The organism is Luteimonas sp. A611, assembly GCF_054072715.1.
The window spans coordinates 55,122-169,474 of record NZ_JBSVRP010000001.1; the positions used below are offsets into that span (position 1 = coordinate 55,122).

The following is a 114,353-nucleotide window of genomic DNA, read 5'->3' on the forward strand; positions in this document are numbered from 1 at the left end:
TGGTCGATGCGGTCAAGCAGGTCCTGGCTCATGGAACAGGGTGTCGGCCGCGCGGGCCGGATCTTGAGGTGGCCGAGGCGCTGGATCCCGGTGATCTGGGCGCTGTGACGGAAAGCCACGTCATCCCTGCGGGACCGAGATCGCCTCAAGCAGACTCCCCGCCTGCGGACCGACGCCACGTCCTGTCGGCCGGGGGTCGCTTTTCCCTCGGTCAGGGCTTCCTGCCCTGACTCGGGCGCGCGCCATCCATGGCGCGCTTGTCGCGACCCCCGACCGCCAGTACGCGGCTCCCGGCTCATTGCGTTCGAACGCTTCGGCAAGCAACTGCCCGCTTTGCGGTGCCGGCTGGTCGGCCAGCTCTCCCGATACCCGTGTAAGACCCCCGCGCCCGCAGAGATTCAGACCTCACCGCGGCTCTGAGCCGAAGGCTTGGACCGGGGGCAGCGACGCCGCAGCGACGCGGGGGGAGGTGGTGCAAGCGGCACATGGATGTGCCGCGGCCGCGAGTGCGGACATGGACGTCTGCCCGAGCGGTGCACCACCTCCCCCCGTGGCGCTGTGGCCCATCCGAAGCCCCGTTTTCCCACCAGACAAGGGCGCTCAGGCCGGAAACCCAGGCACAGCACTTGCAGCAAGCGATCCAGAAGGTCCCGTCACACAGGAGCAATCCGTGCCCGTTGTCGAATCCAAGGCGCTGCGTCACGCCCGGCGATCGTGCCATCGCGCCGTGCTCGGGCTGTTGCTGGCCGTCGTCGGAGTGGCCGGCCCTGCGATGGCGATATCGATGCAGCCACTGGAATCGATCGCCGAGGCCGCCGTCGCCGCCGTCGGCGCCGGCGATGCCCAGTCTGCCGAAGCGGTGCTGGCGCACTCGCTGCGGCTGCGGCGCTGCACGCAGCCGCTGCAGGCGGTGGCCACCGGTCCGACCACCGCCCAGGTGCGCTGCGACGACAGTCCGGGCTGGAAACTGTATGTACCGGTGCGCGTGCGCCGCGAGGCCGAGGTGGTGGTGCTGCGCACGCCCGCCGCCAGCGGGGTGCCGATCACCGCCGAGCAGTTGGTGGTGCAGCGCCGGGATGTCGGCGCCGCGGGCGGGGAGACTTTCCAGGACCCTGTGGCGCTGGTGGGCCGCGTGCCCAGCCGCGCCCTCGCGCCCGGCGTGGTGCCGACCGAAAACGACCTGTCGCTGGGCGCCCCGCTGCGCCGCGGCGACCCGGTGGTGCTGGTCTCGCGCACCGGCGGGGTCGAGGTGCGGATGCCTGGGCGCGCGCTGGGGCCGGCCCAGACCGGTGGCCGCATCGGGGTGGAGAACGTCTCCTCGCGCCGCGTCCTGCGCGGGCGCCTGGTCGCCGAGGGGTTGGTCGAACTGCTGCCATGACCTGCCTGGAGGCCGATTCAAGCTCGGGTTCAAGTTCCCGCGACGGGCGCCGTTACAGTGCCCGACAGGGAACCCCCAGGAGCGAGCCATGACCCACAAGATCGAAGGCACCGGGCCAATCGCACGGCCCGCCGAAACGGCCAGTCGGCCAGTGCCGACGGTGCGTGCCGGCGCCGAGCGCGGCCCCGTTGCCGCCACCGAAAGCGTCCGCCTCACCGGCGAGGCCGAAGGCCTGCAGGCGCTGGAGCGCGAGCTCGGCACCGGCCCGGCCGGCATCGACGTGGCGCGCGTCAACGCGCTGCGTGCCGCGATTGCCGACGGCAGTTACCAGGTCGACGCGCAGGCGGTGGCCTCGCGCATGCTCGACCTCGATCGGCAACTGGGCGGCTGACGATGCACGCCGTCGCCGTTGCCGACCATCCGCTCGAAGCGCTCGAACGCGCCCTCGACGCCGAGCGCCGGGCGCTGCTGGAGAACGACGTCGACGCATTGCTCAGCTCCACTGCCGCCAAGCTCGACGCGCTGCGGCGCGCCGAGTCGGCGCAACCGGGCGTGATCGCCGCCGAACGCCTCGAAGCGCTGCGCCAGCAGAACCAGGCCAACGGCGTGCTGCTGTCGCGGCGCCGGCGCGAGGTGGGCTGGGCGCTGCGCCATATCGGCCGCGTCGAATCCACCGGCGTGTACGATTCGCGTGGACAGCCGGGCGCCCGTCCCCAGGCGCGCTGTCTCGGAGTGGGATGAGCGGACACGGCAGCGACAGGCAGGACGACCCCGGCATCGCGCAGGCCTGCGGCGACCTCGACTGGGCGTTCCGCACCTCCGAGAACGCGGTGATCCTGCTCGACGGTGATCGCCGCCCGCTGCTTGCCAATGCCTCGGCCCATGCGCTGGCCGAGCGCGCCCTGCCGGGCCAGGGCCCCGACGATCTTTTGGCGCTGCTGCCGGCGAGCGCCTGGGAGCATGCGCGCAGCAGCGGCCGCTGGGCGGGCGAAGTCACCGCGCCCTCGGGCATGGTGCTCGAGATCGTGGTGCGCGGCGGCCAGCGTGACGGCGTCGATCGCCACCTGGTCACCCTCGAGGACGTGTCCCAGCGCAATGCCGGACAGGCCGAGCTGCAGCGTCGCCACGACGAGCTGCAGGCCGCGCATCGCCGCCTCGCCGGCACCCAGGAACAGCTGCTGCAGTCGGAGAAGATGGCCTCGATCGGCCTGCTCGCCGCCGGCGTCGCGCACGAGATCAACAACCCGATCGGCTACGTGCACTCCAACCTGGGCACGCTGCAGGAATACATCGGCGCGCTGTTCGCGCTGATCGAATGCCACGACGAGGCGCTGCAGGCGCCCGACCCGGCCGCAGCGCAGCAGGACGTGCGCGCCCAGCGCGAGCGCCTGGACATCGACTTCATCCTCGGCGACCTGCCCAAGCTGCTGGCGGAGTCGCGCGAGGGCATCGAGCGCGTGACCAAGATCGTGCAGGACCTGAAGGAGTTCTCCTACGTCGGCCGCGGCGATCCGATGCGGCCCTCGGACCTGCACAAGGGCCTGGAATCCACCCTCAACATCGTCTGGAACGACCTCAAGTACAAGGTGCGGGTGGAGAAGCACTACGGCGATCTGCCGCTGGTGGAATGCCACCTGTCGGAGATCAACCAGGTACTGATGAGCCTGCTGATCAACGCCGGCCAGTCGATCGACAACCGCGGCACCATCGTACTCACCACCGGCGCAGAGGACGGCGAGGCCTGGGTCAGCATTGCCGACAGCGGCTGCGGGATCCCGGCCGAGGCGCTGCCGCGCATCTTCGATCCGTTCTTCACCAGCAAGCCGATCGGCCGCGGCACCGGCCTGGGGCTGGCGATCGCCTACAGCATCGTGTCCAAGCACCACGGCCGCATCGAGGTGGCCAGCGAAATCGGCGTGGGCAGCACCTTCCGCGTGGTGCTGCCGGTCACGCAGCCGGCCGCCAGCGACGCGCAGGATCAGTAGCCGGGGTAGCTGCCGTCTGCGTTGCGCTCGTGCGAGCGGAACGCGGCCTCGATGTGGCCGCGCAGCTCGTCGTCGTTCCAGGGCTTGGTCAGGAAGCGGTAGATCGCGCCGCGGTTGATCGCCTCGGTGATGGTGGCCAGGTCGGTGTAGCCCGACAGCACCATCCGCACCGTGTCCGGATACAGGTCGCGCACCTTGGCCAGGAACTCGGTGCCGCTCATGTCGGGCATGCGCTGGTCGGACACGATCACCTGCACGGTGTTGCTGGCCAGCAGGTCGAACGCCTCGCGCACGGTGTTGGCGGTGAGCACCTTGTAGCCGTCGCGGCGGAACAGGCGCACCAGCGAGCGCAGCATGTTCTCCTCGTCGTCGAGCAGCAGCAGGGTGCGCTCGGGATGGGTGGCGGCGAACGCGGAGGGCAGCAGGAAGCGGCGCTGCACCAGCGGGTCGAGCAGCTCCGCCGGCAGCGGCGGGCTGAACAGGTGGCCGATGAAGAAGTCGCAGTGGTTGCGGCGCAGGAAGCCCAGTTCGGCCTCGGTCTCCACGCCCTTGGCGGTGAGCTTCATGCCCAGCCGGTGGGCCATGGCGATGATGCCGCGCACGATCGCGGCGCTGCGCGGATCGCTGTCGACGTTGCGGATGAAGCTGCGGCCGATCTTGAGCCGGTCCAGCGGGTACTGCGCCAGCGCCGCGAAGCTCAGCCCGCCCATGCCGAAATCCTGCACCGCCAGCGTCGCGCCCAGCGCGCGCAGCCCGCCGAGGGTGTCGTGGATGCGGTGCGCATCCAGCGCGAGCGCGCTTTCGGGCACTTCGAACTCGAACGAGGCCGCGCGCAGCTGGTGCCGGTGCAGGCGTTCGCCGATGACGTCCAGGCAGTCGGGCTGCGACAGCAGCATGCTGTCCAGGTGCACCGACAGCATCAGGTAGTCCAGGCCGCGTTCGCGCCACGCCACCAGCTGCCGCATCGCCGCATCGATCACCCACAGCCCGAGCCGGTTGGACAGGCCGGCGCGTTCCACCCGGGCCAGGAAGCGGTTCGGGCGCAGCAGGCCATGGTGGGCCGAATCCCAGCGCAGCAGCGCGCTGAAGCCAACCAGCCCGCCGTCCTGCGCCGCGACCTGCGGCTGGTAGTACAGCCGCATCTCGTCGTTGCCGAGCGCCTCGACGAAGCGCCCGGCAAACGCGCCCTCCGAGGCGACCTTGCCCGACGCACCGGAGTACAGCCCGACGTTGTTGTGGCCGCCGCGCTTGATCTCCAGCAGCGCGCGCTCGGCGCTGGCCAGCAGCGCGGCGGCGTCGGCGCCGTGCTCGGGGAACACCGCGATGCCGATCGACACGGTCACCGGCAGCGTATACGGCGGGATCGACAGCGGCGCCTCCAGCGCGTCGCGGAACAGCTCGGCCAGTGCCTCGCCGCTGGGCTCGCCGTCGCGGTAGGCGATGCAGGCGATGAACTCGTCGCTCGACAGCCGCCACAGCGACGCCCCATGCGGCATCGCCTTGCGCAGCCGCTGAGCGACCGCGGCCAGCACCTGGTCGCCGACCGCCTCGCCCATGTTGGCGTTGACCAGCTGCAGCATGTCGATGTCGACGTGCAGCATGGCCAGGCTGCGCTTGCTGGCGCGCGCCCCGGCCAGCGACGCGGTCAGGCTGGGCCCGCCTGCGCCAAGCCGGTACAGCGAGGTCACCGGATCGACCGGGACGCCGCTGGGTTCGTGGTAGCCGAGATTCATGCCCGAAGGGTATCCCGTCGACGCGACCGCTTCATCGCGGGCATGCCGCGCCGGCGCGGTGGTGCGCGGCAGGGCCATGGGTCATGCGGCCTGCGGTGGCTGCGATGTGCCCCTGGCGTACGGACGCGTCGCCCGCGCGGACGCCGCGACGGCCGATCCGCGGCTGCGGTCGTCAGGGAGCGCCGGCGCTGGTGATCGGCCCGGGCGCTTCACCCGGCATCGCGGCTGGCAAGCCGGTGGCCCGCGCCACGCTGATCCGGATACGGGTCAGGTCCGCGCTGCCCAGGGCCTGCTCCAGCTGCAGCACCACGCGCCCGCGCCCGTCGCCCCAGACCTGCTGCATCGCCTGCCCCTGGCCACGGCGCGCCAGCGCCCGGTATCCGCGCTGCGGCAGTTCCACCTCGAAAAAGGCCGCCGCGGCTGCGGGCGTGCCCGGCCAGACATAGCTGCGCACATGGCCGTTGCTGTCGAACACCCGCGCCTGCGGCGGCACGGGGATTGCATCGAGCAGGGCCGATGCGGGCCGGCGGTCGACCACCTGTACGCCGACGGCGAACGAGCCGTCGCGGGCGAGGGCGATGCCGGCGATTCCGCCAACGAGGAGGAGGAACGCCAGGGTCTGACAGGTGCGCATGCCTGGACTAACGGCACGCTGCCCCCGCGGCTGTTGCCCGGCCGTGAACGAAAACCCGGATCTGCCAAGGGCATCACGCCCGGAGTGGCGCCTGGGTCGCGTTCCTGCGTCAGAACCGGCCCCGGCGTGACGCCTGGGGTCAGGAGTTGACCTGCCCGACGCTCCAGGAATGATTACGGTTAAAAGTGAACGTACGTCATGCTTTGCAATGACTTTGCGATGCGTTACAACACTTTGCGAAGGTGGTCACGGATCGATGCCTCAGGTTCTGCTGGGGATAGCCGTTAACGTCAGGTTTGGCATCCCGTTTGCTTCGCTGCTACGGCGTTGCAGGTCAAGTGATGGGCAACGCCCGACTGCACGGCACTCCGCATCCTTTCCCTTGCCCGAGACCACACGACCATGTCCAAGAACACCCGCCTCTTCCTCGCCCTGTGCGGCACCGCCTTCGCCGGCAGCGCTTTCGCCGGCCCGTCGCCGCAGACCGCAAACTTCCAGGTCACCGCCACCGTTGCGTCCAGCTGCACGGTCACCGCCACCAACATCGCGTTCGGCGCCTATGACCCGGCCGACGTCAACGCCACCGTGGCGCGCGATGCCAACGGCGCGGTCAACGTGCGCTGCACGCGCGGCACCTCCACCGCGGTGGCTGCCCTCAACCAGGGCCTGAACGCGGCTACCGGCTCGACCTGCGCCAGCCCGCTGCGTCAGATGGCCGGCGCCGCCACCGAACGCCTCCGCTACGACATCTATCAGGACGGCGCCCGGAACACGCCCTGGGGCTGCGCCGCTGCCAACACGCAGGCGATCCCGACCTTCACCTCTTCGCTGACCCCGGCCTCGCTGGTGACCTACGGCCGCATCCCGGCCGGCCAGGACGCGGCGATCGGCAGCTACACCGACACGGTGCAGGTCTCGGTCACGTTCTGAGTGCCCGCGGGGCTGCCGCCGGCAGTCCCGCACCGCTTCGGAGTCGACAGTGAGCTTCTTTCTCCATCGCGCCCCGCGCGCGGTCGTCTGTGCCTGCGCGGTGTTCGCCGCGCTCGCCGGCAGCGCGGCCGCCGCCGAGTTCAGCCTCAACCCCACCCGGGTCCACCTCGATCGCGCGCGCGCGGTCGAGACCCTGGTGCTGGGCAACGCCGACCCGCTGCCGCTGAGTTTCGAGGCTTCGGTCAAGCGCTGGACCATGGCCGCCGACGGCAGCTGGGAGCTGCAGCCCAGCGACGACCTGGTGGTGCATCCGCTGGTGTTCACCGTGCAGCCGGGCCAACAGGCGCGCCTGCGCGTGGGCACGCTAAAGCCCGAGACCGGCGCCGAGCGCGCCTATCGGGTCGAACTGCAGCAGCTGCCGCGCGGCAGCGTCGATGGCGTGGCGATCGAGGTGTTGACCCGGGTCAGCGTGCCGGTGTTCATCCAGGCCGCGTCGCCGGCGCCGGAAGCGGGGCTCTCGGCCGCGTCGTTCGGCAGCGAGGGCCTGCAGCTGACCCTGGCCAACACCGGCAGCCAGTACCTGCCGCCACAGGACGCACGCCTGCGCCTGCTCGATGCCAGCGGCCGCATCCTGGCCGAGTCGCCGCTCACGATCGGCTACGTGCTGGCCGGGGCGCAGCTGCCGCTGCCCGTGCAGTCCGTGTCGGTGGCCACCTGCACGCAGGCGGCACGGGTGGAACTCGAACTTCCCGAATCCGCTGCAACCCTCGTTGCGCCGCTGCCGGCCAGTCCCCGGCGATGCGGCGGTTGAAGCGCGGCCTCTCGTTGCGGCCGATCTCCGCCGCGCTGGCGCTGCTGCTGGCGTCCGCGGCCGCGGCGCAGGCGCCTGACGAGGTGATGCTGCTGGACCTGTGCCTCAACGCGCGCTGCAGCGGCATCGCGGCGGTGGTGGTGCGCGGCGAGGCCGTGCTGGTCGACCGCGAGGCGCTGCTGGCCGCCGGCCTGGACCCGACCCCGCTGACCGCGCAGCAGATCGACGGCCGCGCCTACGTCGATCCCGCGCAGCTGGGGCAGGGGATCGAGGTGGTGCTCGACCGCGCCAACCTGCGCGTGGACCTGGTGCAGCGCGCCTCGGACATGCCGGCGCAGACCATCGACCTGCGTACGCGTGGGCGCGCCGATCCGGCGACCCGGCCGTGGACCGCCTTCGTCAATTACGCCGCCGCCGTTGGCGACGGCCGCAGCGACGGCGAGGTGGGCCTGGAAACCCTGTTCCTGGACGCGGCCGCGGGCCGCGGTCCCGCCGCCCTGCGCAGCACCGGCTACTGGGACCCGGACAACGGCTGGCGCCGCGGCCTGACCCGCCTCGAGATCGACCAGCCCGACCATCTGCGCCGCTGGACCGTGGGCGACCAGGTGGCGGTGGCGCGCGACCCACTTGGCGGCGGCGCCCTGCTCGGCGGCGTCGGCATGGAGCGTGCCTTCGACCAGGATCCCTACCTGGTGACCTTCCCGCAGCCGTTCTACCAGGGCGTGATCGAAACTCCGGGCGTGGTCGAGGTGTACGCCAACGGCGCGCTCATCGGCCGCCGCGAGGTTGGCGCCGGCCCGTTCAACCTGCAGAACCTGGGCGTGCCGCCCGGACGCAGCGACGTGCGGGTGGTGCTGCGCGACCCGTTCGGCAACCGCCGCGACCTCGCCGTCGCGAGCTACTACGGCGGCAGCGCGCTGCTCGCGCCGGGCCTGTCCGACTACGCCCTGCGCCTGGGCCGGGTGCGCGGCGGCAGCCTGGACGGCGACTACGGCGACGACACCGCCTGGCAGGCCTGGTACCGGCGCGGCGTCAGCGACCGCATCACCCTGGGCGTGCGCAGCGAGGGCGACGACGACTTCGCCAACGCCGGCGCCGATGCGGCGCTGCGCACCAACCTGGGCGAGTTCGGTTTCGCCCTGGCGCGCAGCCGCGACGACGACGCCGGCAGCGGCCACGCGGCTTCGATCAGCTACAGCTACGGCGGTCCGCGCGCGGGCCTGTCGCTGGGCAGCCGCCGTTTCAGCAGCGGCTACCGCATGCTCGGCACGACCTTCGAGCTGTTCGGCGCGCGCCTGCGCGAGGACGCCTACGCCAACCTGTCGTGGTCGCCGACCAGGCGCCTGTCGATGCAGCTGGGCTATGGCCGCCAGCGGCGCGAAGGCCTGCCCGCCGAACGCACCGCCAGCCTCTCGTCCACCTGGCGGCTGTCGCCGGCCGCGCAGCTGCTGCTGAGCGTGCAGCGCAGCGACGGCCTGTTCGAGGACACCTCGGCACTGCTGAGCCTCAATGTCGCGCTCGACCGCGACAGCCTCGCCTTCAGCGTGCGCGACCGGCGCAGTCCGGGCGACGACGGCACCGACGGCGACAGCCGCGGCTACGGCTTCGACGCACGCCGCTCGCGCCCGGTGGGCATCGGCTGGGGCTACGACGCCAGCGTGCAGCACGACGACTTCGGCACCAGCGGCTTTGGCCAGCTGGAATACGAGGGTCGGCACGGCCGCTACGCCGTGCAGGCCGACCGCTTCGGCGGCCGCAGCGGCGCGCGTGTGCTGCTCAACGGCGCCTTGGTGGGCATCGGCGGGCGTGCCTATGCCACCCCGCCGCTGGACAGCGGCTTCGCCCTGGTGCGCGTGCCCGGCGTGGCCGGCGTGCCGATCCTGCGCGAAAACCTCGAGGTCGGCCGCACCGATGCGCGCGGCGACCTGCTGGTGCGCGACCTGGTGCCCTACTACGCCAACCAGATCGCGCTCGACCCCTCGCAGGTGCCGCTCGACCACGAGATCGTGCGCGGCGCGGCGCAGCTGGCGGTATTCCGCAACACCGGCAGCGTGGCGACCCTGGACGCGCACCCGCTGCGCGCCTTCTCCGGTCGCCTGCGGCTGCGCGACGGCGACGGCGCGCGACCGGCTGTGTTCGGCAATCTGCGCCTGCAGCACGGCGACGCCAGCCAGACCAGCCCGCTCGGTGCGGACGGGCGCTTCTACTTCGAACAGCTGCCTGCCGGCCGCCACCAGGCCATCGTCGACAGCGACGGCCGCCGCGCCCACTGCGCCATCGACATCCCCGAACCGCTGCAGTCCGGCATCCACGAACTGGGCGAGATCGAATGCGCGGTGACGACACAGGGGGAACCATGAGCCGGATCCGACGCGCGTTTGCCGTCATCGCACCACCGCCGCCTTGCGCGCCAATCGCTCGCTGCAGCCGTGCACGCCACGTGGCCGCGCTGGCCGGCCTGCTCGCCTGCACCAGCCTCTCGGTCCAGGCCGGCGACTGCACGATCACCACCACCCCGATCAACTTCGGCGTCTACGACCCGATCACCAACAGCGCCCCGGTCGACAGCACCGGCACCGTGCGCCTGCAGTGCAGCGCGACCGACTTCGGCGAACTGCTGGGCGGCGTGAACGTCTCCATCGCCCTCAGCCAGGGCAGCTCCGGCACCTACGCCGCCCGCACCCTGCGCCAGCCGCCCAGCTCGGTGCTGCAGTACAACCTCTACACCACCGCTGCCCGCAACACCGTCTGGGGCAACGGCAGCGGCGGCACCAGCACCGCCGGCGGCGCCGTCGGCGGCCTGTTCAGCGGCCAGCCCAACCCCCGCAGCTTCACCATCTTCGGCCGCATACCCGCCGGCCAGGATCCCAACCTCGGTTTGCACAGCGACACGATCACGGTGACCGTGGTGTTTTGAGCGCAGGCGCACGAACTCGCCAGCTCTGTTCCGCGCCTGCGGGAGCAGGCAGAACCCGCAGGCATTCCCGCAGGCCGGTGGTCCACAACTGCCCTATATTGGTGCAATGCGCCCGCCCCCCACCTTCGATCCCGCGCTCGACGCCCTGGTCACGCCGGTGCTGCGGGCCGATCGGCACGGGCGGGTCAGCGCCTGCAACCAGGCCTTCGCGCGCTGGCTGGGGGTGAGCCAGAAGCGCCTGCCCGACCAGCCGCTGGTCGCGCTGGAAGCCGAGGGCGATAGCCTGCGCAATGCGCTGCAGGCGCTGGACGAGGCCGAGGGGCCGCGCCGGCTGCGGCGGGTTGCGCTGGCTTTCCTGGGCGGGGAGCCGCGCTTTGCCGACGTGTGGCTGACCCGCGAGGCCGATGGCGCGATCCTGCTCGAGGCGCATCCGGTGGACGAGTTCCCGGGCGAGGATCCGGCGCAGGCACTGCCGCTGGCGCTGTCGGCCGCGCTCAAGGGCCTGGCGCACGAGCTGCGCAATCCGCTCGCCGGCCTGCGTGGCGCTGCACAGTTGCTCGGGCGCCGCGCCGGCGATGCCGAGTCGCGCGAGCTGGTCGACCTGATCGCCTCGGAAGTGCAGCGCCTGACCCACCTGGTCGACCAGCTGCTGTCGCCGGCGCCGCCGCGCCCGCACCAGCCGCTCAACATCCATGGCGTGCTCGAACAGGTGGTGCGCCTGGCCGAGCAGGAGGCCGGCTGGGCGGTGCGTCTGGTGCGCGACTACGACCCCAGCCTGCCGCCGCTGCGCGGCGATCCCGATCGCCTCACCCAGGCGGTGTGGAACCTGGTGCGCAATGCGATCCAGGCCGGCGCGGCCAATGTCAGCCTGCGCACGCGGGTCGAGTTCGGGGCGCGCATCGGCGAGCAGGTGCATGCGCTGGCGCTGCGCATGGAAATCGGCGACGACGGCCGCGGCGTGCCCGAGACGCTGGCCGAGCAGATCTTCCTGCCGCTGGTGTCGGGCCGCGCCGACGGCAGCGGCCTGGGGCTGGCGATGGCGCAGCAGGTGGCGCGCGAGCACGGCGGCTCGCTGGGCTACCGGTCGCGCCCGGGCCATACCGTGTTCACCCTGCTGCTGCCGCTGTCGGAAGACACCCGCGGCGAACCGCAACCCGCCACCGACGATGTGGCCGTGCAATGAGGTCTGGCGATGTCGGCTGACGGCGATACGGTGTGGGTGGTCGACGACGACCGCTCGGTGCGGTTCGTGCTGGCCACTGCGCTCAGCGATGCCGGCTACCAGGTGGCGGGCTTCGATTCGGCCGATGCGGCGCTGTCGGCGCTGGGCACGCGGCCGCCGCCGCAGCTGCTGTTCACCGACGTGCGCATGCCCGGCGACGATGGCCTGGTGCTGCTGGAGAAGATCAAGCAGGCGCATCCGGCGCTGCCGGTGGTGGTGATGTCGGCTTATACCGACGTCACCAGCACCGCCGGTGCATTCCGCGGCGGCGCCTACGAGTTCCTGTCCAAGCCCTTCGACTTGGACGAGGCGGTGGACCTGGCGGCGCGCGTGCTGGGCCAGCGCGCCGAGCAGGACGCGGGGGCCGCGCCCGAGGTCGAGCCGGCCGGCGACGTACTGGTCGGCGATTCGCCGGCGATGCGCCAGCTGTTCCGCGCCATCGGCCGCCTGGCGCAGGCGCCGCTGACGGTGCTGGTCACCGGCGAGACCGGCACGGGCAAGGAGCTGGTGGCGCGCGCGCTGCACCGCGAGTCGCCGCGCGCGCGGCAGTCGTTCGTGGCGCTCAACACCGCCGCGATCCCGGCCGAACTGCTGGAAAGCGAACTGTTCGGCCACGAGGCCGGCGCCTTCACCGGCGCCGCGCGCCGCCACATCGGCCGCTTCGAACAGGCCCACGGCGGCACCCTGTTCCTCGACGAGATCGGCGACATGCCGGCCTCGCTGCAGACGCGGCTGCTGCGCGTGCTGGCCGAAGGCGAGTTCTTCCGCGTTGGCGGGCGCGAGCTGATCCGGGTGGACGTGCGCGTGGTCGCGGCCACCCACCAGGACCTGGAGACGCTGGTGCTCGAAGGCCGCTTCCGCGCCGACCTGCTGCACCGCCTGGACGTGGTGCGCCTGCGCCTGCCGCCGCTGCGCGAGCGTCGCGGCGACGTGCCGGCGCTGGCCGAGCGCTTCCTGCACGGCGCCGCGGAGAAGTTCGACGCCACGCCCAAGCGCCTGTCGAAGGCGGCCGTCGAGCGTCTGCTCGCGCACGACTGGCCGGGCAACGTGCGTGAACTGGAGAACCTGTGCTGGCGGCTGGCGGCACTGGCGCCGGCCGACACCATCACCACGGCCGACCTGGACGACATGCTGCAGGCCGGCCAGCGCGGCGCCGGAACCGACTGGGACGGCGCGCTGCGCAGCTGGACGCGCGAGCAATTGGCCGCCGGCACCAGCGACCTGCATGCGCTGGCCCGCGAACGCTTCGACCGGGCCCTGCTCGAGGCCGCGCTGGAGCACACCGGCGGCCGCCGCACCGAGGCCGCGACCCGGCTTGGACTCGGCCGCAACACCGTCACCCGCAAACTCGGCACCAGCCGCCGCCCGCGCCGCAGTTGAACCAGCCGCAGCGCCGGCAGTCCCAATCCGTCCCTCGAGCTCCCCGAACATGTCCCCCGCCATGTCCCGATCCCCGAATTCCCGGCGCGCCCTGCTTCCGCTGGCCGCCGCCGTGCTGTTGGCCGCCTGCGCCTCCGCGCCCCCATCCCCGCGCGGGACACCGCCGCCGCCGCGCCAGATCGCCGAGGCCGGCACCATGGCCAGCGCCATCGCCAACCTCGCCTCCGCCTCGGGCACCCTGGTCAGCGGCCGCATGGTGATGGTGCAGGCCGCCGATGGCGTGCGCGTGCGCGGACAGGTCGGCGGACTGGTGCGCAACGGCGCGCACGGCCTGCAGGTGCACGAGCGCGGCGACTGCAGCGCGGTCGACGCGCGCAGCGCCGGGCGCTACTACGATCCGCTGGCCGGCGCACGCCAGGATGGCGCGGTCGGCGAGGCCCCGGGCCGCATCGTGGCCGGGCCTGATGGCGTGGCGACGGTCGACCTGCTGCTGCGCGGCGCGGTGCTCGGCGGCGGCGCCGACAACGACATCGTCGGCCGCTCGCTGCTGGTGCTGGGCGCGACCCCCGGCGCGATCAGCGCGCGCGTCGCCTGCGGGGTCATCACTGCCAGCAAATGACGACCGGGCTAGGCTCGATCCCCCGCTTTCTAGGAGATCCCGCCATGCGCAACGTCCGGCTCCTGCTGTTGCCCGCCGCCCTGATGCTCGCCGCCTGCCAGCCGAAGGCGCCTGTGGAAGACCCCGCAGCCACGCCCGCGCCGGATGCGACGACGGCATCGCCCGACGCCACCGCGATGCCCACGGCGCCGGGAGCCGGCCTTGATCCGGGCACGATGCCGGAGGGAATGGCAGCCGCGCCGGGGACCGTATCGGCGACTGCGCAACTGCAGGCGACCGAAGGCAACGCAACCGCAGGCACGCTGACCTTCGCCGCGGTCGACGGCGGCATTCGGGTGACCGGCCAGGTCACCGGCCTGCGGGGCGGCAGCGAACACGGCTTCCACGTGCACGAGAACGGCGACTGCAGCGCCCCCGACGGCAGCAGCGCCGGCGGCCACTTCAACCCGGCTTCGACCGCGCATGGCCGCGTCGGGCAGGGCGAACACCATGGCGGCGACAGCGACAACATCAGCGCCAACGACCAGGGCGTTGCCACCGTGGATACCCTGCTCCGCGGCGTGAGCCTCGGCGATGCGACCGGCACCGACATCCTCGGCAAGGGCGTGATCGTGCACGCTGATCCCGACGACTACACCACCCAGCCCACCGGCAATGCCGGCAGCCGCCTTGCCTGCGGTGTGATCGCGGCGCAGTAGTCGCCGCGCCTTCGGCGGCCCCCACCCCAACCCTCCCCCGCGAGCGGGGGAGGGCTGGGGTGGGGGCCTGTCCGCGAGGCGCCGCTTCCCCGCTACAGCGCGCGCGCGTCCACCGCCGCGTCCGCTTCCACGAACACCACGTCGATCCCGTGCGCGCCCAGCACCGCGGCCATCTGGCGCTGGCGTGTCTCGAAGTGACCGAACATCCGCCGCAGCGGCTCCACGTCGTCGCTGTCGGGGCGATAGCGCTCGCGCCACGCCGCCGGCGCGAACAGCGCCATCCGCACCTCGCCGTCCACGTAGCGCAGCAGCGGCTCGGGCGCTGAATCCAGCAGCGCCTCGTGCTGCGGCGACAGCAGCGCGGTCTCGATCAGCGGCCACAGCGGCGCCAGGCCGAGGTGCTCGTACTGCAGCGCGACCATGGCTGCCAGATCGTGCAGGGTCAGGCAGCGCGCGTGCTCGACGCGCGCGCCGAACGCGTCCTGCAGCAGCAGGGCGGTATCGGCCTGGGCCATGCCCGTCTCCAGCAGCTGCGCCTCGAACGCCTCGCCGACTTCCCGCGCGATGGCGGCATCCCCGTGCAGCAGGAACGGCAGCACCCGCAGGCTGCCGCCGCGCAGCGCCGGGTCCGCCACCAGCGGCTGCGGCACCGCGCCGTCCGCATCCGTGCCGAAGGCGATGATGCGCGGGCCACCACCGCGTCCCGGCGCGCGTGCATGCAGTTCCGCCAGCCGCCGGTGCAGTGGCCAGCCGGGGCGCAGCGCTTCGGCAGGGTCGAAGTGCGCCGCCGCCAGGCACAGGTCGAGACCGCGTGCGTCGGGGAACAGCGCGGCGAGGTCGCGCCCCAGCAGTGAGGCCAGTCGCGCCGCCTCCTCCTGCGCCAATGCGCCGCGTTCGACGACGCTGCCCGGCGCCAGCTCCAGCGCCATCAGGCCGGCGACGGTGTTCTCGGGCAAGTGCGCGGCAATGTGATGCTCGTTCATCGGGCCATTCGCAACGGTACGTTAGACTCGCCGATTATGCCTGTCGCCGCCGACGGGCCCGCACCGAAGAGGTCCCTCCCGATGCTGCAAGGTCGTCCCGTCGCCGTGCTGGGCGGCGTCCGCATCCCGTTCTGCCGCCAGAACACCGCCTACTCGGACGTGGGCAACCTGGGCATGTCGGTGCGCACCCTTGGCGCGCTGGTGGAGAAGTTCGGCCTGCACGGCCAGCAGCTGGGCGAAGTGGCGATGGGCGCGGTGATCAAGCACGCCTCGGACTGGAACCTCGGCCGCGAGGCCGCTCTGTCCTCCGGCCTGTCCGCGCTCACGCCCGGCATCACCCTGCAGCGCGCCTGCGGCACCTCGCTGGACACGCTCAACCTGATCGCCATGAAGATCGCGACCGGGCAGATCGAGTCGGGCATCGGCGGCGGCTCGGACACCACCTCGGACGTGCCGATCGTCTACGGCAAGTCACTGCGCCGGCGCCTGCTGGCGGCGAATGCGGCGAAGACGACGAAGGACAAGCTGGCCGCGTTCTCCGGCTTTCGCCTGCGCGAACTCAAGCCCGATTTCCCCGGCGTGGCCGAGCCGCGCACCGGCAAGTCGATGGGCGAGCACTGCGAGGACATGGCCAAGGAGTGGAATATCTCGCGCGATTCGCAGGACGAGCTGGCGGTGTCCTCGCACCACAAGCTGGCCGCCGCCTACGACCGCGGCTTCTTCGACGACCTGGTGGTCAGTTTCCGCGGCGTCTCGCGCGACAACATCCTGCGTCCCGACACCTCGCTCGAGAAGCTCGCCACGCTCAAGCCCGCCTTCGACCGCAGCAGCGGCCGCGGCACGCTCACCGCCGCCAACTCCACCCCGCTCACCGACGGCGCGTCCGCCTGCCTGCTGGCCAGCGACCAGTGGGCCGCCGCGCACGGGCACGAGGTGCTGTGCCACATCCGCGACGTGCACGTGTCGGCGGTGGACTTCGTGCACGGCGAAGGCCTGCTGATGGCGCCGACCATCGCCGTGGCCGAAATGCTGGCGCGCAACGGCCTGGCCCTGCAGGACTTCGATTTCTACGAGATCCACGAAGCCTTCGCCGCGCAGGTGCTGTGCACCCTGCGCGCCTGGGAGAGCGAGGACTACTGCCGCAGCCGCCTCGGCCTGGATGCGCCGCTGGGTCGCATCGACCCGGCCAGGATCAATCCGGTGGGTTCCTCGCTCGCCGCCGGCCATCCCTTCGCCGCCACCGGCGCGCGCATCGTCGCCACCGCCGCCAAGCAGCTCAAGGAGCGCGGCGGCGGCCGCGCCCTGGTCTCGATCTGCACCGCCGGCGGCATGGGCGTGGTGGCGATCCTCGAGCGCTGATCCGGCCGCAACCTTGGCCTGCGCCGGGAGAAGCTCCCCGCAACGGCGAAGCCGGTAAAATCCCGGGCCGCAGGTGCGCGCGGCGACCGAAACCTTGACCCTTGGCGCCGGTCGCATCCCCGCCCTGCAGACCCGCCCGGTAGAATTACCCCATGTCCCTCCTCCAATTCCAGGGCGTCGACTTCAGCGTCGGCGGCCCGCTGCTGCTTCAAGATGTCGACCTGTCCATCGAAACCGGCGAGCGCGTATGCATCGTCGGCCGCAATGGCGCCGGCAAGTCCACCCTGATGCGGCTGATGGCCGGCGAGCTGCGGGCCGACGACGGCGAGATCCGCGTCCAGCGCGGCGTGGTCGTCGCGCGCATGGCGCAGGAAGTGCCGCTGGACACGCAGGGCACGGTGTTCGACGTGGTCGCGGAGGGCCTGGGCGACCTCGGCCGCGTGCTCGCGCGCTACCACCATGCGCTGCACGAGGGCGACATGGAGGCCATGGGCGAGGCCCAGGCGGAAATCGAGGCGCAGCACGGCTGGGATCTCGACCGCCGCGTGCAGCAGGTGCTCGACCGGCTGGAGCTGCCCGAGGATGCCGACTTCGCCGCGCTCTCGGGCGGCATGAAGCGGCGCGTGCTGCTGGGGCAGGCGCTGGTGCGCAACCCCGACATCCTGCTGCTGGACGAACCCACCAACCACCTCGACATCGAGGCCATCGCCTGGCTCGAAGGCTTCCTCAAGCAGTTCGCCGGCAGCATCGTGTTCGTCACCCACGACCGCAGCTTCCTGCGCGCGCTGGCGACGCGCATCGTCGAGATCGACCGCGGCCGCCTCAGCAGCTGGCCGGGCGACTATGAAAACTACCTGCGCCGGCGCGAAGAGCGCCTGCACGCCGAGGCGCAGGAAAATGCACGCTTCGACAAGCTGCTGGCGCAGGAGGAGATCTGGATCCGGCAGGGGATCAAGGCGCGCCGCACCCGCAACGAGGGCCGCGTGACCGCGCTCAAGGCGATGCGCAGCGAGCGCGCGCAGCGGCGCGAGCTGGCGGGCAACGTGAAGATGGAAGTGGCCGGCACACGCAACTCGGGCAAGCGGGTCATCGAGGCCAGGCACGTGACCCAGGGCTACGACGGGCGCGTGCTGCTGGACGATGTGTCCGCCACCGTCCTGCGCGGCGACCGCATCGGCGTCATCGGCCCCAACGGTTCGGGCAAGTCCACGCTGCTGAAGATCCTGCTGGGCGAACTGGTGCCCGAGCGCGGTGAGGTCAAGCTGGGTACCGGCCTGCAAATCGCGTACTTCGACCAGCACCGCAGCAAGCTGGACGACACGCGCAATGCGTTGGAGAACGTCGCCGAAGGCCAGGACTTCATCGAGGTCAACGGCAGTCGCAAGCACGTGGTCGGCTACCTGCAGGACTTCCTGTTCTCGCCCGAACGCGCGCGCGCGCCGATCACCCGGCTCTCGGGCGGCGAGCGCAACCGCCTGCTGCTGGCCAAGCTGTTCGCGCAGCCGTCCAACCTGCTGGTGATGGACGAACCGACCAACGACCTGGACGTGGAGACGCTGGAGCTGCTCGAGGAACTGCTGGCCGACTACCCCGGCACCCTGCTGCTGGTCAGCCACGACCGCGACTTCCTCGACAACGTGGTGACCAGCACGCTCGTGCTCGAAGGCGATGGCCGCCTGGGTGAATACGTAGGCGGGTATTCGGACTGGCTGCGGCAGCGCCCGTCGCCTGCAGCCGCCGCGGCCGCCGCAGCAAGGGCCGAAGCTGCCAGGGAAGCGGCGCAGGCCGCGACGGCTGCTGCAGGGCCGGCGGAGCCGCCGAAGGCAAAGCGCAGCTTCCGCGACACGCGCGAACTGGAGCAACTGCCTGCGCGCATCGAACAGCTGGAAACCGAGATTGCCCGCCGCGGCGCAGCGATGAACGATCCCGCCTTCTTCCGCCAGGACGCCGACGCGATCACTGCCGCCAACCAGTCGCTGGCCGAACTCCAGCAAGAACTGGATGTCGCCTATGCACGCTGGGAGAAGCTGGAGGCGGGCTGAGCTGCCGGCCACCGTGGCATCAAGCCCGACCAGTCCCTGTAGGAGCGGCTTCAGCCGCGAACACGGGCAACTGCGATGTCCCTTGGGGCGACGATCGCGGCTGAAGCCGCTCCTACACGGGTGGCCGACGGATCAGCTGTGCATGCCAGCTATCTACTCGCGCAATCGCGGCACACCATGCTCGTCGCGGTCCTCGAACACCGCCTGGTCGGCGACCTGCTGGTGCTGCTCGCGCGGGGACACGGGGATGACCACCTGGCCCCGGTTTGCCGCCAGCGCGTTGGCGTAGCACTGCCAGGCGCGGCCGTCGTCGCCGCTGCGGGCGTAGCCCTCGCCCAGGGCTTCCCAGGCGTCACTGCCGCCGCCCTGTGCCAGCGCGCTGTGCAGCGAGGCTTCGGCCCGCGGCCAGTCACCGCTGGCCTGTGCAAAGCGTGACTGGGTCAGCAGCAGTGACGGGCTGCCCGGGTGCGCCTTGAGCCAGCGCTCGACCTGCGCCTGGCGATGGTCCATGCGCCCGACCGGCAGCAGCCCGTAGCGGGTGGCCAGGCCCTCGTCCCAGCGGGTGTCCAGCGCGTGCTCGATGCTCTTGTTCGCCGCGTCCTCCCAGCCGAAGGCGGCGGCGCGGCTGGCATAGGCGTCGACGACCGCGGGGTCCGTCTTCAGCGTCTTGGGCAGCGCATCCCAGCGTTCGGCCAGCGCATTGGTGTCGGCAGCCTCGAGCAGCGAAGCCTCGGCCCAGCGCGATTCGCGCTCGTCCAGCAGCGCCTGCGGCCAGGCTTGCTGCTGTCGCAGCGCCCCGAGCAGGCCCCAGGCTTCCGCGGCCTGGCCGTTGGCGGCCAGGGCTTCGGCACGCAGGGCCAGGCCGCGCGGCGGGAGCGGCTGCGCGGCCGGTGCGTCGAGCGCGACCAGGGCGTCGGTCGGCCGCTGTTCGCGCAGGGCCAGCTCGGCCGTGGTGATCGCGCGCAGCGCCGGATGACGGTCACCGAAGCCGGCCAGGTGCTCGCGTGCGGCTGCGTGGTCGCCGCGGCCCACGGCGGCCTCGGCCGCGCCAATGCGTGCGGCCGATTCCACGTGCTCGTCGTTGGCGGCCTGGGCCAGCAGCTTTTCCGCGCGCGACCAGTGTCCGTGCTGCAGCGCCTCCAGGCCTTCGCCGATGCGCGCGCGGGCGCGGGTGTCGCGATGCCGGCCCCAGGCGCGGAACGGCAGCGCCAGCAGCGTCCACAGCAGCCATAGCGCGAAGGCGGCGGCAAACAGCAGCGCTGCCCCCACCAGGACGGTGGTGGTGTAGTCATAGCCGCGCCAGCGCACGAGGACCTGGCCCGGGTCCTGGGCCAGCAGCAGTTGCGCAAGCAGGGCGCCGGCCAGGGCCAGCACGAGCCACAGCAGCAGGGTACGGAACAGGTTCATGGCAGATTTCCTTTCCAGTCGTTCCGGGTCAGGCGCCAGACTCGCGCCTGGGGTGTTGCCGTGGCGTCGACGCGCTGAACGTGCCGCTCAGCCGGCGCCGCGCTGCCGGCGCAGCTGCGCCAGCGTGCTGCCCAGCGCGGGCAACTCCAGCGCCAGCGTGGCTTCGCCCAGCGCCTGCAGCATCGCGCGCTGGCGGCGACGCTCGGCCGAATCCGGCCACAGCCGCAGGAGCCAGCCGTCGGCGCGGGCCAGGGCCAGGCGATAGCCATCGCGGTCGCGGCGCTCGATGGCGGCCCGGGCGAGCCCGAACTCCAGCTGCAGCGCGGCCAGGCCGGCGGCGCGGTCGGCGGGCTCCGCCGCCACCGTGTCCGCGCTCGGACGCACCTCCACCAGCTTCGAAAACGCGCGTGTCCACCACGCCTGCGTGGCCTCGGGCGACGTCGGCTGGATCGGCAGCGCCGGCAGGGCGGCGGCGAAGGCGTCCAGGCGGCTGGCGGCGAGTGTTTTGGGATCCTGTCCCAGCGCGTCGAGCGCGTCGCGCTCCTGCGCCAGCGCCTGGCGCAGGTCGAGCCAGTCGTGGCCGTCGACGTCTTCCAGCAGCTGCGCGGCCAGCGCGTAGGCGCGGCGCGCGCTGTCGAGGTCGCCCGACAGCAGCAGCCGCTGCTGGCCCTGGGCGAGCAGCAGCTCCACTTCGTCCAGGCGCAGGGCTTGGCCGGGGTGCAGTGCGGAATCGGCCTGCCTGCGCACGCTGTCCTCGAGCAGGGCGGCGCGCTGGCCCAGGCCGATCAGTTCCTCGCGCAGCAGGCGGTTGGTCGCTTCGGCCTGCTGCAGGCGCGCGGTCTGCGCGCGCTGGTCGAGCCGCAGGGCGTCCATGCGCTGGCCCAGTGCGTCGATGTGCTGTCGGTCGGACTCTGCAGCCTGGGCGCGCGCGACCTGGGCGATGTTCCACCGGTATGCCGCCCATGCGCCCAGGACGAGCAGGACGGCCAGGCCGGGCAGCAGCCATGCGACGACGGCGCCACGGCGCGGCCGGGGCGTGGAGGGGGAGGTGGCGGTGTTGCTCATCGACGGTGCGGACGTAGGGGGCTGCGCATGCTATCGGAGCTTGAACGTCAGGCGCGGTCGGCGGCGGACGCGGCCAGCAGCGACGCCGGGCGCGCATCGGCGGCCACGCGTACATCGCCGAAACCGGCCGCGCGCGCCATCTGCGCAAGCCGTTCGCTGGCGGCCAGCACGCGCGCGCCGCGCAGCCGCGGCAGCAGGTCGTCAGGCAGGGCTTCGAGGATCCGCTGCAGGGCCTCGCCGCTGCTCAACGCCAGGCACAGCGGCCCGGGCAGCGCCCGCAGCCTCGCCAGCGCCTGCGGCGCAAGCGTGACCGGGACGCGTGCATACACCTCGGCACGCAGGACCCGCGCACCGCGTGCAGCGAGCGTCGGCGCGATCAGTCCGCGCCCGCCGGGCGCGGTGACCATGCCGACGCTGCGGCCTTGCACTTGCGCGAGCGCCGGCAGCGACAGCAGTCCTTCACTGTCCATCCGCGTCGGCGCGGTTACCCGCTCGACGCCGGCGCGACCCAAGGCCGCCGCTGTGCCCGCGCCCACCGCCAGCCAGGCCTGCGCCGGGCTGGCGCGCAGGGGCTGCAGCGCCGCCGCGGCGCGCGCGGCAGCCGGACTGGTGAACAGCACCACGTCCGCGCGCAGCGCCGTGGCCAGCGCCTCGCGGGTGGCGGCGTCATCGCGCATCTCGATTCGCCAGGGCGACAGCGCCAGCACGCGCGCGCCATGCGCGGCGGCGGCGCGGCGTATTGGCGCATGGCCACCGACCGGCCGCAGCGAGATCACGTAGCATGCGCGCTGCTTCGGTGCGGTGGTGTCCTGCGACATGCCAGCAAGCTTGGTCCCTGGCCACGCACGCCGCAAGCACCCCTCACGTTTCCGGAAGCTTCCACGCATGACCGATTTTCCCGACGCGGCCCTGCGTGGGCTGGAGTCGCAGCTGCTGGCGATGCCGCCGGCGCGCGCGCTGCAGCCGCGCGTGGCTGGATATTCCGACGGGCGACTGCGGCTGCACGCACCGCTCGCGGCCAACGTCAACGACAAGGGTTCGGCGTTCGGCGGCAGCCTGGCCTCGCTGATGACGCTGGCGGCGTGGGGCCTGACCGCGCTTACGGTCGAACAGGCCGGACTGGACGCCGAGGTCTACGTCGCCGACACGCAGTTGCGCTACCTGGCGCCGCTGCGCGCGGACCTGCAGGCCGAAGCCTGGCTGGACGGCGACGCGGGCTGGGACATTTTCCTGTCCACCTTGCGCAGTCGCGGCCGCGCCCGTGCAAACCTGCAAGCGCAGGTGCTGCTGCCCGACGGCGGCATCGCCACGCAGGCATCTTCACGCTACGCCGCGATCCTCAGGCGTAGCTGAGAGCGCGGCCCGGCGTACGCCGCGGCTGCTAGCATGGGCGCAAAAAACCGGGAGCAGGGCGATGCGTGGATGGCGGCAGCTGTGGATGGTTTGCGTGGTGCTGCTGCTGGCCGGCTGCGCCAGCTCCGGCAAGGAGATGTCGGCCCTGCAGGGCGCGCAGTACGCGTGGTCGGCGGCGATCCGCTGGGGTGATTTCGAGGGCGCCTGGAGCATGGTCGATCCGGCCTGGCGCGAGGCCAATCCGATCGGCGACCTGGAGTTCGAACGCTACCGGCAGGTGCAGGTCTCGCACTACCGCGACCTGGCCTCGCGGCCCGGCGAGTCCGAGGCGATGCGCGAGATCGAGATCGGCGTGATCAACCGCCACACCATGGCCGAGCGCACCCTGCGCTACACCGAGCAGTGGCGCTACGACCCGGCGCAGAAGACCTGGTGGATCACCGGCGGGCTGCCGGACTTCTGGGCGGGCGAATAGCCGGGCGCCGTGCCGGCGCCCCTATGCGACAATCCCGTCCCCTCCCGTACAGCCGATCCGACGTGGACTTCCAGGAACTGATGGCCTTCGCTGGCCGCAACCAGATGCTCGCACTGGCCTTCGCCGGCCTGACCGGCGCGATCATCGTGACCGAGATCGCGCGGCTGCTGCGCAACTTCAAGGTGGTGCGTCCGGCCGAGGTGACCGCCCTGGTCAACCGCGACAACGCCCTGGTCGTCGACCTGCGCCCGATCGCCGATTTCGACAAGGGCCACATCCCCGGCTCCAAGAACGTGCAAATGAGCCAGTTCGATCCGGAAAACAAGCGCCTGGCCGCGGCCAAGGCGCTGCCGGTGGTGCTGGTGTGCAAGACCGGGCAGAGCGCAGGCGAGGCCGCGAAGCGGCTCAAGAAGGCCGGATTCGAGCGCGTGTTCGTGCTCGATGGCGGCATCGGCGGCTGGCAACATGCCGACCTGCCGCTGGCCAAGGGCCGCGGCTGAGCGCCCGAAGTGCGATAATCGCCCTCTTTTCCGACCCAGATAACCGGAGCAGCATCAGGATGTCCGAGCAAGCCCTCAACGGCGGCACCGAACCCGCGCAGGCCACGGGCCCGCAGTTCAGCGTCGAGAAGATCTACGTCAAGGACGTCTCGTTCGAGTCGCCGAAGGCGCCACTCGTGTTCAACGAGCAGAACCAGCCGCAGATCAACATGAATCTCAACCAGCGCGTGCAGCGCCTGGGCGAGAACGCGTACGAAGTGGTGCTGGGCGTGACCCTGACCTGCACCGCCGGCGAAGGCGAAGGCAATTCGGTGTACATGGTCGAAGTGCAGCAGGCTGGCGTGTTCGGCCTGGCCGGCTTCGAGCCGAACGTGCTCGATGCGCTGCTCGGCACCCAGTGCCCGAACGTGCTGTATCCGTATGCGCGCCAGATCATCGGCGAACTCATCCAGGCCGGCGGCTTCGCCCCGTTCCTGCTGCAGCCGATCAACTTCGACGCGCTGTATGCCGAAAGCCTGCGCCAGCGCCAGGCCCAGCAGCCCGGCGGCGACCTGGCCAGCAGCGAGACTGCTGGCAACGCCTGATCGATGGCGAGCCCGACCGTCCGCGTCGCGGTGCTTGGCGCGGGCTCGTGGGGCACCGCGCTCGCCTCGCTGATCGCGCGCCACGGCCACCCCACGATCCTGTGGGGCCGTGACGCGGCGATCGCCGAGTCGATCGACCAGCGCCACGAAAACCCCCGTTACCTGCCCGGCATCCCCCTGCCCGAACCGCTGCGTGCCACCACCGACCTCGCCGCTGCGGTGCGCGAGGCCGACCTGGTGCTGGTGGTGGTGCCTTCGCACGCCTTCACCGAAACCCTGCACGCGCTGGCGCCGCTGCGCCCGGCGCATGCCGGCGTGGCGTGGGCGGCCAAGGGCTTCGAACCCGGCTCGGGCCGCTTCCTGCACGAGGTCGCGGCCGATGTGCTGGGCGAGGACGTGCCGCTGGCGGTGGTCACCGGGCCTTCGTTCGCGAAGGAAGTCACGCTCGGGCTGCCCACCGCGGTGACCGTGCAGGGCGAGGACGCGGGCTTCGTGCAGCAGGTGGCCGACGTGCTGCATGGCCCGGGCTTCCGCGCCTATACCGGCAGCGACATGCGCGGCGCCGAACTCGGCGGCGCGATGAAGAACGTCCTGGCCGTGGCCACCGGGGTGGCCGACGGCATGGAGCTGGGCCTCAACGCCCGCACCGGCCTGATCACCCGCGGCCTCAACGAGATGCTGCGGCTCAATGCCGCGATCGGCGGCCGCCCGGAAACGTTGATGGGCCTGGCCGGGCTGGGCGACCTGGTGTTGACCTGCACCGGCGACCTGTCGCGCAACCGCCGCCTTGGCCTGGCCCTGGGCCGCGGCAAGAGCGTGGCCGAGGCGGTGCGCGAGATCGGCCAGGTGGTCGAATCGGTGCAGACCGCCGATGAAGTGATGCGCCTGGCCGACCGCTACGGCCTGGAGCTGCCGATTTCCAGCAACGTCCGCGACGTGCTGCACGGCGACATCACCCCGGCCGAAGGCCTTGCGCGCCTGATGGCCCGCGAGCGCAAGCCCGAATATTCCGGGTCGCTGTTCGAACAGCCCGAGCGCTGATCCGACTCGCGTGCGACGGCGGGATGACCCGACGTCACCCCGACGAAGTGCCTTTCAACAGCCGCAGGCTGGTCAAGCCGGAGGCGCTTCTCAACAGCCGAATGGCTGGTCATCCATTTTGACGGCGCTCCGGCAGAGCGGAATGGCGACGGCCATCGCCGCGCCCCTGGCCGGCAATCGCGCACAAAAAAACCCGGCCGTTTCCGGCCGGGTCATAGCTGCGACGCCGGGAGAGAGGGCGACGTCGCTACTTGCTGGATGGGGGCGCGAACGCCGCGCGGCGACATCTCATCTTGTTCGGTTCGATGCGTCGAGAAAAAGTGCCGCCCCGGTGGGAGGGGGAGGGAGTCCAACCGTCGGGGAAAACGGTTCCACCGGGGCAGCAGGGCAATTCTGTGTGCCGGGACGCAACGCCGGCTGAATATTGAACCGCAGGGTTCAGGAAAGCTTACGCTTCGATCCGGCCCGCGCGCAGACGATCAGCGCCGCACCATCGCCCGGTAGTCCCGTGGCGGCATGCCAACCGTGGACTTGAACTGCCGCGCGAAGGCGCTCTGGTCGGAAAAGCCGCAGATCTGGCCGATCTCGGCAATGCTGGCGTCGCTGTGCAGCATGCGCATCGCCGCCTCGATGCGCAGCTTGGTCAGCATCTGCTGCGGGGTGATCTGGAACACGCGCTTGAACAGGCGCTCCAGCTGTGACACCGAAACCCCGGCGATGTCGGCCAGCATTCCCACCCGCAGCGGGTCGTTGAAGTGGGCCTGCATGTGGTTCACCGCCCGCTGCAGGCGACTGAACGAGGAATGCTGGCTGTCGGGCTGGCCCAGGTCGCGGGAGATGCCGGTCAGGCCGACGATGCGGCCATCCTTCCAGATCGGCTGTTTCAGGGTCAGGCACCAGCCGCGCGTGCGGTTGGGATAGAGCTGCAGCTCCAGCAGGTTCTCGATCACCTCGCCGGCGAGCACGCGCCGGTCCTGCATGATGTAGGCGGCCGACAGGCTGGCCGGATACAGCTCCAGCACGCTCTTGCCGATGATGTCCTCGCGCCGGCGCAGGCCCAGCCGCTGGATCAGCGTCTGGTTCACGTGCGCATAGCGGCATTCGGTGTCCTTGACGAAGAACACCACGTCCGGCAGCGGGTCGAACAGGCTCTGCAGTTGCCCGGCTTGCAGCGTGACGTCGATGGGGGTCTCCGGGTCGGCGTGAGGCGGGGCGCGCGCAGCGCTCGCGCGATGCCGCCAAATTATGCATGTTTCCGCCTGGGAGCACTGATGCCGATTAGGCTGATTGGTTGCCGGCCATGAGCCAGGGGCTCTGGATCGCAATGGCTGTGCGGATCACCGCATCGACACGGATCAGTGATCCCGGTCGCTCAACCTATGCGCAGCCATCGAACTCCAGCTGCCGCCACGCCTCGAACGCCACCACCGCCACCGCGTTGGAGAGGTTGAGGCTGCGGTTGTGCGGGCGCATCGGCAGGCGCAGGCGCTGTCCGTCGGGGATCCGCGCCAGCACCTCATCGGGCAGCCCGCGCGTTTCAGGACCGAACACGAAGGCATCGCCGGCGGCGTAGCGCGGCTGGTCGTAGCGCACGCTGTTGCGCGTGCTCAGTGCGAACAGACGCAGTGGCGCAATCGCGGCGAGCGCGGCATCGAGCGAATCGTGCACCCGCAGCGTCGCGTACTCGTGGTAATCCAGGCCGGCGCGGCGCAGGTTGCGATCATCCATGTCGAAGCCGAGCGGCCGGATCAGGTGCAGGCGCGCGCCGGTATTGGCGCACAGCCGGATCACGTTGCCGGTGTTGGGCGGAATCTCGGGCTGGTACAGCAGCAGATCGAACACGGCGGGGCCGATGGACGCGGGGCGTCATTGTCGTTCGGGCGGGCTGGTCACCAGGGTACGACGCGGCCGCGCCAGTCCAGGAACTGCCCGCTGTCGCCGGGCTCCAGGCCGCCGACCACGCGCAGGATGCCGGCCACGGCTTCGGCAGGGTCGAGTTCAGCGCCTTCGCCGCCCATGTCGGTGCGCACCCAGCCCGGGCTGATTGCCACCACCACGATGCCGCGGCTTTCCAGCGCCTGTGCCAGCAGCGCCGTTGCCATGTTCTGCGCGGCCTTGCTGAGGTTGTAGCTGGGCGTGCCGAAGCGCCTGGTGGCGTCGATCGAGCCCAGCTCCGAGGACAGGTTGACCACGCGCGCGCGCCCTCGGCCCTGCTCGGGGCAGGCGTCGGCCAGCAAAGGCGCCAGCGCCTGTGTCAGCAGCAGCGGGCCGGCCGCGTTGATGCGGAAGCTGTCCTCGAAGTTGGGCAGGCTCAGGTGGCCGAAGCGTTCGCCCGAGTGCAGCACACCGGCGTTGTTGAGCAGCAGGTCGAGGCGTCCGTCGTCGCCGAGCACCAGCGGCAGTTCGCGTGCAAGTTCGGCTTGCGATTTTGGCGAGGCGACGTCCAGCGGCAGCACGTGCAGGCGGCCGGGATGTTCGCCGGCCAGGGTGTTGAGCGCGGTGGCCTTGCCGGGCTGGCGGCAGGCGGCGATCACGTGGTCACCGCCTGTCAGCAGCTGGCGGACGAACTCGAGGCCGAGGCCGCGATTGGCGCCGGTGACCAGGATGTGGCGGACGGACATCACCCAAGACTGCACCGCGCCCGGTGCAGGCGGCGTCATCGGCGGGACTTCCGGCCCGGGAGGCGCCGGAAGGCGGAGGGCTAAGATGGCAGGTCATTTGTTGCAAGGAACAAGCATGTCGTCGACCGCCCCATCCCGCCCCGTGCGCCGCGCCCTGCTGACCACTGCCCTCGGCCTCGCGCTTGGGGCCGGCCTGGTTGCGCTGCCCGCCGCCGCTGCGGCCGATGCCCCGGTCGTCGATATCGCCCACGAGAGCTTCGTCCTGCCCAACGGCCTGCGCGTGGTGGTGCACACCGACCGCAAGGCGCCGATCGTCGCGGTCAACATCTGGTACCACGTCGGCAGCAAGGACGAGCCGGCCGGGCGCAGCGGCTTTGCCCACCTGTTCGAGCACCTGATGTTCCAGTCCAGCGAGAACCATCCGGGCGAGTTCTTCGATCCGTTCCGCGCGGTCGGCGCAACCAGCCAGAACGGCACCACCAACACCGACCGCACCAACTACTTCCAGAACGTGCCCACCACCGCGCTCGACATGGCGCTGTGGATGGAATCCGATCGCATGGGCCACCTGCTGGGCGCGATCGACCAGGCTGCGCTGGACGAACAGCGCGGCGTGGTCCAGAACGAGAAGCGCCAGCGCGAGAACCAGCCCTACGGCCAGGTCTGGGAGAAGCTGACCAGCGCGCTGTACGCCAAGGGCCATCCCTACGGCCACAGCGTGATCGGCTCGATGAACGACCTCAACGCGGCCTCGCTGGAGGACGTGAAGCAGTGGTTCCACGCCTGGTACGGCCCCAACAACGCGGTGCTGGTGCTGGCCGGCGACATCGACATGGCCACGGCGAAGGACAAGGTGGCGAAATACTTCGGCCACATCCCGGCTGGGCCGAGCATGTCGCAGCCGGCGGTGGACGTGGCGCGCCGCGCGCAGTCCACCCGCGAGGTGATGCACGACAAGGTGCCGCAGCCGCGCATCTACCGCGCCTGGAACATCCCCGAGACCGGCAGCGTCGAGCTCGACCAGCTGCAGGTGCTGGGCTACGTGCTGGGCGGCGCCAAGTCCTCGCGCCTGGACACGCGCCTGCTGCACGGCGAGAAGCTGGTCGACAACATCAGCGCCATGGCCGGCGGCTCGCAGCTGGGCTCCAATTTCTACATCGTGGCCACGGTCAAGGAAGGCGTGGCCCCGGCGCGGGTGGAGGCCATCATCGACGAGGAGATCGCCAGGCTGGTCGTCGACGGCCCCACCGACGAGGAACTCGAGCGCGCGCGCAGCATGATCCGCGCCGGCTTCATCCGCGGCGTCGAGCGCATCGGCGGCTTCGGCGGCAAGGCCGACGTGCTGGCCGAATGCACCGTGTTCGAAGGCGACCCGGGCTGCTTCCGCACCCAGCTGGCGAACTTCGCGTCCACCACCGCCGCCGATGTCCGCGCGGTCGGCGCGAAGTGGCTCGGGCAGGGCAGCCACACCATCGTGGTCGAGCCCGGCGAGCGGACCGCACTGGTCGAGGCGCCGGCGGCGGTGCCCGCGCCGTTCGACCCGCCCGCGCCCGATCCGAAGTACCGCACCACGCCTGCTGCGGTGGACCGCAGCCTCGGCGTGCCGCAGACAACGAGCTTCCCGGAGCTGAAGTTCCCGACGCTGCAGCGCGCGTCGCTGGGCAACGGCACGCAGGTGGTGCTGGCCGAGCGCCACGACATTCCGGTGGTGCAGTTCAGCTATGAATTCCACGGCGGCTACAGCAGCGATCCGGCCGGCCGGGAAGGCGTGGCCGACTTCGCAATGGACCTGCTCGACGAGGGCGCGACGGGCATCGGCTCGCTGGACTTCGCCAACCGCGCCGAAGCCCTCGGCGCCAGCCTCGGTGCCGGCGCCTCGCAGGACGGCGGCAACGCCTGGCTGTCGGCGCTGAAGGAAAACCTCGACCCGTCGCTGGCCCTGTTCGCCGACATGGTGCAGCGCCCGAACTACGACCAAGCCGAGATCGACCGCATCCAGGCGACCTGGATCGCCGGCATCCGCCAGCAGAAGGCGCAGCCGGCCGGCATGGCGATGCGGGTGCTGCCGGCGCTGCTGTACGGCGCGGGCCATCCCTACGGCGCGCCCGGCAGCGGCACCGAGGATTCGATCGCGGCGCTGGGTCGCGACGACCTGCTCGACTTCCACCGCCGCTGGGTGCAGCCGGAGAACGCGACCCTGATCGTGGTCGGCGATACCACGCTGGCCGAGGTGGTGCCGCAGCTCGAGCGCCACTTCGGCAACTGGAAGGGCGGCGCGGGCGCGCCTGAGCAGGTCGAAGTGGCGCAGGTCGCGCTGCCGACCGCGCCGCGCGTGTTCCTGATCGACCAGCCCGGCGCGGTGCAGGCCAACATCTTCGCCGCCCAGGTCGTCCCGGGCAGCCGCGACCCCGACGCGACCACGCTTGAGCTCGCCAACGGCGTGATCGGCGGCGACTTCACCGCGCGCCTGAACATGAACCTGCGCGAGGACAAGCACTGGTCCTACGGCGCCAGCAGCGCGCTAGGCGGTGCGCTCGGCCAGCGCCGCTGGATGGTGTCGGCGCCGGTGCAGATCGACCGCACCGCCGAGTCGATCGCCGAGATTCAGCGCGAGGTCGCCGAGTTCGCCAGCGGCGAGCGCCCGCCGAGCCAGGCCGAGGTCGAGCGGGTCAAGGCGATCCAGACCCTGAGCCTGCCCGGTGCCTACGAAACCGCGTGGTCGGTGATGTCCGCGATCGGCGGCATCGTCCGCTACGGCCGCCCCGACGACCACGTGCTGCGGCGCAAGGCCGAGGTCGAGTCCGCCACCGCGGCGCAGCTGGCCGAGGCCGCGAAGACCATCCGCCCCGGTGCGCTGACCTGGGTGGTGGTCGGCGACCTGGCCCAGACCGAAGCCGCGGTGCGCGCGCTGGAGCTGGGGCCGGTGCAGGTGATCGACGTCGACGGCAAGCCCGTCGGCGAGTGATCGCAGGCCACGTCGGCGGCCCGCAAGCATGAACCGCGGCGCTACCTGTCGTTGCCGCCGCGACCGCTGAACCCGTGACGCCCGCCACAATGGCGGGCATCGCGTTCCACCGACACCGAGAGGATCCCCCCGATGCGCATGTTGCTGATCGTTCCGCTGGCCGTGGCCCTGTCCGCCTGCACCTGGGTGCACATGGCGCCGGGTGCCAGCGCGGTGAAAGTGGTCAGCGGGGTGCCGGGCGGCTGCGAGAAGCGGGGCGAGGTCGAGGTTTCGGTCAAGCACTCGATCGCCTTCATCGAGCGCAATGCGCTCAAGGTCCGCGACGAGCTTGAGACCCTGGCCCGCAACGAGGCTCCCGGGCTCGGGGCCGATACCATCCATCCCATCGCCGGTCCCACCGGCGGCAGCCAGCGCTTCGCGGCCTGGCGCTGCGGCCGCTGAGGGGCGGGGCCGCCCAGGCCCCGCTTTGCTCCCTCCCCCGCCTGCGGGGAGGGCTCCAGGCCCGCTTTGCTCCCTCCTCCGCCTGCGGGGGAGGGCTGGGGTGGGGGCCACCGGTCGCCACGATTCCCCTGCCCGTTCAGCCAGCGCCATGCGCCGGGGGACCGAAGGGGCTACTCTATACGGCTCCGTATCCGTTACCGGCGCCCGCCCATGCTTTTCCAACACGTCGCCATCGCCGGTCTCGCCCATATCGATGCGCCCCGTCGCCTGTCATCCGCGGCGATCAATGAGCGGTTGAGGCCGACCCTCGACCGCCTCGGGATCAAGATCGACGTGCTCGGCGACGTTGCCGGCATCCACTCGCGCTACCTCTGGGAAGAGGGCGTGCAGGCGTCCGAAGTGGCGACCCTGGCCGGGGTCAAGGCGCTGGCCGATGCAGGCATCGACCCGAACAAGGTCGGCCTGCTGGTCAACACCTCGGTCAGCCGCGACTACCTGGAGCCGTCGACGGCGAGCATCGTGAGCGGCAACCTCGGCCTGCCCGACACCTGCCAGAACTTCGACGTCGCCAACGCCTGCCTGGCCTTCATCAACGGCATGGACATCGCCAGCCGCATGATCGAGCGCGGCGAGATCGACTACGCCCTGATCGTCGACGGCGAAACCGCCGACCTGGCCTACGAAAAGACCCTCGAGCGCCTGTCCAGCGTCGACGCCACCGAGGAGCAGTTCCGCAACGAACTGGCCACGCTCACCCTGGGCTCCGGCGCCGCCGCCATGGTCATGGCCCGCGCCGAGCTTGTCCCCGGCGCACCGCGCTACCGCGGTGGCGTCACCCGCGCGGCCACCGAGTGGAACAAGCTCTGCCGCGGCAACCTCGACGGCATGGTCACCGACACCCGCACCCTGCTGATCGAAGGCATCAAGCTGTCGCAGAAGACATTCATCGCCGCCAAGCTGGCGCTGGGCTGGGTGGCCGAGGAACTCGACCAGTTCGTCATCCACCAGGTCAGCAAGGTCCACACCGCCGCCTTCACCAAGGCCATCGGCATCGACCCGAAGAAGGTGCTGACCATCTTTGAAGAGTACGGCAACATCGGCCCGGCCTCGGTGCCGATCGTGCTCAGCAAGCTGCGCGAGATGGGCCGCCTGAAGAAGGGCGACCGCGTGGCCCTGCTCGGCATTGGCTCGGGTCTGAACTGCTCGATGGCTGAAGTGGTCTGGTGAACCCCGCCACCAGCGGGTGAAGCAAGGGCCGGCCTGTCCGGCCCTTGTCGTTTTTGGGGGGGCGTCCACGGGAACATGCATCAGAATCCGGGCCGATTGAACATGCCGCCCTGAACGTGTATAAGAAATTCGATTTTCTATACATGTCGAGCGTGCAATGCCATTGCCCCCGCTGCACGCCCTCGTCCCGGAGCGGTTCGAAACAGTCGCGATCCTCAAGCGACTCGCCGTGGCGAGTCGCGCCCTGGCCGAACTCAAGGGCGTCGCCGCCAGCATCCCCAATCAGGACATCCTGATCAGCACGCTGACCCTGCAGGAAGCCAGGGACAGCTCGGCCATCGAGAACATCGTCACCACCCAGGACGACCTGTACCGGGCGGAAGACGCCGCCGATGCCGCGGGCACCGCCGTCAAGGAAGTGCTGCGTTATCGGCAGGCCCTGCGTGCCGGCTACCAGCAGGTCCGCGCGAATGGCCTGCTGACCCTCAACACCATCCTCGGCATCCAGCAGCAGCTTGAATGCAACCGCGCCGGCTTCCGCAGGCTGCCGGGTACGGCCCTGCGCGACGGGGCGGGCAATCTGGTCTACGAACCCCCGCAGGACGCGGACGAGGTCCGGCAGCTGATGGCGGACCTGGAACGCTTCATCCACGACGATCCTCCGTTCGCGGCCGACCCGCTGGTGAAGATGGCGCTGATCCACCACCAGTTCGAAAGCATCCATCCCTTCTACGACGGCAACGGCCGTACCGGCCGCATCGTCAACGTGCTGTACCTGGTCAAGGAAGGTCTGCTCGACATTCCCGTGCTTTACCTCAGCCGCCACATCGTGCGCACCAAGCCCGACTACTACCGGCTGCTGCAAGCCGTGCGCGACGACGATGCCTGGGAGGACTGGGTGCTGTACATGCTCGACGCCGTGGCCAATACCGCAGTCGAAACCATCGCCACCGTGCAGGCCATCAAACAGTTGCTGCAGGACACCAAGCAGCGCATCCGCGACAACTACAGGTTCTACAGCCAGGACCTGATCAACAACCTGTTCAACCACCCCTATACGCGGGTGGAGTTCGCGCAACGCGAGCTGGGCGTGTCGCGGCTCACCGCTACCCGCTACCTGGACACGCTGGCGGCGGACGGCCTGCTCGACAAGATCAAGGTGGGCCGCAACAACTACTACGTGAATCGGCCCCTGTTCGACCTGTTGCGACGCGGCGACGCGGCGACGCGGCGAAGCAGCCGTGAGCAACCGGGGAAATAGCCAGTGCCGCTGAGCCTCAACGAAATCCGCGACCGCGCACGCGCCTTCGCGCGCGAGTGGGAAGGCGAGACCTCCGAGCGCGCCGAGGCGCAGAGCTTCTGGAACGACTTCTTCCACGTCTTCGGCAAGAAGCGCCGCAGCGTGGCCGTCTACGAGCAGAAGGCGAAACGCTTCACGGGTACGGCCAGCGGCCGCATCGACCTGTTCTGGCCGGGCGTGATCCTCTCCTGATTGCGGGCGGAGCGGGCGCTGTCGGACGAAGACGGACGTCGGCCTGCCGGATGCGCGCCGCGTCCTGTCGGCCGGAATCCCGAGGTTGTAGGAGCGGCTTCAGCCGCGATGGATGCGCGCGGATGTGGCCGGCGTGCGCCGAGGCTGGAAGGGGCGTTCGCGGCTGAAGCCGCTCCTACAGTTCAAGGGCGTGCGGTTGTCCGCGAGCTGGCGCGCCAGCCCTGATCATCGGGTCGCTGCGGGCGCTCAATGCGCCCCGCAGCACTTCTTGTGCTTCTTGCCGCTGCCGCAGGGGCAGGGGTCGTTGCGGCCTGGGGAGGGGTCGTTGCGGATCGGCTCGCGCGGGGTCAGGGCGTCGACGCGGTGGTGGTTGAGGTCGGCCAGCATCCCGGGCAGCGAGACGACGATCGCCAGGCGATCGCTGTAGCCGAGCGGCGTGGCCTCGGCGGTGGGATCTTCCGGGTTGAGCACTTCGCCGGTGGCGAGGCGATCGAGCAGGTCGAACAGCTCCTCCATCCAGTCGTTCTCGTCCAGCCAGGTGTCCCACTCGGCTTCACGCAGCGCCACGCCGTCGAAGAAGCCCAGGGCCCAGTCGCTGCCGACGTCGAGCTCGTCTTCGTGCAGCGCCTCCTCGCCGGTCAGCTCGGGATCCTCGGGCAGCCACATCAGCGGCGCGAGGTGATCGGGCACCTCTTCTTCGCCGTGCTGCGCGCGGGCGGCGCACATGTTCCAGTGGCCCATCAGCAGTTGCTGCACGTCGGTGGCCTCTTCGACGCTGTCCCAGCGCGGCGGCTTGCCGCCCCACACCAGCGGCTGCCATTCGCTTGGCAGCACGATCGAAGGCGACACCACCAGCGCCGACAGAAAGCCGTCCAGCGCTTCCAAGTTGAAGCCCTTGAACGGCACCGCGCGCTGCTCCAGCAGCTCGGCCAGGCGTTCGATCTGGGCGTCGTCGAGGTAGGGCGGGGGCGTGGACATGGCGGCGGCATCCGGCGGGAAGGCGTGCATGGTAGTCCTTGCCGCCGGCCTTGGCCCCTTCAGCTACGGTGACCCGCTACAGCACCCAGCCGCCGTCCACCGTCAGTTCGGCGGCAGGAGCCAGTTGCAGGGCGCGGCGGCGCGTCCAGTGGAGATGGTTGCGCAGGTCTATCTGGCGCCACGCAGGTCGCGGCGGGAGACTCCTCGGCGATGCGTCGGGCAATCGGGGACCCCGAAAACGCGTGCTATCGTCCGCCTTCGCGACCGGCACAACAGTAAGGAGCGCACGAATGCCCGAACGTCTACCCACCCACCTCCAACTCGCCCTCGCTGCGGTGCCGATCTTCACCAATGACGGCAAACTCGACCTGGCCGAGCTGGATTCGCTGCTGGCGAAGGCGCTTGCCGACCACCAGCTCGACGACGAGGAAAAGCGGGTGCTGGCCAACGTGATCGACCGGGCCGAAGCCGACGGAGTGGATGCGGACGTGCAGGCGCGCATTGCGCAGATCCGTGGGGAGCACCTGGCGGTCTGACCGTCGCGACACCCCTTGCCACCATCGCGTCCCGCGCACGCGATCGGCCGTCTACGCGAGCGATGACGCACGCTGCAGGGGGGCTGCGGCAGGGAGCGTGGCATGCGCCGCCTCGCCCAGTGCCGGGCCGACGAGGATCACGCCGGGTGCGCCCGCAACGAGACCGGCGGCATCCAGCGCAAGCGCTTGCAGCGTGGTGAGCAGGCGGCATTCGCCCGGCTGGCTTGCGGCCTGCACCACGGCGACGGGCGTGTGCGCGGGCAGGTGCTGCAGCAGCGACTGCGCGAGCGATTCGATGCGGCGCATGCCCATGTAGATCGCAAGCGTGGTGCCGGTGGCGCAGAGTGCGGCCCAGTCCGGTTCGCCGTGGTCGGCGGTGTGCGCGGTGACGAAGCTGATGCCGTGGCAGTGGTCGCGATGGGTGAGCGACACGCCGAGCGAGGACGCTGCCGCGAACGCCGCGCTGACGCCGTTGATGATCGTCACCGGCACGCCGGCGCGGCGCAGGAAGGCGATCTCCTCGCCGGCGCGGCCGAACAGCAGCGCCTCACCCCCCTTGACCCGCACCACGCGCTGGCCCTGCAGCGCGCAGCGCCGCATCAGCCGGCAGATGAAGTCCTGCGGCGTGGAGCGGCAGCCGCCGCGCTTGCCGACGCGCACGACGCGCGCGAGCGGGGCGAGGCCGACGATGCCGGGATTGACCAGTTCGTCGAGCAGCAGCACCTCGGCCTGCGCCAGCGCGCGCGCGGCCTTGAGCGTGAGCAGTTCAAGATCGCCGGGGCCGGCCGAAAGCAGCACGACTTCGGCCGGGATGCGGCGGGGCGGTTGCGGCGTGCTGGATGCGTGCATGGGGTCGGGCTCCGGTGGATGCAGGTCATGCGCTTTGCGGCTGGCGCGCCAGCCGGACGAGCTGTGGAAGGCAGGAGCCGCAGACGCTGCCGCAGCCCAGGCGCTGCCTGAGCGCGGCGACGTCGGCGCCGCGGGCCACCTCTGCGCGGATCGCGGACTCGGTGACATGGCGGCAGACGCAGACCACCGGATCGCGCGCCACCTCGGCCAGGGCCGTGAACGCCGACAGCCGTGGTCCGCGCCAGGGCTCGCCGGCCAGTGCGATGCCCAGCAGCGCATCACCGCCTGGCTGCGCGTCGGCCCAGAGCAGGCCCTCGATGAAGCTGTCGCCTGCGTCGGCGCGCCAACCCACGCGCTTGAGCAGGCCGCGGCGAGCGTCGCGGTACTCCAGCGTGTCGGCGCCCGCGGCGAGCGACAGCGCCGCTTCCAGCGCGGCCAGCCACTGCACCGGCATGGCCTCGGCCGACGCGGCACGCAGCACCAGCCAGGCGCTGCCTTCGGGCGCACACGTCTCGACGTCGCGGTGCAGCGACAGGCCGGCGTAGCCGCAGTCGTGCAGCAGCGTCTGCACCGCCGCCTGCATCGCCAGCGCATCGCCACGACGTGCGGCCAGCAGGCGCCAGCCGAAGTCGGCCTTTTCCACGCGAACCGCGGCGTGCTTGAGTTCGGGCTGCCGCGAGCGCGCGTCCACCGCGGGCAGGCTGACCTCGTTGATGCCGGCGCTGGACAGGTGCTGGCCGCTCCAGTGCATGGCCGCGAACACCGCGCCCGATGCGACTTCGTCCGACAGCTCCAGCGGCAGCACCAGTTCGCCGCGCTTGCTGGCCACGCGCACCAGTTCGCCGGCCTTGAGTCCGCGTCGCGCCGCGTCGTCGGGATGCATGCGCAGGCCCGGCTCGGGACTGTGCGCGAACAGCGCCGGCACGCGGCCGCTGCGCGACATGCCGTGCCACTGGTCGCGCAGGCGCCCGGTGAGCAGGCGCAGGGGGAAACGCGCCGAGGTCGGCTCGGCAACGGGGCGATACGGCGTGGGGTGGAAGCGCGCGCGCCCATCGGCCGTGGCAAACACGCCGTCCTCGTAGCGACGCGGCTGGCCGGAGCGACTGCCGGCGGGGAACGGCCACTGCTGCGGGCCGTCGCGTTCCAGCACGTCGTAGTCGAGCCCGCCGATGTCGAGGTCGCGGCCGACGGTGAGCGCGCGGTGTTCGTCGAACAGCGCCGATGGCGCATCGGCCTCGAACAGTGGCGTCGCACCCGGCGCCGCCAGTCGCGCCTCCAGCCTGCGTGCGACCTCGCGCGCGATCCACCAGTCCGGCTTCGCCTGCGCCGGCGCATCCACTGCCGCACGCACGCGCGAGATGCGGCGCTCGGAGTTGGTCACGGTGCCGTCCTTTTCACCCCAGGTGCTGGCCGGCAGCAGCACGTCGGCGAACGGCACGGTGTCGGTGCCGGCAAACGCCTCCTGCACGATCACGTACTCGGCGCGCTGCAGCGCCTCGCGCACGCGGCCGACGTCGGGCATCGAGTGCGCGGGATTGGTGCAGGCGATCCACACCGCCTTGACCTTGCCGCTGTGCAGCGCGTCGAACAGCTCCACCGCGGCCAGGCCGGGTTTTGCCGGCAGCGTGCCCGGGGCGAGCTTCCACAGCGCTTCGACCTCGGCGCGGTGCGCGGCGTTGTCGAGTTCGCGGTGCGCGGCCAGCATCGTCGCCATGCCGCCCACTTCGCGACCGCCCATCGCGTTGGGCTGGCCGGTGAGCGAGAACGGCCCGGCGCCTGGCCGGCCGATCTGGCCGGTGGCGAGATGCAGGTGGATCAGCGCCAGGTTCTTGTCGGTGCCATGCGCGGACTGGTTCAGGCCCATGCAGTACAGCGACAGCGCGGCGGGGCTGCGGCCGAACCATTCGGCGGCGGTGACCAGGTCGGCGGCGGCGATGCCGCAGATCTCGGCCGACATGCGCGGGGTGTACTCGCGCAGCAGGGTCTTGAGTTCGTCGAAGCCGCTGGTGTGTTCTTCGATGAAGTGCTGGTCCAGCAGACCTTCCCACACCAGGTGGTGGAGCATGCCGTTGAACAGCGCCACGTCGGTGCCGGGCTGGATCTGCAGGTGCAGGTCGGCCATGGCCGCGGTGTCGGTGCGGCGCGGGTCGACCACGATCCAGCGCACGTTCGCGTCGCGCGCGTTCGCGTCTTCCAGCCGGCGGAACAACACCGGATGCGCGTACGCGGCATTGCTGCCGGCGAACAGCACGGTTTTGGCGTGTTCGAGGTCGTCGTAGCAGGTGGGCGGGCCATCGGCGCCGAGGGCGAGTTTGTAGCCGCTCACCGCGCTGGACATGCACAGCCGCGAGTTGGTGTCGATGTTGCTGGTGCCCAGCAGGCCCTTGGCCAGCTTGTTGAAGACGTAGTAGTCCTCGGTGAGCAGCTGGCCGGAGAGATAGAACGCGATTGAGTCCGGGCCATGGCGCTCGACGATGCCGGCCAGGCGATCGGCGACGGTGTCCAGCGCCAGTCCCCAGTCGACCGCGCGTCGCGCATCGCCGCGCCGTGCGCGCAGCTCCGGCTGCAGCACGCGCCCGTGCAGGCTGCGCGCGCTTTCGGCCAGGGCATTGCCCTTGCTGCACAGGCGGCCGAAGTTGGCCGGATGGTCCGGGTCGCCTTCCACGCCGGTGATGCGGGCCTGGCCGCCGGCATCGCGCGTGCTGTGGATCAGCACGCCGCAGCCCACGCCGCAGTAGCAGCAGGTCGAGCGCGTGCTGCCCTGTGGCGGCTGCGCGGCGCGAGCCCCTTCCATCAGGCGATGGCGCCCGCGGCGGCTGCCTCGGGCAGCGTGTCGGACGCATGCGGCAGCGACAGCCACACCTCGCCGTTGCGCAGCTGCACGGCATGGCGCCGCGCGCAGCCCACGTCGGGCGCGCAGGCCTGGCCGCTGTCGAGCGCGATGTTCCAGCCGTGCAGCGGGCAGGTCACGCTGTCGCCGGAGACGATGCCCTGCGACAGCGGACCACCCTTGTGCGGGCAGCGGTCGGTCAGTGCGAACACGCGATCGGTGGCGGGACGGAACAGGGCGATGGCGTCGGCGCCGTCGCGTTCAAGCACGCGCGCGCCCAGCAGCGGGATCTCGTCAATCGCGCATACGCGCACCCAGGTCTCGGCTTCGCGCATGCTCATTCCTCCAGGACCACGGCGATGGGACGCGCCGACGCCGACGCATCCAGCTTCAGCGGCGCGTACTCGCGTGGCTGCGCGCCGGCGATGCGCGCGGCCCAGGGATCGGGCAGGCCTTCGAGTGCGAACAGCAGCCGCTCGTACAGCGCGCGGCGGCTGTCGGCGTCCTCCACCACCTTGCGCTTGACGTACTCCAGGCCCACGCGCTCGATGTAGTGCACGGTGCGGTCGAGGTAGTAGGCCTCCTCGCGGTACAGCTGCAGGAAGGCGCCGGTGTATTCCTTCACTTCATCAGCGCTGCGCACCTTGCACAGGAAACGCGCGACCTCGGTCCTGATCCCGCCGTTGCCGCCGACGTGCAGCTCCCATCCCGAATCCACCGCGATGATGCCCACGTCCTTGATGCCGCTCTCGGCGCAATTGCGCGGGCAGCCGGACACCGCCAGCTTGACCTTGTGCGGGCTCCACATGTTGGCCAGCATCGTTTCCAGGTCGATGCCCATCTGCGTGCTGTTCTGGGTGCCGAAGCGGCAGAACTCGCTGCCCACGCAGGTCTTCACCGTGCGGATCGACTTGCCGTAGGCATGGCCCGATTTCATGCCGAGGTCGCGCCACACGTCGACGAGGTCTTCCTTGCGCACGCCCAGCAGGTCGATGCGCTGGCCGCCGGTCACCTTGACCATGGGCACCGCGTACTTGTCGGCGACGTCTGCGATGCGGCGCAGTTCGGACGCATTGGTCACGCCGCCCTTCATCTGTGGGATCACCGAGAAGGTGCCGTCCTTCTGGATGTTGGCGTGCGCGCGCTCGTTGATGAAGCGGCTTTGCGGATCGTCGATCGCCTCGCGCGGCCAGGTCGAAAGCATGTAGTAGTTGATCGCGGGCCTGCAGGTCGCGCAGCCGTTGGGCGTGCGCCATTCCATGAAGGCGTAGGCCTGGGCGTGGCTGACCAGGTGGTGCTCGCGGACCGCCTGGCGCACCTCGCCGTGGTTGCGGTCTGTGCAGGCGCACACCGCCTTGGTCTTGGGCGTTTCCTGGAAGTTCGAGCCCAGGCAGTTCATCAGGATCTGCTCGACCAGGCCGGTGCACGAGCCGCAGGAGCTCGCCGCCTTGGTGTGCTTCTTCACGTCGTCGACGGTGAACAGGCCCTGCTCGTGAACCGCCTTGACGATCGTGCCCTTGCACACGCCATTGCAGCCGCAGACCTCGTCGGTGTCGGCCATCGATGCGGCGCGGTCCTGCCCGCCGGTGCCGGAATCGCCGAGCGCGGTTTCGCCGAAGGCGAGCGTGTCGCGGCGATCGCCGATCGCGCTGCCGTCCTTGATCTGGCGGAAGTACCACGCGCCGTCGCCGGTATCGCCGTACAGGCAGGCGCCGATCAGCTTGTCGTCCTTGATCACCAGCTTCCTGTAGAGCCCGCCGGCCGGGTCGGACAGCACGATCTCCTCGCTGCCGTCGCCGCCCATGAACTCGCCGGCCGAAAACAGGTCGATGCCGGTGACCTTGAGCTTGGTCGACACCGACGATCCCTTGTAGATGCCGATGCCGAAGCTGGCCAGGTGGTTGGCGCAGACCTTGGCCTGCTCGAACAGCGGCGCGACCAGGCCGTAGGCGATGCCGCGATGCGCGGCGCATTCGCCCACCGCGTACACGCGCGGGTCGAAGGTCTGCAGCGAATCGTTGACCACGATGCCGCGGTTGCAGTGGATGCCGGCGGACTGCGCAAGCGCGGTGTTGGGGCGGATGCCGGCGGCCATCACCACCAGGTCGGCGGGGATTTCGCTGCCGTCGGAGAAGCGCACCGCGGCGACTTCTCCAGCCGCATTGCCGAGCAGTTCGCTGGTGGAGGTGTTGAGCCGGAACTTCAGCCCGCGTGCGGCCAGTGATTTTTCCAGCAGCGCGCCGGCCACCGGATCGAGCTGGCGCTCGAGCAGCCAGCCGGCCAGGTGCACCACGGTCACGTCCATGCCGCGCTGCATCAGCCCGTTGGCCGCTTCCAGCCCGAGCAGGCCGCCGCCGATCACCACCGCATGGCGCTTGACCTTGGCCGCATCGATCATCGCCTGCGTGTCGTGGATGTCGCGGTAGCCGATCACGCCGCGCAGGTCCTTGCCCGGCACCGGCAGGATGAAGGGCAGCGAGCCGGTGGCCAGCAGCAGGCGGTCGTATTCGGCCTGCGTGCCGTCGGCGGCGATCACGCGCCGATGCACGCGGTCGATGCGCGTGACCTCCTTGCCCAGGTGCAGGGTAATGGCGTTGTCCGCATACCACGACAGCGGATTGAGCACGATGTCGTCGAAGTCCTGCTCACCGGCCAGCACCGGCGAAAGCAGGATGCGGTTGTAGTTGGGGTGCGGCTCGGCGCCGAACACGGTGGTCTCGTACATGCCGGGCACGAGCTTGAGCAGCTCCTCGAGCGTGCGGATGCCGGCCATGCCATTGCCGACCACTACCAGGCGGGGTCGCTTCATTGTTGGCTTCCTCTCAATCAGATTCGCGCCGCGCCGAGCGCGAGCCACTGCTGGCGCCACTGCTGTTTCACGCTCCACAGCAGGCCCCACGCGGCCAGCGCCACGGCCACGAACAGCCACAGGCCGGGCGCGTAGCTGCCGCTGTGCTGCTTGACCACGCCCAGGCCCGCGGCCAGCACGAAGCCGCCGACGCCGCCGGCCATGCCGATCAGCCCGGTCATCATTCCGATCTCGCGCCCGAAGCGCTGCGGCACCAGCTGGAACACCGCGCCGTTGCCGGCGCCCAGGCACAGCAGCACCAGCACGAACAGCGCGACCACCCCGGCCGGGCCGCCGAGACCCAGCGCGGCGCCCGAGACCAGCAGCGCCACCGACAGGTACACCGCCAGCAGCGTGCGCGTGCCGCCGATGCGATCGGCGATCACGCCGCCGATCGGCCGCATCACCGAGCCGGCCAGCACGCAGGCCGCGGTCGCCCAGCCGGCGATCTTCGGCGCGAAGCCGAACTCGTCGTGGAAGTAGCCCGGCAGCGCGCTGGCGAAACCGGCAAAGCCGCCGAAGGTGATCGCGTAGAAGCACATGAACCACCACGAGTCGCGGTTGCCGACCAGCACGCTCGCGTAGTCGCGCAGGCTCTTGCGCGCCACCGGCACCGGCGCGTCCTTCGCGCACAGCGCGAACACGACCAGCACCGCCACCAGCGGGATGCATGCCAGGCCAAACACGTGCTGGAAGCCGAACATGGCCGCCAGCAGCGGCGCGAACAGTGCGGCCAGCACGGTGCCCGAATTGCCGGCGCCGGCGATGCCCATCGCCGTGCCCTGGTGCTCGGCCGGATACCAGCGCGAGGCCAGCGGCAGCGCGACCGCGAACGAGGCGCCGGCCACGCCCAGCATCAGGCCCAGCAGCAGCACCTGGCCGAAGCTGTGCACGCCCAGTCGCCACGCCACCAGCAGCGATGCGATCACGAGTACCTGGGCGAGAAGCCCGGTGCGTTTGGCGCCGAGGCGGTCGGCCAGCAGGCCCAGGAACAGGCGCAGCACCGCGCCGCACAGGATCGGCACCGCGACCATCAGCGCGCGCTGCTGGGTGTCGAGCAGCAGGGCTTCGGCGATCTGCACCTGCATCGGGCCCAGCAGGTACCAGACCATGAAGCTGAGGTCGAAGTAGAGGAAGGCCGACAGCAGGGTGGGCGTGTGGCCGGCCTGCCAGAACGATCGGTTCATCGCGCGCTCCGTGGGAGGAGGCCGTCGCAGCGGGCGGTGCCCGCGTGGACGGCGAAGGCGGAAACAAAAAACGGCGTCTTCCGGTGGTGGCCGGAAAGACGCCGTTGTCGACGACCCCGGGCCGCCGTTGGCCCCGGGTCGTGGTCTGGTTTGCGGACGCGGCTTTGCGTCCGGCATTTACTGCATCGCAACATGCGTGCCAGCAGCGCCGGGGCTGGATGGTTGCGCTGGGCGGACTTCGGTCAGCGCGGCGAGGACGCGCAGGAAAGCCTGTGCAATCAAAGCTTTGAAGCGTCGGCCGAAGTCGTCAGTGGGTTCGCATGCGCGGGCGCAAGAAGGAAAGATCGGTGGCTGGTGTCTTTCGTGTCGGCGTCAGACGGGCGGAATTCCCCGAATCGGTGCATGTCTCGCACGAAGATGGTGCAGCGGCGGGGCGCGTGGTACGCCAACCGGTGCCGTCCTGCGCAGGCGGGCCCCCCACGCTCCTGCAAACCGGTCTTTGCGACGGACCTCGAAGGTTGTCATTTCGACAGACCGCAAAGGTTGTCATTTCGACCGCAGGGAGAAATCTCCGTCACCGGCCGCGTCAGCAAGATTTCTCCCTGCGGTCGAAATGACAACGGGAGGCCGCAGTCGAAATGACAATGGACTGCAGTCGAAATGACAATGGGGAGGCGGACGGGCGGGAACCCTACTCCCAGCGCATGCCGTCAAACAGGACGCTGGTCCGCGACTCGCCCCGGGGCAGCGGCACGCCGACCTGCAGCGCGGCGAGCCGATAGCTGTCGAGGCGGTGGACCTCGGCCAGCAGCGCGTCGTCGCCGGTGGCGTCCGCCGGCAGCCAGCCCCAGCGGCGAAACTGGTGCAGGAACCAGCGCCCGTCCGAGAGCCAGGGGAAGTTGACCTCGCCGTCGCCGTGGAAGCGCAGCCGGCTGCCGCCGGGCGCGGCGCCGCCTGGCCGCAGGCAGTCGGCCAGGCAGGCCGCGGGCAAGTCGATGGCGCCGTCGGCCAGCCAGTGCGCGGCCTGGTTGCGGTGGTCTGGGTCTTCGTCGAGCCAGCGGCAGGCATCCAGCACGGCCGCGGTCAGTGCGGTGGCGGCCTCCGGCTCCAGGGCGGCAAAGCTGCGGCGGCAGGCGAGCACCTTTTCCGGATGGCCCGGCCAGAGCTGGTCGCTGCGCAGCACGCGCGCGCCTGCGCCCAGTGCTTCGGCCCGCGACGCCCAGGGTTCGCCCGCGCAGTAGCCCTCGATCTCGCCACGCGCGAGCGCCGCGGGCATCTCCGGTGGCGGCAGGGTCACCGCGCGCACGTCGTACAGCGGGTCCACCCCCTGCGCGGCGAGCCAGTAGTACAGCCACATCGCGTGGGTGCCGGTGGGGAAGGTCTGCGCCAGCGTGGGCCTGTGCGCCGGCACGCCCAGCGCCTGGCGCAGCGGCATGCCCGCCTGCAGGCGCTGCGCGATCGCGGGGGCGAGCACGATCGACTGGCCGTTGTGGTTGAGCACCATCAGCACCGCCATCGGCCCGCGCGGGCCGCCGATGCCGGTTTCGATGCCGTAGACCATGCCGGCCAGCGCATGTGATGCATCCAGTTCGCCGGACAGCAGCTTGTCGCGCACGGCGGCCCAGGAGCCCTGGCGCAGCAGCTCCAGGCGCAGGCCGTGGCGGCGGTCGAGGCCGAGCCGGACCGCGGCGACCAGCGGCGCGCAGTCCACCAGCGGCACGTAACCCACGCGCAGGCTGCGCAATCCGGCGCCGGTGCGCGTCATCCCAGCAGGTCCGCCATCGACAGGATCCGCCGCGCCAGCTCGGCCAGCTTCAGGTTCTGGCGCATCGCCTGCTGCCGAAGCGCGGCGTAGGCCTCGCGTTCGCTCATGCCGCGCTTCTCCATCAGCAGGCCCTTGGCCTGGTCGATCGCCTTGCGGTCATGCAGCTGTTGCTGCACCCCTTCGAGCTGCTGGCGCAGCTTCGCGTCCTGCTCGAAGCGCGCCAGCGCCAGCTGGATGATCGGTCGCAGCCGCGATGGCGCCAGGCCATCGACCACGTATGCCGCCACGCCGGCGCCGACCGCGGCGCGGATCAACTGCTCGTCGTCGTTGGCCGAGAACATCACCACCGGCCGCGGCGCGTGCCGGTGCAGCATCGCCAGCTGCTCCAGCGTGTCGCGCGAGGGCGAGTCGACGTCCAGGATCACCACGTCCGGCCGGTGCGTTTCCACCGCGCGCAGCAGCGCGGTCGGCCCCTCGATCCCGTCGAGCACCTCGTGCCCGGCCGCGACCAGCGCCGCGCGCAGGTCGCCGATGGGCTTGGCGGTGTCGTTGATCAGCAGGATGCGCGGCATGCGCGGCTCGGCGGCTGGCGGGGAGGGACGTTCGGCGTTATGTTGCCTTGCAACATAAGCGCAACAGGCGCCGATTGCCAAGGGAGTCGCGATGCCGCTCTACCCGATGTTTGCCGACCTGGCCGGTCGCGAGGTGCTGGTGGTGGGCGGCGGCGAGGTCGCGCTGCGCAAGATCGAGGCCCTGCTGCACGCTGGCGCGCGGGTGCGGGTGCACGCCCACGCACTGCATCCGGCGCTGGCCGGATGGCTGCGGGAAGGGCGGCTGGAGCGGCTGGACGGCGCGTTCGACGAGGCCTGGCTGGCGCGCGCCTGGCTGCTGGTGGTGGCCACCGACGATGCCTCGCTCAATGCGGGGATCGCGGCGCTGGCGGACGCGCGCGGCATGTTCGTCAACGTGGTCGACGATGCGGCGCTGTCGAGCTTCCAGGTGCCTGCGGTGATCGACCGCGCGCCGCTGCAGCTGGCGATCTCCTCCGGCGGCGCAGCGCCGATGCTGGCGCGGCGGCTGCGCGAACGGCTTGAGGTCGAACTCGATCCCTCGTTCGGTGCGCTCGCGCTGCTGTTCGCCCGCCACCGCGCCGCGATCCGCGAGCGCCTGCCCGACCTGGCGCGCCGCCGGCGCTGGTTCGATGCGGTGATCGATGGGGCGGTGCCGGCGCTGCTGCGCGGCGGACGCGATGCGGAGGCCGAGCAGGCCTTCGTGCGCATGCTCGAAGCGGGAGCGCCCGACGCGGATGGTGGACGCATCAGCCTGGTCGGCACCGGCCCGGGCGATCCCGGGCAGCTCACCCTGGCCGCGCTGCGCGCGATGAACCTCGCCGACGTGCTGGTGGTCGATGGCGAGGTGAGCGACGCGGTGCAGGCGCTGGCGCGCAAGGATGCGTCGCGCGAGCCGGCGCCGGCCGATCCATCCGCATGCGCGGCGCAGGTGCGGGCCCATGCGCGGGCCGGGCGCCACGCGGTCTGGCTGCGACCGGGGGACGGCTTTCGCTGCGCCCCGTTCGATGCGATTGCCGCCGGGCTCGGTCGCGACCCCTGGCCATGCGAACTGCATCCGGGCATCGCGCCGCGCGCCGACTGACGGGCGTGGCGAGACGCTAGGGCGACGCCGAAACTGTCATTTCGAGCGAAGCGAGAAATCTAGGCTATTGATTTTCTGAGATTGACCGGCTTCGCCGTTACAAAGCGCTTCTCACTGCGTTCGGAATGACAAACCGCGCTTTCCAGCCTTGCCTCAGCGCTTCGCCAGCGCGTCGCGGTCGTTGCCCGACGCCAGGACCAGCAACTGCAGGTCTTCCTCCAGCTGCGAGATCCGTTTGGCCAGCGCAGCCGTCTCGGTCGGGCTGACGTGGACCAGGCTCTCCAGCAGCTCGGACACCTGGCGCAGGCGCGTGCGATGTTCCTGCACCTCCAGGCGGCCGCGGCGGCCGCGCAGCGCGTCCGCTTCCGCCGCATGCACGCCCGGCCCCTGGTAGTGGTCGCGCAACGCCATCTGCAGGCGCGCGGCCATGCGCAGGTCGGCGTCGCTCCAGGGTTCGCTGGCGCCGCGCACGGTCTCGTGCCAGGTGGCGAAGCTGGCGCGCGGACCGATCCGCGTGCCGTTGGCGTCGATCTCGAACGGTTGGTCCGGACGCCCGGCCCAGCGCACCTCCTCGACTTCCTCGCAGCGGAAGAACAGCAGCCATTCGTCGCTCGCGGGGTCCAGCGGCAGCGCCAGCACGCCGGCGATGCCGTCGGTCGCGTCGGACTCCGCGCTCCACTCGGCTGCTCGCGCCGTGGTGACGGGCGCCCCGGCATGCGCCGCATGCGCCAGCCAGCCGCTGAGCGCGGCAATGCATGCAGCAGGTGGCGCGCGTCCGGCGGTCTGCCATTGCCCTGCCTGCAGCAGCGCCACGCCATCGGCCGGCACGGTGCGGCGCAGCAGTTCGAGTTCGCCGGGCAGGCAGGCCCGCCCGTTGCCGGACTCCGCCAGGCGCAGGGCGAGGGCGTCGCGGACGATGCGCGCCTCGTCCTCCATCCGCGTGGCTTCCTGCTGCTCGCGCGCAGCCACGCGCATCGATACGAACAGTCCGAACAGGTCGGCGGCCGCGCGCACGCCCGGCGGCACGTGGCGCACCTGTCGGTGGTGGCAGGCGATCAGTCCCCACAGGCGTCCGCCGGCGACGATCGAGATCGACATCGATGCGGCCACGCCCATGTTGGCCAGGTACTCCAGGTGCACCGGCGAGACGCTGCGCAGCGACATCTGGCTGAGGTCCAGCGGCTGGCCGCCTGCAGTGCGGTCGGGCAGCACCGGCACCGGCGCATAGCGCGCATCGGGGATGACGCGGATGCGGTTGTGCAGGTACAGGCGCCGGGCCTGCGCCGGGATGTCGGACGCCGGATAGCGCAGCCCCATGTAGGACGGCATCGCCGCGTCGCGCGACTCGGCCACCACCTCGCCCGAATCGTCGTGGCGGAAGCGATAGATCATCACCCGGTCGTAGCCGGTGAGCAGGCGCACCTGTTCGGCCGCGCGCTGATGGAAGCCCTCGTCCTGATCGCCCTGGGCCACGCGCGCGATCATCGCCTGCGCCACCACCGTGGGTGAGCGGTCGCCCCCGCCACGCTGCTGCGGCTCGATCTCGATGTGCACCAGGCCGTCGGCGGCATGCGCGCTCACTTCGCACAGCGCGGCCAGCGGGCCGATGTTGGCCACGGCCGCGCGCTGCGACGGGCCGCCCGGGTCGGCGAAACCCACCGTCTCGGCGATCGTCTGGATCACGTCGTCGGTGATGAACTCGCGCAGCGAGCGGCGCAGCATCGCCTCCGGCGCCACGCAGGAGAGCGCTTCGAGGTTGGCCGAGACATGATGGATCGACCAGTCCGGCAGGCGACAGCTGATGAGATACCCGTGCGGCTGGATCGCACCGGACAGGTGGATCGGCTCGCTCGCGCAGGTCTGCAGCGCACGTTCCAGTTCGTGGGTCATCGGCGCGGTTCCTTTGCAGCGGTGGCGGGAATTCGGTCGAAGCTGCGTTCGAAACAGGTGCGCACCAGGGCGAAGGCCGCGCGCGCGCCGGCCTCGGCCTGGGCCATGCGCGCTTCGTCGCTGGCGTCGATGGCCTGCAGGCGCTCACGCAGGCTGCTCCATTCATCGGAGGCGGCATGCTGCGCAAGGAAGGTGGCGCCCTGCGCGCCGTCGTAGCCCAGCCGCTGTGCGTCGCGCAGCAGGCTGCGCGCGCCCATGCTGCTGCCTGCCATCACGTAGCACCAGCCCAGCCGCTCCGCCGCGCCGGTTGCCGGGCGCTGCACGCCTTGCGCCGACAGCGGCAGCAGCGAGAGGCTGCCCAGGTCGCCGGCCAGCCACGCAGAGTGGCGCGGCGCGGCCTCGACCGCGATCTCGTAGTCGGCGGCGAAACGGTGCATGCCCAGCACGTAGCGGCGATATCCGGGGACCGAATCGAGTCCCTTGGCGAACATGCCGTCCACCTCCGCGTGCAGGTGTGCCGTGGCCGCGCGCAGTCGGGCATGCACCGCGCCGACGCGCGGCGCAGTGGTGATCGGGAGGGCAGGGATCATGCGGCCAGCATAACTGGAGCCCCGCCGCCGGCCCGGATGGCGATGTTCAGCCATGTGATGGCAGCGGCGTCGGCAACCTGCCGCTTACAATGCCCTCCCGCCTTCCGTTGCCGTGCCCGTGCGCTTCCCCGACTACGACTTTGCCAGCCACCACCTCGAAGTGCGTCCGGGCATCCGCATGCACTACATCGACGAGGGCCCGCGCGATGGCGAGGTCGTGGTCATGGTCCACGGAAATCCGTCGTGGAGCTATTACTGGCGGCACCTGGTCAACGGCCTGCGTGGACGCTACCGCTGCATCGTGCCCGACCACGTCGGCATGGGCCTGTCGGACAAGCCCGACGACGCGGCCGAAGCGCTGCCGCGCTACGACTACACACTGCAGTCGCGCGTCGACGACCTGGAAGCGCTGCTGGCGCACCTGGGCATCGATGGCCCGGTGACGCTGGCGGTGCACGACTGGGGCGGGATGATCGGGTTCGGCTGGGCGCTGTCGCACATGGCGCAGGTGCAGCGGCTGGTGGTGCTCAACACCGCCGCGTTCCCGATGCCGGCCGACAAGCCCATGCCCTGGCAGATCGCGCTGGGCCGCGACTACCAGCTCGGTGAACTGGTGATCCGCGGCTTCAACGCCTTCTCCGGCGGCGCCTCGTGGCTGGGCGTGGAGCGCCGCATGCCGGCCGAGGTGCGTCGCGCCTATGTCGCGCCCTACGACTCCTGGAAAAACCGCATCGCCACCGTGCGTTTCATGCAGGACATCCCGCTGTCGCCGAAGGACCGCGCCTGGCCGCTGCTGGAAGCCGCGGGCCGGCGCCTGCACCAATATGCCGACCGGCCGGCCTTCATCGGCTGGGGACTGAAGGACTTCGTGTTCGACCAGCATTTCCTCACGCGCTTCCGCGCCGAGCTGCCGCAGGCCGAGGTGATGGCCTTCGACGACGCCGGCCACTACGTGCTCGAGGACAAACACGAGCTGCTGGTGCCGGCAATCCGCCGCTTCCTCGACGCGCACCCGCTGGCGTCCTGACGGCAGGCGCTCGGCCTGCTCAGGCCGCCACCGGCGGCATCCGCGGCGTGGGCGGGCTGTTGCCGTTGTGGTCGGGACGATCGTCGTTGTCGGCCCCGTCGCGCCAGCGCCAGTCGGCGGCAGTGAGCGGCGGCATGCCGTGCACCAGCCGCGCCTTGTCGCACTGCGCGCTGGGCGCTCCGTACTCCCATGAGGCGTCCACTTCGCGGCATACGGACGGCCGTCGCGGGTGGATGGTGCAGCGCGAGTATTCGCCAATCCGCGCATCGAGCGCCACGCAGCGTACCGGCGCGCTGTAGGTGCCGCGCATGCACAGCCGGTGCGCGTCCAGGCGTTCGGTCATGGCGGCGGGCACCCCGCCCTCGGCGCTCTCGTCGGACTCCATCCAGTGGAACGCGACCCGGTACTGCGTACAGCAGGCGCCGCAGGTCAGGCAGGGGTGGGGCATGGGCGGCGCCGACGAGTGGGAAGCGGAATCTTCCAGCCCGCCGCCGTGCCGCGCAAGAAGCAGCCGTCAGGCGGCGTCCAGGCCCATCTGCCAGAAGCCCGCTTCCAGCCGCGCGGCCTTGGCGAAGATCGCCACCAGTTCCGGGAACCGCGCCTGGCTGCCGTAGCGCCGGTCCAGGTCATCCAGCCAGGCCCGCGCATCGACCGCGACCGCCTGGAAAGCCTCGCCGGCGTATTCGCCGATCCACTCGCGATAGGGGTGCGCCGCGTCGAGCGCGCCGATGCCCTGCGGTGCCAGGCGCCGGCCGATCTCCGCATAGCCCAGGGTGCAGGGCGTCAGCGCCACCTGCAGGTCGAGCAGGTCGCCGGACATGCCGATGTCCAGCACCCAGCGGGTATAGGCCACCGTCGCCGCGTGCTCCGGCGTGGCCTCGACGTCGGCCGCGGACAAACCCCAGCGTTCGCACAGGCGCAGGTGCAGCTGCATCTCGACGTCCACGATCGCCGCCAGTCCGTCCTTGGCCGCACGCATGTCGGCCAGGGTGCGCGCCTTGCATGCGGCCAGCGCATGCGCGCGCGCGAACTGGATCAGGAACAGGTAGTCCTGCACCAGGTAGCGGCGGAACGCCTCGGCCGGCAGGCTGCCGTCGCCGAGGCCGCGCACGAAGGCGTGGTCGATGTAGGCGTTCCAATCGTCGGCGGCCGCCGCCTTGAGCCGATCCAGCAGCGACATCAGCCGCCCTCCGTGTCGTAGACGGCGTCGAAGAACGCCAGCTCCAGGTTCACCGCGCGGCGGAAGAAATCCTGCGCCAGCGCCTCTTCCGCCGGCCCCACCCGGTCGAACTCCTCGCGCAGGAAGGCGACGAAGCTGTGGAAGAACGGGTTGTCGTGCAGGATGATCCACTCGGCGTGGACGAAGTTGTCCGGCAGTGGCTGCGGCGCGCGCGTGGCCCAGTCCAGGTACAGGCCCTCGGCGACGTTGAGCACGGCCAGTGCGGCGGCGTAGGAGCGCGTTGCCGCGGCCTCGCGCATCAGCGCCTTGAATCCGGCGGTGGGGGCGGCGTCGGGCACCGACACGCGGGTGTCCGCGTCCACGCCCAGCGCCTCGAACGCGCGCAGGAAGTAGTTGTTCTCCTCGCTGCAGACCATGCCCGCGAAGCGGCCCAAGCGCAGCCGCGCCTCGAAACTGTCGGCTTCGGCGATGGCTGCGCCCAGCAGGGTCACGAAGGCGTCGATGAAGCGATGGTCCTGCACCAGGTAGCGTGCCATCGCGGCATCGTCGATGCGCCCGCTGCACAGCTCGCGGACGAAGCGGTGCTGTACCGCGCGGCTCCAGGCCGGCTCGGTGCCGGCGCGCAGGCGTTCGCTGAAACCTTGTCCGACCATGGAGCGTCCCCCGATGAAGCGCGGCGCGGTGCGCGGCCGGCGGGATTGTCGGCGAGCGGGCGGCTTCCGTCCATGCGCGCGGCGCGCGCTCGGCGATAATCCGGCCATGACCGCCCCCTGCAACATCGCCGCGGCCCTGCCGCGGCTGGCCGCCGAAGCGCCGGACCGTGTCGCCATGCACTGCCCCGGCGCGCGCGGCGACTACGCCGTTTCGCTCAGCTACGGCGAGCTGGATGCGCGCAGCGACGCCATCGCCGCCGGGCTGGCGCAGCGCGGCATCGTGCGCGGCACGCGCACGGTGCTGATGGTGCGGCCGACGCCGGAGTTCTTCCTGCTGATGTTCGCGCTGTTCAAGGCCGGCGCGGTGCCGGTGCTGGTGGATCCGGGCATCGACCGGCGCGCGCTGCGCCAGTGCCTGGACGAAGCCGCGCCCGACGCCTTCATCGGCATCCCGCTGGCGCAGTTCGCGCGCGTGCTGCTGGGCTGGGCGAAGTCGGCGCGCGTGCGCGTCACCACCGGGCGCCGCGCGCTGCTGGCCGACGCCACGCTTGCGCAGGTCGAACGCGACGGTGCCGGCGCCGGCCCGCAGCTGAGCGACACCGCGCCCGATGACGTCGCCGCGATCCTGTTCACCAGCGGTTCGACCGGCGTGCCCAAGGGCGTGGTGTACCGGCATCGGCATTTCGTCGCGCAGATCGCGATGCTGCGCGACGCGTTCGGCATTGCCGCCGGCGGCGTCGATTTCCCGACCTTCCCGCCGTTCGCGCTGTTCGATCCCGCGCTGGGGCTGACCTCGATCATTCCCGACATGGACCCCACCCGCCCCGCCGATGCCGATCCGGTGAAACTGCATGCGGCAATCGCGCGCTTCGGCGTCGACCAGCTGTTCGGCTCGCCCGCGCTGATGCGGGTGCTGGCCGACCACGGCGCGCCGCTGCCGAACGTCAGGCGCGTGACCTCTGCCGGCGCGCCGGTGCCGCCGGAGGTGGTGGCGAGGATGCTGCAGCTGCTGCCGGACGATGCGCGCTTGTGGACGCCGTATGGCGCCACCGAATGCCTGCCGGTGGCGGTGATCGAAGGCCGCGAGCTGCTGCAGCTGCGCGAGCGCACAGAACAGGGGGCAGGTACCTGCGTCGGCTGGCCGGTGGCGCCAAACGAGGTCCGCATCATCCGGATCAGCGACGCGGCGATCGAGGAATGGTCGGACGACCTGCTGGTCGCGCCGGGCGAGGTGGGCGAAATCACCGTGGCCGGACCAAGCGTGACCGACAGCTACTTCAACCGCGATGCGCAGACGCGGCTGGCCAAGATCGGCGAGAAGGTGGTTGCCGCGGCTCCGGTGGCCCCCACCCAACCCTGTCCCGTAGGCGGGGGAGGGCTTTCGGACACGCTGGGCGCCAATGCTTCCCCACGCGAGGAGCGGCTCCCTCCCCCGCCTGCGGGGGAGGGCTGGGGTGGGGGCCAGCCGAAGGCGCGCATCGTCCACCGCATGGGCGACCTCGGCTGGTTCGACGACGAAGGCCGGCTCTGGTTCTGCGGCCGCAAGTCGCACCGGGTCGAAACCGTGGGCGGGCCGCTCTACAGCGAACAGGTCGAGCCGGTGTTCAACGTCCATCCCGACGTGCGTCGCACCGCACTGGTCGGCGTTGGCGCGCAGGGCGCGCAGCAGCCGGTGCTGTGCGTGGAAGTCAATGCAGGCGTCGGCGCCGCGCAGCACGCACGCATCGCGCAGGAGCTGCGTGCCATCGGCGCACGCCATCCGCACACCGTGCGCATCGACACCGTGCTGTTCCACCCGCGCTTCCCGCTCGATATCCGCCACAACGCGAAGATCGGTCGAGAGACGCTGGCCGCTTGGGCGGCGATGCAGGCGGGCTAGACGATGCCCGACGCAAGGCAACCTCCGCAGCACTACCGTCTCGACGACCTGCTCATCGATATCACGCGCCAGCAAGTCGTGCGCGATGGCGTTGAACAAGCGGGCGTGTCGGGTTTGAGCTTCCGGCTGTTGCACTACCTGTTGCAGCAGGGCACTCGCGTGGTCGGCTTCGACGAACTGATCGACGGGGTCTGGGCGCCGGCGCATGTCGGCGAGGAGACCGTGACCCAGCGAGTGAAGTTGCTGCGCCATGCGCTGGGCGACGATGGCCGGAAGGCGCGCTATGTGCGTTCCGTGCGCGGACAGGGCTACCAGCTCTGCAGTGCGCCGCAGCCGATCGATCCACCCGTCCCGCTTGCACCAGGCGGCCGCCGCTATCGTGCACTGCTTCCGGCGGCTCTCGTCGTGCTGGCCATGCTGGCAGCGCTGGCCTGGTGGCTGTGGCCGCGCTCGCCGTCGCCGGCGCCATCGCCGCTGCTGCAGCGTGCCGCCTATTACGCCGGCATCGGCCAGCGCGACAACAACGAGCGTGCGATCGCCTTGTTCCGGCAGCGCCTGCAGGAAGCGCCCGACGACAGCGCTGCGCTGCTCGGTCTGAGCCGGGCATACGCTGCGCGGGCCTGCCTCTACAACGGCAGTCCGGACGACACCGTCATGGCGGAGACGCTCGCCCGGCGCGTGATCGCGCGCGCGCCGGCGAACGCCAACGCGCACGCTGCGCTCGCGTACGCATTCGATTGCCGTGGCGATGTGGCCGCCGCGCTCGCCGGCTACGAGCGCGCGGTGGCGCTGGATCCGGCAGCCGATGCCAGCCGGGCGTCGGCTGCTTACCTCTACGAACGCCGAGGCCGGCTCGCCGATGCGCTCTCGGCGAACCTGGCAGTACGTGAGCCGGAGAAAGTGCGGTTCCTTGCACTGCAGGTGGCCTCGAACCTCTCGCTGCTCGGTTACGCCGCCGAGGCCGAAATGCGTTACCGGCACAGCTTCCAGCTGTACCCCGACAACGTGTTCTCCAATCTCGCCTGGCCGACCTTCCTGTTCAACCATGGCCGCGCTGGCGAGGCCCAGGCCGCGCTCGACCAAGCCATGGCCCGCGGCACCGAGCACGCGGGACTGCACCTGCTCGCTGCGGAGCTCGCATTGTCGCGTGGCGACGGCGACGAGGCGAAGCGCGCGGTCCGGCGCGCCAGCGCGCTGAGCCCGCAAGGCAGCTGGCCCGCCACGATGGCCTGGGCCATGGGCGCCGAGCCCATCCCGCCGCCTGCCCGGCTGCTGGAGCGCGCGCAAGCCCTGATTGCCGGGCTGGCCCAGGGAAGCGACGCCTGGGATGGCATCGATGCCTGCCTGCTGTTCGAGCTCGCCGGCGATCGCGATTCCGCCTTCGCGGCGCTGCATGCCGCCATCGCCGCCGGTTATGCCGATGCAGGCTACCTGCGCGCCTCGCCGCTGTTCGCTGGCTTGCGCAACGCCCCCGCGTTCGAGGGCGCGCTGGCCGGGATCACGGCCAGCGTCGACCGCGAGCGAGACGCTGCGCGCGCCGCAGGATCCTTGGCCATGGTCACGGCAACGCCTTGAGCACGTAGTCGCGCATCAGTCCTTGCGTTTCCTGGTGCATGCCCTGCTGGTTGAATCGGGTGCGGGTCACGACCACGACAAGCCGCTCATCGGGCACCGCGAACACGTAGTTGCCGCCGTTGCCCGCCATTGCCCAGGCGTATCGCTGCCGGCCGTCCGCCGCGTCGAAGGCGAAGCGCCACAGCAGGTATCCGTAGTCGGCGTCGAACGACGTGGACGCGTGCACGGTAGTCATGTCTCGGATCCAGTCGGCAGGCAAGACCTGGTGGCCGCGCCATCGACCGCCATCGACCAGCAGTTGGCCAAGCTTGGCGAGATCACGGCTGCGGTAGCCGACACCGCCACCTCCCATGCCCGTTCCCTCCGCGGAGCGTTGCCATTGCGACGCTTCGATGCCCAGCGGACGTTCGAGCGCTTCGGCGGCGAATGCAGACAAGGGCTGGTGGCTTGCGCGCTCGATGATCGCTCCCAGCACGAAGGGATTGGCGGTGCAGTATGCGAAGGATCGGCCATGCGGGCTGTCTTCCGGGCGTGTCATCCAGGCTGCGTAGCCGCGCATTGGCAGATCCAGCGCAAACTGGACCCAGTCTGCGCTGAGGTACATCCGTTCCTCGTGGCCCGAAGAAAACTCGTTGTTGTCGTCGCATTCCCACTGCGCACTCATCGTCAACAGGTCTTCGACGGTGAACGCGGCCTTGGCAGGATCGGGATGCGCCCAGGCGCGCTCGGCGAAGAAGCCGTAGACCGATGCGTCGACGCCCGTGATCAGTCGCCGCTCGATCGCGGCCCCGACCAGCATCGCGGTGACGCTCTTGGTCGCCGAGCGGGTGTTGTGCAGGGTCTGCCGGTCCGCGTCATTGAAATAGCGCTCGTACACCAGCGCGCCGTCGTGGGCGATCAGCACGCTGGTGGTGCCGGGAATGGTGTCGTCCGCGATGGCGGCCACCATGGCGTCGAGCCGTTCGCCGTCCCAGCCGCGCGCCAGGGCGTCCGCCACTGGCCAGCCGTCGTCCAGCTGGACCGGCGCGCCAGCCCGCGAGGTGGGCGACAGCATGAGTAGGCCTGCGGCCACCAGGGAGAAAAATGTCGTGGGTCGGTATCTCATCGAAGCGCCTCTTCATCAGGGTCGCCAGTCCATCCGAAGGCCGTCTGAAGTGCCTGACGCGACGATGAAGATTTATGAAGTTCTTGCGGCACAAGCACTTGGCGCCGATTGGATCCGGCTGGAAATCGCAATCGTCTGGCCCAGTCGCTATCGTGTGCGTCCTTCTGGAACCGGATGGGCGCATGAGAATCCTGGTCACCGGCGGTGGTGGCTTCCTGGGCCAGGCCCTGTGCCGCGGCCTGGTCGAGCGCGGACACGAGGTGTCGAGCTTCAACCGCGGCCACTATCCGCAGCTCGATACGCTGGGCGTGCGCCAGATCCGCGGCGACCTCGCCGATCGCGAGGCGATGCTGGCCGCGGCGGGCGGCGCCGAGGCGATCTTTCACAACGCCGCCAAGGCCGGCGCCTGGGGCAGCCATGACAGCTACTACTCGGCCAATGTCACCGGCACGCAGAACGTGCTCGATGCCTGCCGGACGCACGGCATCGGCCGCCTGGTCTACACCTCCACCCCCAGCGTCACCCACCGCAAGACCCATCCGGTCGAGGGCGGGACCGCCGACAGCGTGCCCTACGGCGAGGGATTCAAGGCGCCCTACGCGACCACCAAGACCATCGCCGAGAAGGCGGTGCTGGCAGCCAACGATGCCGACCTCGCCACCGTCGCCCTGCGCCCGCGCCTGATCTGGGGCCCGGGCGACCAGCAGATCCTGCCGCGGCTGGTGGAGCGCGCCAAGGCCGGCCGCCTGCGCTTCGTCGGCGGCGGCCACAACCGGATCGACACGACCTATATCGACAATGCCGCGCAGGCGCACTTCGATGCGTTCGAGCACCTCGCGCCAGGCGCCGCCTGCGCTGGCAAGGCCTACTTCATCAGCAACGGCGAACCGATGCCCACGCGCGAGATCGTCAATGCGCTGCTCGCCGCCGCCGGCGCACCGCAGGTGGAAGGCTCGATCCCCTTCGGCGTGGCCTACGCGATCGGCGCGGCCTGCGAGACGCTGTGGTCGATGCTGCGGCTCAAGGGCGAGCCGCCGATGACGCGCTTCCTGGCCGAGCAGCTCAGCACCACGCACTGGTATTCGATGGAGCCGGCGCGGCGCGACTTCGGCTACGTGCCGCGCGTGCCGATCGCCGAAGGCCTGCGCCGCCTGCAGGCAGCATGGCGGGGCGACGCACCCGCAGGGTAACGGCCAAGTGCTTCACAGCAGCCTCACCCGGCTCTCACCGATCCGCGACCGGGCCTGCCGTAGCGTAGACGTGCATTCATTCCACGGCCCGCATGGGCCCACTTCACGGAGACGCTTTCATGCTCAGGTACGCCGTCATTTTCTTCGTCATCGCCCTTATCGCCGCCGTACTCGGCTTCAGCGGAGTCGCCGGTGCCGCCACCAACATCGCCTGGATCCTGTTTGTCGTGTTCGTGATCCTGGCCATCGTTTCGCTGCTGCGTGGAAAGCGGGTCTGACCTGACTCCAACGTTCTCGAGAAGGCCCGCCGCGAGGCGGGCCTTTTTCATGGTTGTTTCCTGATCGGGTGAGCTGTTGGCGGAGGTTGCGGGGCATTCCCGGGCGTGTTCCCACTGCGCCGCGGCTCCGGCCGAAGCTGCCCACCAGGCGACCAACCAGCTTCGACGCGCCGCCACGCAGCCCACCGCTACAATGCCGCGCATGGCCAGCCCCCCCTCTCCATTCGACGCGCTCAAGCCCATCGCCGGTCGCGCGCTGGAGGCCGCGCTCAACCGTGCGATCGCGCTGGACGCGGACACCCGCGCCGCGCTGGCGCGCCTGGACGGCCGCGTGGTCGAGCTGACGCTCGCCGCTCCGCCGCTCGCCCTGCAGCTGCGCGTCGACGGCGAGCGCATCGCGGTCGGTCCGGTCGATGCCACCGCCGAACCCGACCTCGCCGTGCGCACCACGCTTGGCGGCCTCCTCGGCCAGCTGCCGTTCCTGCGCCGCGACGACGCGCCCGCCGTGGGCCGCGTCCGCGTCTCTGGCGATGCGGAGCTGGCGCGCAGCCTGCAGCGCCTGGCCGAACGCTTCGACCCGGACTGGCAGCAGCCCTTCGTCAGCGTGTTCGGCGAGATCATCGGCGTGCAGGTCGCCAATGCCATTGCCGGTGCCCTGGCACAGGCGCGCAGCGTGGGCGGCCAGTTCGCGCGCAGCGCCGCCGAATACGTCACCGAGGAGTCGCGCGACGTGGTCCCGCGCGCCGAACTCGAAGCCTTCCTCGACGACGTCGACGGCCTGCGCGACGACGTCGACCGCATCGCCGCGCGGGTCTCGCGCCTGTCGGCTGGGGGCGCGCCTTGAGCAGCGTGCTGCGCGCCGCGCGCATCGGCCGCGTGCTGCTGCGCTACCGGCTCGATTCCCTGCTCGACGACACCGCGGCCGAGCGCTGGCTCAAGCTGATGCGGCCGTTCGTGCCGCGCGCATCGGCCGCCATCGCGGCGCAGTCGCGCGGCACCCGCCTGCGCCTGGCGCTGCAGGAGCTGGGGCCGATCTTCGTCAAGTTCGGGCAGATCCTCTCCACCCGCCGCGACCTGCTGCCGCCGGACATCGTCGACGACCTGGCGCTGCTGCAGGACCAGGTCGCACCATTCGACGGCGAAGTGGCGCGCACGATCGTCGAGGGCGCGCTCGGCGCGCCGATCGGCGAACTGTTCGCCAGCTTCGACATCGTGCCGCTGGCCTCGGCCTCGATCGCGCAGGTGCATGCGGCGCACCTGCATCCGGTCGGCGACGCGCCGGGGCGCGAGGTGGTGGTCAAGGTGCTGCGCCCGCAGATCGCGAAGCAGATCGCCAGCGATATCGGCCTGCTGCACAGCCTGGCCGGACTGGTCGCCCGCACCCACCCCAACGCCGACAAGATCCGTCCGCGCGAAGTGGTCGCCGAGGTCGAGAACACGCTGGCCGCCGAGATCGACCTGCAGCGCGAGGGCGCCAACGCCTCGGTGCTGCGCCGACTCTGGCTGCAATCGCCCGACCTGTACGTGCCCGAGCCGATCTGGAGCCACACCACCGTCGAGGTGCTCACGCTCGAGCGCGTGCGCGGCATCAACAGCGACGACATCAAGGCGCTGGATGCGGCCGGCATCGACCGCCGCGCGCTCGCCGCCAAGGGCGTGCGGGTGTTCTACACACAGGTCTTCCGCGACAACTTCTTCCATGCCGACGCCCACGCCGGCAACATCTGGGTCGACCCGGACCGCAAGGCCAACCCGCGCTTCATCGCGCTCGATTTCGGGATCATGGGCCAGCTCTCCAGCGAGGACCAGTACTACCTCGCCGAGAACTTCATGGCGATCTTCAACAAGGACTACCGGCGCATCGCCGAGCTGCACATGCAGGCCGGCTGGATGCCCTCGCACATCCGCATCGACGAGCTTGAAGCCGCGGTGCGCTCGGTGTGCGAGCCGTACTTCACCCGGCCGCTGTCGGAGATCTCGCTGGGCGAGGTGCTGGGCAAGCTGTTCCGCACCGCGCAGCGCTACGAACTGACCCTGCAGCCGCAGCTGATCCTGCTGCAGAAGACCCTGCTCACCATCGAGGGCATCGGCCGCCTGCTCGACCCGAAGATCGACATCTGGGCGGTGGCGCGGCCGGTGCTCGAACGCATCCTGGTCGAACGCTACAGCCCGCAGAAGCTGGCGTCCGAGTTCCGCAAGCGGCTGCCCGAACTCATCACCAAGGCGCCGGAAATGCCGCGCCTGCTGCACGCCTGGCTGCAGCAGCAGGTCGAGGGCCGGCACGAGCTGCGGATGCGCTCGCAGGACATCGTCGAGATCACGCAGACGCTCAAGGCGCTGCAGCGGCGCATGGTCGCCGCGATCCTCGGCGTCGGCCTGCTCGTGGTCGCGGCGGTGCTGTACGCACTTGAAGCCGGCGGCCCATCGTTCGTCGGCGTCCCGCTGTCGGCCTGGGTTGCTGGCGTCGGCGGAATCTGGTCGATCCTCGCCGCGCTGCCGCGGCGCGGTTAGGCGCCCTCCCGGGGCCGCTGAAAGCCGCGTCCTCGTCCCTTCCGTGCAGCGCTCTTCAACAGCCGAAGGCCGCTGGCCAGGCGGGAATCAGGTGTCTGGCGCCAGCGACCGGGACGGATGCGGTCACATCCGCCTCACACCCCCGTCTGGGTTCGGAACGACGCCGGAAGCTGGCATCATGCACGCCGGCCCGCGTCGCTTGCGGCCAGCGATGCCGGCGAACGGACGCCACGCTGCACGCAGCGCGCAGGTACGAGAGGGATTCGGAGGGGACGTGACGCTATTCCTGACAACCAGCCTGGGTTATCCCACGCTCGCCTACAGCGTCGTGCTGGGTGGGCTGCTGCTGTTCTGGCTGGTCGCGGCGCTGGGCATGCTCGGCATCGACGCGCTGGACCTGGATGGCGGAGACGGCGGCGGCATGGTCTCGCGCCTCGGCCTTGACGGCCTGCCCACGCTGCTGGTGCTGAGCGTGCTGGTGTTCCTGGCCTGGATCATCACCTACTTCGCCCACCTGTTCTTCCTCTCGCCGCTGCCGGCGCTGCTGCGCTACGGCCTGGGCACGGTGCTGCTGCTGCTCGCGCCGGTGCCGGCGATCCTGCTGACGGCGATGCTGCTGCGCCCGCTGCGCCGCGTCGTGCTGCGCATGCGGCCGGTGCCGGCGGCGTCGCTGCTGGGGCGGGTCGCGATCGTGCGCACGCCGGGCGTCGACGCAGGCCACGGCATGGCCGAACTCGATGACGGCGGCGCCGGCCTGATCCTGCAGGTGCGCCACGACGGCGCGGTGACCATTGCGCGCGGCGATCGCGTCGTGCTGCTCGACCACGATGCGCAGGCCAACACCTGGCGGGTGATGGCCGAGCGCGACTACCACACCCTCTGACATACCCGAACGTTCCCCAGGAGCCGCTTCATGGAACTCGCACTGCTTGGCCCCTTCCTCGTCGGCGCTGTCGGCATCGCCGTCCTGCTCGTCGTGCTGGCGATCATCTTCAAGTCCTTCTACAAGAAGGTCGACCAGGGCACCGCGCTGATCGTCAACGACATGAGCGCGCAGCCGAAGGTGCACTTCACTGGCGCCCTGATCATCCCGGTGCTGTACCGCGCCGAGCTGATGAAGATCAGCCTGATCACCCTGCAGATCGACCGCCGCGGCAAGGAGGGCCTGATCTGCCGCGACAACATGCGCGCCGACATCGCGGTGGCCTTCTACCTGCGCGTCAACGAGACCCAGGCCGACGTGCTGCGCGTGGCCAAGGCGCTGGGCGCCGACCGCGCCTCCGACAAGCACGCGGTGGACGAGCTGTTCAACGCCAAGTTCTCCGAGGCGCTCAAGACGGTGGGCAAGAAGTTCGAGTTCACCGAGCTGTTCGAGAAGCGCCAGGAGTTTCGCGACGAGATCATCAAGGTCATTGGCAACGACCTCAACGGCTACGTGCTCGAGGACGTGGCGATCGACTACCTCGAGCAGACGCCCAAGCACGTGCTCGACCCGAGCAACATCCTCGACGCCGAGGGCATCCGCAAGATCACCGAGCTGACCGCCTCGCAGAACGTGATCACCAACGAGCTGTCGCAGAACGAACACCTGGCGATCACCAAGAAGAACGTCGAGACCCGCGAGGCCACGCTGTCGCTGGAGCGCCAGCAGGCCGAGGCCGAGGCGCGGCAGAAGCGCGAGATCGAGACCATCCAGGCGCGCGAGACCGCCGAGACCCAGCGCGTGCAGGAAGAGCAGCGGCAGTTGGCCGAGGCCGCGCGCATCGAGGCGCAGCAGCTGATTGACATCCGCGACCAGAACCGGATGCGCGAGGTGGAAGTGGCCGAGCAGAACCGCCAGCGCGCCGTGGCCATCGAGGCCGAGCGCGTGGTGCGTGCGCGCCAGCTCGAGCAGGTGACCACCGACCGCGAGGTGCAGCTGCAGGGCGTGGAGCGCGACAAGGTGGTCGAGCAGGGCCGGATGGACGTGGCCAACATCACCCGCGAGCGCATCGCCATCGACAAGACCGTGGCCCAGGAGGAGGAGCGCATCAAGGAGGTGCGCGAGGTCTCCGAGGCCGACCGCCTCAAGCAGATCGCGATTCTCGAAGCCGAGGCGCGCGCGCAGCAGGCGCTGCTGGAGTCGGTGAAGAAGGCCGAGGCCGGCGAAGCCGCCGCCCGCCACAGGGCGGTCGAGATCACCACGCTGGCGCAGGCCGAGCTCGAGGCGGCCAATCGCCAGGCCGAGGCCAAGAAGGTGATCGCCGAGGGCGTGCGCGCCGAGCGCGCGGCGCCGGGGCTGGCCGAGGCGCAGGTGCGGGAGGCCGGCGCGGTGGCGATCGAGAAGGTCGGCATCGCCGAGGCGCGCGTGGTCGATGCGATGGCGGATGCCAACTTCAAGCAGGGTGCGGCCGAGGCCAAGGTGCTGGCCGAGAAGCTGGGCGCGCAGGCGCAGGGCGAGGAGCAGATGGGCCGCGCCAGGGCGGCCGCAGTCGAATCGATCGGCTCGGCCGAGGCCGAGGTCGTCGGCAGGAAGCTGGCCGCCGAGGCCGAGGGCCTGACCCGCAAGTTCCTGGCACTCGATTCGCTCAGCGAAAACGCGCGCGCGCACGAGGAGTACCGCATGGCGCTCGACACCAGCCTCAAGCAGGCGCTGGCCTCGATCGAGGCGGGCAAGGAAGTGTCGAAGGAGAACGCGGAAGTCATCGCCACCGCGCTGCGCAACGCCGACATCGACCTGGTCGGCGGCGACGGCGGCATGTTCGACAGCCTGGTGCGGGCGATCTCGCTGGGCAAGTCGATCGAAGGCCTGGCCGACAAGAGCCCGGTGGTGCAGGAGCTGATGCAGAAGTACCTGGGCGTGGGCCTGAATCGCGGGCTGCCGAAGGCGGACGCTGCCGCGAGCTGACGCTGAAACTCCCTCCCTCGCACGGCGGGGACGGGAGATGAAGACACAGGCAGGATGACGACCGGCGATGACCGATCCGAAGCAGGACAACACAGGCACGACTGAAGACGGCGCGGCGTCAGCCACGAGCGCGGTCGACCAGGCCGTCGCCCGGGGCGGCGCCTACGAGGTGCTGCGGCGTCGCCTGGTCGAGCAGGGCGTGCGCCTGCGCGGCATGGCCGAAGGCCTCAACGCGCGCCGGCTGCAGGAGTTCGGCGACAGCCGGCTCGAAGTCGCCGGCCGCTTCCGCGTGCGCACCGAGCACAACTGCGTCGGCCGCGACATCGTCCAGGTTGGCGACGACCTGCTGCTGTTCGGCTACAACGTCTTTCTCGGGCTGAAGACCCAGACCCGGGCCGAGGACGTGTTCGGCCTGTACCGCCTGTTCGAGGGGCCGGACGGCTATGACGTCACCCCGGTGGATCCGAAGGACAGTTTCCTGGCGCAGCCGGGCTTCGTCCACGACTTCACCGAGCTCTACGCCTACTACCGCCACGCACGCCTGCTGCAGCTGATCAAGCGCGACGGCAAGCTGCTGGCCGCCTTCCAGATCGGCGAGCGCAGCAGCGATGTGCGCGTGTTCCGCTGGGCGATCGGCAGCGACGGCACGTTGAAGTGGATCGACTCGCGCGGCGAACGCGACATCGCGCTGCCGCCGCCGTTCGACTTCGAGTGGGCCCGCGCCACCCGCGACCTGATGGTCGCCGGCCGCCACCCGCACCTGAACATCCTCGACACGCTGTTCGTCGAGACCACCGGCGGTGACCTGACCATCAAGGTCGAGAACAACACCGGGACCGGCCAGGGCGTGTACAGCGAACCGGTGGAGGACGCCACCCAGTCGCTGGACGATGCCACCATCGACTACGCCATGGTCGGGTCGCTGGTGCTGCTGAAGGTCCTGCCCTACCGCGAGCAGCAGTGGCGCGGGCTGATCTACAACACGATCACCGGCGCGGTGGTGCGCAACGACGCCATCGTCCAGGCCTGCGTGCAGCTGCCAGAAGACCACGGCATCATCTTTCCCGGCGGCTATTACCTGCAAAACGGCGAGCACAAGGCCTTCGACGCCGCCATGCAGGGCATGCAGTACAAGCGCACGCTGCGCTCGCCCAACGGCGAGGACGTGCTGTACGTGTTCTACGAGCGCGAGGCCGGGCGCTCGGCGCTGTTCGTCTACAACACCATCCGCCGCGAGCTGCAGAACCCGCTGTTCGGCCACGGCTACGCCTTCCTGCAGGACGGGCGCATGGTGCTGTTCCATGCCGAGGGCGACGCGCCCACCCGCATCCATCCGATGCAGGTCTGGCAGACGCCGTTCACCAGCGACGAGTTCGCCGCGCGCACGCCGACCGGCACCGGCTTCATGGGCCGGATCGGCAACGCCGCCCTGGTGCGCGGCATCTCCGATCTGCTCGAGCTGGGCCGCGGCATCGACAGCGCGCAGGTCTCGGCGCAGCGCTACCAGCTGCTGGTGCACGGTACCCGGCGCATGTTCGACGCGCACCACTGGCTCGACGATGGCAACTGCGGCGGCGTGGCCTCGCTGCTGCACGAGATCAGCGCCACCGGCGAGTCGGTGCTCGACGAGTACGAGAAGGTCGAGGACATCCGTCGCCAGTCCGATGCGGCCATGGCCAGCGCCACTGCGGCGCACCGCGCGCTGCTGGCGAAGCTGCAGCCGGACAACTGGACCGTGATCGACGAGTTCGTCGATGCACTGGGCGAGATCTCGCGCCAGCGCGGGCACCTGCTCACCATCCGCGACTACCGCTACATCGACACCGCCGCGATCGACGCGATGGGCCAGGCGCTGCAACTGGCGCAGGAGCAGGTCGGCGCGGCCACCGGCGAGTTCCTCGGCGGCGACAAGGCGCTGGCGCCGCTGCACGAGCGCCTGCAGCAGCTGGACGCGGTCGCGCAGCAGGCCGACACGGCGCGCGTACTGGCCGAGCAGCTTTCCGCCATGCAGGCGATGTCGGCCGAGCTGGACATGCTGTCGGAGCTGATGGCCAGCCTGAAGGTCGACGACGCGACGCAGCGCACGCGCGTGGTCGAGGCGATCTCGGCGCTGTATGCGCGCCTGAACCAGGCCCGCGCGCGCGCCGACCAGAAGCGGCGCAGCCTCGGCTCGGCCGAGGCTGTCGCCCAGTTCGGCGCGCAGTTCGCGCTGTTCGGCCAGTCGATCGCCAGCGCGCTGGGCCTGGCCACCGATCCCGAGCGCGCCGACGAGCAGCTGTCGCGGCTGATGGTGCAGCTGGAGGAGCTGGAGAGCCAGTTCGGCGAGCACGAGCAGTTCCTCGGCGACATCCTGGCCAAGCGCGAGGAGCTGCTCGACACCTTCGATGCGCACCGCCAGGCGCTGCTCGACGAGCGCCAGCGCAAGGCGCAGTCGGTGTTCGACGCCGCCGCACGCATCCTCGACGGCCTGGTGCGGCGCACCGAGCGCCTCGGCACGCTCGACGAACTCAACGCCTTCTTCGCCGGCGATCCGCTGATCCTCAAGCTGCGCGAGCTGGCCGGGCGCCTGCGCGAGCATCGAGACAGCGTCAAGGCCGACGACATCGAGGCGCGCCTGAAGGGCGTGCGCGACCAGGCGGTGCGCAGCCTGCGCGACCGCAGCGACCTGTTCGAGGACGGCGGCCAAGTCATCCGCCTCGGCCCGCGCCACCGCTTCAGCGTCAACACCCAGCCACTGGACCTGACCATCCTGCCGCGCGGCGACGGCCTGGCCGTGCACTTGACCGGTACCGACTACTACGAAGCCATCCACGATCCGGAGCTCGAGGCGCTGCGCGACTGGTGGCAGGTCTCGCTGGACTCCGAATCCCCCGAGCTGTATCGCGGCGAGTACCTGGCCGGGCTGATCCTCGATGCCGCCGTGCACGGCCGCGAGGGCCTGGACCTGGCTGCGCTGGAGCACGCGCTGGCCGACCCGGCCGCGCTGGAGCGGCTGGTGCGCGATTTTGCCGCGCCGCGCTACCGCGAGGGCTACGAGAAGGGCATCCACGACCACGACGCCGCGCGCCTGTTGCAGGCGCTGGTGCCGCTGTACCAGGGCGCGGGCGCGCTGGTGCATGCGCCGGCCGCGCGCGCGCTGGCGCTGATGTTCTGGGCGCAACACCAGCTTCGCGAGGACGTGCAGCCGTGGCCGGAACGCGCGATCGGCGCGGAAGCGGTGCGGCGGCTGTTCGCCACGCGCGATGGCATCGATGCGCTCCGCGCCGAGATGGCGGGCGCGCTGTCGGAGTTCGTCGCCGAGGGGCGGCTGCCGTTCGACGCCAGCGGCGCGCAGCCGGCCGCCGACTACCTGTTCGCCGAACTGCGCGAGGGCGAGCCGACCTTCGGCTTCAGCCACTACGCGCGCGAGCTGCTCGACGCGCTTGACGCGCAGCTGCAGTCGGCCGGCATGGTCGACAGCTTCGAGCGCTCGCTGCGGCAGTGCACGTCGCCGGCCGCGCAGTGGTCGCTGCTCGCGCAGTGGCTGCAGGCGATGGTGCGCGACCCGCGCCATGCCGCGCTGGCCGGCTACGTGCCCGAGGCGGTTGCGCTGCGCCTGGTCGCGCGCGAGCTGCGCCACCGCAGCGTCGAGGCCACCCTGGTGGCGCAGGTGGACGGCCTGCTCGGCGAGCATCCGCGCATCGGGGGCGGCCAGCTCACGATCCCCGTCGATGATTTCCTGGCCCGTTTCCGCAGCCATCGTGAACGCTTCGTGCCCGGCTTCGAGCGCTACCAGGCGCTGCGCCAGCGCATCGCCGCGCGCGAGCGCGAGGCGCTGCGGCTGTCGGAGTTCCGGGCGCGGCCGCTGAGCTCGTTCGTGCGCAACCGCCTGATCAACGAGGTCTACCTGGCGGTGATCGGCGACAACCTCGCCAAGCAGATGGGCGCGGTGGGCGAGGACAAGCGCAGCGACCTGATGGGCCTGCTGATGATGATTTCGCCGCCCGGCTACGGCAAGACGACGCTGATGGAGTACGTCGCCAGCCGCCTGGGCCTGGTCTTCATGAAGATCAACGGCCCCGCGCTGGGCCATGAGGTGCGCTCGCTCGACCCGGCGCAGGCGCCCGACGCCACCTCGCGCCAGGAGCTGGACAAGCTCAACCTCGCGCTGGAGATGGGCAACAACACCATGCTGTATGTCGACGACATCCAGCACACCCATCCGGAGTTCCTGCAGAAGTTCATCTCGCTGTGCGACGGCACGCGCCGCATCGAGGGCGTGTGGAAGGGCCGCACGAAGACCTACGACATGCGCGGCAAGAAGTTCTGCGTGGTCATGGCCGGCAATCCGTACACCGAGTCGGGCGAGGTGTTCCGGATCCCGGACATGCTCGCCAACCGCGCCGACATCTACAACCTGGGCGACGTGCTCGGCGGCATGGAGGATGCGTTCAAGCTCAGCTACATCGAGAACAGCCTGACCTCCAGCCCGGTGCTCGCCCCGCTGGCCACGCGCGAGATGGCCGACCTCTATCTGCTCGCCGACAGGGCCGCGGGCAGGGACGTCTCGACCAATGCGCTCAGCCATGCCTACAGCGGCGCCGAGGTCAACGAGATCGTCGCCACCCTGCAGAAGATGATGCAGGTGCGCGACGTGGTGTACCGCGTCAACCAGCAGTACATCGCCAGCGCCGCGCAAGCCGACCGCTACCGCACCGAGCCGTCGTTCCGGCTGCAGGGCAGCTATCGCAACATGAACAAGCTGGCCGAGAAGATCTCGCCGGTGATGAACGTCGCCGAGCTGCAGCAGCTGATCGCCGACCACTATCTGGGCGAGGCGCAGCTGCTGACCACCGGCGCCGAGGAGAACCTGCTCAAGCTGGCCGAGCTGCGCGCCACGATGGACGAGACGCAGGCGGCGCGCTGGGCGCAGATCAAGCGCGATTTCCTGCGCAACAAGGCGATGGGCGGCGAGGACGCCGACACCGGCGCGCGCGTGGTCGCGCAGCTGACCGACATCGCCGAAGGCCTGGCCGCGCTGCGCACGGAAGCCGCGCCGGTGCAGGGCGCGGCGGACGTGCCCTGGGAGCGCCTGCTGGCCTCGCTGCAGGAGAGTGTGGCCACGCGACGCGACGATGGCGATGGCGCGGCGCAGTGGCTGCAGTCGCTGCCCGAGGCGATGCGCGGTGCCTTCGATCCGGTGCTCTCGCACCTCGCGCAGGGCCAGGAGCGGCAGGCGCAGCTCAACTCGGCGCTGGTGCAGATCCTCGACCTGCTGCGCACCAAACTGGCCGAAGCGCCTGCGGCGCAGGGGCAGGCGGGCGGGCGCCGTTCGCGCGCGCCCACCGCACAGGAAATCGAGCTGGACGAGCTGCTGCGACAGCTGCGTTTCCGCGCCGACGAGAAGCCGGGCAAGCCGTGAGCGCGGGCCCGGCGCCGGTCGACCTGGACGATGTGCTGGCCGTGGTCGGCTACGGTGCGGACGCGCTGGACGTGGCGCTGGAGTCGCGCCTGGCCGACGCACTGGACCACGCGCCCGCGGCCGCGCTCGTATCCCGGCTCGACGATCTGAGGCGCGCGCTGCAGGCCGGCAGCCCGCGCGCGGCGCGGCACGGCACCGGCCTGCTGGGGCGCCTGCTGGGGCGCGACGTGCAGGCCGAAGCCGAGGCGCTGCAACTGCGCGAACGACTGGGTGTGCTGCTGGCGCGGGCCGACACCGACGCCGACGACCTGCGCGCCCGCAGCGCCGTGCAGCAGGCGCTGATGGACGAGGTCGCCCGCTCGATCGAAGCCATCGATGCGCGCACCGGGCAGGCCCGCGCCTGGCTCGACGCACACCCTGATGCCGGCGCCGTGCCGGGCATCGTCGCCTCGCCGCGCGAGCGCCTGCTGCAGCGCCTGGCCCAGCTCGACACCGTGCGCGCGTCGTGGACCACCGGCGTCGCCCAACTGGCCCTGCTGCGCGACCAGTCGCTCGACCTGCTGGCTCGCTACCAGCGCATCCGCGACGTGCTGCTGCCGGTCTGGCGCCAGCACGCCCTGGGCGAAGCGGCGCAGGCCGGCGGCGCGCGCGCCGCAGACGCCGCGCGCGCCCACGCGACCATCGAGGCGGAAGTCGCCGCGATGGCCGGTACACTCGATCCCAGACACGCACCGCAGGCACCGGAGTAGACGCATGACCCAGGACACCACCGGCGGCAGCGCCCTCGTTCCCGCTTCCGACGTGCTCGACGACCAGGCGCTCAGGTCGCTGGGGCTGGTCGAAGCCGACCGCGGCGCGATCGCCGAGGTCGGCCGCGCGCTGCAGGACATCACCCCGGGCAACCTGCATGTGTTCGGCCGCGATGCCGCCGGCAAGACCGCGGCGTTCTCCAGCCAGCTGCTCGACCAGGTGCGCAACCGCGACCTCGACGCCGCAGGCGACAAGCTCGGCGAGGTCGTGCGGATTGCGCGCTCGCTCAACCTCGACCGTTTTGCCGGCCGCTCGAAGCTGCCGGTGATCGGTGGCCTGATCGACCGCATGCGCGCGTCGAAGGGCGAGCTGGTGCAGAAGTTCAGCGACACCAACCAGCAGATCGAACAGCTGCTGCAGGACGTGGCGCGCCAGCAGGGCACGCAGGGCCAGCGCGTGGGCGAGTTCGACCGCATGTACGACATCGTGCTCGACGAGCGCCGCGCGCTCGGCCTGCACGTGGCTGCGGGCAGGCAGCGCCTGGCCGAGCTGGCGGGCGAGCAGCAGGCGCTGGCCGGCCTGGAGGATCCGGATTCGCGCACCCGCCGCTCCGAGATCGAGAACGCGATGCGCCTGCTCGACAAGCGCGTCGGCGACCTGGCGGTGATGCAGCACGCGGCCGACCAGTCGCTGCCGATGATCCGCATCATCCAGGCCAACGCGATCCAGCTGATCGAGAAGTTCAACGCGGTGCGCAACATCACCATCCCCTCGTGGAAGCGCCAGTTCGCGATCCAGCTTTCGCTGAGCGAGCAGAAGAACGCGGTCGAGCTGTCCAACGCGATCGACGATGCCACCAACGAGATCATGCGCAGGAACGCCGAGCTGATGCGCCAGACCTCGGTGGAGACCGCCAAGGCCAACCAGCGCGCGGTGATCGACGTGGCCACCCTGCGCCACGTGCACGAGCAGCTGATCCAGACGGTGGAGGAAGTGCGCGAGATCCACCGCGAAGGCATGCAGCAGCGCCGCCAGGCCGAAACCGAACTGGCCCAGCTGCGCGAGGACGTACAGCAGCGCCTCGCTGCACCTGTGCAGGGGCATTGACGCCACCCGGACGTTTCCTTCGCGGTGCGTAAGCGCTCCGGCCGCTAGCGTGAGGTTCCTTCCCCACAGGAGTCTCCCCATGAGCCATCTCACCGGAAAGCGCGTCGCCATCCTCGCCACCGACGGCTTCGAGCAGTCTGAACTGCTCGAGCCGCTGCGCGCGCTGAAGGAACACAAGGCCGAGGTCGACATCGTCTCGCCCAAGGGTGGGCAGGTGCAGGGTTTCAAGCATTTCGACAAGGGCGAGCAGGTGCCGGTCGATGTCGAGCTGGCGCAGGCCGATGCCGGGCGCTACGACGCGCTCGTGATCCCCGGCGGCCTGTTCAACCCCGATGCGCTGCGCGTCGACGAGCAGGCGCTGGCTTTCACCCGCGCATTCTTCGAGGCCGGCAAGCCGGTCGCGGCCATCTGCCATGGCCCCTGGGTGCTGGTGAATGCCGAAGTACTCGAGGGCCGCACCGTGACCTCGGTGCCCAACATCCGCCGGGACCTGGAAAACGCCGGCGCCAAATGGGTCGACGAGGAGGTCGTGGTCGACCAGGGGCTGATCACCAGCCGCACGCCCGACGACCTGCCGGCCTTCTGCGCCAAGCTGGTCGAGGAGATCGGCGAGGGCCGGCACGCGGGGCAGAAGCGCTCCGTAGCCTGAGTGCGTGACGCGGGCGCCGTTCTCCGGATCGGCGCTTTCGGATCCGCGCAGACGCACGTCTTCAAGGCGCGCCCGCAGTCAATGACATTGTCATCTCGAGCGCAGCGAGAGATCTGGCGCCCGAGGCGTCGGATCCGGGATCTCTCGACTGCGCTCGAGATGACAAGGTGAAAGGATCCGCGGATGGATCAACCTCCGCCAGGCGCCAGGGCAGGCCCCTCAATCGGCCTCGAGCCGGTAGTTGATCGAGCCGCGGTTTTCCATCGTGCTCGATTCGATCTCGATGTCGAAACCCCCCCGCAGCAGGTACTTCAGCGTCAGCACCTGGCCGGTGCCCAGTAGCGACACGCCGAAGCCGACGTACAGCCGCGGCGAGAGCTGCTTGCCGATGCCCAGCACGCTGCCGCCCAGCGCGCGTGATTCGGACACGCCGGCATCGTCCAGGCCCAGGCGCGCGCCGAGCTGTGCGGCGAGCATGCTGCCGCCGGCGGTGAGCGCGGCCGAGGCGGCGTCGAGCTGGCGCCCTTCGGCCCGGGAGAGGTTGGACAGCGGCCGCCCCAGCGCCAGGTAGGACAGAGCCTGCGAGTTGTCGCTGGCCGGGTCGGTCCAGATCTCCGCCTGGGGCGCGGAGGCGCGGCCGGTGACGCTGATCCCCGCGGTGACGTTGTGCGCCTCGATCCGGCGTTCGGCGCGGATATCCAGCAGCGGATCGGAGACAGGTCCGATGAAGGTCAACCGTCCGCGCGTGATCTGCAGCTCCTGTCCGTAAGCGCTGTAGCTGCCGCCGATCTCGAGCGTGCCGCTGCCGGTCATCTCGCGGCCGGGCGCTGCGCGCACGCGCATGCTGCCACCGAGAGTGCCCTCGAGGCCGAAGCCGCGCAGCAGCACGTCCTCGCCCATCGCCAGGGTCAGGTCGAGCAGCAGCGGCGTGGACTGGCCGGCCTCGGGGTCGACCGGATCGAGCACCACCACGTCCGGCGAGGCCGACACGCCACCGTCGAGGCGCTCCAGGTCGATCAGCGCGCTGGGCACGGTCACCGTGCCCGACACCGACAGCGGCTGGCCGGCCGTGTAGCGCACTTCGATATCGGGATTGGCGACGATGCGCAGGTCGCGGGTATTGGAGACCACGACGTCCTCGCCGGTCAGGCGCAGCAGCAGCGGGGCGCTGCTGTCGCGCCAGTTCAGGCTGCCGTCGATATCGAGCGTGCCGCCGCTGGAGGCCACGCTGCCGCTGATGCGTGCGCTGCCGTCCTCCTGCGCCTGCAGCGTCACTTCGCCCGACTCGAGCAGGATGCCCAGCGCCGGCAGTTCCGTGCTGAAGCCGCTCAGCCGTGCCTGCCCGCCCAGCGCGGGCTGTGAACGGCGTCCGCCCAACTGCAGGTTCGCGGTCAGCCGGCCGGTGGGCTCGACGATGTCGGGCGAGAACAGCTCCAGCCAGGTCAGCTCGTCGGTGTCGGCGCTGATCTCGCCCGAGAGCGGCGAGGCCGCGTCCCAGCCGGTGGCGATCCGCGCACGGATGTGGCCGTCGTCATTGAAGGTGGTGGTCAGCGTCGCCTCGATCCGGGCGGGGCTGAAGTCGGCCTGCAGGTGCAGGTCGCGATAGCCGAGCAGGTCGTTGCGCGAGCGCTCGCTGTTGCGCAGGCCGCCCTGGGCCGAGCGCAGGTCCAGCTGTCCCGCCCAGGCGCTTCCGGCCGGCCGCAGCTGTCCATCGAAATCGACCTCGCCACGCAGCGTCCACGGCCGCCCGCCGTCGCGTTCGGGCAGCCAGGGCGACACCAGTGCCAGCGGCAGCTGGGTGCCCGCCACCGACAGCCCGGTGCGCGGCCAGTCGGCTTGCGCGCACAGTGCGCCGCCGCCCGCGGCATCCAGGCAGGATCGCGACAGGGTCCAACTGCTACCGCGCTGCGCCCAGCGCGCCGGCGCCTGCAGCCGCCAAGCCGCGCCGCGCGTGGGCACCAGGCGCAGGGCGGCCAGTTCGCCGCTCCAGCCCTGGCCGCCACGGCGCGCGCTGCCCTGCAGGGCCAGCGATCCCAGCGCCTCGCTGCGCGCCTGCGCATCGAGCTGCAGGTTCTCGACTGGGCCGCGCGCGTCGATGCGCACATGGTCGAGCGCAACGCCGGCGTTGAGCCCGCTGCCCTCGACCACGAGCTGTCCCCTGCCGCGCGACCACGGCAGCCGCCCCTGCACGCGCAGCGACGAGGCGGCGTAGTCGCCCCAGCGCAGGCCCGTGCCTTGCAGATTGGCCTCCACGTCCGGCGCGGTGCGGGTGCCCTGCGCCTGCAGCGTGCCGCGCAGGCTGCCGGCGGCGTCGGGCAGCAGGTCGGCCAGGTCCAGCGGCGCCAGCCGCGCGTCGAGCAGCAGGCGGTCGGTGAGCGAGCCGCTTGCATCGATGCGGCTGCCGCCGATGCGCAGGTCGGCCGCGCCCTCGTAGTCGCTGCGCGTCTGTCCCGTGGCCGGGCCGCGCATCGCGAACGAGGCCGTGCCGTCGATGCGGCGCCCGCGCAGGCTGCCGCTCAGCTCGCTGGCCTGGACGTCCAGATCGAGCCCGCCGTCGTCGCGGGTGCTGCCGCGGCTCGACAGCTGGCCGTCGACTGCGCCATTCCATGCCGGCGCGAAATAGCCCGGGTCGAAGCCGGCCAGCGTCGCCTCCAGCTCCCAGTGCAGCGCGGGCGACCAACCGACCTCGCCGGTGGCATCCAGCCGCCCACCGGGCATGGTGGCGCGCAGTGCCTGCAGGCGCAGCGTCTCCAGATCGCCACGGCCATCGATCTCGAGCTGCGCACGCAGCGCCTCGCGCTCGACCGTGGCATTGCCGATCACCGCCCAGGCGCGACTGCTGCCGGCGATGCCGAAGTCGGCGTCGATCCCGATCACCGGCGCGGGATCGGCCGGCTGCGCATCGACCGCCTGCGGGTCGCCACCGAACCGCAGCCCGCGCGCGTTGACCGCGAAGCGGAAGTCCGCCGCGCGCGGCTCGCTGAAATCGCCGCGGCCGCGCGCGGTGATGCGCCCGTCGAACACGTCCAGCACCAGTGGCTGCAGTTCCAGCACCTTGTCCTCGAGCCTGAGCTTCGAAGGCTGCAGCACCGCCTGCAGCGTGCCGCGGCGCAACTGGCCCTGCACGTCGGCCGCGCCGCCGCGGCCGTCGGCGGTCAGCGAGAACGACAGCGGCTCGCCGGCCTCGCCGCCGGCAAGCAGGGCAGGATCGAGCGCGTCCGAGTCCGCGCGCAGGCTCCAGTTGTCGCCGCGCAGCGTCAGCGCCACGCGCACCGGATCCGGCGCGTGACCAACGAGGGCGACGTCCATGTGGTCGAGATCGCCGCGGGCCACCAGGCCGATGCGCGGGCGCGGACGTGGGAACGCGGCGGGCAGCAGGGCGCTGGCGGTGAGGTCGGCGCGGTAGTGGTCGCCAGGCGCGTAAACGCCGTGCGCGGTGAAGCGGCCGCGGTCGCTGTCGGCGACCAGGGCGGCGATGCGCAGCTCGCCCTGGCGCGCGTCGAGTCCGCCGCGGATGGTCGCGACGTTCACCAGCGCCTGGCCTGCGCGGGTCACGCGCAGTCCGTCGACGCGGATGGTGTCGGCCTGCAGCGACAGCGGCAGGTCGATGCGGGGCAGCACCTCCGGCCAGGTCGGCAGCTCGAAGGGCGTGTCGGCCGGTTCGGGCAAGTCGAGCGCGGCGCCCTCCACGTCCATCGCATCCAGGCGCAGGCGCCGGCCGATCAGCGGCGTGATCGCCGGATCCAGCACGATGCGCTGTGCGGTGAAGGTCAGCACCGTTGGCCGCGGGCACTGGCCGTAGGGCATGGGTTCGCCATCGACGTCGGGGCAGCCGCGCTGCACATAGCGCACGTCGTGCAGGGTCAGCGGGCCGGAGGCCGGGCCTTCGGCGCTGCCCCAGGTCAGCTCGCTGCCCGCCGGCAGCGCGGCGACGATGCGCGCCAGCAGGAAATCGCGGCCGCCAAAGGTCGACAGCAGCCAGTACAGCAGTACGCCGGCCGCCAGCACCAGGCCCATCGTGACCAGCGCGCTGCGGATCGCGAGCACGCGCAGGCGCCGGCGCCTGCGCTCGCGCAGTTCGGCGATGCGCTGTTCGCGCTCTTCGGGGGTGAGGTCAGCGGGCAGCCGCGCGCGGCGTCGAAAGGCCATCGTCAGAATTCCGCGCCGATGCTCAGGCCGATCGTGAACGGCGAGTCCGGATCGTCCAGCCCGCGCGCGATATCGATCTTGACCGGGCCCACCGGCGAGCGCCAGCGTGCGCCGATGCCCACGCCGGTATGCCAGTCTGGCGAACTGCTGTCGAAGGCGCTGCCGCTGTCGACGAACACCGCCGCGCCCCAGTTGCCGAAGAAATAGTGCTCGTACTCCGCGCTGGCGGTGACCACGTTGCGCGCGCCGGTGGCGAGGTAGCCGATCTCGCGCAGCCCGCCGTCCTCGTCTTCTTCATAGCGGGTCAGCCGCGGGCCCACTTCGCGCCATTCGTAGCCGCGGATGCTGCGATCGCCGCCGGCGTAGAAGCGCAGGCTTGGCGGCATGTCGACCAGGGCGCTGGTCCAGGTGTAGCCAGCCTCGGCGCGCAGGATCAGGCGCCCGTTGCTGCCCACGCCCTTGAAGGTGCTGGCGCGCGCATGCAGCTGGGCGAAGCTCGCGTCCGAACCCGCACCCTCGACGCCGCTGCGCAGGGTCAGCGAGCCACCCACGCCGCTGGTCGGGAAGATGCGGTCGTCGACGTTGACGTATTCGGCGCGCACCGAGGGATAGGAGAAGGTGGCATAGCGGTACGCCAGCGGAGTCGTGGGATCGTCGTCGTCCTCGGTCGAATAAGCCCAGCGCTCGCGCAGCACGTGCAGCGAGGCCACCAGGTTCACCTGCGGGCTGTACTGGCCGCTGCGGCTGCCCACCAGTTCGATCCGGCGCGTGTCGATGTAGTCGGTCTGCTCGTCGTTGCCTTGCGCGCTGATGGTGTACCAGCCGTCGCGCCAGGTGAACGCGGGGATGCGGTACTGCAGGGTCAGGGTCTTGCGCTTCTGCGCATAGTCCAGCTGCGCCAGCGCCTTGTGCCCGCGGGTGTTGACGTAGCGGCGCTCCGCACCCAGGCGCACGCCGGCGCCGCTGTCGGTGCCGTAGCTCAGGCCGGCGGTGTAGATGTTGCGCTTGGCCGGCGTGAGCCTGACCGTCACCGGCACGCGGCCATCGACGGCCTGCTCGGGATCGGGCGTGATCTCGATATCGCCGAAGTAGTCCAGCCGCGCCAGCGAGGTGCGCAGGCGGTCGATGCGGCCCTGGTGGTAGTAGTCGCCCTCGTCCCAGTAAACCAGGTTCTCGAGCAGTTCGTCGCCGATGATCCGCCGGGTCTGCTCGAACACCGTCGGACCCATGTCGTAGCGGATGCCGCTGGTCCAGACCAGCTCGATGTCGGCGGCATTCTCGGCGCGCGTCACCTCGACCCGGCGCGAGGCGAAATCGGCGTCGAAGTAGCCGCGTTCGGTCAGCCGGCGGCTGATGCGGATCTTGCTGGCTTCGTAGTCGGGGTGGTTGAAGATCGCGCCTGGCGAAGGAATGAAGCCATCGATGTCGGACTGCAGGTAGCGGTCCTGGCCGCCTACGCCGATGATCGCGATATCGGAATTGCGCACGCGCACCGGCTCGCCGGCGTCGACGCGGATCGTCACGGACACGCTGCCGTTCGCGCGGCCGCGCTCGACCTCGATGGTCGGCGAGTAGAAGCCGAACGGCTCCAGCGCCTCGCGCGTCTCGTCCTCGGCCGTGCGCACCAGGTAGCCCATGCGGCGCCCGCTGACCTCCTGCCCGGCCGCGTCGACCAGCGACAGCGACACGCGCACGTTGTTGGCCATCTCCTCGTCCAGACCGAGGATCTTCACCTCGCCCACGGTCACCGCCTGGGCGGTGCCGAGCGACAGGAACAAAAGCACGGCAATGGCGGCAGCGCGGCGGGGGAGTCGCATCGGGGGAGGATACCGAAGGGATGTCGACGGACGATTAACGGGACGGGGGCTGAAGGCTTGCGGCTGGGGCGATGCGCCCTGCGGGGGCAAGCCGCAGCGACGTTCTGCGGGCTGGCCGCCTCAGGCCGACAGATGCTCGATCGCCGCCACGCTGCCCAGCCGCGCCGACAGCCGCTTGAGCAGGGCCAGGCGATTGCGGCGCAGCTCGTCGTCGTCGACGTTCACCATCACCCCGTCGAAGAACGCGTCCACCTGCGGGCGTAGCTGCGCGAGGCGTCCGAGCACGGCCACGTAATCGCCCTGCGCGAGCGCGGCATCGGTCTCCGCATATGCGGCCTCGACCGCATCGGCCAGCGCCACTTCGGCCGGCTCGCGCAGCAGCGCCCTGTTCTCTGCTGGGGGAATCGCTTCCTCCACCTTGCGCAGGATGTTGTTGATGCGCTTGTTGGCCGCGGCCAGCGCCTCGGCCTCGGGCAATGTTGCGAAGCTGCCGATTGCCGCGATGCGGCGGTCGAAGTCGATCAGCGAGACGGGCCTGTGCTCGGCCACCGCATTGAAGTGGTGCACTGGCACGCCCTTGTCGGCGTAGTAGCCCTTCAGACGATCGAAGGTGAAGCTCCAAAGGTCAGCTACCAAGCTTTGGACAAGCTGGTTGCCGCTCTCCTCATTGAGGTGCAGCTGTCGAATGTCTTCGTCAATCTCGTCGATCACGGCCTGCTTGTTGGCGAGACTAGCCCGGCTGGCCTTCTCCAACTGAAGTATGAGCTCGTCGTTTCGAGAGGAAATCAGAACTCTCTCGAACGGTTCCGAAGCTAAGCTGATGAGTCCATCGAAACTCATCTCAATCTCGCCCTCGACAATTGTCCTCGCCAGCCCCAGCGCATTACGCCGCAGCGCAAACGGATCCTTGTTGCCAGTGGGCTTGAGCCCCGCGGCAAATCCACCCGCCAGCGTGTCCAGCCGCTCCGCGATCGCCAGTACCCGGCCCAGATTCGATGGCGCGATATCGTCCGCGGCAAAACGCGGCTGCCAGGCTTCATCGATGGCATCGGCGACGGCCACGCGGTCGGCGTGTGGCAGGTCGGCGAGCGCCGCGTCCTGCATCGCGTAGTGACGGCCGGCAATGCCCTGCAGTTCCGGGAACTCGTTGACCAGGCGCGACTGCAGGTCGGCCTTGGACAGCTCCGCCGCGCGCCGGGCCAGCGTCGTGTCCACGCCCACCTGCGGCGCGATCGCCTCGGCCAGCGCCGCCACCCGCGTCACCTTGTCGGCGACCGAACCCAGCTTTGCCTGGTAGGTGACGCTCGCAAGGCCCGAGTTCATCGAGGCCAGCCCCTGCTTCATGTCCTCCACGAAGAAGAAGCGCGCGTCGGCAAAGCGCGGCCGGATCACGCGCTCGTAGCCCTTGCGGATCTCAGAATCGTCTTCGGGATCGATGTTGGCCACGCCGATGAAGTGCGGGCCCAGGCGGCCCTCCGCGTCGAGCACCGGGAAGAACTTCTGGTTGGCCTCCATCGTCGCGACCAGCGCCTCCTGCGGCACCGCGAGGTATTCCTCCTCGAACGTGCACGACACCGCGCGCGGCCACTCGACCAGGCACGCGACCTCGGCCAGGTTGCCGGCCTCGATGCGGGCCACGCCGCCCACGGCCTGCGCGGCCGCTTCAACCTGCTCGACGATGCTCCTGCGACGCTCCTCGGCGTCGACCAGCACCTTCGCGCCGCGCAGCGCGTCGACATAGTCGCCGGGCGTCGCGATCCATACGGGCCGCTCGTGCATGAAGCGGTGGCCGCGGCTGAAGCGGTCGGCGCGCACGCCGAACACCTCGGCCTCGACCACGTCGCCACCCAGCAGCAAGACCAGCCAGTGCACCGGCCGCGCGAACGCGTAGGCGTGGTCGCCCCAGCGCATCGGCTTGGGGATCGGCATGGCGGCGATGGCCTCGTGCAACACCTCGGGCAGCAGTTCGTGGGTCTTCGCGCCCGGCTTCACCGAACGCAGCACGAAGCGCTCGCCCTTGGCGTCGCTGGCGCGCTCGAGCTGGGACCAGTCCACGCCGGCCTTGGCGGCGAAACCCTGCAACGCCTTCGTCGGCTGGCCGTCGGCGTCGAGCGCGATGTTGAGGTAGGGGCCGAACACTTCGGAGGCCTGCTGCGGCTGCTCGACCGCCACGCCCGGCAGCAGCACGGCCAAGCGGCGCGGCGTGTACAGCGGTTTTGCGTTGCCGCGATCGACCGCGATGCCGCGCTTGTCCAGCGCCGCCAGCACGCCGTCGAAGAACGCCTGCGCCAGGCCGGGCAGCGCCTTGACCGGGAGTTCCTCGGTGCCCAGTTCGACGAGAAGTGGCTGTAGATCAGACATCAGGAATCCCATGTTTTGAAGTCCTCCCCTTCAAGGGGAGGATTTAGGTGGGGATGGTGTCGACGCGTCGTCGCAAAACCATCCCCTCCCCAGCCCTCCCCTTGAAGGGGAGGGAGTGGTGTCATGCCGCTACGTTCTTCAAACCGGGAAACCCCAGCTTCTCGCGCTGCTCGAAGTACGCCTGCGCCACCGCCTGCGACAGCCTGCGCACGCGCAGGATGTAGCGCTGGCGCTCGGTGACGCTGATCGCGCGGCGCGCGTCGAGCAGGTTGAAGCTGTGGCTGGCCTTGGTGACCTGGTCGTAGGCCGGCAGCGGCAGTCCGACCTCGACCAGCTTCAGCGCTTCGGCCTCGCAGGCGTCGAAGCGGTGGAACAGTTCGGCCACGTCGGCATGCTCGAAGTTGTAGGCGCTCTGCTCGCGCTCGTTCTGCAGGAACACGTCGCCATAGCTCACCACGCCCTGCGGCCCGCGCGTCCAGACCAGGTCGTAGACGTTGTCGCAGTTCTGCAGGTACATGCACAGCCGCTCGAGGCCGTAGGTGATCTCGCCCAGCACCGGGCGGCATTCGATCCCGCCGGCCTGCTGGAAATAGGTGAACTGGGTGACTTCCATCCCGTTCAACCACACCTCCCAGCCCAGGCCCCAGGCGCCGAGCGTTGGCGATTCCCAGTTGTCCTCGACCAGGCGCAGGTCGTGCAGCAGCGGGTCGATCCCCAGTTCCTTCAGCGAGCCGAAGTACAGCTCGACGATGTTGTCCGGGCTGGGCTTCATCACCACCTGGTACTGGTAGTAGTGCTGCAGGCGATTGGGGTTTTCGCCGTAGCGGCCGTCGGTGGGGCGGCGCGAAGGCTGCACATAGGCCGCGTACCACGGCTCGGGACCCAGCGCGCGCAGGAAGGTGGCCGGATGGAAGGTGCCGGCACCGACCTCGAGGTCGAGCGGCTGGATCAGCACGCAGCCCTGCGCGGCCCAGTAGGCGTTGAGGCGGGTGATCAGTTCCTGGAACGTGGGTCCGGTCATCGGCACGCGTCGATTCGGCGCTTTCGCGGGGCGCGCTAGTATAGCGGCGGACCCTGCAGCACCCGGATTTCCCGGCACCCGGAGTCACGTTGAACGAAGCCCCGCGTCCCGCCCCGACACCCGCGCGCCTGCCGCCCGGCAGGCTGGCACTGGAGCCGGTGATCGCGGGCCTGGTCGCCGACGGCCTGCTCGCGCCGAAGGACGCCGAGCACGCGCGTGCCAGCGCGCGCCACGTGCGTGGGCTGGATGCGGTGCATCCGCTGGTGCTGCTGGCCAACCTCAAGCTGCCCTCGTCGCAGCGCGCGAGCAGCGAGCTGGGGCTGGAAGCGCTGACCGAATGGCTGGCCAGCGCCAGCGGTCGGCGCTACCTGCGCATCGATCCCACCAAGATCGTCGTGGCCGAGGTCACCGAACTCGTCTCGCATGCCTACGCGCGCCGGCACCGCATCCTGCCGGTGGAAGTCACGTCCGACCGCGCCCGCATTGCCACCAGCGAGCCGATGGCGCTGGACTGGCTGCCCGACGTGCAGCGCCTGCTGCGGCGCGAAATCGAGCTTGTGGTGGCCAACCCGCTCGACCTGCACCGCTACACGATGGAGTTCTACGGCGTCACGCGCTCGGTGCGCGGCGCGCACCAGGACGGCGGCGAGAAGGGCAGCCAGGCGCCGAGTTTCGAGCAACTGGTCGAGCTCGGCCGCGCCGGCGACGTCAACGCCGACGACCACCACATCGTCAACATCGTCGACTGGCTGCTGCAGTACGCCTACGAGCAGCGCGCCTCCGACATCCACCTCGAGCCGCGCCGCGACGTGGGCCGGGTGCGCTTCCGCATCGACGGCGTGCTGCACAAGGTGTTCGAGATGCCGCCGCCGGTGATGGTCGCGGTGGTCTCGCGGATCAAGGTGCTCGGGCGCATGGACCTGGCCGAGCGCCGGCGCCCGCAGGACGGCCGCATCAAGACCCGCTCGCCGGGCGGGCGCGAGGTGGAGATGCGCCTGTCGACCATGCCCACCGCCTTCGGCGAGAAGTGCGTGATGCGCATCTTCGACCCGGACACCGCGTTCAAGAGCATCGAGCAGCTCGGCTTCGACCAGGAAGAAGCGGACACCTGGCAGGGCCTGACCAGCCGCCCGCACGGCATCGTGCTGGTCACCGGCCCGACCGGTTCGGGCAAGACCACCACGCTGTATTCGACGCTCAAGCGGCTGGCGACCAGCGACGTCAACGTGTGCACGGTCGAGGACCCGATCGAGATGATCGCGGTCGAACTCAACCAGATGCAGGTGCACCACCAGATCGACCTGACCTTCGCCCAGGGTGTGCGCACCCTGCTGCGGCAGGATCCGGACATCATCATGATCGGCGAGATCCGCGACCTCGACACCGCGCAGATGGCGGTGCAGGCCTCGCTCACCGGCCACCTGGTGCTCTCGACCCTGCACACCAACGACGCGCCCTCGGCGATCACCCGCCTGCTCGACCTCGGCCTGCCGCATTACCTGATCGCCTCGACCCTCAACGGCATCCTCGCCCAGCGCCTGGTGCGCACGCTGTGCCCGCACTGCAAGGCGCCGAGGAAGCTCAGCGCGGAAGCCTGGCACGCGCTGCTGCCCGGGCCGCATCCGCCGCCGGTGCCGGGCACCGCCAACGGCCCGGTCGGCTGCCTGGAATGCCGCAACACCGGCTATCTCGGGCGCGTGGGCATCTACGAGCTGATGCCGGTCACGCCGCTGCTGCGGGCGCTGATCCGCCCGGAGATGGAGCTGGCCACGTTTACCCGGGCCGCGATCGGCGAAGGCCTGCGCACCTTGCGCACGGCCGGGGCGGAGAAGGTCGCGCAGGGGCTGACGACGGTGGAAGAGGTGCTGACGGTGCTGCCGCCAACGGAGTAGGGGCGGGACCGCGCGGCTTGCGGAAGGAAGATTCCACCTGCCCGCCCATCGGCGCGCATCCAGCGCCGCGCAGCCGATGCAGTAGCATTGTCGGCATCCGTGGCGCAGCCACATCGAAGGCGAAGCAGGACAGTCATGTCGACGCGTGCAATGGGGCCGGCCACCGGATGGTCGTGGCTGGCGCGGGCGGTCAATCTGGGCCGCAGCAACCCGAAGGCGGTGATTGGCGCGATCGGGCTGGTGGCGTTGGTGGCAGTGCTGCCGAGCATCCTGCAGATGGTGCTGCAGCCGGCGATGGGCGCGCAGCCCAATGCGCTGCTCACCGTGGCGGCGCTGACCACCTTGGCCTCGCTGATCGTGTTCCCGCTGCTGATCGGCGGCGTGCTGCGCGTGATCGACGCCACCGAGCACGGCCGGCCCGCCATCGCCACCGGCGTATTCGACGCCTTCCGCGGCGGCAACGGCGCAGGGCGCCTGATCGGCTTCGGCCTGCTGATGACCGCGCTCTACCTGCTGGTGTTCGGCACGATCATCGGCAGCTTCGGGCAGGGCCTGCCCGAGTGGTACATGCAGCTGATGCAGCTGACAATGGAATCCGGCGGCAAGCCGGTCCAGCCGGAGGACATCCCGGCCCCGCCTGCGGGCCTGGGCATGGTGATGGCGCTGGGCCTGCTGTTCGGCCTGTTCCTCGGCGGCGCCTACGCGATCGGCTTTGGCCAGGTCGCGCTGGGCGGGCGCGGCGTGCTGGGCGCCGTCGCAGACGGGCTCACCGGCGCATTGAAGAACCTGCTGCCGATCGTGGTGCTGGCGGTGCTGTCGATCATCGCGCTGTTCGCGCTGACCCTGGTGGTGACCCTGCTCGGCGGCGTGCTCGCGCTGGTGGGCGGGCTGGTGCATCCGGCGCTGGCGATACTGCTGGTCGCGCCGGTCTATCTGGGCATGATCCTGCTGATGTACGTGGTCATGTTCGGCGTGATGTACCACATGTGGCGCGACATCTGCGCCGAGCCGGTGGCGCCGCCGCCACTGCCGGACAACCAGGTCGAACTCTGAAGATCCCGCTGCGCTGCGCGCCGCCCGTGGGCTTTCTGCAGGAGCGGCTTCCGCCGCGACCTGGCCTTCCGTAGCAGCGGCTTCAGCCGCGATCCCGGCGGCGCAGGGACGAGGCGGCAGTGATCTTCCAGGATGCGCCGCTGTGGGCCCGGCTCGCGGCGCAACCGCACCGTCGTGGTCGCGGCTGAAGCCGCTCCTACAGGAGCAGTGCGTCCAGGGCGCGCTGCATTGCGCCCTGCGTGGCCACGAACAGCCAGACTGCCGCGATGACGCCCGCGACGATCTGCAGCGCCAGCCAGGCCTGCGCCCACTTCGGCAGCGTCGCCTCGGCGCGCGCATGCACCACCTGCGTGCCCGCGATGCGGTCGTGCAGCGCCTGGTGTTGCGGCGGCGCCAGCGCCAGCAGGTGGCCGATGTTGAGCGTCAGCCAGGACAAGGTGCCGGCAAGGTGGCGACCCGCCGCGCGCGCGATGCCGATCCGGCCGCCGCCTTGCGCAGTGCACACGCGCAGGCCAAGCGCAGTCTTGCCGGGCGTTGCCTGCCGCGGAGAGGCTTCCCACGCGGCGAACCAGGCCAGCGCCAGCAGCGCCGCCAGCAACAGCGGCTGCAGCACGGTGGCGGAGACGGCGTCCGAAAGCTCGCCCACCATCGCGCCGTGGCGCGGATCGGACAGCCACTGCCTGGACAGTTCCAGCGGCGAACCGCCGAGGGCCAGCATGTCCAGCATCGACTCCGCTAGCGAGCGCACCAGCGCGTCGAACGCGTCGGCACTGCGAGCGGCGCCGTCGCGCACGCGGCTGGCGCAGATGGACAGGGCGACGAGCGCGACCAGCATCATGTCCAGCGACCACGCCGCATAGCGACACAGCAGCCCGGCAGGCGCAGCCCGCGCGCTGCTCATGCCTCGTCCGCGGCTCCGGGCTCGCGCCGCGGCACGATCATGCGCGCGGCGATGATCCCGGCCTCGTACAGCAGGCACATCGGGATTGCCAGCATCAGTTGCGAGACCACGTCGGGCGGGGTGATGACCGCGGCGAGGATGAACACGCCCACGACCGAATAGCCCCGCCATTCGCGCAGCTGGTCGGGCGTCACCCAACCCAGCGCAACCAGGATCACCAGCGCGACGGGCAGCTCGAAGCTGATGCCAAAGGCCAGGAAGATCACCAGCACGAAGTTCAGGTAGGCGTTGATGTCGGTCATCATCGCCACCCCGTCCGGGGTGACCGCGGTGAGGAAGCCGAACACCGCCGGCAGCACGAGGAAGAACGCGAACGCGCAGCCGGCGTAGAACAGCGCCACCGCAGACACCAGCAGCGGCATCGCCAGCCGCTTCTCGCGTTTGTACAGGCCCGGTGCGACGAAAGCCCAGGCCTGGTACAGCAGCCACGGCATGGTCACCAGCACTGCGGCGAACAGCGCCAGCTTGAGCGGCGCCAGGAACGGCGAGGCGACCTCGACCGCGATCAGGTGCGCGCCGGGCGGCAGCTTGTCCAGCAACGGCTGCGCGAACCAGCCGTACAGGCGGTTGGCGAACGGCAGCAGCGCGACCAGGGCGATGCCCAGCCCGATCATCGCGCGCAGCAGGCGCGTGCGCAGCTCGACCAGATGCTCGATCAGGCTGCTCTCGCCGCTGTCGTTCTCAGCGCTGCCGGCCATCATCCCCGTCCGTGTCGTCGGCATCGCCGCGGTGCGCGCTGGCGTCGTGCGCTGACGCAGTGCCGTCCCCGGCGGTGTCGGCGGGAATGCCTTCAGCGGCTGCCGGCGCGGCGATCGCCTGCAGGCCGGTGTCGTGGTCCTGCGGCGCGGTGTAGGCGGCGGGGTCGGTGGTCAGGATCCCCGGCGCCGTGGCCGCGGTGTCCGTCGCGGCGCCGACCTGTCGGCGCAGGCTCTCGATCTCGCGCCGCGCCTCGGCTTCGGCCGCGCTGACCTTGGCCTGCACTTCGGCCTCGGTCTCCTGCATCGTCTTGTGCAGGTCCGCCGCGGCCTGGCGGGCGTCGTGCAGGCTGCGCTTGAGTTCATCCGCGGCCAGTTCGCGCTCGAGTTCGGACTTCACCGAATACCACTGCGCGCGCGCGCGGCGCACCCACAGCCCCGCAAAGCGCGCCGCCTTGGGCAGGCGCTCGGGGCCGAGCACGACCAGTGCAACCACTGCGATCAGCAGCAGTTCGGTAAAGCCGATGTCGAACATGGTGGCGGCCGCGGACCCGCGGCTCAGCGCGAGATCGTGTCGTCCTGCCGGGACTTGCCCGACACGGTGCCATCGCGCTCCTGCTGCGGCGGCTGGTGGTCGAGCTCACCGGTGGGCTTGTCCTCGTCGGCAATGCCCTTCTTGAATCCCTTCACCGCCTCGCCCAGGTCGCGCCCGGCGCCGCGCAGGCGCTTGGTGCCGAACACCAGCAGCACCACGACCAGCACGATCAGCCAATGCCAGATGCTGAAACTACCCATTGCATGCTTCCGGGAACAGGTGAGGAGCGCTCAGGATACTCCACGCCGCCAGGCACGACCGTGAGCGGCGTCGGGCCCCCTGCGGATTCAGGGCGTCTCGGCCAGTGGCTCGACCAGGGCCGGGTTGTCGTCCACCGGCTCGAAGGGCTGCGGCTGCGGGTCCAGCACCAGCTGCTCGGACAGCGGCACGGTGGTGGTGCCCGCCGGATTGGCGGGCGGCGCCGTCGTGGCCACGACGGGTGCAGGCTGGCCGCCGGTGCCGCGCGTGGCGCGGGCCGCTGCGGTGGCTTCCTCGAGCTGGTCGCGGAAAGCGACCACCGCATTCGAGGGCGCCTGTCCGGCGCGACCCTCGAGGATCATCCGCGGCGTGGTATTGGCGCCGTAGACCAACTGGTTGGCATCGTTGTCGATCTGCAGCACCGCACCGTCGAGCGCGACCCCGGCAAACAGCCCGCGCGCGCGCGACCACGACCAGATCTCGGCCTTCAGCTGGCCATCGGTGGCGGCGCTGGCGTTGCGGCCGACCGGCCCGGCGGCCACGCCGACATCCGCGCCCAGGGTGACCTTGCCGTTGACGATCGACTCGAGGCTGCGGTCGTTGCGGAACACGAGCACCACGTCGGACGACTGCACGCCGGCCTGGAGGCCGATGCTGCCGCCGGTGATCTTGACGAAGCTCGGGTTCGACCAGGTACCGTCGGGCGACTTCACCGACAGCAGGCCGTGGCCGCGGCGACCGCCGATGACCAGGCCGACCTTGAGCGTGTCGGGGATCACCACGATCGCGCGCGCCTCATCCAGCAGCTTGTCGGGGATCGCCGATTCCGGGATCGCCTGGACCTCGTTGAGCACGCGTAGCGCGTTGCTGGCGCGCGCGTCTTCCTCGGGGCCGGCGATGGCTGCGCCCGTGGCGAGCGAGAGGGCCAGCAGCGAGGCGATCAGCGTCTTGCGCAACGGCGCGGCGGTGCGGGAACGGGGCATGTCGACTCCGGAATACAGGTTGCACCGCGCGTCGCGGCGACGGCTCAGGCTAGTGACGAGGCCATGAATCGAGCATGAGTTGAGCCGGCCTGTCGCGGCGATCGACAGCATGTCGATGCCAACGGCGGCGCGGCCTGCCATCCTATGCGCATGACGAACCCAGCCCCCGCGCCCGGCGGCGCGACGCCAGACACCGCCGTCATCCTGGTCAACCTCGGCACGCCCGAAGCGCCCACTGCGGATGCAGTGAAACGCTACCTCGGCGAATTCCTCGGCGATCCGTTCGTGGTGCAGATTCCCAAGCTGCTGTGGTGGCCGTTGCTGCACGGGCTGATCCTGCCGCTGCGCTCGGCGCGCGTGGCCAAGAAGTACGCCGAGATCTGGATGGACGGCGGATCGCCGCTGGCGGTGCACACGCGCCGGCTGACGGCCGTGCTGCAGCCGCGCCTGCCCGGCGTCGAGGTGCTGTACGCAATGCGCTACGGTGGGCCCGCGCTTGGCCCGCGCCTGCGCGAGCTGCGCGCAGCCGGCGTGCGCCGCGTGCTGGTGCTGCCGCTGTATCCGCAGTATTCCTCGACCACCACCGGCACCGTGGTCGCGCTGGTGGAGCGCACCGGCGGCGCGCCTGCGACGCGCACGGTCAAGGGCTACGCCACCGATGCCGGCTGGGTGGCGGCCGTGGCCGACTCGATCCGGGCCCACTGGCATGCGCATGGCCGCGGTGACCGGCTGCTGTTCTCGTTCCACGGGCTGCCGCAGCGGCTGGTGGACGGCGGCGATCCCTATGCCGCGCAGTGCGAGGCCAGCGTGGCGGAGATCGCGCGCGTGCTCGAACTGGCGCCGACGGACTACGTGCAGACCTACCAGTCGCGCTTCGGTCGCGAGCGCTGGCTGGGGCCGGCCACCGACGACACCCTGCGCGCGCTGGCCGGGTCCGGCGTCGGCCGGGTCGACGTGGTCTGCCCGGGCTTTGCCGCCGACTGCCTAGAAACCCTCGAGGAAATCGCGCTGGAGAACGCGAAGCTGTTCCAGGACGCCGGCGGGCAGGCGCTGCGCTACATCCCCTGCCTCAACGACGCGCCCAGCCACGCGGACGCGTTGGTTGCGCTGGTTCAGCGCGAGCTCGCTGCATGGGATGCGGCCGCGTGATGCGCGAGTTCGCGCTCGACATCCCGCTCGGCCGCATCCATGGCCTGCGCCAGGGTGAAGCGGGGCAGCCGCGCGTGCTGGCCCTGCACGGCTGGCTCGACAACGCCGCCAGCTTCGTGCCGCTGGCCGCGCACCTGCCCGGCATCGAGCTGGTCGCGGTCGACCTGCCGGGCCACGGCCGCAGTGCGCACCTGCCGCCAGGCTCCGATTACTCGTTCGCCGGTGCGCTGCACGCCGTGCTCGACATCGCCGATGCCCTGGGCTGGGACCGCTTCGCCCTGCTCGGACACTCGATGGGCGCGGGCATCGCCAGCATGCTGGCCGCGGGCTGCCCGCAGCGGGTGACGCGACTGGTCGCGATCGAGGCATTGGGCGCGCTACCCGACACCGAGGACAACACGGTGCCGCGAATGCGCGACGCGATCCGCGCAGGCCGCGCGCTGCCCGGCAAGCGCATGCGCGTGTTCGATGAACTGGAGACGCCGGTGCGCGCGCGCACCCTGGCCCGTACCGGCGCGATCGAGGCAGCGGCAGCGCGGCTGCTGGTGGAGCGCGGCGTGCGCGAGGTGCCGCGCGAAGACGGCGGCATCGGCTGGGAATGGAGCAGTGATCCGCGCCTGACCCTGCCGACCATGGTCCGCATGACCGCGGGCCAGGTGCGCGCGCTGATCGCCGGCATCGAGTGCCCGACCCGGGTCATCCACGCCGACCCGCCGCAGGCCTACCTGCCCGAGCCGCAGCGCAGCGAGCACGCGGCGCTGCTGCCCGATGGCGATCTGCACGTGCTGCCTGGCGGGCACCACCTGCACATGGAGCAGCCGGAAGCCGTTGCTGCGCTGGTCGTGGATTTCCTGCGCGAAGGTGAGGGCTGAGGGCGGCCCCACCACAATCCTTCACGGAAGGTCCGGACCTGCTCCTTTCCCCGCCTGCGGGGGAAGGTTGGGATGGGCGCGCGCGAAGCGCGCGGCACGGAGGCGTGGTGACCGGTGGCCCCCACCCCAGCCCTCCCCCGCAGGCGGGGGAGGGAGTCGGACTATTGACGCTGGCCCTGCAGCTGCATGCCGACGATGACGTGCTCATCGCCGTTGTTGCGGTTGAACGAGAGCGTGGCGCTGCGGCGCGATTCGTCCTCTCCCTTCTCGAAGGCGAGCAGGGCGGTGTCGGCCGAATGCTGGGCCGATATCGACTGCGTCCAGCCCTGCGCCTGCATCGATTCGCGCGCGGCGGCGAAGAGGGTCGACACCTGGCCGGGCGCGCTGAAGCTGACCATGCTGACGCCCTGCAGGTCCATCACGCTGTTCACCTGGTAGTCCGCGGGCAGGTACACGTCGCCCGGGAAATTCTCGGGCAGCGCTACCGATTCGCCGGCCCGGATCGCGACTTCGCCATCGGGCGAGCGCAGCGTGACCTGGTCGCCGTCGCGGCCCACCTGGACACCGGTGGCACGCTCGATGGCGACATCTGCCGCGCTTTGGCCGACCTTCTGGCAAGCGCCTGCGGCCAGCACCAGGCCCAGGGCGAGGGACAGCCGTGATACGCGCTTGGCAATACCGTTCATCGCATCCCCTGGACGGGTGGAATGGGTTGATGAACCGGTTAACGCCGTCCGCCGCCGGAACAGGTCAGGCCGACAGCAGCACGTGCAGGGCGGACTTGAGCCTTCGTCCCTCGTCGCGGAAGTAATCGCGCGACGCGCGCCAGTCCGGGCAGCGCGCCTCCACCTCGCGCCAGAACGCGCGCGAATGGTCGGCGTGGACCAGGTGGCAGAGCTCGTGCACCAGCACGTACTCGAAGGCGGCAGGCCGGCCCAGCACCAGGGCCAGGTCGAGCGTGAGCGTGCCGTCGGGCGCCAGCGAACCCCACTGCGAGGACAGCACCCGCAGCCGGATCCGTGAAGGTGGCCGCGGCAGGCCCGGCAGGTAGGCCGGCAGCCAGCGGCCAATGTCGGCGCGCGCCTGCGCCTCGTAGAAATCGCGCAGTGCGCGTGCGATCGCGGCAGGCCCGGCCTGCGGCGGCAGCTGCAGGGTCAGCGCCTGGTCGTCGCCGACCACGCGCGCAACGCGGCCGGGCGCCCAGTGCAGCGGCAGCGGTTGCCCGCGCAGCGGCACGGTGGTCGGTTCGCCGGCAACCAGCGGGGCGACGTCGCCGGGGTGGCAGGCGAGTTGGTCGGTCAGCCAGTCGCGGTGCTCGTGCACGAAACGTTCGCCCGCGACCAGGCTGGTGCGCGGTGGCAGGGTCAGGCGTGCGCCGCGCTCGCCAACGCTCAGGCGCAGGCGTTTGGCGCGCGGGTCGCGCACGCGCAGTACGTCGATGCGGCGCCCGTCGGACAGCACGAAGGCGAACGTGTCGCGCTGCAGCCGGGAAGCATCCGGCGCCGTCGGCGACAGTCGGAACAGGGAAGGCATGTGGGGAATGCTAACTGCTGGGGGCCGCAGCGCCCACGTCGCGATTCACGTCGTGGGCGAAAGGCCGCGGCGCGCGAATCGCGCCGTTCATGGAAGGGATGGTCAGGCGTCTGCTTTGGAGAGCTTCAGCGCCTTCTCGAGCACCGTGAACAGCCGCGAGAACTCGGCGCTCATCAGCGCGAAGCGCGCGTCGAGTTCGGCGCGGATGTCATCGCGTTCGTTCGATTCGAGCTGGTCCACCGCGCCGTCGAGCAGTTTGAACTTGCGCACCACCAGGTCTTCGCCGAGCACGAAGGAGACGTGGTCGTCGAGGTTCAGCGCCAGCCTGGTCACCTGCTTGCCAGAATCCAGGTGCTTGGTGATCTCGTCGCACTGCAGCTCCTGGCGCTGGCACTTGACGATCGCGCCGTGTTCGGCCGGATCCTTGAGTTCGCACTCCTCGCCCAGCGACAGGCCTTCGGGCAGCGGATCGCCGGCGATCCAGCCGGTCAGCACGCTGCGCGGCGCGACTTCCGCGTTCAGCGGCAGCGCCGGGAAGCTGCCCATCGCGTTGCGGATCTCCGACACCACCGCCTCGCCGCTCTTGCGGCTGGAGGTATCGATCGCGCACACGCCGTGCTCCAGGTCGATCAGTGCGTCGGTGCGCGAGGGACGGACGAAGGCGCGCGGCAGCAGCTCGTGCACCAGGTCGTCCTTCATCTGCTTGCGCATGCGGCTGCCGGGGCGGCGGCCCTGCTTCTGCTCCATCTCGGCGAGGCGGTCGGCCAGCATGTCGTTGACCACGGACGAGGGCAGCAGCCGGTCCTCGCCGCCGACGGTGAGCCAGATCGCATCACCGACGCGGTGCGAGAGCGCCTCGCCGTTGCGGCCGAAGGGCGGGATGAAGCCGCGCGAAAACAGCTCCAGCGGACCGACCGGCTTGAGCGGGTGGCCGGCCAGCAGCTCTTCGAGGCTGGAGAAGTCGAGCGTGGTGGGGAAGCGGAACAGGGTCAGGTTTCGGAAGAACATGGGGATCCGGAAGTGGGGAATGGAGTCGGAACAGAATCGGGAATCGGAATATCGTCAGAAAACCTGGCCGTCATCCCGGCGAAAGATCGACGTGCGCCGTGGGTTTGTCGCCCAGCCAGGCGTCTGCGCCGGCCTGCGGCGCGCCATCGTGTCGGCCCAGCGAGAGGAAGTCGAACAGCTTCGGATCGCCCAGCTGCGAGGGACGGATATCGCCCAGCGCACGCGAGATGGTCTCGATGCGGCCGGGGGATTCGAACTCCCACTGCGCCATCATCTTCTGCACCTGCTTGCGCTGCAGGTTCTCCTGCGAGCCGCACAGGTTGCAGGGAATCATCGGGAACGCCTTCGCCTCGGCGTAGGCCTCGATGTCGGCCTCGCGCACACAGGCCAGCGGGCGGATCACCACGTGCTTGCCGTCGTCCGACAACAGCTTGGGCGGCATGCCCGACAGCCTGGCGTGGAAGAACAGGTTGAGGAAGAACGTGGCGACCAGGTCGTCGCGATGGTGGCCGAGCGCGATCTTCGTGTAGCCGTGCTGCTCCGCGTACGCGTACAGCGCGCCGCGGCGCAGGCGTGAGCACAGCGAGCACATGGTCTTGCCTTCCGGGATCACCCGACTGACCACCGAATAGGTGTCCTGCTCGATGATGTGGAAGTCCACGCCCAGCGAACGCAGGTAGTCGGGCAATACATGTTGCGGAAAGCCCGGCTGTTTCTGGTCGAGGTTGACCGCGGTGAGCGAGAACGACACCGGCGCCTTCTTCTGCAGCTGCAGAAGCATGTCGAGCATCGTGTAGCTGTCCTTGCCGCCGGACAGGCACACCATCACCTTGTCGCCGTCCTCGATCATGCCGAAGTCGGCGATCGCCTTGCCCACCTGGTGGCGCAGGCGCCTAGCCAGCCGGTCGACCTCGTGCGCGCCGCGTCGGTCGGCGTTGCGCAAAACGGGCATGGGCAGGGGGACGACGGTATCCATTGCGCTGATTTTACCGGTCCGCGCCGGGATCGGCCCGCCGCCGGCCGGATAGCGCGGCGTAGCGCGGATGCGCGCAGGCGCGTGGCGCCGGATCTGGCTGGATTGCGCAGGATGTGGCAGGCCGGCGCTGCGCGCGGCACCTGTTTGTCGTGTGTCGAGCGCACGCAGGAATCCGTGGCATCGCAGGTGCCGTGATCTTCCGCTGCGCGGAGGATCCCCGCTACCCGACGGACCCCATGCCTTTATCCGACGGACCCCATGCCTTGTCATTTCGACCGCAGGGAGAAATCCGGTCCTGTCGCGAGAGCCGGTTGCGGGCCGCTGGGAGCGCTTGCCCTGCGTCGCGGGATTTACCGGCTTCGCCGTTGAAAAGCGCTTCTCCCTGCGGTCGAAATGACAGGCCGATCCTGGCGACCGGCCGGTCAGGCACTCAAGCGCTCAGGGCGTCCACACCAGGTTGCGGGTGGAGGGATCGGTGGTGATGTCGCTCACCCGCCCGCGCGCGTCGAAGTGCAGCTGGAACTCGCCGAAGCTGCTGAGCCAGTAGCGCCACAGGTTGGCGTCCAGGTCCGCGTTCTCGCTGCTGATCGGGTAACCCATCGAGGTGATGACCTGCTCGCGGGTCATGCCCGGGGCGACCTTCGACTGGCGCACTGCCTCCTGCACCTTCGCCGGCCAGCCGGCGATGGCGGCCTTGGGATCCTCCCTCACCACGTAGCGGGCGGCGAAGGCGGCGTTGTCGAGGTCGCGGCTGTAGTCGTTGCCGATCTCCTGCTTCTGCCCGTCGATCTGCACCTTGACCCGGTAGCGGCCGTAGCCGGTCACCTTCACCGGGGTGCCGGCGGGGATCACCCGCTTGCCGCCCTCGGCGTAGTTGCTGTCGCTGATCCAGCTGCCGTCGCTGCGCATGTTGCAGCACAGGTAGCCGTCGTACTTGTCCTGTGCGGCCGCGCTGCTTGCCGCCGCCAGCGCGGCGGCAATGCCGAGCGCGCGCAGTCCCCCGCGCATGTTGCTTGCGTCCATCGTGTCGTGCTCCTTTCCCCGGGCGGCAGGGCCGGCCGCGATCCATTGACCCGGGCCAATGCTCGCTCCGGTGCGCGTTGCCCCCGTCGCGCCGGACCATTGTGCCCGCGTGCGCGGCCGCCGGACAGGGACCGCGACCGCGCGGGCGTGTAAGCTGGCGTACGGATGCGCAACAACGATTCCGCCGAAATCACACGTCAGCTGGCCGACCTGCGGCTGCAGCATCGCGACCTCGACACCGCGATTTCCGAGCTGCAGGCCGGGATCAGCAACGACGAACTGACGATCAAGCGCCTGAAAAAACGCAAGCTGCTGCTCAAGGACCAGATCGCGTGGCTGGAGAACGCGCTGATCCCGGACGAGCCGGCGTAGGCGTTCGCCGGCTGCAGGACCCGGGCGTCAACGCTGGCACGGCGGTGGACGGGATCCCCGCCAGCCGGACCAACGCGTTCAATGGCCGGCGTGCGCGGACAGGGCGGCGATGGCGTCCCGGCACTGGTAGCGGCGCCAGTGCGTTTCGACGACCGCCGCGTTGCGCGCGTCGAACACCACCTTGTACTGGCAGACGATGAAATCCTCGTCGGCCAGGTCCAGCTTCAGGTCGTAGTCCCACTCCGGGCCGCGGACGCCCTGCCCGGTACGCAGCGGATCGCCGATGAGTCCGCGCACCTGGTCGGGCGTCGCGCCAGCCACCACCTGCAGGATCTGCGCGACGGGCGTCGCACGGCCGTCGCGCTGGAACGGTTCGTCGAACTCCGGGCGGGTCATGTTGACGTCGCTGTAGTCCAGATCCGGCGGATCGGACGCATGGGCGGCGCACAGCGCCAGGGTCAGCGCCAGCATGGCGCCCATCGTGCTCGTCGCGATTGTCTTGTGCATCGTCATGACCTCCTGGTTGCGGTCGGGTGGGGCGGATGTGGATCAGCGTTCGCGCAGTGCCTCGCCGGCACGGTTCATCGGTTTGATCAGGTACTGCCAGATCGTCTTGCTGCCGGTGCGGATGTCGGCGCTGGTGACCATGCCCGGCACGATCGGGAACCGTGTGCCGGCCTTGTTGAGCAGCGCGTCGGACTCGGTGCGGACGAAGACGCGGTAGTACAGGATTTCAGGCTTGATCTCGTCGCGAATGGTGTCCGGCGAGATCGTGACCACCTTGCCCGGCAGGCCACCGTAGATCGCGTAGTCGTAGGCGGTGATCTTGACCAGGGCGTCCTGGCCGGGGTGGATGAAGGCGATGTCGCGCGGCGAGATGCGCGCTTCGACCAGCAGTTGGTCGTCCAGCGGCACGATGGTCATCAGCGCGCCGTTGGGCGGGATCACGCCACCGATGGTGGTGACCTCGATGTCCTTGACCACGCCGCGCACCGGCGAGCGCAGGGTCAGCCGCGTCAGCGAGTCGGCGCGGCCGCGCACCACCGAGGACAGCGACTCGACCTCGGCATTGGCCTTGGCCAGCTCCTCGCGGCTGCGCACCATGTATTCGGCACGCACCTCGGCGATCTTCAGTTCAAGCTCCGAGCGCTGGCGCTGCAGGCGCAGCAGCTCGACGGCGCTGGCCGCGCCGCTTTCCACCAGCGACTGGGTGATCTGCAGTTCGCGCCGCACCAGCTCCAGCGAGCGCCGCAGCCCGCCCAGCGACTCGGACACGCTGCGCAGTCGCGACTGGAACAGTGCGGTCTCGGTGGCGGTGAGGTCGGCATGCGCCGACAGCTCCTCCGGGAACGCCAGCGTGTCGCGCCCATCGACCTCGGCCTGCAGGCGGGTCGCGCTCGCGAGGGCGGCGCGATACCTGGCGGCGGTTTCGCCGACGCTGGATTCGCCGCGGGTGGGATCGAGCTGGGCGAGCATCTGCCCCTTCGCGACGATGTCGCCCTCGGCCACGGCCAGCTCGGCGACGATGCCGCCCTCGAGCGACTGGATCACCTGCTCGCGCGAGGTCGGCACCACCTGGCCGCCGCCGCTGGAGACCTCGTCGACCTTGAACCACCAGGCCCAGGCCAGGAACACGACAAGGAAGACGGCGACCCACAGGACCACGCGCGAGGAGCCGCTGGCGCGGACTTCGTCGCCGTCGAACACGTCATCGTGCCGCTGCCGGTTCATGCCTGCGCCTGCACGAGGTTCGCCGCGCCCGCGCGCTTGCGCAGGCGCTCGAGCACCTCGTCACGCGGGCCGTCGAGCAGCACCTTGCCGCCGTCGACCACCAGCACCCGCGAGACCAGCTGCAGGACCGGACGCCGGTGCGTGGCGATCACCATGGTGGTGTCGGCCGGCAGTGCGGCGAGGCTGCGGATCACGTGCTGCTCGTTGAGCTCGTCCAGCGATGCGGTCGGCTCGTCGAGCAGCAGCACGCGCGGGTTGCGAAGCAGCAGCCGCGCCAGCAGCAGGCTCTGGCGCTGGCCGCCGGACAGTCCCAGCCCGCCTTCCAGCACGCCGTGGTCCAGGCCGGCCTTGAGCTGCTGGACGAAGCTCCATGCGCCCGCGGCCTGCAGGGCTGTCACCAGCTCATCGTCGGTCGCGGCAGGCGCGCCCAGCAGCAGGTTCTCGCGCAGCGTGCCGTGGAACAGGCGCGCCTCCTGCGGCAGCAGCCCCACGTCGCGGCGCACGTCGGCCGGATCCAGGTGCGCCAGGGTCACCTCGTCGAGCAGGATGCTGCCCTGCACCGGCTCCATCATTCCCGACAGCGCGCGCAGCAGGGTGGACTTGCCCGCGCCATTGCGGCCCAGCACCGCGACGCGCTCGCCTGGCTGGATCTGCAGCGCCTGCACCTGCAGCGCCGGGGCCTGGCCGTCATGGCTGAACGTGGCCGCCTCGAGCCTGTAGGCGCCGTGCAGCAGCGCCCTGTGGATGCGTTTCTCGTGCTCGGGGTCGTCCACCGGCGAGGCCAGCAGCTGGTCCAACGCCTCCTTGGCCACCTTCGCCTGCTGCCAGCGGTTGAGGATCTGGGTCAGGCTGCCCAGCGGCGCCAGCATGCGCGAGGACAGGATCGAGGCGGCGACCAGCACGCCGGTGGTCATCGCGCCCTCCATCACCAGCGGCGCGCCGAAGAACACCACCAGCGCGAACACCGCCGCCTGCACCGTCTGCGACCAGTTGTTGAGCGTGCCGGTCAGGTCGCGCAGGCGCATGCCGCTGTCGGCGTTGACCGCGTTGTAGTGGTTCCAGTGGTTCTGGAAGCGCGACTCGGCCTGCAGCTGCTTGATGTCCTCGATGCCCTGCACCGATTCGACCAGCATCGCGCTGCGCAGCGACGACTCGCGCATGTTCTCCTGGGCCAGCGCGCGCAGCCGCTTCTGCGCGAGCACGCCGGGCAGCACCATCGCCACCAGCGCCGCCAGCGGGATCCATACCAGGCCGCCGGCGATGTACCAGAACACTGCGCAGAACAGCAGGAAGAAGGGCAGGTCGGCGATCGCCGCGACCGTGGTCGAGGTGAGCATGTCGCGCACCGACTCGAGCTCGCGCAGCTGCGAGATGAAGGTGCCGGTGGCCCTGGGGCGCGCCGAGTTGCGCACGCGCAGCGCATGGCCGAACACGCGGTCGGACACGCGCAGGTCGGCGCGCTTGCCGACCACGTCGATGATCCGCATCCGCGCCTGGCGCATCACGTGGGCGAACAGCGTGGCCAGCATCACTCCGCCGAACAGCACGTACAGCGTCGGCATCGACTGCGCCGGCACCACGCGGTCGTAGACCTGCATCGAGAACAGCACGCCGGCCATGCCCATCGCATTGGCCACCAGCGAGGCCAGCATGACGTGGCGGTACGGACGCAGGTCGGCCAGCACCAGCTGGCGCAGCCAGCCGGCCTCGAACGGCTTGATGTACTCGTCCACGCGCCGGTCGGGCACCGAGCGCGCCGGCCGCAGCACGGCCATGCGCTGCAGCGAGCTGCGCAGCTCGGCGACGGCGATCGTGGTATCGAGGCCGCCATCGCCGCCGAGGCTCACGGTCAGGCCTTCGCGGGTCTCGGCGGTGACCACGCCGACCTGGCCGTCGCGCAACTGCACCACCAGCGGCAGGCGCCAGGAGGTGAGCTTCGATGCATCGGCGGCCACCCAGCGCATCGCCAGCCCGGCCTGGCGCGCGAGGCGCGGCACCAGTTGATCGAGCGGCAGCGCGCCCTCGCCGCGCGCGTTCCATTGCGCGGCCACGTGGATGGCCTCGCGCGAGCAGTCGATCCGGTAGTGGGCGGCGACATGCATGATCGCGTCGACCCAGCCGGCGACGTCCTGCGCCTGCGCCTGCGGCCGCGCAAGCCGGGCGGCGGCGACGTTCACGGACGCAGCTCCAGGCCAGCGACCTGCCGGCCTTCCAGGCCGAACGCCTCGCGCAGCCTGGCGGTGGCGTACAGGCAGTCCACTTCCAGCCGCGACAGGTCGTGGCCGTTGTTGGCCTGCTCCAGTCGCGACTGCTGGTATTCCTGCTCGGCGTTGAGCAGGTCCAGCAGTGAACGGGTGCCGAGGTCGAGGTATTGCTGGCGGTACAGGGTGCGGGTCTGTGCGAGGCTGTCGACTCGGTCGTCAAGCACGCCGCTGCGCTGCGCGTTGCCCATGGCCTGCGCGCGGGCGTCCTGCAGCAGCTGGCTGTTGGCCAGGCGCGCGTTGTCCACCGCCGCTTCGGCCGCGCCCAGCACGTGGCCGGCCGCGCGCTGGCGCGCGACGTTGCCACCGCCCTGGTAGAGCGGCGCCGAAACGTTGAGCATGATCGTGGCATCGTGCGCGTCGCCCATGCGCGAGTCGGCATCCAGCCCGCGGCCGATGCTGCCGTCCAGCGAGAGCGTGGGCCGGGTCTGCGCCCGCGCGTTGGCCACGTCGGCCTGGGCCGCGCGCGCCTCGGCCCGCGCCACCAGCACCGCCGGCGGTTCCGCCGCGCCCGCGCGCACCAAGCAGGCCTGCGCCATCGTCGGTGGCACGTCGCCGCCGGTGACCGGTACCGCGCCGAGGCCGGTGAGGTGGCGCAGCTGCGCGCGCCAGCGCTCCAGCTGGGCGCCGGCCTGCAGTTCGAAGGCGCGCGCAGCTTCCTCGCGCGCCTGTGCCTGCATCTCGTCCGACAACGGGCTGGCGCCCTTGCTGCGGCGCATGCGCACCAGGTCGGCGATGGCCTTGACCCCACGCGTCTGCTCGTGCGCGATCTGCTGCAGCTGCTCGTAGCGACGCACCTCGATCCAAGCCTGGGCGGTGTCCTGCGCCAGGTCGTCGACCGCCAGCAGCACCCGCGCCTGCGCGGCGGTGCGATCAGCGCGCGCGCGGTCGACCGCACTTCCGGTCTTGCCGAAGTCGTACAGCATCTGCGAAGCCGACACCACGAAACGGTGCGCCTGGCGACTGTTGTAGCCGGGCACGTTGCGATTGCCGTGCTCGGAGGTCAGGCCCGCACGCACCTGCGGCAGGTAGCCCGCGCGCGCCACGTCGATGTAGTCCCCGGCCTCGAGCACATAGCCGGCGGCGGTGCGCACGCTAGGGTGCCAGGCCACGGCCGTGGCCACGGCGCGCGCCAGGTCCAGGGTCGCGGTGGTTGGCGCCAGGTCGGTGACGTGCTGCGCGTCGGGCGGGGATCCATCCTGCAGCGTGCCGCGCGCGGTGGATGCCATGCCCGCCAGCGCGACGCACAGGGCGCCCGCCAGCAGGGCCTTGCATGGCTCACTCACAAGTTCACTCCGGAAAAGGCTCGGACGGCGCGGGCGGGGCACCTGGCCCCGCCCGCGTCGCATGGCGTCATACCGCGCTCAGGGCCGGCTGCTCCAGCTCGTCCAGCGGGTTCACATGCGGCACCACGTAGGCGCCGCCGTGGCCATTCGCACCGCTGTCCACCGGCGACCAGGGCGCCGCAGCGTCGGTGGCCGGGAACAGGCCATCCAGCGACTGCGCGCCCGCACCGGCGGGCAGCAGGTCGCCGAGTGCAGGCAACGCTGCCGCGACGGCGTCGCCGTCGGCCCAGGCGTGCATCGCCTTGAGCGCGTCCAGCCCCAGCAATTCGCTGGCGAAGCTGGTCGCGACCGGCCCCGCCGGTCCTGCCACCACGCCAGGCGCCTGGAGTGCGCCCGGTGCGACGTTCTCCACCGTGATGGTCGCAAACGCGCCGCCGTCCTGGTCGGTGATCGTGATCAGCGTGCCCGCGCCTTCGTTGGCATAGGCCACGCTGTAGTTGGACGGCAGGCCGCCGAGGTCGATCCTGTCGCCGTCGGCGATGTTGAAGTCGCGGATCAGGTCGTTGCCCATGTCGCCCTCTTCCCACACGAAGGTGTCGGCGCCGGCACCGCCGTAGAGGATGTCGTCACCCTGCCCGCCGCGCAGGACGTCGTTGCCGCCCTGGCCGAAGAGGAGGTCATTGCCCAGGCCGCCATCGAGGATGTCGTTGCCGCCATGGCTTTCGCCCGGCGAGAACGTCGCGTGGTTGTGCCAGATGTAATCGTAGATGTCCTGCTGTTCCGGCGGCGCGCCCAGCTCCGCCTCCAGGTGGGTACGCAGCGTCTCCAGGCCCGTACCGGCGGGTACCGAACCATGGGCGAGCCACGACAGGGCATCGCCGAACAGGATGTCGTTGCCGGCGCCGCCGTCGATGGTGTCGTTGCCGAAGTTGCCGCGCAGGGCATCGGTCAGCTGCCCGGCGGTCATGATGATCTGCGGGTTGCCGGCCTGGCCGGCGCCGCTGGTCACGGTGTTGGTGCCGTCGGGATAGTTGTACCGGATGTTGTCGATCTGCACCTGGAAGTCGCCGCCTGGCGAGCGGTCCTCCACTCCGAACACATAGCGGTACGTGCCCTGGCCGACGATCGGCGACTTCATGTTGACGGCGGTGTTCTGGCCGGTATTGGTCTGGGCGTTCGTGCCCGAGCCTACCGTGGTCCAGGTGCCGCCCTCCAAACGCTGCAATTGCCAGCTGAACTCGTCGCCAGCGCTCCAGCCCGAGTGCCGGTAGTCGAACGACAGGTACGCATTGTCCTCGTCGACGGTGAACGAGGGCCCGTGGTAGGCGGCCGCGCTGCCGTTGTCGGCGTTGGCATCGACCAGCACCAGACGGCCGCCGGCGAGGGTCGCGGTGGCCGCCTCGGCGGACTGGCCTTCCCAGGCAGCAGGATCGCTGTTGCCGGTCTGACTCGAGAAGTCGGCGATCATCTGCGTCGCCGGATCGATATCGGCGGTGAAGCTGTCCGCGAGGCTGGGGGTATTGTCGAAGAACTGCAGGAACGAGGTGTTCACCGAGGGGCCGATACCCACGGCATGGACCTGGCTGATGTCGCCCAGTCCACCCGGCCCGTGGAAGGCGTCGACCGACTCCTGCAGCACCTGCTGGGTCGCGTTCGACCCGGAGCCGCCTTCACTGCCGTTGTTCTGCACGAAGCGCGTCGGATCGCCGTCGGTGATGAAGTAGGTCAGGTTCTCGTAGCCCGGATTGGCCTGCGGGCCGTTGAACCAGTCCACCGCCGCATTGAACCCCGCCTCATAGTTCGTGTATTGCGTTCCGGCCGGAATGGCCAGGCCACTGATCGCGGCCAGCAGCGCATCCATGGTGCCGGGGGAGTGGAGGTCCGCGAGATCGATACGGACGCTGGTGCTGGCCAGGTTGCCGAAGCCGATCAGCGCGATGTTGATCATGCCGTCGTGGTCGCCCAGGGTGGGAACGAAGTCCAGCAGCGCCTCGCGCATCAGGGCCAGGCGCGAGTTGGCGCCGGTCGAACCGCTGTCCACTTCCCAGGTCATGCTCGTCGACAGGTCCACCAGCAGCACGATGTTGTAATCCACGCCCGGTGCGGTCGGGGTCTGGCCGCCGCTGCTGCTGTCGTCGCCCAGCAGCAGGTCGTTGCCCGAGCCGCCGACCAGGCTGTTGTCGCCTTCACTGGGCGGCTCCACCAGCAGCGGCGTGGTGTCGATGATCGTGCCGGTGCCGGTGACGGGCGTGCCGTCGCCGATCCAGGCCTGGAGGTTGATGGTTTCGTTGGGCTCGATCTCGAGGTCTTCCAGCGTCTGCAGCCGCACCTGCAGCGTCTGCGCGCCGACCGGGACCAGCACGCTGTAGCTGCCGCCCGCCGGAGTCACGGCAGTCCAGCTGGTTCCGCCGTCGAAACTCACCTCGACCGGGGTGCCGGTATCCACGCCCGGCGTGGCGGTTCCGCCGCCCAGGGTGAACTCGACGGTGTTCGCGCCGGTGGGCGTGACGTTCAGCCCGATGTCGAACACCAGATCCACGCCCTCGTACTCCCACGGGCTGCTGACGGTGGTCACGGCCACGGGCGTCACCGTGACGTTGACCGTGCCGGTCGTGGTGCTACCCATGCCATCGGACAGGGTGTAGGTGAACGTCGCCGGGCCCGCGTATCCGGGGGTCGGGACGAACACGACATCGTCGCCATCAAGCGTGACCGTGCCGCCGGTTCCGTTGGCGACGCCGGTGATCGTCAGCACAGCGCCAGCGTCCGGGTCGCTGTCGTTGGCGAGCAGCGTGGCCACGTCGACGGTGAGCGTGGTGTTCTGCTGCACCGAAAGGACATCGTCGACCGCTACCGGCGGGTCATTGACGTCCTGCTCGTTGAGCGTGACAACGACATCGGTCGCTCCGCCCTGACCGTCGGTGGCGCGGATCGCCAGGGAATGGGAGTTGCCCGCTGTCTCGAAGTCGTTGGCCAGCGACAGCACGCCTGCGGCTGTCAGCGTGATCTCACCGGTGGTCGCGTTGATCGCGAACCAGCCATCGGGGTCGCCCGAGATGATGGTGTAGGTGATCGGGTCGCCGTCCACATCGCTGGCCGCTACCGCGCCCAGCACCGTCGCTGTCGTGCTGTTCTCGTTGTAGTCGAAGCTGTAGCCAGCCGGGTCCACCGGATCTTTGTCCTCATCCTCGAACACCGGCGCGTCGTTGACCGCGCTGACGTCGTTGAACGACAGTTCGGCAGTGTCGGTCAGGCTGCCATCGGTGACGGTATAGGTGGCCGTCGGAACCGGTCCGTTGTAGTTCGGGGCGGGAGTGAAGGTGTAGCCGCCGTCGGCGTTGATGAGCAGCGTGCCCACGCCGGTGATGGTCGCAGTCTGGCCGGCGGTGTACACGGTCGTGTCGCCGACGACGGTGAACTGCGTGACCGTCAAGGTGTCGCCATCGACGTCGCTGTCGTTGGTCAGCACGTTGCCGCCGACGGGCGTGTCCTCGGTGACCGCAACGGGACCATCGTTGGTCGCCACCGGCGCGTCGTTGACCGGGCTGACGTTGGCGAACGAGAGTTCGGCAGTGTCGGTCAGGCTACCGTCGGTGATGGTGTAGGTGGCGGTCGGAACTGGCCCGTTGTAGTTCAGGGCCGGAGTGAAGGTGTAGCTGCCGTCGGCATTGATGAACAGCGTGCCGACACCGGTGATGGTCGCAGTCTGGCCGGCGGTGTAAACGGTCCGGTCGCCATCGACGGTGAACTGGGTAACGGTCAGGGTGTCGCCATCGACGTCGTTGTCATTGGTCAGCACGTTGCCGCTGACCGGAGTGTCCTCGGTGACCGCAACGGGGCCATCGTTGGTCGCCACCGGCGCGTCGTTGACCGGGCTGACGCTGGCGAACGAGAGTTCGGCAGTGTCGGTCAAGCTACCGTCGGTGATGGTGTAGGTAGCGGTCGGAACTGGCCCGTTGTAGTTCAGGGCCGGAGTAAAGGTGTAGCCGCCGTCGGCATTGATGAGCAGCGTGCCGACACCGGTGATGGTGGCGGTCTGGCCGGCGGTGTACACGGTCGTGTCGCCGGCGACGGTGAACTGGGTAACGGTCAGGGTGTCGCCATCGACGTCGTTGTCATTGGTCAGCACGTTGCCGCTGACCGGGGTGTCCTCGGTGACCGTGACGGGGCCATCGTTGCTGGCGACCGGCGCGTCATTCACGGGAGTCACGGTGACCGGCACGTTGACGATGGTGCTGCCGCCATTGCCGTCGTCAACGGTGACGGTGAAGCTGTCCCCGCCGTTGAAATCGTCATTCGGCGTGTAGGTGTATGCGCCGGTGTCCGGATCCAGCACCAGGGCGCCGTTGGCCGGCGGCGTGGTGAGCGTGTAGGTCAACTCGTCGCCATCGACATCGTTGCCGACGATGGTGCCGCTGGCCGGCGTGTCCTCGTCGGTGACCAGCGGCGCGCCGCTCGCGGTCGGCGGATCGTTCACCGCCACCACGGTCACCGGCACGTTGACCGTGGTGCTGCCGCCATTGCCGTCGTCGACGGTGACGGTAAAGCTGTCCCCGCCGTTGAAATCGTCATTCGGCGTGTAGGTGTATGCGCCGGTCTCCGGGTCCAGCACCAGGCTGCCGTTGGCCGGCGGCGTGCTCACCGTGTAGGTCAGCTCGTCGCCATCGACGTCATTGCCGATGATGGTGCCGGTGGCTGGCGTGTCCTCGTTGGTGGTCAGCGGCCCGCCGGTCGCGGTCGGTGCATCGTTGACCGGCGTCACGGTGACGGTGATCGTGCTGGTGGTCGTGCCGCCACGGCCATCGCTGATGGTGACGCTGAAGCTGTCGGTGCCGTTGAAGTCGGGGTTGGGCGTGTAGGTGTAGGTGCCGTCGGCGTTCACCACGACGGTGCCGTTGGTCGGATCGCTGCCCCGAGCGTAGGTCAGTGCATCGCCATCGGCGTCGGTGCCGGCTACCCGACCTTCGAGCACGCTGTCTTCGGCGATGCTCTGCGCGTCGTCGCCGGCGGTGGGCGCACGGTTGGCCGGCGGCAGGGGCACTTCGGGACGCTCGTCCCCATCACCGAGCTGATGGAGAAGGGCGCCGCCCCCCACCACGCCGAGCGCGACTGCGGCCCATGCTGGCAGGCCACCCTCGACGGGAGGCGCTGCGATGACGCCGGCGTCCAGCTGGATCTCGGTGAAGTGGAACTCGTTCCAGGGACTGGTGTACTGGCCCCACCAGGCAACGCCCTCGGCGTCCTCCAGCACCAGGTCATGGCGCTCGCCGTCCTCGTCGACGAGGAAGAAGTTCCGGATCGTGATCGTGCGACCGTCCTTGAGCACCAGCTGCAGGTCGTTGCCGGCGCGCTCGAAGCGCACCACTTGCTCCGGCCCGAGCTTGAGGCGGACGATGCCGGCCTTGTCGAGCGTGATGTCACCAGAGCCTGCGGAAACGATGTTGCCTGCGATCTTCTGCACGATGTCGGTCGACACGGATAGCTCCTTGACGATGTTGAAAAGGCCGATGCGGGCGCATTTATCCAGCCATGCCCATCCGGGCCCGGCTGCGTGGCGATCGGCGATTGATACAGGTTGAGGTGGTCTGTCCGGCCCGACCGGACACGACGGGCGCCAACGGCGTCGTCGGATGATCCCCTTACGTGCGCATTATGCAGCGCAAGTCACAAATCGCAAGATGCGTGCCGCGTCATGTCTTGACGGGGAGGGTCAGTTGTTGTTGACAAACTCACCCACGGTGAGAGTGCGTGAGCAGAGGCGTGGGTGCGGCCAGATCGCGGCAGGTTGCACCACATCCCGACCGTTTCGAAGACGCGAAGTCGACTGCAGGAGGAGTGTCGGTGAGTCGGCGCTGCGGACGCCCCTCTGGAGATTGACCGGCTTCGTCGTTGGGCGGCGCTGCCTGCGATCGAAATGACAGTGCGGAAAGAAGATGCCGATGCGGTCGGGTGACAGTCGAGGCCGGGCGACAATCGACAGCACATTGGGAGCCACTGCAAGGACAGCGCAATAGTTGCAGTGTCGCGTGTCGATGAGAGCGGCGCGATGCGCCCTGCAGACAGCGGGGTGATCGGCCTCGGCGTGGGCGATCGGGAGACGAGGAGGGCGCCCGGCGTTCCCGGACGCAGCGTCAACCCTGCGCCGCAGGCGCCTCCGGCCTGATCGCCTCCGGACTCACCTTCTCGATCGTGTGCCGCAGTTCGCGGCCGAGGATGATCTTCGCGTCACGGGCCCAGGTTTCGAGTCGCTGCTCGAACACCAGCTTGCTGTTCTGGTCGAGCTTGACCAGGCCCAGTTCGCGCAGCTTCTGGATGAAGCCGCGGAACAGGCTCTTGTCGAAGAACTCCGGCGCCGCAGGTGCGTACAGCAGGCTCAGTCGCTGCGCGGCGAGCTGGCACAGGCTCTCGAGTTCGCCGGCGCCGAGTGTGCCCGGGCCATTCTTGGCCAGCACCGAAATGGCGATGTAGTAGCGCTCGAACGCCTGCTGCAGCGGATGCCCGAGCGCGCGCAGGCGGAACACCTCGTCGGACTGGCCGGCGTTGCGCGCCAGGATGCCGCCGTCGTCGTCGCCCACGTGCTCGAGCAGGCCCTCGCGCACGAACACGTCGATCGTGCGATCGATGCGGTCGGCGAAGCCGTCCTGGTCCCAGGGCAGGAACAGCTCGCCCTGCAGGAACGGATACACCGCGCGGCCGATGCGCAGCAGGGTGTCGCGCGCCATCCGGCGGTTGTGCTGGAAGCAGCAGGCGATCCAGGCCGATGCGGTGAACAGGTGCAGCACGTTGTTGCGGAAGTAGCTCAGCAGTACCGCATCGTCCTCGCCCACGCTGAACACGTCGCCCAGCGGATGCGCGATCCGCCGCAGCACGCCGATCTCCTCGCCGTGCGCCACGATCTCGCGTGGCGAATGCGGCGTCACCGTCACCCGATCCGAGTACGGCACCTCCGCCAGCAGCGTCTTGGACAGCGCGATCTGCGCCAGCAGGTCGGCCTCGCCCATCGTGTGCTTGGGCGTGGACAGCAGCGCCAGCGCCAGCAGGTTGATCGGGTTCACGTCGGCGGCGCGGTTGATGTTGACCTGGATGCGCTGCGCGGCGGCGTCGACGGTGCGCGACAGCCAGTCTGGCTTGTCCTCGTCGTCGAGCGGCTTGCCGTCCCAGTTGGTGGCGTGCTCGGCCAGCAGTTCGGACAGCGGGATCGGCTCGCCGAAGTTCACCACCACCTGGCCGTAGTTCTGGCGCAGCACCTTGGGCACGCTCCACAGCAGCGCCCAGATCGATTCCTTTTCCTTGGGCTTGCCGGACAGCTCGTCGAGGTAGCTGTTGCCTTCCATCAGCTTCTCGTAGCCGATGTACACCGGCTGGAACAGCACCGGGCGCGCGGGCTGGCGCAGGTAGGCGCGCAGGGTCATCGAGATCATGCCGCCCTTGGGCTGCAGCAGCCGGCCGGTGCGCGAGCGGCCGCCCTCGACGAAGTACTCGATCGAATAGCCGCCGGCGATCAGCTGCGCCACGTACTCGGCCAGCACCGTGGAGTACAGCGCCGAGCCGCGGATCGAGCGGCGGATGAAGAACGCGCCGCCGCGGCGCAGGATCGGCCCGATCACCGGCAGGTCGAGGTTGATGCCGGCGACGATGTGCGGCGGCACGATGCCCTTGGTGTAGAGCAGGTAGGACAGCAGCAGGTAGTCCATGTGGCTGCGGTGGCTGGGCACGTAGATGACCTCGTTGCCCGGCGCCACCGCCTTGAGGCTGTCGAGGTGGTGCACCAGCACGCCGCGGTAGATCCGGTTCCACACCGAGGTCAGCAGGAACGAGGCCGAGCGCACCACCGGATGCGAGTAGTCGGCCGCGATCTCGTAGGCCATCGCGTGCGCCTTCTTCCACGCATCCTGCGGCGAACTGCTGTCGCGGCGGGCGTGGTCGGCGATCGCATCCTTGACCGGCTGCGAGGCCAGCACCTTGTCGACCAGCAGTCGCCGGGTCGACAGGTCCGGGCCGATCACCGCCTCGCGCAGGCGGTTGAAGTGGGTGCGCAGCACGCGCGAGAGCTTGCGCACGCTGCGTTCGGGCGGCAGGTCCTCGGCCAGCAGGTCGCGGATGCTCACCGGCGCGGCGAACTGCACCAGGGTGTCGCGGCCGTTGAGCAGGATCGCCAGCAGCCGGCGGAAGCGGCCGACGATCGCCCAGTTCTCGGAAAACAGCACCGAGAACCAGCCCGAGGCCTTGTCCGGCGAACGGCCGACGAAGATCGACACCGGCACCAGTTGCACGTCCAGTGCGGGATCCTCGCGGTGCGCCTCGAGCAGCCGCGCCAGCGATTCGGAATGGGTCTTGGTGGGCGGCGCCTGGCCGGTGGCCAGGGCCAGCGCGGAACTGGCGTTGCGCCGCGACAGCGCCACGTAGGCGCGCTTGCGCCCGAGCGGATCGCCCGGCAGCGGTCGCAGCGGCCCCGGCATGCCCGTCTCGCGGCAGGCGCGGTCCAGGATCAGCGCGTTGGACAGGCCATAGTCTTCGAGCACGTAACAGACCAGGCGCGGGTCGAGCAGGTCCGACGGCGCCTGCGGTTCGATCTTCAGGCCGATCCACGGCTGCAGCACCCAGCCGGCCAGCTTCGCCCACCACGGCCGGCTGTTGCGCATCGCGGCCACGCGCGGCGGCAACGGGCCGCGGTCCGGATCCGGGGACGGTCCATCGCTGCGCGGCGTGCCGCCCGCGCCGGAGGGCTGGCCGGGCTCGAAGAGGTTCGGTTGGGTCGGCATCCTGCGCATTATGCCCAAGCCCGCCGGCATGCCCGGGTCGACCGCGCCGGTCAGCGATGTCAAGGGAGGCTGAATGGATCGCGCGCCGACCGCCCCGAACTGTGACCGGATGCGGCAACGCGACACGACAGGCTTGCGCGTCTTTACGGATTGTTTACAAACAGGTCAACGCGCGAGGGGGCGCGCGGGGTGTGGATTTCCGCCGCATCACCACTCCAAGGAGAGACCGATGTTGCCCCTTCGCCATCGCCTGGGCGCTGCCGTGCGCCGTGGTCTGTTGCTGTCCGTCCTGTCCCCGGCCGCCTTCGCACAGCAGGCGCCGGCCCCCGAGCCCGACGCGGGGGCGCGCACCCTCGATACCGTCCAGGTCACCGGCTCGCGCATCCGTCGCGCCGAGCTTGAAACGCAGGTGCCGGTGCAGGTGCTGAGCCGCGAGGACATCGACCGCAGCGGTTTCAGCTCGGTGGCCGAAGTGGTGCAGAACCTCACCGCCAGCGGCGCCGCGCTCAATACCAAGTTCAATTCTTCGGGCAATTTCGGCTTCCCGCCCGATGGCGGCGGCGTGGGTGCGGGCGCGGCCACGGTCGACCTGCGCCACCTCGGCGCCAAGCGCGTGCTGGTGCTGGTCGACGGCATGCGCTGGGTCAACGAATCCTCGGCCTCGGGCGTGGGCTCGTCGGTCGATCTCAACACCATCCCGCTGTCGATCATCGAACGCATCGAGGTGCTCGAGGACGGTGCCTCGTCGATCTACGGATCGGACGCCATCGCCGGCGTGGTCAACATCATCACCCGCAAGGACGTCGAGGGCGCCAGCGTGCAGCTGCACTACGGCGACTACTTCGACCTGTCCGGCGGCGACACCTGGGGCGCTGACCTGGGCTGGGGCGGCAGCAGCGAGCGCGCGCGCTGGTTCGTCGGCGCCTCGTACTTCAAGCAGAAGGAAATCTCTTCGCTTGAATACACCCCCGCCAGCGTGCCGGTGCCGGGCACCGGCCTGTCCAACGGCAGTTCGGCCACGCCGCACGGGCGCTTCCTGTTCGAGGAGCCGGGCAGCGGCATCGTCTACGACATCACGCCCAACACCGGTGCGAGTGCGCCGGGCTACCTGCCCGGCCAGCAGGCCTGCCGCGACGCCGACGGCAATCCGACCGGCGTGGTGCGCGCCGATGACTTCCACTGCTTCGGCACCGCCGACCGCTTCAACTTCGCGCCCTACAACCTGCTGCTCACGCCGTCCGAGCGCAAGTCGGTGTTCGGCCAGGTGCAGTTCGACTTCAGCCCGACCTTCGGCGGCTACGTGCGGGTGCTCTACAACGAGCGCGAGTCGGCCAACCAGGCCGCGCCCGAGCCGTTCTTCCTCGGCACCGATGCCGGCGTCTACAACGACTGGGCCGAAACCCGGCTGGTGATCTCGGCCACCAATCCCTACAACCCGTTCGGCTTCGACCTGACCACGATGGGCGCCAGCCCCAACCTGTTCCTGCTCGGGCGCCGTCCGGTCGAGGGCGGGCCGCGCCGCTTTGTGCAGGAGGTGGAAACCTGGTACGCCTCGGGCGGACTCAACGGCATGTTCAACGTCGGCGCGCGCACCTGGAACTGGGACGTCAACCTGATGCGCAGCGAAAGTACCGCGGAACAGTCCAACTACGGAAGCTACAACATCCGCCGCATCAACGAGGCGCTCAGCGGCGAGGCCGCGTGCGCGGCGATCACCGGCTGCGTCGACCTCGACGTGTTCGGCGGCCCCGGCACGATCACGCCGGCCATGCTGGCGTGGATCCAGCCGGTGGTGCGCGACCGCAGCAGCAACACCATCAGCCTGGCGTCGGCCAACGTGACCGGCGAGCTGTTCGACGGCTGGGCCGGCCCCGTGTCGTTCGCGGCAGGCCTGGAATACCGCGAGTACGAAGGCGAATACCAGCCCGACCCGCTGACCGTGGCCGGTGAGTACAACGGCGTGCCGTCGGGCCCGAGCCGTGGCGAGTACGACGTGCGCGAGGCCTACGCCGAGTTCCTGGTGCCGCTGATGAAGGACGGCTGGCTCGGCAAGAGCCTGGATCTGAGCCTGGCCGGACGCTGGTCGGACTACTCCAACTTCGGCAGTACCAACACCGGCAAGGTCGGGCTGCGCTGGCAGGTGGCCGACGAATTCCTGTTGCGTGGTTCGTTCGCCGAAGGCTTCCGCGCCCCGTCGATCGGCGAGCTCTACGGCACGCTCAGCCGCTTCGATGCGACCCTGGTCGATCCTTGCAACCGCCCGGCCGCAACCACGCCCGAATGCGTGGCCGAAGGCGTGCCTGCGGATTACGAGCAGTCCAACCCGCAGATCTCGGTGGTGACCTCGGGCAACGACCAGCTGGAGCCGGAAACCAGCCGCAGCCTGATGCTGGGCGGGGTGTGGAGCCCGTTGTTTGCCGAGGCGGCGCCGTGGTCGGACCGTCTCGACCTGGGCGTGACCTTCTATCGCCACACCATCGATGGCGCGATCCAGGCGCTGGACGCACAGACCATCCTCAATCGCTGCATCGCCACGCGCGATCCGCTCTCGTGCGGCTTCTACGAGCGCAACGCGCGCGGCCAGATCGTCCGCTTCGACAACATCCTGGGCAACGTCGGCACGATCCGCACCGACGGCTGGGACTTCAGCGCCGACTGGCGCCTGCCCGAGCAGGCCTGGGGGCAGCTTGCGTTCGCGTGGAAGACCACCTGGGTCACCCGCTACGAGCTGGTCAACGAGGCCGGCCAGGCCGAACCGCGTGCGCCGGGCGTGCAGATCAACAACAGCGCGATCCCCAACCGCAGCTCGACCCTGTCCGCGGTCTGGCGCAGCGGCGGCTGGCAGGCGGCGTGGACGGCGCGCTACATCGACCGCCTGCGTGAATCCTGTGCCGGCGCGCGCGGCTTCGACATCTGCGACGACAGTGCGGGCGATCGCAACGACCTCGGCGCCACCACCTACCACGACGCGCAGCTGTCCTGGGGCACCGATGCGTGGGCGAAGGACCTGCGCTTGACGCTCGGGGTCAACAACGTGTTCGGCAAGGATCCGCCGATCTGCCTGAGCTGCTCGCTCAACGGCTACGACGCCTCGACCTACGACCTGCCGGGGCAGTTCTGGTACGCGCGGGTGGGCTTCGGGTTCTGAGGGAGCGGGCGCACACCGGGGCCGGCTGGCCGGCTCCGGTATCCACCCCTCAGCGCAGCAAGGCCTCTTCCGGCACTTCCAGGTTGACCGACAGCGCAAGGTGGTCGGAGAACGCGGCAGGCACCGCGCGCATGCCTTCGCAGCGCAGGGTGTCGGTGACCAGGATGTGGTCGATCGCGCGCTGCGGCTTCCAGCTGGGGAAGGTGTGCACCGCGCACGCGGGCGGCTGCAGGCGGGTGACGCGGAACAGATTGCCCATTTCAGGGCAGTCGACCACGCAGTTGAAGTCGCCCATCAGCACCGCGTTGGGGAAGTCCTGCAGCAGTTCGGCAATGAAGTCGAGCTGCATCCTGCGCGACTGCGCCCCCAGCGACAGGTGCGCCACCGCCACGGTGAGCCCGCTGGGGCCGTTGCCGAAATGGCCCAGCAGCACGCCGCGGCCGCCGATGCGGCCGGGCAGGGGATGGTGCACCACCTCGACCGGCTCGAGCCGGCTGAGCAGGCCGTTGGCGCTGGAGGCGACATTGCCCACGCGCCGGTTGGGCTGGTGGGTCCAGTAGTCGAACCCGGCCTGTTCGGCCAGGTAGTGGGTCTGGTTGGTGAAGCCCGAGCGCCAGCTGCCCGGATCGCTTTCCTGCAGGCCGACGATGTCGTGCTCGCCCGCCAGGCGCGCGATCGCATCCAGCGAGGTGCGCTTGCCGACCGGCAGCACGTGCGACCAGCTGCGCGTGGCGTAGTCGCTGTAGCGCCGGGTGCTGGAGCCTGCCTGGATGTTCGCGCTGAGCAGCTTCAGCCGTTGCGTGGACATGCGTGTATGGACATCAGCCGCCGACACGCACCTGCGAGATCACGCGGTCGGTGTTCTGCAGCATTTCCTCGAAGTTGCGGCCCTTGATGCGGTAGCGGCCGTTGACGATCATCGTCGGCGTTGAGTTCGCGCCCTGCTGCGCGATGTACTGCTTGGCGCGGCCGAACTTGGCGTTCACGGTGAAGCTGGCCATGGTGCTGGCGAACTGCGCCGGATCGGCACCGAACTTCGCGTAGGCGCGGGCCAGGTCCTCGGCCGAATCGGTGCCGCGCTCGCCCTTGAGCGTGCGCTCGACGTGGATCGCCTGGAAGATGCCGTCGTGGGCCGCATCGCCGATGCCCATCGCTTCGGCCGCGTAGAAGGCGCGCACGTAGGGATCCCAGTTGCCGCCGAACGGGGCGGGCAGGTAGGTGAAGCGCACGTCGGCCGGCAGCTGCGCCTTCCAGTTGCTCACCAGCGGCTGGAACATGGCGCAGGCCGGGCACACGTAGTTGAACACCTCGACCACTTCGATCTTGCCCTCGAGCGGCTCGAACGGCTGGCCGCCGGGGATCAGGTCGTAGTGCTCGCCCTGGGTGGCAAAGGTTGCGGCCGGGGTCGCGGCGGGCTGCGGCGGTGCGGGGCTGTCGCCTTCGACCGGCACGGGCGCCTGGTCCTGGCCGGCGGCGTCTTCGCCGGTGGGGGCGGCGGACGGGTCGAGCGCGGGTTCATCGCCGACGATCTCCGCGGGCGCAGCAGTGACAGACGCGGCCGGCGCCGCAGCGGCCGCGGCGGGCTCGGACGGCTGGCAGGCGCCCAGCAGCAGCGCAAGGGCGGCAGGCGCCAGGGCAAGGCGTGTGAAGGCGCGGAAATTCATCGACGGATTCCTGGCTCGTGGTGGGGCGAAGCGTACAGCGGCGGCCGTGAGGCCGGCGGGGTCAGCGCGGAACTGCGCGTTCCATTGCGATCAGGGCATCGGTGATGCGCAGGGTGTCCTGCAGCGTCGGTCCCTGCACGCGGTACTTGCCATTGATGATGAGGGTCGGCGTCGCACGAATCCCGCCGCGGACCATGAATTCCCGCGCCGCATTCATCTTCGCGTCAGTGGCCGGCGACGTCATGGCCGCGCGCACCGCGGCCGGGTCGAGCCCCTCGGCGGCCAGGAACGACACCATTTCCTGCAGCGAGGCATCACGCGCGGGCAAGCTGCCTTGCCGGTGGATGGCGTCGAACAGGCGCGGATGCAGCTCGGCCACGCGGCCCAGTGCCTCCAGCGCGAAATGGCCGCGGGCGTAGGCGTCCTGCGGCGACCAGATGGCCGGCAGGTAGTGCAGGCGCACATCCTTGCCGGCCGTGCGTTTCCAGGCGCTCAGCAGCGGCTGGAACTGGTCGCAGTGGCCGCAGCTGTAGGCGAACACCTCGACCACTTCGATCGTGCCCGGCTCCTCGCGCCAGCGCTGTCCGTCCTGGATCGGGATCCAGTACATGCCCATCCCCTCCGGCGGGGCCTGCGCGAACGCGGCCAGCGGCAGCAGCCACAGCAGGCACAGGGCAAGCAGGCGGGCGCGCATCGGGCGGCTGCGGACCGGCGCGGGGCCGGTCCCGGTGGCGGACATCAGCCCTGCGCGTCGGCGTCGGCCGCGGGCTCGACGGCCTCGGTGGGATCCGCCGCGGCAGGCTCGGCCGCCGGTGCGGGTGCGGGCGCCGGTGCCGGCGCAACCGGGCCGGCGGTCTCGATCGCGGCCAGGGTCGCGGCGTCGGGACGCTGGTGCAGGCCCTGCAGGTAGCTGGCCAGCGCCTGGATTTCCTGGTCGGTCAGCGGCGCGGCCACCTCGGCCATGATGTCGAACAGGTGGCGATCGCCCAGGCTGGTCTCGCCGGCGCGGTATTCCTGCAGGCGACGGTCCACATAGCCTGCTTCCTGCCCAGCCACCTCCGGATAGGCCGGACCGGGATTGCCGAGGCCGGCCGGGCCATGGCAAGCCATGCAGGCCGGGATGCCGCGGGCGGCGTCGCCGGACCGGTACAGCTTCTGGCCGATCTCATAGAACTTCATGCCCTCGTAGGCGCCGCCGGTGACCACGGAGTCGTCGGCGATGCCGGCGCCGGGCGACCTGGCGGCGAAGAACGCGCCCAGGTCACGCATGTCCTGCGGGCTCAGCGGAGTGGCGAACGGGATCATCACCACGGCCAGGCCGGAGTTGCGCTCACCGCTCTTGAACAGCGCCAGCTGCTGCGCGATGTAGCGCTCGCTCTGGCCGGCGATGCGCGGATAGGGCAGGCCTTCGGGCGGGTTGCCGTCCAGGCCGTGGCAGGCGGCGCAGGTGCCGGCCAGCGTGGCGCCGTTTTCCGCATCGCCGGCGTGGGTCTGCTTGAGCGCCGCCAGGGCGCTGGCGTCCAGCGAGGAGACTTCGACTGGCGGGCTTTCCTCCAGCGGCTCGACGGTGGACTGGGCGAACGCGACCGCGCCGGCCACGAGGGCGACGAGACCGGCGACACCGATGGCGCGGGCGTGGCGCATTGCAGAACTCCAGGATCAT

At 70.4% G+C, this 114,353-nt stretch carries 93 protein-coding genes (1 of these 93 only partly in view); 45 read left to right on the forward strand and 48 right to left on the reverse strand.

Features of this window, described 5'->3' with window-relative positions; all coding sequences use genetic code 11:
* Positions 1-32, reverse strand: the 5' portion of a protein-coding gene (locus tag ACW5EG_RS00280; RefSeq protein ID WP_457016502.1) for a chemotaxis protein CheV. 889 nt of this gene lie to the left of the window's left edge; only the first 32 of its 921 coding nucleotides appear in the window; it begins with the start codon at positions 30-32; its stop codon lies beyond the left edge, outside the window.
* Between the two features lie 638 nt (positions 33-670).
* Between ACW5EG_RS00280 and flgA the strand changes: the two genes are divergently transcribed.
* The 4 genes from flgA (at position 671) to ACW5EG_RS00300 (ending at position 3,363) form a co-directional block, all read left to right on the forward strand.
* Positions 671-1,378 (forward strand): flagellar basal body P-ring formation chaperone FlgA, encoded by a 708-nt coding sequence (flgA, locus tag ACW5EG_RS00285; protein WP_457020539.1) that lies wholly within the window; start codon positions 671-673, stop codon positions 1,376-1,378.
* Positions 1,379-1,466: 88 nt separating this feature from the next.
* On the forward strand, positions 1,467-1,769 hold the full coding sequence (gene flgM, locus ACW5EG_RS00290; RefSeq protein ID WP_457016506.1) for a flagellar biosynthesis anti-sigma factor FlgM: 303 nt from the start codon (positions 1,467-1,469) through the stop codon (positions 1,767-1,769).
* A 2-nt stretch (positions 1,770-1,771) separates the two neighbouring features.
* Complete coding sequence (locus tag ACW5EG_RS00295; protein WP_457016508.1) at positions 1,772-2,119, forward strand: flagellar protein FlgN; 348 nt, start codon at positions 1,772-1,774, stop codon at positions 2,117-2,119.
* The gene (locus ACW5EG_RS00300) at positions 2,116-3,363 is read left to right on the forward strand and encodes an ATP-binding protein (protein ID WP_457016510.1); all 1,248 of its coding nucleotides are present in this window, start codon (positions 2,116-2,118) and stop codon (positions 3,361-3,363) included. Before ACW5EG_RS00295 ends, ACW5EG_RS00300 begins: the two co-directional genes overlap by 4 nt.
* On the opposite strand, the gene ACW5EG_RS00305 is transcribed toward ACW5EG_RS00300, so the two are convergent.
* Together ACW5EG_RS00305 and ACW5EG_RS00310 are read right to left on the reverse strand one after the other, a co-directional pair.
* Positions 3,357-5,174 carry an EAL domain-containing protein gene (locus tag ACW5EG_RS00305; protein WP_457020540.1) on the reverse strand — a complete coding sequence of 606 codons (1,818 nt, stop codon included), beginning with the start codon at positions 5,172-5,174 and terminating at the stop codon, positions 3,357-3,359. The genes ACW5EG_RS00300 and ACW5EG_RS00305 overlap by 7 nt on opposite strands.
* A 94-nt stretch (positions 5,175-5,268) precedes the next feature.
* The gene (locus ACW5EG_RS00310; RefSeq protein WP_457020541.1) at positions 5,269-5,730 is read right to left on the reverse strand and encodes a hypothetical protein; all 462 of its coding nucleotides are present in this window, start codon (positions 5,728-5,730) and stop codon (positions 5,269-5,271) included.
* A 402-nt stretch (positions 5,731-6,132) separates the two neighbouring features.
* On the opposite strand from ACW5EG_RS00310, the gene ACW5EG_RS00315 reads away from it, so the two are divergent.
* The 8 genes from ACW5EG_RS00315 (at position 6,133) to ACW5EG_RS00350 (ending at position 14,307) form a co-directional block, all read left to right on the forward strand.
* Entirely contained in the window at positions 6,133-6,660 is a 528-nt protein-coding gene (locus tag ACW5EG_RS00315) for a Csu type fimbrial protein (RefSeq protein ID WP_457016514.1), read from the forward strand.
* Between the two features lie 49 nt (positions 6,661-6,709).
* A complete protein-coding gene (locus ACW5EG_RS00320; RefSeq protein WP_457020542.1) occupies positions 6,710-7,471 on the forward strand; it encodes a fimbrial biogenesis chaperone in 762 nt (253 codons plus the stop codon).
* Positions 7,459-9,831: a fimbria/pilus outer membrane usher protein gene (locus ACW5EG_RS00325; protein WP_457020543.1), complete on the forward strand. Its 2,373-nt coding sequence runs from the start codon at positions 7,459-7,461 to the stop codon at positions 9,829-9,831. Before ACW5EG_RS00320 ends, ACW5EG_RS00325 begins: the two co-directional genes overlap by 13 nt.
* On the forward strand, positions 9,828-10,388 hold the full coding sequence (locus ACW5EG_RS00330) for a Csu type fimbrial protein (RefSeq protein WP_457016519.1): 561 nt from the start codon (positions 9,828-9,830) through the stop codon (positions 10,386-10,388). Before ACW5EG_RS00325 ends, ACW5EG_RS00330 begins: the two co-directional genes overlap by 4 nt.
* 106 nt (positions 10,389-10,494) lie before the next feature.
* Positions 10,495-11,571: a two-component system sensor histidine kinase NtrB gene (locus tag ACW5EG_RS00335; RefSeq protein ID WP_457020544.1), complete on the forward strand. Its 1,077-nt coding sequence runs from the start codon at positions 10,495-10,497 to the stop codon at positions 11,569-11,571.
* Between the two features lie 3 nt (positions 11,572-11,574).
* Positions 11,575-12,990 (forward strand): nitrogen regulation protein NR(I), encoded by a 1,416-nt coding sequence (gene ntrC, locus ACW5EG_RS00340; protein WP_457021377.1) that lies wholly within the window; start codon positions 11,575-11,577, stop codon positions 12,988-12,990.
* 61 nt (positions 12,991-13,051) lie between these two features.
* A complete protein-coding gene (locus ACW5EG_RS00345) occupies positions 13,052-13,609 on the forward strand; it encodes a superoxide dismutase family protein (RefSeq protein WP_457020545.1) in 558 nt (185 codons plus the stop codon).
* Positions 13,610-13,653: 44 nt separating this feature from the next.
* A complete protein-coding gene (locus ACW5EG_RS00350) occupies positions 13,654-14,307 on the forward strand; it encodes a superoxide dismutase family protein (protein ID WP_457020546.1) in 654 nt (217 codons plus the stop codon).
* 92 nt (positions 14,308-14,399) lie between these two features.
* Here ACW5EG_RS00350 and ACW5EG_RS00355 read toward each other — a convergent pair whose 3' ends face one another.
* Positions 14,400-15,290, reverse strand: a complete 891-nt coding sequence (locus ACW5EG_RS00355; protein WP_457020547.1) for a hypothetical protein — start codon at positions 15,288-15,290, stop codon at positions 14,400-14,402.
* Between the two features lie 81 nt (positions 15,291-15,371).
* On the opposite strand from ACW5EG_RS00355, the gene ACW5EG_RS00360 reads away from it, so the two are divergent.
* Together ACW5EG_RS00360 and ACW5EG_RS00365 are read left to right on the forward strand one after the other, a co-directional pair.
* Complete coding sequence (locus ACW5EG_RS00360) at positions 15,372-16,649, forward strand: acetyl-CoA C-acetyltransferase (RefSeq protein ID WP_457016531.1); 1,278 nt, start codon at positions 15,372-15,374, stop codon at positions 16,647-16,649.
* A 152-nt stretch (positions 16,650-16,801) separates the two neighbouring features.
* Complete coding sequence (locus ACW5EG_RS00365; protein ID WP_457020548.1) at positions 16,802-18,691, forward strand: ATP-binding cassette domain-containing protein; 1,890 nt, start codon at positions 16,802-16,804, stop codon at positions 18,689-18,691.
* A gap of 153 nt (positions 18,692-18,844) precedes the next feature.
* Here ACW5EG_RS00365 and ACW5EG_RS00370 read toward each other — a convergent pair whose 3' ends face one another.
* The 3 genes from ACW5EG_RS00370 to ACW5EG_RS00380 form a co-directional block, all read right to left on the reverse strand.
* Entirely contained in the window at positions 18,845-20,098 is a 1,254-nt protein-coding gene (locus ACW5EG_RS00370) for a heme biosynthesis HemY N-terminal domain-containing protein (RefSeq protein WP_457016535.1), read from the reverse strand.
* 87 nt (positions 20,099-20,185) lie between these two features.
* The gene (locus ACW5EG_RS00375; RefSeq protein ID WP_457020549.1) at positions 20,186-21,163 is read right to left on the reverse strand and encodes a uroporphyrinogen-III C-methyltransferase; all 978 of its coding nucleotides are present in this window, start codon (positions 21,161-21,163) and stop codon (positions 20,186-20,188) included.
* Between the two features lie 47 nt (positions 21,164-21,210).
* Entirely contained in the window at positions 21,211-21,981 is a 771-nt protein-coding gene (locus ACW5EG_RS00380) for a uroporphyrinogen-III synthase (protein WP_457020550.1), read from the reverse strand.
* A gap of 67 nt (positions 21,982-22,048) precedes the next feature.
* Here ACW5EG_RS00380 and ACW5EG_RS00385 point away from each other — a divergent pair, with 67 nt between their 5' ends.
* The 5 genes from ACW5EG_RS00385 to ACW5EG_RS00405 all read left to right on the forward strand — a co-directional run bounded on the left by ACW5EG_RS00385 (position 22,049) and on the right by ACW5EG_RS00405 (position 25,116).
* Complete coding sequence (locus tag ACW5EG_RS00385; protein WP_457016540.1) at positions 22,049-22,516, forward strand: YiiD C-terminal domain-containing protein; 468 nt, start codon at positions 22,049-22,051, stop codon at positions 22,514-22,516.
* Between the two features lie 61 nt (positions 22,517-22,577).
* On the forward strand, positions 22,578-22,991 hold the full coding sequence (locus ACW5EG_RS00390; protein WP_457020551.1) for a hypothetical protein: 414 nt from the start codon (positions 22,578-22,580) through the stop codon (positions 22,989-22,991).
* A 62-nt stretch (positions 22,992-23,053) separates the two neighbouring features.
* Positions 23,054-23,491 (forward strand): rhodanese-like domain-containing protein, encoded by a 438-nt coding sequence (locus ACW5EG_RS00395; protein WP_457016542.1) that lies wholly within the window; start codon positions 23,054-23,056, stop codon positions 23,489-23,491.
* A gap of 59 nt (positions 23,492-23,550) precedes the next feature.
* The gene (gene secB, locus ACW5EG_RS00400) at positions 23,551-24,075 is read left to right on the forward strand and encodes a protein-export chaperone SecB (protein ID WP_457016544.1); all 525 of its coding nucleotides are present in this window, start codon (positions 23,551-23,553) and stop codon (positions 24,073-24,075) included.
* A gap of 3 nt (positions 24,076-24,078) precedes the next feature.
* Entirely contained in the window at positions 24,079-25,116 is a 1,038-nt protein-coding gene (locus tag ACW5EG_RS00405) for an NAD(P)H-dependent glycerol-3-phosphate dehydrogenase (protein WP_457016546.1), read from the forward strand.
* A 479-nt stretch (positions 25,117-25,595) separates the two neighbouring features.
* Here the strand turns inward: ACW5EG_RS00405 and ACW5EG_RS00410 are convergent, their stop codons facing one another.
* The 3 genes from ACW5EG_RS00410 to ACW5EG_RS00420 form a co-directional block, all read right to left on the reverse strand.
* A complete protein-coding gene (locus ACW5EG_RS00410; protein WP_457018362.1) occupies positions 25,596-26,300 on the reverse strand; it encodes a helix-turn-helix domain-containing protein in 705 nt (234 codons plus the stop codon).
* Between the two features lie 193 nt (positions 26,301-26,493).
* Positions 26,494-26,958, reverse strand: a complete 465-nt coding sequence (locus ACW5EG_RS00415) for a tRNA (cytidine(34)-2'-O)-methyltransferase (protein ID WP_457016548.1) — start codon at positions 26,956-26,958, stop codon at positions 26,494-26,496.
* A 47-nt stretch (positions 26,959-27,005) separates the two neighbouring features.
* Positions 27,006-27,737 carry an SDR family oxidoreductase gene (locus tag ACW5EG_RS00420; RefSeq protein WP_457020552.1) on the reverse strand — a complete coding sequence of 244 codons (732 nt, stop codon included), beginning with the start codon at positions 27,735-27,737 and terminating at the stop codon, positions 27,006-27,008.
* 115 nt (positions 27,738-27,852) lie between these two features.
* Here ACW5EG_RS00420 and ACW5EG_RS00425 point away from each other — a divergent pair, with 115 nt between their 5' ends.
* The 5 genes from ACW5EG_RS00425 (at position 27,853) to ACW5EG_RS00445 (ending at position 33,862) form a co-directional block, all read left to right on the forward strand.
* Positions 27,853-30,702: a M16 family metallopeptidase gene (locus tag ACW5EG_RS00425; protein ID WP_457020553.1), complete on the forward strand. Its 2,850-nt coding sequence runs from the start codon at positions 27,853-27,855 to the stop codon at positions 30,700-30,702.
* Between the two features lie 132 nt (positions 30,703-30,834).
* Positions 30,835-31,143, forward strand: coding sequence for a DUF4156 domain-containing protein (locus tag ACW5EG_RS00430; RefSeq protein ID WP_457016553.1), 309 nt, complete (start codon positions 30,835-30,837; stop codon positions 31,141-31,143).
* 210 nt (positions 31,144-31,353) lie between these two features.
* A complete protein-coding gene (locus ACW5EG_RS00435) occupies positions 31,354-32,370 on the forward strand; it encodes a 3-oxoacyl-ACP synthase III (protein ID WP_457016554.1) in 1,017 nt (338 codons plus the stop codon).
* Positions 32,371-32,527: 157 nt separating this feature from the next.
* Positions 32,528-33,631 (forward strand): Fic family protein, encoded by a 1,104-nt coding sequence (locus ACW5EG_RS00440; RefSeq protein WP_457020554.1) that lies wholly within the window; start codon positions 32,528-32,530, stop codon positions 33,629-33,631.
* Positions 33,632-33,634: 3 nt separating this feature from the next.
* Complete coding sequence (locus ACW5EG_RS00445; RefSeq protein WP_457020555.1) at positions 33,635-33,862, forward strand: type IIL restriction-modification enzyme MmeI; 228 nt, start codon at positions 33,635-33,637, stop codon at positions 33,860-33,862.
* Positions 33,863-34,108: 246 nt separating this feature from the next.
* On the opposite strand, the gene ACW5EG_RS00450 is transcribed toward ACW5EG_RS00445, so the two are convergent.
* Positions 34,109-34,840 carry a UPF0149 family protein gene (locus ACW5EG_RS00450; protein WP_457020556.1) on the reverse strand — a complete coding sequence of 244 codons (732 nt, stop codon included), beginning with the start codon at positions 34,838-34,840 and terminating at the stop codon, positions 34,109-34,111.
* Positions 34,841-35,130: 290 nt separating this feature from the next.
* Between ACW5EG_RS00450 and ACW5EG_RS00455 the strand changes: the two genes are divergently transcribed.
* Positions 35,131-35,376 carry a hypothetical protein gene (locus ACW5EG_RS00455; RefSeq protein ID WP_457016561.1) on the forward strand — a complete coding sequence of 82 codons (246 nt, stop codon included), beginning with the start codon at positions 35,131-35,133 and terminating at the stop codon, positions 35,374-35,376.
* A gap of 51 nt (positions 35,377-35,427) precedes the next feature.
* Here the strand turns inward: ACW5EG_RS00455 and cobA are convergent, their stop codons facing one another.
* The 7 genes from cobA to ACW5EG_RS00490 form a co-directional block, all read right to left on the reverse strand.
* Entirely contained in the window at positions 35,428-36,225 is a 798-nt protein-coding gene (cobA, locus tag ACW5EG_RS00460; RefSeq protein WP_457020557.1) for a uroporphyrinogen-III C-methyltransferase, read from the reverse strand.
* 25 nt (positions 36,226-36,250) lie between these two features.
* Complete coding sequence (locus tag ACW5EG_RS00465) at positions 36,251-39,019, reverse strand: nitrate reductase (RefSeq protein ID WP_457020558.1); 2,769 nt, start codon at positions 39,017-39,019, stop codon at positions 36,251-36,253.
* A complete protein-coding gene (gene nirD / locus ACW5EG_RS00470) occupies positions 39,019-39,396 on the reverse strand; it encodes a nitrite reductase small subunit NirD (RefSeq protein WP_457016567.1) in 378 nt (125 codons plus the stop codon). The genes ACW5EG_RS00465 and nirD overlap by 1 nt, the downstream gene beginning before the upstream one ends.
* Positions 39,393-41,864, reverse strand: a complete 2,472-nt coding sequence (gene nirB / locus ACW5EG_RS00475; protein WP_457020559.1) for a nitrite reductase large subunit NirB — start codon at positions 41,862-41,864, stop codon at positions 39,393-39,395. The genes nirD and nirB overlap by 4 nt, the downstream gene beginning before the upstream one ends.
* A 17-nt stretch (positions 41,865-41,881) precedes the next feature.
* Entirely contained in the window at positions 41,882-43,051 is a 1,170-nt protein-coding gene (locus ACW5EG_RS00480; RefSeq protein ID WP_457018363.1) for an MFS transporter, read from the reverse strand.
* 730 nt (positions 43,052-43,781) lie between these two features.
* Entirely contained in the window at positions 43,782-44,855 is a 1,074-nt protein-coding gene (locus tag ACW5EG_RS00485; protein WP_457016569.1) for a CmpA/NrtA family ABC transporter substrate-binding protein, read from the reverse strand.
* The gene (locus ACW5EG_RS00490) at positions 44,852-45,427 is read right to left on the reverse strand and encodes an ANTAR domain-containing response regulator (RefSeq protein ID WP_457016571.1); all 576 of its coding nucleotides are present in this window, start codon (positions 45,425-45,427) and stop codon (positions 44,852-44,854) included. Before ACW5EG_RS00490 ends, ACW5EG_RS00485 begins: the two co-directional genes overlap by 4 nt.
* Before the next feature lie 91 nt (positions 45,428-45,518).
* Here ACW5EG_RS00490 and ACW5EG_RS00495 point away from each other — a divergent pair, with 91 nt between their 5' ends.
* Positions 45,519-46,508, forward strand: coding sequence for an NAD(P)-dependent oxidoreductase (locus ACW5EG_RS00495; RefSeq protein WP_457016573.1), 990 nt, complete (start codon positions 45,519-45,521; stop codon positions 46,506-46,508).
* A 153-nt stretch (positions 46,509-46,661) separates the two neighbouring features.
* Here ACW5EG_RS00495 and ACW5EG_RS00500 read toward each other — a convergent pair whose 3' ends face one another.
* Entirely contained in the window at positions 46,662-48,398 is a 1,737-nt protein-coding gene (locus tag ACW5EG_RS00500) for a GAF domain-containing protein (RefSeq protein WP_457016574.1), read from the reverse strand.
* Entirely contained in the window at positions 48,395-48,988 is a 594-nt protein-coding gene (locus tag ACW5EG_RS00505; protein WP_457016576.1) for a biliverdin-producing heme oxygenase, read from the reverse strand. The genes ACW5EG_RS00500 and ACW5EG_RS00505 overlap by 4 nt, the downstream gene beginning before the upstream one ends.
* A gap of 178 nt (positions 48,989-49,166) precedes the next feature.
* Here ACW5EG_RS00505 and ACW5EG_RS00510 point away from each other — a divergent pair, with 178 nt between their 5' ends.
* Positions 49,167-50,015: an alpha/beta fold hydrolase gene (locus ACW5EG_RS00510; protein WP_457018364.1), complete on the forward strand. Its 849-nt coding sequence runs from the start codon at positions 49,167-49,169 to the stop codon at positions 50,013-50,015.
* Positions 50,016-50,034: 19 nt separating this feature from the next.
* On the opposite strand, the gene ACW5EG_RS00515 is transcribed toward ACW5EG_RS00510, so the two are convergent.
* The 3 genes from ACW5EG_RS00515 to ACW5EG_RS00525 form a co-directional block, all read right to left on the reverse strand.
* Positions 50,035-50,463 carry a YkgJ family cysteine cluster protein gene (locus ACW5EG_RS00515; protein ID WP_457016578.1) on the reverse strand — a complete coding sequence of 143 codons (429 nt, stop codon included), beginning with the start codon at positions 50,461-50,463 and terminating at the stop codon, positions 50,035-50,037.
* A gap of 66 nt (positions 50,464-50,529) precedes the next feature.
* Positions 50,530-51,195: a thiaminase II gene (gene tenA / locus ACW5EG_RS00520; RefSeq protein WP_457016580.1), complete on the reverse strand. Its 666-nt coding sequence runs from the start codon at positions 51,193-51,195 to the stop codon at positions 50,530-50,532.
* Positions 51,195-51,848: a TenA family protein gene (locus ACW5EG_RS00525; protein WP_457020560.1), complete on the reverse strand. Its 654-nt coding sequence runs from the start codon at positions 51,846-51,848 to the stop codon at positions 51,195-51,197. Before ACW5EG_RS00525 ends, tenA begins: the two co-directional genes overlap by 1 nt.
* Before the next feature lie 106 nt (positions 51,849-51,954).
* On the opposite strand from ACW5EG_RS00525, the gene ACW5EG_RS00530 reads away from it, so the two are divergent.
* Complete coding sequence (locus ACW5EG_RS00530; RefSeq protein ID WP_457020561.1) at positions 51,955-53,727, forward strand: fatty acid CoA ligase family protein; 1,773 nt, start codon at positions 51,955-51,957, stop codon at positions 53,725-53,727.
* Positions 53,728-53,730: 3 nt separating this feature from the next.
* Positions 53,731-55,302, forward strand: coding sequence for a winged helix-turn-helix domain-containing protein (locus ACW5EG_RS00535; protein WP_457016585.1), 1,572 nt, complete (start codon positions 53,731-53,733; stop codon positions 55,300-55,302).
* On the opposite strand, the gene ACW5EG_RS00540 is transcribed toward ACW5EG_RS00535, so the two are convergent.
* Positions 55,286-56,407 carry a serine hydrolase domain-containing protein gene (locus ACW5EG_RS00540; protein WP_457016587.1) on the reverse strand — a complete coding sequence of 374 codons (1,122 nt, stop codon included), beginning with the start codon at positions 56,405-56,407 and terminating at the stop codon, positions 55,286-55,288. The genes ACW5EG_RS00535 and ACW5EG_RS00540 overlap by 17 nt on opposite strands.
* A gap of 182 nt (positions 56,408-56,589) precedes the next feature.
* Between ACW5EG_RS00540 and oleD the strand changes: the two genes are divergently transcribed.
* The 10 genes from oleD (at position 56,590) to ACW5EG_RS00590 (ending at position 71,180) form a co-directional block, all read left to right on the forward strand.
* Positions 56,590-57,597 carry a 2-alkyl-3-oxoalkanoate reductase gene (gene oleD, locus ACW5EG_RS00545; RefSeq protein ID WP_457016589.1) on the forward strand — a complete coding sequence of 336 codons (1,008 nt, stop codon included), beginning with the start codon at positions 56,590-56,592 and terminating at the stop codon, positions 57,595-57,597.
* Between the two features lie 119 nt (positions 57,598-57,716).
* Positions 57,717-57,875: a DUF1328 domain-containing protein gene (locus tag ACW5EG_RS00550; protein WP_149102795.1), complete on the forward strand. Its 159-nt coding sequence runs from the start codon at positions 57,717-57,719 to the stop codon at positions 57,873-57,875.
* A 202-nt stretch (positions 57,876-58,077) separates the two neighbouring features.
* Positions 58,078-58,719 carry a ubiquinone biosynthesis accessory factor UbiJ gene (locus ACW5EG_RS00555; protein ID WP_457016591.1) on the forward strand — a complete coding sequence of 214 codons (642 nt, stop codon included), beginning with the start codon at positions 58,078-58,080 and terminating at the stop codon, positions 58,717-58,719.
* The gene (ubiB, locus tag ACW5EG_RS00560; RefSeq protein ID WP_457016593.1) at positions 58,716-60,386 is read left to right on the forward strand and encodes a ubiquinone biosynthesis regulatory protein kinase UbiB; all 1,671 of its coding nucleotides are present in this window, start codon (positions 58,716-58,718) and stop codon (positions 60,384-60,386) included. The genes ACW5EG_RS00555 and ubiB overlap by 4 nt, the downstream gene beginning before the upstream one ends.
* Before the next feature lie 274 nt (positions 60,387-60,660).
* The gene (locus tag ACW5EG_RS00565) at positions 60,661-61,269 is read left to right on the forward strand and encodes a hypothetical protein (RefSeq protein ID WP_457016594.1); all 609 of its coding nucleotides are present in this window, start codon (positions 60,661-60,663) and stop codon (positions 61,267-61,269) included.
* 30 nt (positions 61,270-61,299) lie between these two features.
* The gene (locus ACW5EG_RS00570) at positions 61,300-63,273 is read left to right on the forward strand and encodes a hypothetical protein (RefSeq protein WP_457020562.1); all 1,974 of its coding nucleotides are present in this window, start codon (positions 61,300-61,302) and stop codon (positions 63,271-63,273) included.
* Between the two features lie 67 nt (positions 63,274-63,340).
* On the forward strand, positions 63,341-68,674 hold the full coding sequence (locus tag ACW5EG_RS00575; protein WP_457020563.1) for a DNA repair ATPase: 5,334 nt from the start codon (positions 63,341-63,343) through the stop codon (positions 68,672-68,674).
* Positions 68,671-69,423 (forward strand): hypothetical protein, encoded by a 753-nt coding sequence (locus tag ACW5EG_RS00580; protein WP_457016598.1) that lies wholly within the window; start codon positions 68,671-68,673, stop codon positions 69,421-69,423. Before ACW5EG_RS00575 ends, ACW5EG_RS00580 begins: the two co-directional genes overlap by 4 nt.
* Positions 69,424-69,427: 4 nt before the next feature.
* Entirely contained in the window at positions 69,428-70,531 is a 1,104-nt protein-coding gene (locus ACW5EG_RS00585; RefSeq protein ID WP_457016599.1) for a toxic anion resistance protein, read from the forward strand.
* A gap of 79 nt (positions 70,532-70,610) precedes the next feature.
* Positions 70,611-71,180, forward strand: a complete 570-nt coding sequence (locus ACW5EG_RS00590; protein ID WP_457016600.1) for a type 1 glutamine amidotransferase domain-containing protein — start codon at positions 70,611-70,613, stop codon at positions 71,178-71,180.
* A 219-nt stretch (positions 71,181-71,399) separates the two neighbouring features.
* Here the strand turns inward: ACW5EG_RS00590 and ACW5EG_RS00595 are convergent, their stop codons facing one another.
* The 4 genes from ACW5EG_RS00595 to glyQ form a co-directional block, all read right to left on the reverse strand.
* Entirely contained in the window at positions 71,400-75,329 is a 3,930-nt protein-coding gene (locus ACW5EG_RS00595) for a translocation/assembly module TamB domain-containing protein (protein ID WP_457020564.1), read from the reverse strand.
* 2 nt (positions 75,330-75,331) lie between these two features.
* Positions 75,332-77,146 (reverse strand): autotransporter assembly complex protein TamA, encoded by a 1,815-nt coding sequence (locus ACW5EG_RS00600; RefSeq protein WP_457016604.1) that lies wholly within the window; start codon positions 77,144-77,146, stop codon positions 75,332-75,334.
* Between the two features lie 120 nt (positions 77,147-77,266).
* Positions 77,267-79,507, reverse strand: coding sequence for a glycine--tRNA ligase subunit beta (gene glyS, locus ACW5EG_RS00605; RefSeq protein ID WP_457018365.1), 2,241 nt, complete (start codon positions 79,505-79,507; stop codon positions 77,267-77,269).
* Between the two features lie 121 nt (positions 79,508-79,628).
* Entirely contained in the window at positions 79,629-80,528 is a 900-nt protein-coding gene (gene glyQ, locus ACW5EG_RS00610; protein ID WP_457016606.1) for a glycine--tRNA ligase subunit alpha, read from the reverse strand.
* An 89-nt stretch (positions 80,529-80,617) separates the two neighbouring features.
* Between glyQ and ACW5EG_RS00615 the strand changes: the two genes are divergently transcribed.
* Together ACW5EG_RS00615 and ACW5EG_RS00620 are read left to right on the forward strand one after the other, a co-directional pair.
* A complete protein-coding gene (locus ACW5EG_RS00615; RefSeq protein WP_457016608.1) occupies positions 80,618-82,420 on the forward strand; it encodes a GspE/PulE family protein in 1,803 nt (600 codons plus the stop codon).
* Between the two features lie 135 nt (positions 82,421-82,555).
* Positions 82,556-83,473, forward strand: coding sequence for a hypothetical protein (locus ACW5EG_RS00620; RefSeq protein ID WP_457016609.1), 918 nt, complete (start codon positions 82,556-82,558; stop codon positions 83,471-83,473).
* A gap of 196 nt (positions 83,474-83,669) precedes the next feature.
* On the opposite strand, the gene ACW5EG_RS00625 is transcribed toward ACW5EG_RS00620, so the two are convergent.
* From ACW5EG_RS00625 to ACW5EG_RS00645, 5 genes are all read right to left on the reverse strand, one after another.
* Complete coding sequence (locus ACW5EG_RS00625) at positions 83,670-84,374, reverse strand: RDD family protein (RefSeq protein ID WP_457016610.1); 705 nt, start codon at positions 84,372-84,374, stop codon at positions 83,670-83,672.
* Positions 84,371-85,132, reverse strand: coding sequence for a twin-arginine translocase subunit TatC (tatC, locus tag ACW5EG_RS00630; RefSeq protein WP_457016612.1), 762 nt, complete (start codon positions 85,130-85,132; stop codon positions 84,371-84,373). The genes ACW5EG_RS00625 and tatC overlap by 4 nt, the downstream gene beginning before the upstream one ends.
* Positions 85,116-85,664 carry a Sec-independent protein translocase protein TatB gene (tatB, locus tag ACW5EG_RS00635; RefSeq protein ID WP_457020565.1) on the reverse strand — a complete coding sequence of 183 codons (549 nt, stop codon included), beginning with the start codon at positions 85,662-85,664 and terminating at the stop codon, positions 85,116-85,118. The genes tatC and tatB overlap by 17 nt, the downstream gene beginning before the upstream one ends.
* Before the next feature lie 23 nt (positions 85,665-85,687).
* On the reverse strand, positions 85,688-85,924 hold the full coding sequence (tatA, locus tag ACW5EG_RS00640; RefSeq protein ID WP_457016615.1) for a Sec-independent protein translocase subunit TatA: 237 nt from the start codon (positions 85,922-85,924) through the stop codon (positions 85,688-85,690).
* An 87-nt stretch (positions 85,925-86,011) separates the two neighbouring features.
* Complete coding sequence (locus tag ACW5EG_RS00645; RefSeq protein ID WP_457016617.1) at positions 86,012-86,905, reverse strand: lipid-binding SYLF domain-containing protein; 894 nt, start codon at positions 86,903-86,905, stop codon at positions 86,012-86,014.
* 150 nt (positions 86,906-87,055) lie between these two features.
* On the opposite strand from ACW5EG_RS00645, the gene hemH reads away from it, so the two are divergent.
* A complete protein-coding gene (gene hemH / locus ACW5EG_RS00650; RefSeq protein ID WP_457016619.1) occupies positions 87,056-88,054 on the forward strand; it encodes a ferrochelatase in 999 nt (332 codons plus the stop codon).
* Entirely contained in the window at positions 88,054-88,926 is an 873-nt protein-coding gene (locus tag ACW5EG_RS00655; protein WP_457021378.1) for an alpha/beta fold hydrolase, read from the forward strand. Before hemH ends, ACW5EG_RS00655 begins: the two co-directional genes overlap by 1 nt.
* Before the next feature lie 161 nt (positions 88,927-89,087).
* Here ACW5EG_RS00655 and ACW5EG_RS00660 read toward each other — a convergent pair whose 3' ends face one another.
* The 5 genes from ACW5EG_RS00660 to bamE (ACW5EG_RS00680) form a co-directional block, all read right to left on the reverse strand.
* Positions 89,088-89,612 (reverse strand): hypothetical protein, encoded by a 525-nt coding sequence (locus ACW5EG_RS00660; RefSeq protein ID WP_457016621.1) that lies wholly within the window; start codon positions 89,610-89,612, stop codon positions 89,088-89,090.
* A gap of 64 nt (positions 89,613-89,676) precedes the next feature.
* Positions 89,677-90,459, reverse strand: coding sequence for a M48 family metallopeptidase (locus tag ACW5EG_RS00665; protein WP_457016623.1), 783 nt, complete (start codon positions 90,457-90,459; stop codon positions 89,677-89,679).
* 102 nt (positions 90,460-90,561) lie between these two features.
* Positions 90,562-91,467, reverse strand: coding sequence for a recombination-associated protein RdgC (locus ACW5EG_RS00670; protein WP_457016624.1), 906 nt, complete (start codon positions 91,465-91,467; stop codon positions 90,562-90,564).
* Between the two features lie 70 nt (positions 91,468-91,537).
* The gene (gene ttcA, locus ACW5EG_RS00675) at positions 91,538-92,443 is read right to left on the reverse strand and encodes a tRNA 2-thiocytidine(32) synthetase TtcA (protein ID WP_457020566.1); all 906 of its coding nucleotides are present in this window, start codon (positions 92,441-92,443) and stop codon (positions 91,538-91,540) included.
* Between the two features lie 438 nt (positions 92,444-92,881).
* Entirely contained in the window at positions 92,882-93,466 is a 585-nt protein-coding gene (gene bamE, locus ACW5EG_RS00680) for an outer membrane protein assembly factor BamE domain-containing protein (protein WP_457020567.1), read from the reverse strand.
* Positions 93,467-93,631: 165 nt separating this feature from the next.
* Between bamE (ACW5EG_RS00680) and ACW5EG_RS00685 the strand changes: the two genes are divergently transcribed.
* Positions 93,632-93,838, forward strand: a complete 207-nt coding sequence (locus ACW5EG_RS00685; RefSeq protein WP_457016629.1) for a YdcH family protein — start codon at positions 93,632-93,634, stop codon at positions 93,836-93,838.
* Positions 93,839-93,916: 78 nt separating this feature from the next.
* Here the strand turns inward: ACW5EG_RS00685 and bamE (ACW5EG_RS00690) are convergent, their stop codons facing one another.
* The 6 genes from bamE (ACW5EG_RS00690) to plsB form a co-directional block, all read right to left on the reverse strand.
* The gene (bamE, locus tag ACW5EG_RS00690) at positions 93,917-94,345 is read right to left on the reverse strand and encodes an outer membrane protein assembly factor BamE domain-containing protein (RefSeq protein WP_457020568.1); all 429 of its coding nucleotides are present in this window, start codon (positions 94,343-94,345) and stop codon (positions 93,917-93,919) included.
* 42 nt (positions 94,346-94,387) lie between these two features.
* Positions 94,388-95,569, reverse strand: a complete 1,182-nt coding sequence (locus tag ACW5EG_RS00695) for an HlyD family efflux transporter periplasmic adaptor subunit (RefSeq protein ID WP_457020569.1) — start codon at positions 95,567-95,569, stop codon at positions 94,388-94,390.
* A complete protein-coding gene (locus ACW5EG_RS00700; protein ID WP_457020570.1) occupies positions 95,566-97,746 on the reverse strand; it encodes a type I secretion system permease/ATPase in 2,181 nt (726 codons plus the stop codon). Before ACW5EG_RS00700 ends, ACW5EG_RS00695 begins: the two co-directional genes overlap by 4 nt.
* Positions 97,743-99,116, reverse strand: a complete 1,374-nt coding sequence (locus ACW5EG_RS00705) for a TolC family outer membrane protein (RefSeq protein ID WP_457020571.1) — start codon at positions 99,114-99,116, stop codon at positions 97,743-97,745. The genes ACW5EG_RS00700 and ACW5EG_RS00705 overlap by 4 nt, the downstream gene beginning before the upstream one ends.
* 67 nt (positions 99,117-99,183) lie before the next feature.
* Positions 99,184-104,592, reverse strand: a complete 5,409-nt coding sequence (locus ACW5EG_RS00710) for an Ig-like domain-containing protein (protein WP_457020572.1) — start codon at positions 104,590-104,592, stop codon at positions 99,184-99,186.
* Between the two features lie 655 nt (positions 104,593-105,247).
* Positions 105,248-107,887 carry a glycerol-3-phosphate 1-O-acyltransferase PlsB gene (plsB, locus tag ACW5EG_RS00715; RefSeq protein ID WP_457016638.1) on the reverse strand — a complete coding sequence of 880 codons (2,640 nt, stop codon included), beginning with the start codon at positions 107,885-107,887 and terminating at the stop codon, positions 105,248-105,250.
* A 220-nt stretch (positions 107,888-108,107) separates the two neighbouring features.
* On the opposite strand from plsB, the gene ACW5EG_RS00720 reads away from it, so the two are divergent.
* A complete protein-coding gene (locus tag ACW5EG_RS00720; RefSeq protein ID WP_457020573.1) occupies positions 108,108-111,026 on the forward strand; it encodes a TonB-dependent receptor plug domain-containing protein in 2,919 nt (972 codons plus the stop codon).
* A 49-nt stretch (positions 111,027-111,075) separates the two neighbouring features.
* Here ACW5EG_RS00720 and ACW5EG_RS00725 read toward each other — a convergent pair whose 3' ends face one another.
* The 4 genes from ACW5EG_RS00725 to ACW5EG_RS00740 all read right to left on the reverse strand — a co-directional run bounded on the left by ACW5EG_RS00725 (position 111,076) and on the right by ACW5EG_RS00740 (position 114,334).
* On the reverse strand, positions 111,076-111,813 hold the full coding sequence (locus tag ACW5EG_RS00725; protein WP_457018366.1) for an endonuclease/exonuclease/phosphatase family protein: 738 nt from the start codon (positions 111,811-111,813) through the stop codon (positions 111,076-111,078).
* A 34-nt stretch (positions 111,814-111,847) separates the two neighbouring features.
* Positions 111,848-112,690: a thiol:disulfide interchange protein DsbA/DsbL gene (locus tag ACW5EG_RS00730; RefSeq protein WP_457016641.1), complete on the reverse strand. Its 843-nt coding sequence runs from the start codon at positions 112,688-112,690 to the stop codon at positions 111,848-111,850.
* Between the two features lie 61 nt (positions 112,691-112,751).
* On the reverse strand, positions 112,752-113,429 hold the full coding sequence (locus tag ACW5EG_RS00735; protein WP_457020574.1) for a thiol:disulfide interchange protein DsbA/DsbL: 678 nt from the start codon (positions 113,427-113,429) through the stop codon (positions 112,752-112,754).
* Complete coding sequence (locus ACW5EG_RS00740; protein ID WP_457020575.1) at positions 113,429-114,334, reverse strand: c-type cytochrome; 906 nt, start codon at positions 114,332-114,334, stop codon at positions 113,429-113,431. Before ACW5EG_RS00740 ends, ACW5EG_RS00735 begins: the two co-directional genes overlap by 1 nt.
* Positions 114,335-114,353 lie beyond the last annotated feature (19 nt).

What these genes read in the sequence shown, in the direction of transcription:
- flgM (WP_457016506.1), top strand. Translation starts at nt 1,467, where the DNA reads ATGACCCACAAGATCGAAGGCACCGGGCCAATCGCACGGCCCGCCGAA.
- ACW5EG_RS00295 (WP_457016508.1), top strand. Translation starts at nt 1,772, where the DNA reads ATGCACGCCGTCGCCGTTGCCGACCATCCGCTCGAAGCGCTCGAACGC.
- ACW5EG_RS00300 (WP_457016510.1), top strand. Translation starts at nt 2,116, where the DNA reads ATGAGCGGACACGGCAGCGACAGGCAGGACGACCCCGGCATCGCGCAG.
- ACW5EG_RS00305 (WP_457020540.1), bottom strand. Translation starts at nt 5,174, where the DNA reads ATGGCCCTGCCGCGCACCACCGCGCCGGCGCGGCATGCCCGCGATGAA.
- ACW5EG_RS00310 (WP_457020541.1), bottom strand. Translation starts at nt 5,730, where the DNA reads ATGCGCACCTGTCAGACCCTGGCGTTCCTCCTCCTCGTTGGCGGAATC.
- ACW5EG_RS00315 (WP_457016514.1), top strand. Translation starts at nt 6,133, where the DNA reads ATGTCCAAGAACACCCGCCTCTTCCTCGCCCTGTGCGGCACCGCCTTC.
- ACW5EG_RS00325 (WP_457020543.1), top strand. Translation starts at nt 7,459, where the DNA reads ATGCGGCGGTTGAAGCGCGGCCTCTCGTTGCGGCCGATCTCCGCCGCG.
- ACW5EG_RS00330 (WP_457016519.1), top strand. Translation starts at nt 9,828, where the DNA reads ATGAGCCGGATCCGACGCGCGTTTGCCGTCATCGCACCACCGCCGCCT.
- ACW5EG_RS00335 (WP_457020544.1), top strand. Translation starts at nt 10,495, where the DNA reads ATGCGCCCGCCCCCCACCTTCGATCCCGCGCTCGACGCCCTGGTCACG.
- ACW5EG_RS00345 (WP_457020545.1), top strand. Translation starts at nt 13,052, where the DNA reads ATGTCCCGATCCCCGAATTCCCGGCGCGCCCTGCTTCCGCTGGCCGCC.
- ACW5EG_RS00350 (WP_457020546.1), top strand. Translation starts at nt 13,654, where the DNA reads ATGCGCAACGTCCGGCTCCTGCTGTTGCCCGCCGCCCTGATGCTCGCC.
- ACW5EG_RS00355 (WP_457020547.1), bottom strand. Translation starts at nt 15,290, where the DNA reads ATGAACGAGCATCACATTGCCGCGCACTTGCCCGAGAACACCGTCGCC.
- ACW5EG_RS00360 (WP_457016531.1), top strand. Translation starts at nt 15,372, where the DNA reads ATGCTGCAAGGTCGTCCCGTCGCCGTGCTGGGCGGCGTCCGCATCCCG.
- ACW5EG_RS00365 (WP_457020548.1), top strand. Translation starts at nt 16,802, where the DNA reads ATGTCCCTCCTCCAATTCCAGGGCGTCGACTTCAGCGTCGGCGGCCCG.
- ACW5EG_RS00370 (WP_457016535.1), bottom strand. Translation starts at nt 20,098, where the DNA reads ATGAACCTGTTCCGTACCCTGCTGCTGTGGCTCGTGCTGGCCCTGGCC.
- ACW5EG_RS00375 (WP_457020549.1), bottom strand. Translation starts at nt 21,163, where the DNA reads ATGAGCAACACCGCCACCTCCCCCTCCACGCCCCGGCCGCGCCGTGGC.
- ACW5EG_RS00380 (WP_457020550.1), bottom strand. Translation starts at nt 21,981, where the DNA reads ATGTCGCAGGACACCACCGCACCGAAGCAGCGCGCATGCTACGTGATC.
- ACW5EG_RS00385 (WP_457016540.1), top strand. Translation starts at nt 22,049, where the DNA reads ATGACCGATTTTCCCGACGCGGCCCTGCGTGGGCTGGAGTCGCAGCTG.
- ACW5EG_RS00390 (WP_457020551.1), top strand. Translation starts at nt 22,578, where the DNA reads ATGCGTGGATGGCGGCAGCTGTGGATGGTTTGCGTGGTGCTGCTGCTG.
- secB (WP_457016544.1), top strand. Translation starts at nt 23,551, where the DNA reads ATGTCCGAGCAAGCCCTCAACGGCGGCACCGAACCCGCGCAGGCCACG.
- ACW5EG_RS00405 (WP_457016546.1), top strand. Translation starts at nt 24,079, where the DNA reads ATGGCGAGCCCGACCGTCCGCGTCGCGGTGCTTGGCGCGGGCTCGTGG.
- ACW5EG_RS00420 (WP_457020552.1), bottom strand. Translation starts at nt 27,737, where the DNA reads ATGTCCGTCCGCCACATCCTGGTCACCGGCGCCAATCGCGGCCTCGGC.
- ACW5EG_RS00425 (WP_457020553.1), top strand. Translation starts at nt 27,853, where the DNA reads ATGTCGTCGACCGCCCCATCCCGCCCCGTGCGCCGCGCCCTGCTGACC.
- ACW5EG_RS00430 (WP_457016553.1), top strand. Translation starts at nt 30,835, where the DNA reads ATGCGCATGTTGCTGATCGTTCCGCTGGCCGTGGCCCTGTCCGCCTGC.
- ACW5EG_RS00435 (WP_457016554.1), top strand. Translation starts at nt 31,354, where the DNA reads ATGCTTTTCCAACACGTCGCCATCGCCGGTCTCGCCCATATCGATGCG.
- ACW5EG_RS00440 (WP_457020554.1), top strand. Translation starts at nt 32,528, where the DNA reads ATGCCATTGCCCCCGCTGCACGCCCTCGTCCCGGAGCGGTTCGAAACA.
- ACW5EG_RS00450 (WP_457020556.1), bottom strand. Translation starts at nt 34,840, where the DNA reads ATGTCCACGCCCCCGCCCTACCTCGACGACGCCCAGATCGAACGCCTG.
- ACW5EG_RS00455 (WP_457016561.1), top strand. Translation starts at nt 35,131, where the DNA reads ATGCCCGAACGTCTACCCACCCACCTCCAACTCGCCCTCGCTGCGGTG.
- cobA (WP_457020557.1), bottom strand. Translation starts at nt 36,225, where the DNA reads ATGCACGCATCCAGCACGCCGCAACCGCCCCGCCGCATCCCGGCCGAA.
- ACW5EG_RS00465 (WP_457020558.1), bottom strand. Translation starts at nt 39,019, where the DNA reads ATGGAAGGGGCTCGCGCCGCGCAGCCGCCACAGGGCAGCACGCGCTCG.
- nirD (WP_457016567.1), bottom strand. Translation starts at nt 39,396, where the DNA reads ATGAGCATGCGCGAAGCCGAGACCTGGGTGCGCGTATGCGCGATTGAC.
- nirB (WP_457020559.1), bottom strand. Translation starts at nt 41,864, where the DNA reads ATGAAGCGACCCCGCCTGGTAGTGGTCGGCAATGGCATGGCCGGCATC.
- ACW5EG_RS00485 (WP_457016569.1), bottom strand. Translation starts at nt 44,855, where the DNA reads ATGACGCGCACCGGCGCCGGATTGCGCAGCCTGCGCGTGGGTTACGTG.
- ACW5EG_RS00490 (WP_457016571.1), bottom strand. Translation starts at nt 45,427, where the DNA reads ATGCCGCGCATCCTGCTGATCAACGACACCGCCAAGCCCATCGGCGAC.
- ACW5EG_RS00495 (WP_457016573.1), top strand. Translation starts at nt 45,519, where the DNA reads ATGCCGCTCTACCCGATGTTTGCCGACCTGGCCGGTCGCGAGGTGCTG.
- ACW5EG_RS00500 (WP_457016574.1), bottom strand. Translation starts at nt 48,398, where the DNA reads ATGACCCACGAACTGGAACGTGCGCTGCAGACCTGCGCGAGCGAGCCG.
- ACW5EG_RS00505 (WP_457016576.1), bottom strand. Translation starts at nt 48,988, where the DNA reads ATGATCCCTGCCCTCCCGATCACCACTGCGCCGCGCGTCGGCGCGGTG.
- ACW5EG_RS00510 (WP_457018364.1), top strand. Translation starts at nt 49,167, where the DNA reads ATGCACTACATCGACGAGGGCCCGCGCGATGGCGAGGTCGTGGTCATG.
- ACW5EG_RS00515 (WP_457016578.1), bottom strand. Translation starts at nt 50,463, where the DNA reads ATGCCCCACCCCTGCCTGACCTGCGGCGCCTGCTGTACGCAGTACCGG.
- tenA (WP_457016580.1), bottom strand. Translation starts at nt 51,195, where the DNA reads ATGTCGCTGCTGGATCGGCTCAAGGCGGCGGCCGCCGACGATTGGAAC.
- ACW5EG_RS00525 (WP_457020560.1), bottom strand. Translation starts at nt 51,848, where the DNA reads ATGGTCGGACAAGGTTTCAGCGAACGCCTGCGCGCCGGCACCGAGCCG.
- ACW5EG_RS00530 (WP_457020561.1), top strand. Translation starts at nt 51,955, where the DNA reads ATGACCGCCCCCTGCAACATCGCCGCGGCCCTGCCGCGGCTGGCCGCC.
- ACW5EG_RS00535 (WP_457016585.1), top strand. Translation starts at nt 53,731, where the DNA reads ATGCCCGACGCAAGGCAACCTCCGCAGCACTACCGTCTCGACGACCTG.
- ACW5EG_RS00540 (WP_457016587.1), bottom strand. Translation starts at nt 56,407, where the DNA reads ATGAGATACCGACCCACGACATTTTTCTCCCTGGTGGCCGCAGGCCTA.
- oleD (WP_457016589.1), top strand. Translation starts at nt 56,590, where the DNA reads ATGAGAATCCTGGTCACCGGCGGTGGTGGCTTCCTGGGCCAGGCCCTG.
- ACW5EG_RS00550 (WP_149102795.1), top strand. Translation starts at nt 57,717, where the DNA reads ATGCTCAGGTACGCCGTCATTTTCTTCGTCATCGCCCTTATCGCCGCC.
- ACW5EG_RS00555 (WP_457016591.1), top strand. Translation starts at nt 58,078, where the DNA reads ATGGCCAGCCCCCCCTCTCCATTCGACGCGCTCAAGCCCATCGCCGGT.
- ACW5EG_RS00570 (WP_457020562.1), top strand. Translation starts at nt 61,300, where the DNA reads ATGGAACTCGCACTGCTTGGCCCCTTCCTCGTCGGCGCTGTCGGCATC.
- ACW5EG_RS00575 (WP_457020563.1), top strand. Translation starts at nt 63,341, where the DNA reads ATGACCGATCCGAAGCAGGACAACACAGGCACGACTGAAGACGGCGCG.
- ACW5EG_RS00585 (WP_457016599.1), top strand. Translation starts at nt 69,428, where the DNA reads ATGACCCAGGACACCACCGGCGGCAGCGCCCTCGTTCCCGCTTCCGAC.
- ACW5EG_RS00590 (WP_457016600.1), top strand. Translation starts at nt 70,611, where the DNA reads ATGAGCCATCTCACCGGAAAGCGCGTCGCCATCCTCGCCACCGACGGC.
- ACW5EG_RS00595 (WP_457020564.1), bottom strand. Translation starts at nt 75,329, where the DNA reads ATGGCCTTTCGACGCCGCGCGCGGCTGCCCGCTGACCTCACCCCCGAA.
- ACW5EG_RS00600 (WP_457016604.1), bottom strand. Translation starts at nt 77,146, where the DNA reads ATGCGACTCCCCCGCCGCGCTGCCGCCATTGCCGTGCTTTTGTTCCTG.
- glyS (WP_457018365.1), bottom strand. Translation starts at nt 79,507, where the DNA reads ATGTCTGATCTACAGCCACTTCTCGTCGAACTGGGCACCGAGGAACTC.
- glyQ (WP_457016606.1), bottom strand. Translation starts at nt 80,528, where the DNA reads ATGACCGGACCCACGTTCCAGGAACTGATCACCCGCCTCAACGCCTAC.
- ACW5EG_RS00620 (WP_457016609.1), top strand. Translation starts at nt 82,556, where the DNA reads ATGTCGACGCGTGCAATGGGGCCGGCCACCGGATGGTCGTGGCTGGCG.
- ACW5EG_RS00625 (WP_457016610.1), bottom strand. Translation starts at nt 84,374, where the DNA reads ATGAGCAGCGCGCGGGCTGCGCCTGCCGGGCTGCTGTGTCGCTATGCG.
- tatC (WP_457016612.1), bottom strand. Translation starts at nt 85,132, where the DNA reads ATGGCCGGCAGCGCTGAGAACGACAGCGGCGAGAGCAGCCTGATCGAG.
- tatB (WP_457020565.1), bottom strand. Translation starts at nt 85,664, where the DNA reads ATGTTCGACATCGGCTTTACCGAACTGCTGCTGATCGCAGTGGTTGCA.
- tatA (WP_457016615.1), bottom strand. Translation starts at nt 85,924, where the DNA reads ATGGGTAGTTTCAGCATCTGGCATTGGCTGATCGTGCTGGTCGTGGTG.
- ACW5EG_RS00645 (WP_457016617.1), bottom strand. Translation starts at nt 86,905, where the DNA reads ATGCCCCGTTCCCGCACCGCCGCGCCGTTGCGCAAGACGCTGATCGCC.
- hemH (WP_457016619.1), top strand. Translation starts at nt 87,056, where the DNA reads ATGACGAACCCAGCCCCCGCGCCCGGCGGCGCGACGCCAGACACCGCC.
- ACW5EG_RS00655 (WP_457021378.1), top strand. Translation starts at nt 88,054, where the DNA reads ATGCGCGAGTTCGCGCTCGACATCCCGCTCGGCCGCATCCATGGCCTG.
- ACW5EG_RS00660 (WP_457016621.1), bottom strand. Translation starts at nt 89,612, where the DNA reads ATGAACGGTATTGCCAAGCGCGTATCACGGCTGTCCCTCGCCCTGGGC.
- ACW5EG_RS00665 (WP_457016623.1), bottom strand. Translation starts at nt 90,459, where the DNA reads ATGCCTTCCCTGTTCCGACTGTCGCCGACGGCGCCGGATGCTTCCCGG.
- ACW5EG_RS00670 (WP_457016624.1), bottom strand. Translation starts at nt 91,467, where the DNA reads ATGTTCTTCCGAAACCTGACCCTGTTCCGCTTCCCCACCACGCTCGAC.
- ttcA (WP_457020566.1), bottom strand. Translation starts at nt 92,443, where the DNA reads ATGGATACCGTCGTCCCCCTGCCCATGCCCGTTTTGCGCAACGCCGAC.
- bamE (WP_457020567.1), bottom strand. Translation starts at nt 93,466, where the DNA reads ATGGACGCAAGCAACATGCGCGGGGGACTGCGCGCGCTCGGCATTGCC.
- ACW5EG_RS00685 (WP_457016629.1), top strand. Translation starts at nt 93,632, where the DNA reads ATGCGCAACAACGATTCCGCCGAAATCACACGTCAGCTGGCCGACCTG.
- bamE (WP_457020568.1), bottom strand. Translation starts at nt 94,345, where the DNA reads ATGCACAAGACAATCGCGACGAGCACGATGGGCGCCATGCTGGCGCTG.
- ACW5EG_RS00695 (WP_457020569.1), bottom strand. Translation starts at nt 95,569, where the DNA reads ATGAACCGGCAGCGGCACGATGACGTGTTCGACGGCGACGAAGTCCGC.
- plsB (WP_457016638.1), bottom strand. Translation starts at nt 107,887, where the DNA reads ATGCGCAGGATGCCGACCCAACCGAACCTCTTCGAGCCCGGCCAGCCC.
- ACW5EG_RS00720 (WP_457020573.1), top strand. Translation starts at nt 108,108, where the DNA reads ATGTTGCCCCTTCGCCATCGCCTGGGCGCTGCCGTGCGCCGTGGTCTG.
- ACW5EG_RS00730 (WP_457016641.1), bottom strand. Translation starts at nt 112,690, where the DNA reads ATGAATTTCCGCGCCTTCACACGCCTTGCCCTGGCGCCTGCCGCCCTT.
- ACW5EG_RS00735 (WP_457020574.1), bottom strand. Translation starts at nt 113,429, where the DNA reads ATGTCCGCCACCGGGACCGGCCCCGCGCCGGTCCGCAGCCGCCCGATG.
- ACW5EG_RS00740 (WP_457020575.1), bottom strand. Translation starts at nt 114,334, where the DNA reads ATGCGCCACGCCCGCGCCATCGGTGTCGCCGGTCTCGTCGCCCTCGTG.